111 protein-coding genes, 2 pseudogenes, 1 riboswitch and 1 other annotated feature (2 of these 115 only partly in view) are annotated in these 115343 nt (G+C 46.7%); of the genes and pseudogenes, 20 read left to right on the forward strand and 93 right to left on the reverse strand.

The features are described from left to right. Positions 1-2, reverse strand: a 2-nt sliver of a protein-coding gene (locus K3F53_RS13270) for a gamma-type small acid-soluble spore protein (protein ID WP_062731149.1). It extends 172 nt beyond the left edge of the window; only 2 of the gene's 174 nt are visible here; the start codon is cut by the window's left edge — 2 of its three bases fall inside, at positions 1-2; its stop codon lies off the left edge, out of view. A 42-nt stretch (positions 3-44) separates the two neighbouring features. Beyond that, positions 45-302, reverse strand: a complete 258-nt coding sequence (locus tag K3F53_RS13275) for a GIY-YIG nuclease family protein (RefSeq protein WP_220559039.1) — start codon at positions 300-302, stop codon at positions 45-47. Positions 303-387: 85 nt separating this feature from the next. On the opposite strand from K3F53_RS13275, the gene K3F53_RS13280 reads away from it, so the two are divergent. Both K3F53_RS13280 and K3F53_RS13285 read left to right on the forward strand, forming a co-directional pair. Beyond that, a complete protein-coding gene (locus K3F53_RS13280; RefSeq protein ID WP_220559040.1) occupies positions 388-1776 on the forward strand; it encodes a TldD/PmbA family protein in 1389 nt (462 codons plus the stop codon). Next, on the forward strand, positions 1773-3074 hold the full coding sequence (locus K3F53_RS13285) for a TldD/PmbA family protein (protein WP_057898119.1): 1302 nt from the start codon (positions 1773-1775) through the stop codon (positions 3072-3074). The genes K3F53_RS13280 and K3F53_RS13285 overlap by 4 nt, the downstream gene beginning before the upstream one ends. Positions 3075-3239: 165 nt before the next feature. Here the strand turns inward: K3F53_RS13285 and K3F53_RS13290 are convergent, their stop codons facing one another. From K3F53_RS13290 to K3F53_RS13320, 7 genes and pseudogenes are all read right to left on the reverse strand, one after another. After that, entirely contained in the window at positions 3240-3965 is a 726-nt protein-coding gene (locus K3F53_RS13290) for a hypothetical protein (protein WP_057898118.1), read from the reverse strand. A gap of 352 nt (positions 3966-4317) precedes the next feature. Further along, entirely contained in the window at positions 4318-5517 is a 1200-nt protein-coding gene (locus tag K3F53_RS13295; protein ID WP_057898117.1) for a CapA family protein, read from the reverse strand. A gap of 186 nt (positions 5518-5703) precedes the next feature. Further along, positions 5704-5922, reverse strand: a pseudogene (locus tag K3F53_RS13300) (Uma2 family endonuclease); the annotation flags it as partial. A gap of 258 nt (positions 5923-6180) precedes the next feature. Next, positions 6181-7083, reverse strand: a complete 903-nt coding sequence (locus K3F53_RS13305) for an acyl-ACP desaturase (protein WP_057898115.1) — start codon at positions 7081-7083, stop codon at positions 6181-6183. A 132-nt stretch (positions 7084-7215) separates the two neighbouring features. Then, positions 7216-7719: a C4-type zinc ribbon domain-containing protein gene (locus tag K3F53_RS13310; RefSeq protein WP_057898114.1), complete on the reverse strand. Its 504-nt coding sequence runs from the start codon at positions 7717-7719 to the stop codon at positions 7216-7218. 167 nt (positions 7720-7886) lie between these two features. Next, a complete protein-coding gene (locus tag K3F53_RS13315; protein ID WP_220559041.1) occupies positions 7887-9002 on the reverse strand; it encodes a Nif3-like dinuclear metal center hexameric protein in 1116 nt (371 codons plus the stop codon). Further along, entirely contained in the window at positions 8978-9706 is a 729-nt protein-coding gene (locus K3F53_RS13320; RefSeq protein ID WP_057898112.1) for a tRNA (adenine(22)-N(1))-methyltransferase, read from the reverse strand. Before K3F53_RS13320 ends, K3F53_RS13315 begins: the two co-directional genes overlap by 25 nt. A gap of 186 nt (positions 9707-9892) precedes the next feature. Between K3F53_RS13320 and K3F53_RS13325 the strand changes: the two genes are divergently transcribed. Continuing rightward, entirely contained in the window at positions 9893-10642 is a 750-nt protein-coding gene (locus tag K3F53_RS13325; RefSeq protein WP_246615638.1) for a GNAT family N-acetyltransferase, read from the forward strand. A 17-nt stretch (positions 10643-10659) separates the two neighbouring features. Beyond that, positions 10660-11580: a lysophospholipid acyltransferase family protein gene (locus tag K3F53_RS13330; RefSeq protein WP_057898110.1), complete on the forward strand. Its 921-nt coding sequence runs from the start codon at positions 10660-10662 to the stop codon at positions 11578-11580. 22 nt (positions 11581-11602) lie between these two features. Here the strand turns inward: K3F53_RS13330 and K3F53_RS13335 are convergent, their stop codons facing one another. The 22 genes from K3F53_RS13335 to rpsU form a co-directional block, all read right to left on the reverse strand. Then, positions 11603-13255 carry an AMP-binding protein gene (locus tag K3F53_RS13335; protein WP_057898109.1) on the reverse strand — a complete coding sequence of 551 codons (1653 nt, stop codon included), beginning with the start codon at positions 13253-13255 and terminating at the stop codon, positions 11603-11605. 24 nt (positions 13256-13279) lie between these two features. Continuing rightward, entirely contained in the window at positions 13280-14422 is a 1143-nt protein-coding gene (locus tag K3F53_RS13340; protein ID WP_220559043.1) for an acyl-CoA dehydrogenase, read from the reverse strand. Positions 14423-14637: 215 nt separating this feature from the next. Beyond that, complete coding sequence (locus K3F53_RS13345) at positions 14638-15495, reverse strand: hypothetical protein (RefSeq protein ID WP_220559044.1); 858 nt, start codon at positions 15493-15495, stop codon at positions 14638-14640. Positions 15496-15597: 102 nt separating this feature from the next. Further along, positions 15598-16725 (reverse strand): RNA polymerase sigma factor RpoD, encoded by a 1128-nt coding sequence (rpoD, locus tag K3F53_RS13350; protein ID WP_057898106.1) that lies wholly within the window; start codon positions 16723-16725, stop codon positions 15598-15600. A 37-nt stretch (positions 16726-16762) separates the two neighbouring features. Next, on the reverse strand, positions 16763-18586 hold the full coding sequence (gene dnaG, locus K3F53_RS13355; protein WP_091260258.1) for a DNA primase: 1824 nt from the start codon (positions 18584-18586) through the stop codon (positions 16763-16765). Positions 18587-18664: 78 nt separating this feature from the next. After that, the gene (locus K3F53_RS13360) at positions 18665-19129 is read right to left on the reverse strand and encodes a YaiI/YqxD family protein (protein ID WP_220559045.1); all 465 of its coding nucleotides are present in this window, start codon (positions 19127-19129) and stop codon (positions 18665-18667) included. A gap of 178 nt (positions 19130-19307) precedes the next feature. Then, positions 19308-20138 (reverse strand): pyruvate, water dikinase regulatory protein, encoded by an 831-nt coding sequence (locus K3F53_RS13365; protein ID WP_057898103.1) that lies wholly within the window; start codon positions 20136-20138, stop codon positions 19308-19310. 13 nt (positions 20139-20151) lie between these two features. Next, complete coding sequence (locus tag K3F53_RS13370) at positions 20152-20793, reverse strand: transcriptional regulator CcpN (protein ID WP_057898102.1); 642 nt, start codon at positions 20791-20793, stop codon at positions 20152-20154. Between the two features lie 199 nt (positions 20794-20992). Next, positions 20993-23068: a glycine--tRNA ligase subunit beta gene (gene glyS / locus K3F53_RS13375; protein WP_057898101.1), complete on the reverse strand. Its 2076-nt coding sequence runs from the start codon at positions 23066-23068 to the stop codon at positions 20993-20995. Positions 23069-23072: 4 nt separating this feature from the next. Continuing rightward, positions 23073-23948: a glycine--tRNA ligase subunit alpha gene (gene glyQ / locus K3F53_RS13380; RefSeq protein WP_057898100.1), complete on the reverse strand. Its 876-nt coding sequence runs from the start codon at positions 23946-23948 to the stop codon at positions 23073-23075. 455 nt (positions 23949-24403) lie between these two features. Further along, a complete protein-coding gene (recO, locus tag K3F53_RS13385) occupies positions 24404-25171 on the reverse strand; it encodes a DNA repair protein RecO (RefSeq protein WP_057898099.1) in 768 nt (255 codons plus the stop codon). 28 nt (positions 25172-25199) lie between these two features. Beyond that, complete coding sequence (locus tag K3F53_RS13390) at positions 25200-25355, reverse strand: YqzL family protein (RefSeq protein WP_139184931.1); 156 nt, start codon at positions 25353-25355, stop codon at positions 25200-25202. 111 nt (positions 25356-25466) lie between these two features. Next, entirely contained in the window at positions 25467-26375 is a 909-nt protein-coding gene (gene era, locus K3F53_RS13395) for a GTPase Era (RefSeq protein WP_057898098.1), read from the reverse strand. Continuing rightward, entirely contained in the window at positions 26368-26766 is a 399-nt protein-coding gene (gene cdd / locus K3F53_RS13400; protein ID WP_057900255.1) for a cytidine deaminase, read from the reverse strand. Before cdd ends, era begins: the two co-directional genes overlap by 8 nt. Next, positions 26759-27274 carry a diacylglycerol kinase family protein gene (locus K3F53_RS13405; protein ID WP_082705912.1) on the reverse strand — a complete coding sequence of 172 codons (516 nt, stop codon included), beginning with the start codon at positions 27272-27274 and terminating at the stop codon, positions 26759-26761. The genes cdd and K3F53_RS13405 overlap by 8 nt, the downstream gene beginning before the upstream one ends. A gap of 10 nt (positions 27275-27284) precedes the next feature. Continuing rightward, complete coding sequence (ybeY, locus tag K3F53_RS13410) at positions 27285-27767, reverse strand: rRNA maturation RNase YbeY (protein ID WP_057898097.1); 483 nt, start codon at positions 27765-27767, stop codon at positions 27285-27287. Beyond that, the gene (locus K3F53_RS13415) at positions 27764-29887 is read right to left on the reverse strand and encodes an HD family phosphohydrolase (RefSeq protein WP_057898096.1); all 2124 of its coding nucleotides are present in this window, start codon (positions 29885-29887) and stop codon (positions 27764-27766) included. Before K3F53_RS13415 ends, ybeY begins: the two co-directional genes overlap by 4 nt. 15 nt (positions 29888-29902) lie before the next feature. Then, complete coding sequence (locus K3F53_RS13420) at positions 29903-30874, reverse strand: PhoH family protein (protein ID WP_220559046.1); 972 nt, start codon at positions 30872-30874, stop codon at positions 29903-29905. Positions 30875-30880: 6 nt separating this feature from the next. Further along, complete coding sequence (gene yqfD / locus K3F53_RS13425; RefSeq protein ID WP_057898094.1) at positions 30881-32065, reverse strand: sporulation protein YqfD; 1185 nt, start codon at positions 32063-32065, stop codon at positions 30881-30883. A gap of 17 nt (positions 32066-32082) precedes the next feature. After that, positions 32083-32364, reverse strand: coding sequence for a sporulation protein YqfC (gene yqfC / locus K3F53_RS13430; protein WP_057898093.1), 282 nt, complete (start codon positions 32362-32364; stop codon positions 32083-32085). Between the two features lie 151 nt (positions 32365-32515). After that, positions 32516-32959, reverse strand: coding sequence for a GatB/YqeY domain-containing protein (locus K3F53_RS13435; protein WP_057898092.1), 444 nt, complete (start codon positions 32957-32959; stop codon positions 32516-32518). Positions 32960-32971: 12 nt separating this feature from the next. Then, positions 32972-33145, reverse strand: coding sequence for a 30S ribosomal protein S21 (gene rpsU / locus K3F53_RS13440; protein WP_057898091.1), 174 nt, complete (start codon positions 33143-33145; stop codon positions 32972-32974). Positions 33146-33372: 227 nt separating this feature from the next. On the opposite strand from rpsU, the gene K3F53_RS13445 reads away from it, so the two are divergent. Continuing rightward, positions 33373-34758: a UDP-N-acetylmuramoyl-tripeptide--D-alanyl-D-alanine ligase gene (locus tag K3F53_RS13445; protein ID WP_220559047.1), complete on the forward strand. Its 1386-nt coding sequence runs from the start codon at positions 33373-33375 to the stop codon at positions 34756-34758. A gap of 59 nt (positions 34759-34817) precedes the next feature. Here K3F53_RS13445 and K3F53_RS13450 read toward each other — a convergent pair whose 3' ends face one another. From K3F53_RS13450 to K3F53_RS13480, 7 genes are all read right to left on the reverse strand, one after another. After that, positions 34818-35894 carry a D-alanine--D-alanine ligase gene (locus K3F53_RS13450; protein ID WP_057898089.1) on the reverse strand — a complete coding sequence of 359 codons (1077 nt, stop codon included), beginning with the start codon at positions 35892-35894 and terminating at the stop codon, positions 34818-34820. 260 nt (positions 35895-36154) lie between these two features. Further along, positions 36155-37039: a response regulator gene (locus K3F53_RS13455; protein WP_062731148.1), complete on the reverse strand. Its 885-nt coding sequence runs from the start codon at positions 37037-37039 to the stop codon at positions 36155-36157. Between the two features lie 4 nt (positions 37040-37043). Beyond that, complete coding sequence (locus tag K3F53_RS13460) at positions 37044-38345, reverse strand: ATP-binding protein (RefSeq protein ID WP_057900253.1); 1302 nt, start codon at positions 38343-38345, stop codon at positions 37044-37046. Between the two features lie 97 nt (positions 38346-38442). Then, positions 38443-39693 (reverse strand): DUF445 domain-containing protein, encoded by a 1251-nt coding sequence (locus K3F53_RS13465; RefSeq protein ID WP_057898088.1) that lies wholly within the window; start codon positions 39691-39693, stop codon positions 38443-38445. A gap of 172 nt (positions 39694-39865) precedes the next feature. After that, complete coding sequence (gene fadH / locus K3F53_RS13470) at positions 39866-40630, reverse strand: 2,4-dienoyl-CoA reductase (protein WP_057898087.1); 765 nt, start codon at positions 40628-40630, stop codon at positions 39866-39868. A 132-nt stretch (positions 40631-40762) separates the two neighbouring features. After that, a complete protein-coding gene (locus K3F53_RS13475; protein ID WP_220559048.1) occupies positions 40763-41134 on the reverse strand; it encodes a hypothetical protein in 372 nt (123 codons plus the stop codon). Between the two features lie 32 nt (positions 41135-41166). Next, positions 41167-42357: an MFS transporter gene (locus K3F53_RS13480; protein WP_057900252.1), complete on the reverse strand. Its 1191-nt coding sequence runs from the start codon at positions 42355-42357 to the stop codon at positions 41167-41169. Positions 42358-42573: 216 nt separating this feature from the next. On the opposite strand from K3F53_RS13480, the gene K3F53_RS13485 reads away from it, so the two are divergent. Continuing rightward, a complete protein-coding gene (locus K3F53_RS13485) occupies positions 42574-43152 on the forward strand; it encodes a PadR family transcriptional regulator (RefSeq protein WP_057898085.1) in 579 nt (192 codons plus the stop codon). A gap of 88 nt (positions 43153-43240) precedes the next feature. Further along, on the forward strand, positions 43241-43894 hold the full coding sequence (locus tag K3F53_RS13490) for an MFS transporter (protein ID WP_057898084.1): 654 nt from the start codon (positions 43241-43243) through the stop codon (positions 43892-43894). Positions 43895-44364: 470 nt separating this feature from the next. Here the strand turns inward: K3F53_RS13490 and K3F53_RS13495 are convergent, their stop codons facing one another. The 3 genes from K3F53_RS13495 to K3F53_RS19940 form a co-directional block, all read right to left on the reverse strand. After that, positions 44365-45432, reverse strand: coding sequence for a DUF4179 domain-containing protein (locus tag K3F53_RS13495; RefSeq protein ID WP_057898083.1), 1068 nt, complete (start codon positions 45430-45432; stop codon positions 44365-44367). Further along, a complete protein-coding gene (locus K3F53_RS13500) occupies positions 45401-46030 on the reverse strand; it encodes an RNA polymerase sigma factor (RefSeq protein ID WP_057898082.1) in 630 nt (209 codons plus the stop codon). The genes K3F53_RS13495 and K3F53_RS13500 overlap by 32 nt, the downstream gene beginning before the upstream one ends. A gap of 142 nt (positions 46031-46172) precedes the next feature. Then, positions 46173-46346, reverse strand: a complete 174-nt coding sequence (locus K3F53_RS19940; RefSeq protein WP_082705909.1) for an IS3 family transposase — start codon at positions 46344-46346, stop codon at positions 46173-46175. A gap of 28 nt (positions 46347-46374) precedes the next feature. On the opposite strand from K3F53_RS19940, the gene K3F53_RS19705 reads away from it, so the two are divergent. From K3F53_RS19705 to K3F53_RS13520, 3 genes are read left to right on the forward strand one after another with little or no spacing between them, the layout of a single operon-like run. Further along, on the forward strand, positions 46375-46734 hold the full coding sequence (locus K3F53_RS19705) for a PepSY domain-containing protein (protein WP_257721599.1): 360 nt from the start codon (positions 46375-46377) through the stop codon (positions 46732-46734). A gap of 43 nt (positions 46735-46777) precedes the next feature. Further along, positions 46778-47095 carry a PepSY domain-containing protein gene (locus K3F53_RS13515; protein ID WP_057898080.1) on the forward strand — a complete coding sequence of 106 codons (318 nt, stop codon included), beginning with the start codon at positions 46778-46780 and terminating at the stop codon, positions 47093-47095. Then, positions 47092-47562, forward strand: coding sequence for a hypothetical protein (locus tag K3F53_RS13520; RefSeq protein ID WP_057898079.1), 471 nt, complete (start codon positions 47092-47094; stop codon positions 47560-47562). The genes K3F53_RS13515 and K3F53_RS13520 overlap by 4 nt, the downstream gene beginning before the upstream one ends. Positions 47563-47867: 305 nt before the next feature. On the opposite strand, the gene K3F53_RS13525 is transcribed toward K3F53_RS13520, so the two are convergent. From K3F53_RS13525 to K3F53_RS13535, 3 genes are all read right to left on the reverse strand, one after another. Next, positions 47868-49223: an RsmF rRNA methyltransferase first C-terminal domain-containing protein gene (locus tag K3F53_RS13525; protein WP_057898078.1), complete on the reverse strand. Its 1356-nt coding sequence runs from the start codon at positions 49221-49223 to the stop codon at positions 47868-47870. Between the two features lie 132 nt (positions 49224-49355). Next, positions 49356-50021 carry a copper amine oxidase N-terminal domain-containing protein gene (locus K3F53_RS13530; protein WP_204244856.1) on the reverse strand — a complete coding sequence of 222 codons (666 nt, stop codon included), beginning with the start codon at positions 50019-50021 and terminating at the stop codon, positions 49356-49358. A 140-nt stretch (positions 50022-50161) separates the two neighbouring features. Further along, the gene (locus K3F53_RS13535) at positions 50162-50401 is read right to left on the reverse strand and encodes a hypothetical protein (RefSeq protein ID WP_057898077.1); all 240 of its coding nucleotides are present in this window, start codon (positions 50399-50401) and stop codon (positions 50162-50164) included. A 194-nt stretch (positions 50402-50595) separates the two neighbouring features. Between K3F53_RS13535 and K3F53_RS13540 the strand changes: the two genes are divergently transcribed. Beyond that, positions 50596-51519: a Na/Pi cotransporter family protein gene (locus K3F53_RS13540; protein ID WP_057898076.1), complete on the forward strand. Its 924-nt coding sequence runs from the start codon at positions 50596-50598 to the stop codon at positions 51517-51519. A 284-nt stretch (positions 51520-51803) separates the two neighbouring features. Here K3F53_RS13540 and deoC read toward each other — a convergent pair whose 3' ends face one another. The 20 genes from deoC to gpr all read right to left on the reverse strand — a co-directional run bounded on the left by deoC (position 51804) and on the right by gpr (position 75234). Next, on the reverse strand, positions 51804-52484 hold the full coding sequence (gene deoC / locus K3F53_RS13545) for a deoxyribose-phosphate aldolase (protein WP_057898075.1): 681 nt from the start codon (positions 52482-52484) through the stop codon (positions 51804-51806). Then, the gene (locus tag K3F53_RS13550) at positions 52481-52930 is read right to left on the reverse strand and encodes an NUDIX hydrolase (protein ID WP_057898074.1); all 450 of its coding nucleotides are present in this window, start codon (positions 52928-52930) and stop codon (positions 52481-52483) included. The genes deoC and K3F53_RS13550 overlap by 4 nt, the downstream gene beginning before the upstream one ends. 105 nt (positions 52931-53035) lie before the next feature. Continuing rightward, positions 53036-54091: a DctP family TRAP transporter solute-binding subunit gene (locus tag K3F53_RS13555; protein ID WP_057898073.1), complete on the reverse strand. Its 1056-nt coding sequence runs from the start codon at positions 54089-54091 to the stop codon at positions 53036-53038. Positions 54092-54239: 148 nt separating this feature from the next. Further along, the gene (locus K3F53_RS13560) at positions 54240-55502 is read right to left on the reverse strand and encodes a dicarboxylate/amino acid:cation symporter (RefSeq protein WP_057900250.1); all 1263 of its coding nucleotides are present in this window, start codon (positions 55500-55502) and stop codon (positions 54240-54242) included. A gap of 229 nt (positions 55503-55731) precedes the next feature. Next, positions 55732-56448, reverse strand: a complete 717-nt coding sequence (locus K3F53_RS13565) for a response regulator (protein ID WP_057898072.1) — start codon at positions 56446-56448, stop codon at positions 55732-55734. Then, positions 56445-58049 carry an ATP-binding protein gene (locus K3F53_RS13570; protein WP_082705907.1) on the reverse strand — a complete coding sequence of 535 codons (1605 nt, stop codon included), beginning with the start codon at positions 58047-58049 and terminating at the stop codon, positions 56445-56447. The genes K3F53_RS13565 and K3F53_RS13570 overlap by 4 nt, the downstream gene beginning before the upstream one ends. A 134-nt stretch (positions 58050-58183) precedes the next feature. Further along, positions 58184-59524, reverse strand: coding sequence for a tRNA (N(6)-L-threonylcarbamoyladenosine(37)-C(2))-methylthiotransferase MtaB (mtaB, locus tag K3F53_RS13575; RefSeq protein ID WP_057898071.1), 1341 nt, complete (start codon positions 59522-59524; stop codon positions 58184-58186). A gap of 105 nt (positions 59525-59629) precedes the next feature. After that, on the reverse strand, positions 59630-60367 hold the full coding sequence (locus K3F53_RS13580; protein ID WP_057898070.1) for a 16S rRNA (uracil(1498)-N(3))-methyltransferase: 738 nt from the start codon (positions 60365-60367) through the stop codon (positions 59630-59632). A gap of 9 nt (positions 60368-60376) precedes the next feature. Next, a complete protein-coding gene (prmA, locus tag K3F53_RS13585; RefSeq protein WP_082705906.1) occupies positions 60377-61411 on the reverse strand; it encodes a 50S ribosomal protein L11 methyltransferase in 1035 nt (344 codons plus the stop codon). A gap of 38 nt (positions 61412-61449) precedes the next feature. Beyond that, on the reverse strand, positions 61450-62574 hold the full coding sequence (gene dnaJ / locus K3F53_RS13590; protein WP_057898069.1) for a molecular chaperone DnaJ: 1125 nt from the start codon (positions 62572-62574) through the stop codon (positions 61450-61452). A 104-nt stretch (positions 62575-62678) separates the two neighbouring features. Beyond that, positions 62679-64514 (reverse strand): molecular chaperone DnaK, encoded by a 1836-nt coding sequence (dnaK, locus tag K3F53_RS13595; protein ID WP_057898068.1) that lies wholly within the window; start codon positions 64512-64514, stop codon positions 62679-62681. A 119-nt stretch (positions 64515-64633) separates the two neighbouring features. Next, positions 64634-65251 carry a nucleotide exchange factor GrpE gene (gene grpE, locus K3F53_RS13600; protein ID WP_091260279.1) on the reverse strand — a complete coding sequence of 206 codons (618 nt, stop codon included), beginning with the start codon at positions 65249-65251 and terminating at the stop codon, positions 64634-64636. 11 nt (positions 65252-65262) lie between these two features. Continuing rightward, positions 65263-66813 (reverse strand): TCP-1/cpn60 chaperonin family protein, encoded by a 1551-nt coding sequence (locus K3F53_RS13605; RefSeq protein ID WP_057898066.1) that lies wholly within the window; start codon positions 66811-66813, stop codon positions 65263-65265. Positions 66814-66853: 40 nt separating this feature from the next. Beyond that, positions 66854-67888 carry a heat-inducible transcriptional repressor HrcA gene (hrcA, locus tag K3F53_RS13610; RefSeq protein WP_057898065.1) on the reverse strand — a complete coding sequence of 345 codons (1035 nt, stop codon included), beginning with the start codon at positions 67886-67888 and terminating at the stop codon, positions 66854-66856. 72 nt (positions 67889-67960) lie between these two features. Further along, complete coding sequence (gene hemW / locus K3F53_RS13615) at positions 67961-69118, reverse strand: radical SAM family heme chaperone HemW (RefSeq protein WP_091260281.1); 1158 nt, start codon at positions 69116-69118, stop codon at positions 67961-67963. 106 nt (positions 69119-69224) lie between these two features. After that, the gene (lepA, locus tag K3F53_RS13620; RefSeq protein ID WP_057898063.1) at positions 69225-71039 is read right to left on the reverse strand and encodes a translation elongation factor 4; all 1815 of its coding nucleotides are present in this window, start codon (positions 71037-71039) and stop codon (positions 69225-69227) included. Positions 71040-71106: 67 nt separating this feature from the next. Beyond that, positions 71107-72219, reverse strand: coding sequence for a M24 family metallopeptidase (locus K3F53_RS13625; RefSeq protein WP_057898062.1), 1113 nt, complete (start codon positions 72217-72219; stop codon positions 71107-71109). Positions 72220-72374: 155 nt separating this feature from the next. Beyond that, complete coding sequence (locus tag K3F53_RS13630; RefSeq protein ID WP_057898061.1) at positions 72375-72692, reverse strand: DUF3679 domain-containing protein; 318 nt, start codon at positions 72690-72692, stop codon at positions 72375-72377. Positions 72693-72706: 14 nt separating this feature from the next. Then, a complete protein-coding gene (spoIIP, locus tag K3F53_RS13635; protein WP_057898060.1) occupies positions 72707-73888 on the reverse strand; it encodes a stage II sporulation protein P in 1182 nt (393 codons plus the stop codon). A 236-nt stretch (positions 73889-74124) separates the two neighbouring features. Further along, positions 74125-75234, reverse strand: a complete 1110-nt coding sequence (gene gpr, locus K3F53_RS13640; RefSeq protein WP_091260283.1) for a GPR endopeptidase — start codon at positions 75232-75234, stop codon at positions 74125-74127. 258 nt (positions 75235-75492) lie between these two features. On the opposite strand from gpr, the gene rpsT reads away from it, so the two are divergent. Continuing rightward, positions 75493-75759: a 30S ribosomal protein S20 gene (rpsT, locus tag K3F53_RS13645; RefSeq protein WP_057898057.1), complete on the forward strand. Its 267-nt coding sequence runs from the start codon at positions 75493-75495 to the stop codon at positions 75757-75759. Between the two features lie 77 nt (positions 75760-75836). Here rpsT and holA read toward each other — a convergent pair whose 3' ends face one another. From holA to K3F53_RS13690, 9 genes are all read right to left on the reverse strand, one after another. After that, a complete protein-coding gene (gene holA / locus K3F53_RS13650; protein ID WP_057898056.1) occupies positions 75837-76901 on the reverse strand; it encodes a DNA polymerase III subunit delta in 1065 nt (354 codons plus the stop codon). 211 nt (positions 76902-77112) lie between these two features. Next, entirely contained in the window at positions 77113-78378 is a 1266-nt protein-coding gene (locus K3F53_RS13655; protein WP_057898055.1) for an anti-sigma factor, read from the reverse strand. Between the two features lies 1 nt (position 78379). Beyond that, positions 78380-78922: an RNA polymerase sigma factor gene (locus K3F53_RS13660; protein WP_057898054.1), complete on the reverse strand. Its 543-nt coding sequence runs from the start codon at positions 78920-78922 to the stop codon at positions 78380-78382. Positions 78923-78994: 72 nt separating this feature from the next. Then, positions 78995-81394, reverse strand: a complete 2400-nt coding sequence (locus tag K3F53_RS13665) for a DNA internalization-related competence protein ComEC/Rec2 (protein ID WP_057898053.1) — start codon at positions 81392-81394, stop codon at positions 78995-78997. Positions 81395-81396: 2 nt separating this feature from the next. After that, on the reverse strand, positions 81397-82032 hold the full coding sequence (locus tag K3F53_RS13670; protein ID WP_057898052.1) for a MazG-like family protein: 636 nt from the start codon (positions 82030-82032) through the stop codon (positions 81397-81399). A gap of 101 nt (positions 82033-82133) precedes the next feature. Beyond that, complete coding sequence (locus tag K3F53_RS13675) at positions 82134-82718, reverse strand: hypothetical protein (protein WP_057898051.1); 585 nt, start codon at positions 82716-82718, stop codon at positions 82134-82136. A gap of 104 nt (positions 82719-82822) precedes the next feature. Continuing rightward, a complete protein-coding gene (locus K3F53_RS13680) occupies positions 82823-83326 on the reverse strand; it encodes a deoxycytidylate deaminase (RefSeq protein WP_057898050.1) in 504 nt (167 codons plus the stop codon). Positions 83327-83464: 138 nt separating this feature from the next. Continuing rightward, the gene (locus tag K3F53_RS13685; RefSeq protein ID WP_057898049.1) at positions 83465-84763 is read right to left on the reverse strand and encodes a homocysteine synthase; all 1299 of its coding nucleotides are present in this window, start codon (positions 84761-84763) and stop codon (positions 83465-83467) included. A gap of 104 nt (positions 84764-84867) precedes the next feature. After that, a riboswitch (SAM riboswitch) is annotated at positions 84868-84972 on the reverse strand. 88 nt (positions 84973-85060) lie between these two features. After that, entirely contained in the window at positions 85061-85756 is a 696-nt protein-coding gene (locus K3F53_RS13690; protein ID WP_057898048.1) for a helix-hairpin-helix domain-containing protein, read from the reverse strand. Positions 85757-85855: 99 nt separating this feature from the next. Here K3F53_RS13690 and K3F53_RS13695 point away from each other — a divergent pair, with 99 nt between their 5' ends. Then, positions 85856-86104 (forward strand): DUF2533 family protein, encoded by a 249-nt coding sequence (locus tag K3F53_RS13695; RefSeq protein WP_057898047.1) that lies wholly within the window; start codon positions 85856-85858, stop codon positions 86102-86104. Positions 86105-86204: 100 nt separating this feature from the next. After that, entirely contained in the window at positions 86205-87041 is an 837-nt protein-coding gene (gene comER / locus K3F53_RS13700) for a late competence protein ComER (protein ID WP_057898046.1), read from the forward strand. A 193-nt stretch (positions 87042-87234) separates the two neighbouring features. On the opposite strand, the gene leuS is transcribed toward comER, so the two are convergent. The 12 genes and pseudogenes from leuS to K3F53_RS13760 all read right to left on the reverse strand — a co-directional run bounded on the left by leuS (position 87235) and on the right by K3F53_RS13760 (position 98784). Further along, complete coding sequence (leuS, locus tag K3F53_RS13705; protein WP_220560970.1) at positions 87235-89694, reverse strand: leucine--tRNA ligase; 2460 nt, start codon at positions 89692-89694, stop codon at positions 87235-87237. A 130-nt stretch (positions 89695-89824) separates the two neighbouring features. Then, a pseudogene (locus K3F53_RS13710) lies at positions 89825-89956 on the reverse strand (zinc ribbon domain-containing protein); the annotation flags it as partial. Between the two features lie 178 nt (positions 89957-90134). Further along, positions 90135-90364 (reverse strand) — a binding site (T-box leader). A 54-nt stretch (positions 90365-90418) separates the two neighbouring features. After that, positions 90419-91183, reverse strand: a complete 765-nt coding sequence (locus K3F53_RS13715) for a class I SAM-dependent DNA methyltransferase (protein ID WP_246615639.1) — start codon at positions 91181-91183, stop codon at positions 90419-90421. Continuing rightward, positions 91167-91508 (reverse strand): ribosome silencing factor, encoded by a 342-nt coding sequence (gene rsfS / locus K3F53_RS13720; protein ID WP_057898043.1) that lies wholly within the window; start codon positions 91506-91508, stop codon positions 91167-91169. The genes K3F53_RS13715 and rsfS overlap by 17 nt, the downstream gene beginning before the upstream one ends. A gap of 8 nt (positions 91509-91516) precedes the next feature. Then, positions 91517-92101 (reverse strand): bis(5'-nucleosyl)-tetraphosphatase (symmetrical) YqeK, encoded by a 585-nt coding sequence (gene yqeK / locus K3F53_RS13725; protein ID WP_057898042.1) that lies wholly within the window; start codon positions 92099-92101, stop codon positions 91517-91519. After that, entirely contained in the window at positions 92091-92690 is a 600-nt protein-coding gene (locus tag K3F53_RS13730) for a nicotinate-nucleotide adenylyltransferase (RefSeq protein WP_057898041.1), read from the reverse strand. Before K3F53_RS13730 ends, yqeK begins: the two co-directional genes overlap by 11 nt. Continuing rightward, a complete protein-coding gene (gene yhbY, locus K3F53_RS13735; protein WP_057898040.1) occupies positions 92674-92967 on the reverse strand; it encodes a ribosome assembly RNA-binding protein YhbY in 294 nt (97 codons plus the stop codon). Before yhbY ends, K3F53_RS13730 begins: the two co-directional genes overlap by 17 nt. A gap of 18 nt (positions 92968-92985) precedes the next feature. After that, positions 92986-93840, reverse strand: a complete 855-nt coding sequence (aroE, locus tag K3F53_RS13740; RefSeq protein WP_057898039.1) for a shikimate dehydrogenase — start codon at positions 93838-93840, stop codon at positions 92986-92988. A gap of 98 nt (positions 93841-93938) precedes the next feature. After that, a complete protein-coding gene (gene yqeH / locus K3F53_RS13745) occupies positions 93939-95045 on the reverse strand; it encodes a ribosome biogenesis GTPase YqeH (RefSeq protein WP_220559049.1) in 1107 nt (368 codons plus the stop codon). Next, the gene (locus tag K3F53_RS13750; RefSeq protein WP_057898037.1) at positions 95038-95565 is read right to left on the reverse strand and encodes a YqeG family HAD IIIA-type phosphatase; all 528 of its coding nucleotides are present in this window, start codon (positions 95563-95565) and stop codon (positions 95038-95040) included. Before K3F53_RS13750 ends, yqeH begins: the two co-directional genes overlap by 8 nt. Before the next feature lie 384 nt (positions 95566-95949). Continuing rightward, positions 95950-97287, reverse strand: a complete 1338-nt coding sequence (locus tag K3F53_RS13755; protein WP_057898036.1) for an S-layer homology domain-containing protein — start codon at positions 97285-97287, stop codon at positions 95950-95952. A 69-nt stretch (positions 97288-97356) separates the two neighbouring features. After that, positions 97357-98784 (reverse strand): nicotinate phosphoribosyltransferase, encoded by a 1428-nt coding sequence (locus K3F53_RS13760; RefSeq protein ID WP_057898035.1) that lies wholly within the window; start codon positions 98782-98784, stop codon positions 97357-97359. A 97-nt stretch (positions 98785-98881) separates the two neighbouring features. On the opposite strand from K3F53_RS13760, the gene K3F53_RS13765 reads away from it, so the two are divergent. After that, complete coding sequence (locus tag K3F53_RS13765) at positions 98882-100561, forward strand: sensor histidine kinase (protein ID WP_057898034.1); 1680 nt, start codon at positions 98882-98884, stop codon at positions 100559-100561. Beyond that, positions 100551-101357 (forward strand): LytR/AlgR family response regulator transcription factor, encoded by an 807-nt coding sequence (locus tag K3F53_RS13770; protein WP_057898033.1) that lies wholly within the window; start codon positions 100551-100553, stop codon positions 101355-101357. The genes K3F53_RS13765 and K3F53_RS13770 overlap by 11 nt, the downstream gene beginning before the upstream one ends. Positions 101358-101394: 37 nt before the next feature. Here K3F53_RS13770 and K3F53_RS13775 read toward each other — a convergent pair whose 3' ends face one another. Together K3F53_RS13775 and K3F53_RS13780 are read right to left on the reverse strand one after the other, a co-directional pair. Then, positions 101395-102339, reverse strand: coding sequence for a transporter substrate-binding domain-containing protein (locus K3F53_RS13775; protein ID WP_246615640.1), 945 nt, complete (start codon positions 102337-102339; stop codon positions 101395-101397). Between the two features lie 102 nt (positions 102340-102441). After that, on the reverse strand, positions 102442-104406 hold the full coding sequence (locus tag K3F53_RS13780; RefSeq protein WP_220559050.1) for a methyl-accepting chemotaxis protein: 1965 nt from the start codon (positions 104404-104406) through the stop codon (positions 102442-102444). 358 nt (positions 104407-104764) lie between these two features. Between K3F53_RS13780 and K3F53_RS13785 the strand changes: the two genes are divergently transcribed. Together K3F53_RS13785 and K3F53_RS13790 are read left to right on the forward strand one after the other, a co-directional pair. After that, a complete protein-coding gene (locus K3F53_RS13785) occupies positions 104765-106861 on the forward strand; it encodes a carbon starvation CstA family protein (protein ID WP_057898031.1) in 2097 nt (698 codons plus the stop codon). Between the two features lie 32 nt (positions 106862-106893). Further along, entirely contained in the window at positions 106894-107154 is a 261-nt protein-coding gene (locus K3F53_RS13790) for a YbdD/YjiX family protein (protein ID WP_220559051.1), read from the forward strand. A gap of 157 nt (positions 107155-107311) precedes the next feature. On the opposite strand, the gene K3F53_RS13795 is transcribed toward K3F53_RS13790, so the two are convergent. The 5 genes from K3F53_RS13795 to pdhA form a co-directional block, all read right to left on the reverse strand. Next, a complete protein-coding gene (locus K3F53_RS13795) occupies positions 107312-107749 on the reverse strand; it encodes a DUF2621 family protein (protein WP_057898029.1) in 438 nt (145 codons plus the stop codon). A gap of 310 nt (positions 107750-108059) precedes the next feature. Continuing rightward, entirely contained in the window at positions 108060-109472 is a 1413-nt protein-coding gene (gene lpdA, locus K3F53_RS13800; protein ID WP_057898028.1) for a dihydrolipoyl dehydrogenase, read from the reverse strand. 3 nt (positions 109473-109475) lie between these two features. Next, positions 109476-110813: a dihydrolipoamide acetyltransferase family protein gene (locus K3F53_RS13805; RefSeq protein WP_220559052.1), complete on the reverse strand. Its 1338-nt coding sequence runs from the start codon at positions 110811-110813 to the stop codon at positions 109476-109478. Positions 110814-110875: 62 nt separating this feature from the next. Continuing rightward, a complete protein-coding gene (locus K3F53_RS13810) occupies positions 110876-111856 on the reverse strand; it encodes an alpha-ketoacid dehydrogenase subunit beta (RefSeq protein ID WP_057898026.1) in 981 nt (326 codons plus the stop codon). Between the two features lie 3 nt (positions 111857-111859). Then, a complete protein-coding gene (gene pdhA, locus K3F53_RS13815; RefSeq protein WP_220559053.1) occupies positions 111860-112906 on the reverse strand; it encodes a pyruvate dehydrogenase (acetyl-transferring) E1 component subunit alpha in 1047 nt (348 codons plus the stop codon). A 198-nt stretch (positions 112907-113104) separates the two neighbouring features. Between pdhA and K3F53_RS13820 the strand changes: the two genes are divergently transcribed. Beyond that, on the forward strand, positions 113105-113827 hold the full coding sequence (locus K3F53_RS13820; protein WP_057898024.1) for an alpha/beta hydrolase: 723 nt from the start codon (positions 113105-113107) through the stop codon (positions 113825-113827). A 4-nt stretch (positions 113828-113831) separates the two neighbouring features. Next, on the forward strand, positions 113832-114431 hold the full coding sequence (locus tag K3F53_RS13825; RefSeq protein ID WP_057898023.1) for a TVP38/TMEM64 family protein: 600 nt from the start codon (positions 113832-113834) through the stop codon (positions 114429-114431). Between the two features lie 81 nt (positions 114432-114512). Here K3F53_RS13825 and K3F53_RS13830 read toward each other — a convergent pair whose 3' ends face one another. Continuing rightward, positions 114513-115343, reverse strand: the 3' portion of a protein-coding gene (locus K3F53_RS13830) for a diacylglycerol/lipid kinase family protein (RefSeq protein ID WP_057898022.1). Its footprint extends 63 nt past the window's final position; only the last 831 of its 894 coding nucleotides appear in the window; its start codon lies beyond the right edge, outside the window; it ends in the stop codon at positions 114513-114515.

The following is a 115343-nucleotide window of genomic DNA, read 5'->3' on the forward strand; positions in this document are numbered from 1 at the left end:
ATGATTCTCACCTCCGCTATTTAAGATGCGCCTTTTGCAAGAAATTAAGCATCCTTATTCTTCCACAGTTCAATTAAACGTTCCTTTTTGTATCTAGCGTATTGTTTAATCATGTATTCCCTTTTCATTGCCGTGCTTTTATCCAAAAACGTTTCCACATATACTAGTTCCACCGGCGTTCGCCCGCGTGTGTAGCGAGCTCCTTTACCTGCATTATGTTTTTTTACTCTTTCTTCTACATCTGCTGTGTATCCGGTATATAAAGATTGAGCGGAACAACGCAATATATAAACATAGTACATAATTCTGACAAACCCTTTCTGTTTTCTCTGTCCCATCATACAATAAATCATATAAAATGGTTAAAAAAGAAAGGGGAGATGCACCATGCTCAATCAGGCAACCGTTGAGCGGGTACTGCAAGCCGCTTTATCCCATGGTGGAGACTTTGCCGAGGTGTTTGTCGAAAACAGGATCGAGCAAAATATTTCCATGGTAAAAGGCGAAGTAGAAAAAGCGCGCTCCGGTCAAGATTTCGGAATCGGTATCCGTATTTTTCATGAAAATGATTACCTTTATACGTATACCAACAATGAAGACGAAGACCATCTCATCGAAATCGCCCGTCTTCTCTCCCAAGCAGCAAAAAAAAGCGAACATAAAAACAGAACGATTACATTCACCAAGCAACTGATTGTTCCCCGTCATATTGCACAAATCGACCCGCGTGTCATTTCCATCCGGCAAAAAAGGGACGTGTTAGCAGAGTTAAACCACCATGCTATGGCTTATCATACAGCCATTACCCAAGTGCGAACGAGATACTTTGACGAAACTCAAAAAGTACTAGTCGCCAACTCTGAAGGTGTCTGGGCGGAAGATACGCGGGTACGGACGCGCGTATTCGTGGAAGCGATTGCGACTGAAGGCAACCAAAAGCAGCGCGGCTATGCTGCGCCCGGAGCGCAAAAGGGATTTGAATTTTATAATGAGCTTGATTTGCGTGCCCTCGCCGAGTCGGCCGCCGATATTGCAGTGCGTATGCTGGAAGCGAAACCGTGTCCAGGCGGAAAGATGCCGGTTGTAATCGACAACGGTTTCGGAGGAGTCATTTTCCATGAAGCGTGCGGGCACGGTATGGAAGCGACTGCTGTCGCCAAGGGCAAAGGCCCATACGCAGGCAAAATCGGACAACAAGTGGTCAGCCGAAAAATTTCGGCGGTAGACGACGGAACCATCGGCAACGAATGGGGATCGCTTCACATCGATGACGAAGGGACGCCCACCAGGCGCAATGTGCTAATTGAAAACGGTGTACTCAAAGGATATCTCATCGATAAATTGAATGCGCGTCGCATGAAAATGGAGCCAACCGGATCGGCCCGCCGCCAATCTTACCGTTTCGCTCCGACTTCCCGCATGACCAATACCTACATTCTACCTGGCAAAGACAAGCTCGAAGATATGATTACCAATACCGAATATGGCTTATACGCCAAAACGATGGGGGGCGGCAGTGTCAATACCACCACAGGCGATTTTAATTTCGCCGTATTGGAAGGTTATATGATTGAAAAGGGCAAACTCACCTATCCAGTTAAAGGCGCCACGCTAATCGGCAATGGACGGCAAACAATGTACGACGTGGACATGGTCGGGGACAACTTCCTGCCGGGTCAGGGCATGTGCGGTTCCATTAGCGGATCGATTCCGGTTAACGTTGGGCAGCCGGCCTTACGCGTATCACAATTGACGGTTGGGGGGAGCAGCCAATGATTGAACAATTGTTCGAACTTGCAAAGAAAAAGAAAATCACTGAGCTTGAAGTGCTGATCAATCACTCGACCAGCTTCAGCATTCAAGCATACGAAGGAAAAATCGAATCGTATAAGAAAACGAGTACAGCGGGCCTTGGCGTCCGTGGTACGTATCAAGGCGGTACCGGCTATGCTTACACCGAGCGGCTTCACCTGCGAGAATTCGATACGGTACTTGATATGGTGAAAGATAACGCCTCCCTAATGAAAGAAAAAGAACCGCTTCTCGCGGAAAAGCAGAAAGGAAGCTGGCAGGACAGCCAGCCGGACATATCAGAGGAAGAAAAAATAAACCTAGCGCTGATGCTGGAAGCGGAGGCGAGAGCCGCCAAAGAGGTTTCTGACGTCAGCTACGCGCTCGTCAGTTCAGGGGAGGGGATACGCCAAGTCGCCAATACATACGGTCTGAACAAAACATACCGTTCTAACTACACTATGGCGTATCTTTCCGTCATCGTAAAAAGAGATGATGAGGTGGAAACGGACAGCGCTTATTATCTGGGCGACTTAAACAAATTGGATCGGGCAAAGCTAATTCAAGAAGCCGTTAGCAAAGCACGGCGCAAGTTGGGCGGAAAGCCCATACCGGTCGGGCATTATCCAGTCGTGCTGGATCGTCGAGTCGTCTGCTCCCTGCTGGGGGTCTACAGCGGGGTATTCTCGGCGCGCAATGTTATGCAAGGGACTTCCCGCCTAGAAGGTCAACTTGGGGCGAAACTGTTTGGCTCGCTGGATTTACTGGATGACCCTCATTCCGGGCATGAAAAGGTGATGTTCGACGATGAAGGCGTAGATACTGCGAAAATGTATCTCGTGCGCGATGGCGTAGTAGAGAGCTATTTGCATAGTCTGCAAACGGCTAACGAAATGGGGCAGGCGCCGACCGGTCATGGCATCCGCAGCTATAAAGGCCCGGTGCAAATCACGCCGCACCGGATGCAAATACCGAACGGAGAAACAGCTCTCTCCACCCTGTTCGCAGAGATGGGCAACGGGGTCTACATTACCGATGTGCAAGGACTTCATTCTGGCACCAATACCGTTTCTGGCGATTTTTCGCTCGCCGCACAAGGTTTTCGCATTGAAAACGGGAAAATCGCCGCACCCATCAAAGAGATTACTATCGCTCATAATTTCTTTGACCTGTTCGCGCACATCGAAAAAAAAGCAAACGATTTCGATTTTGCAATGCCAAATGGTCATAGTCAGTATGGTGCTCCTTCCATTCTTTTTTCCAATATCGCCGTTTCAAGCTGACGCACATAAGAAAATCCGTATGCTATATTCTCAGCTTCCGCACACATATAATACCGGTGTCAAACGCAAGCGCGAACAGCAGTCTTAATAGCCTTTATAGAACCATGTCGCACAAACGAAAAGATAAAGTGAGCAAAAAACAATCCCCCTCTTGTCCCATACGGGTCAAGAGGGGGTGTTTTCATCCTGCTCAGGCGCTGATGCACCTGAAGATTCCGTCGGCTGTGTCGCGGGTGCAGGACTTATTTTCGTATTTTTCAACTTCCACCCAAAATCCGTTTTTTCTACAGTAATGGCCATGAGAAAATCCTGACTTACCTGAGGATGAGACGAACCAAACGAAACGCCACTAAAACGCGTAATTAACGCTTCTACTACAGCCTGCTTGTCCTGCTTTTGTTTCAATGTAAGCTTCTTTACTTTATCTGTCGGAAATATAATCGGATTTTTACTGTTCCATGCATCCTGCAATCTTCGCGTTTCTACGTCGATGTATTGCTGGGTAGCGTGTGGAGCAAGCGCATGCTGGAACTGGGTAATAACCAGTTGTTTTTCCTTCTCCCCGTTTGGAGCATTAATAAAGGAAATACTTGCTTCATACGCGCCCTTAAACGCCGCGCGCGCCTGTTGTTCCATTAGATATGCCAGCTGTGGAAGTGTTTGTTCGTCCACTTCAGCGCTCTTCAAAAATTCTATTTTTTGTTCAAGATTTGTTTTTGCTTCCGCCAACTGCTTGGTTTGCTGCCGACTTTCGCTCAGCTGCTTTTTCACGTTCTCCAATTCCGCCTTCAACGCCTGGTTTTCGTGTTCAATTACCTTTGTATTACAGCCGGTCAGTACGCTCAACGACGCGAATAACGCAAACGCGCCAAATTTTAATTTTTTTCCCATATTACGTCGAACTCCTTTGTTCGCGGAATCTTTCTTGCTGCTTGGCAGCACGAATCACCCGCCGAGCCGAATCAGCTCTTCTTTATGTACATACAATTCATAGTATAACATTCTCTATTGTAACAGGAAGGTAAAGAATTTGGGAACAAAAAAAAAGAGAATCGGAAGACTCTCTTTTTCGCCGGCTTATTTTTGCGCAAAATATTTTTTGTAAATCTCGTCGTACGTACCGTCCGGAACCATAATGATCTGCTTCCCTTTTATTATAATCATTAATGACAATTAATCATTATACGAATGAGACATAAAAAAGGCACTTAAATATTTTGCCTATCACCTTTATTTTTTTATATTAGCGAAAAAAGACGCGGCGTTCTTTTTCGTTTACGAGCACGGCTTCTTTGACGTTTTTACCATCGAAATCTACATGGAGCCGCCCGCTTCCAATATTATAAAAAATATATTTTCCTTTATAGATTTCATATGGCTGCGGTTCCGGATTGCGGTGTCCGATAATCATATCAGCTCCGGCATCAAGCAAATCTCTAGCTAATTCCTTCTGATACCGTTCCAGCGTACTCTGCCCTTCCCTCCCCCAATACATCGTGAGAATTAACACATCCACCTGGCGTTTCGCCCGCCGGATATCATCAAAAATATGGGACCCGTATGCGTCGGCTACTCCGATTTGCTTGCCTTCCGCTTTCCACTCCACTGCAGGAACGACACGGGAATATACCATGACTCCGTATCTTGTTCCATCCTTCTCGATAATATGGGGCCGAAATACTTCATCTGCCATCCCATATCCCATCACTTTCACGTTATGTTTTAAAAGCTGCGAGGCTTCTTGCGCAATACGTTCCCGACTCTGGCCTTGAAGAATATCAACATTCGCCACATCAATAGCGGTCGGCGCCTTCCGTGCGGCTTCCTTCAGCCATTCCGGAATTCCCTGCCCAACGCGAAACTGGTAAACAGGAAACAGTTGAAAATCGGCAGAAACAGGCAGAGGCTTGTCTTTCCCATGATATGGCCTGTCCCCGTATACAACCAGGCGAAATCCGGAAGTATTTACTGCCTTTTTTTTCTCTTTGTCATTTCCCTGTGGAATAGAAGGCTTCGCTACCTGCGCCGCCAGCCAGTCGCTTACTTTTTGCTCGCCTCCTGCTTGCCGCTGTTGCGCTATCTGCTCGCCAAAACTTCCAGCATCTTTCGCAGAATACGTCCCTTGCAGAAAGAAATAACCTTTATATCCTCCATATCCAATCGTGACCAAAAGCCCTGCCCATATGACTGCCTTTACGCTTTTCCGCTTCCAGCCATCCGGACTACCTAAATTATGGTATGACATGAGCGTACCGGCATCCATTCCGTAAAACGCAAGCAACACCTCCGCCTCTTCAACGGTAATCGGTTGAATCCCTTGTTCGATCCGCTTCAGTCGCTGCTGGGCAATTCCCGTTTTTCTCGCCACTTCTTCCAAGGTGATGCTATGATCGAGCCTATATTCTCTTAATTTTTGTGCAAACGCATAAAACTGTGAATTCATTCTCCTCCCCGCTTTCAATGAGAAAAACTCGCAGGCGTTGCCGCTCGCCTTCTTCCTCCGAAAAGCCATATGGCAGCTTTATGTCCCTTCGGTCGGATTTGCTTCACACTTCACCATTCAAACAAGCTGTGTCAGATTGCAAACAAAGTACCAAAGATATAAAGTTTACACGCTAAGAAAAGCGTGAAGAGTAAACGGTGCATGAAATACTTCACAGTCACTCTTTTTACCTTCAAGGAAAGCGAAAAGTTTTGCGTGTAGCCTGCTAGATATTCGTTGGTGTTTTACAGAAGGTGATGGTGACATGAACACAACTCCATCAACATATTCCAGCAAGTTGTCCGTTTTCCCGCGCATCGCATAAAATTCTTCTATACTTACAAATCTTTCTTGCGCCATGCTCATTTTCTACACCATCCCTCCCTGCTTTTTTAGACGAACTTTATATTACGATTATAATACATCTTTACCTTTCTCTATTGTACGTTATAACAAGAAAGTTTAGCTTTGCGTATCATCCGGCTTGTCGTAGAACCAGTCGCCCTCTTTGGGGTTGGAGATAATGCATACAAACGAAACAAACTCCCTCTGCTACTATGGCAACAAGGGAGTTTGTCTGCAAGCTGAAGCCCGGATCATATCCGGGCTTACTCATTTCTGCCACTATCCACGCATTTTTGTAGCACGCAAGCGGGCGCACACTTTTTTTAATCGTTCATGGTGCCTTAACACACGCTGCCTCGCGTCCTCAGCTTCCGGCATACTCGGGCGAAGCAAAGGAATGGCCCAGTAATCTACTAATACGTCAAATACTTGATCAAAATATTCAACGGGGCCATAGGATGCTTCGCGGGCAATAACGCTCATTCTTTCTCCATAATCCGGCATAACAGCGCCAGGCATCGTAAAGTTAATCATTACGCCAGCTATATAGTAAATATAATTCTCGTCAACTTCCAAATGCGCTTTAACTGCATCGCGGTAAAAAGCATAATGCAAAACTTCATCTTTTGCCAAACGGCGCAAGAGCGTAGAAAGCACCGGATCTTGCTCTTTTGCGACGCGCGCCACATTATTGTAGAACACCATGGTAGCCAATTCTTGCAAAGTCGTATACGCCAGCGTTTCCAATGGTGTCATGAAATTCCCTACCCAGCCGTGTTCAACCGTTTGCTTGCGTAACTGATGAAGCTTCCGCGGGTCGCCGTTACGGGTCAGCAACAGATACGTCTCCAGTAGGCTGGAATGCTGATCCTCTTCCGCTGTCCACGTATGGATAAAATCATGCATCACTGAAAATGAACCCTTAAACGTCTCGCACAAATAACTGGTAAACCAGGGCAAATTTACTTCTGTCAGAAGCGCTGTTTCTACGGCGATGCGAAGCGCTTCGCTCAAGTTGCCTTGCCCCGGCTCATACGGCACACTTTTGAAATCCTGTCCCCTATCCCATGGCAAAAATTCATGGTAACTCCAATCGATTTTTCGAGATCGTTCCAAATGCGTTGTGTATAATTCCCGAAATCTTTTTTCCAAACGATGGTCTAAATGGCTGTTTAATAACAAAACAAAACCTCTTTTCTCCTCACGGCTGTTCTTTTCCTACATGCTTTGCAGTTAGTCTTTCATTATCGGTATTATACCACGCGAAAAAGAAATGTCAGCCTTTTCGGGAATTTTTTATGGTTTCGTCTTGTTTTATACAAGGATACGTCCGCATTCATCACATGTAACTAATGGCTTTCCTTTATGCCATGCTTCCATTTTTGCAACGGAAAGCGGGAGGAAACAGCCCATGCAGGAACGGCGTCTAACTTCGACTACAGGATTTTCTACATTTTCTTTTACCTTATAGTAAAGCTCAAGTGCTTTTAGACTAAGCGAAGCCTCAAGTCCAGCCGCTTTGTCTTCCCATTCCCGCTTGCTCTCATGCAGGGAAAACTCCTTTTCAAAGCGCTCTTCCATAAACCGTTCCGTATCTTTATTCACCAGCCACAACTCCTGTTGGGCAAGCGCAAGCGCGATTTTTCCATCAATATCATCATCGGCCGGTTCACCGATTTGTTTGATTTTTGCCTCGACCTCCCGTCGTTTGGCTTCTAATTCTGCTTCCCGTTCTTTTAGCTGATCAAGCGCTTGTTGCACCGCTTTTATTTTTTCTTTCGCCTGATGCCATTCCAGCAATTTTCTCGCTTCCACCATTCTTTTCTCTCTCCTGATTCAACATCTTCTCAGATTGTTGACAAATCTACCACTTCTTCCCGATACTTCTTCCTCGGCTTGGTTGATTTTCTGCAAAGAAGTGATAGCTGTCCGCACGCACAACATCTGGGTATAAGGTCTGTCTACAATCTGTTCTTTCCTCTATATCATAGAAAAGTAAACGGATCAGTATTGACTTTAGATACAATGATTTCTGTTTCTAAATGCTCTTCCTTTAACCGTTTATCCAGCACATTTTTAACGCCTTGCTTCATGATTTTTTCAACGTTATGGCCAGGGTCAACAATCGCAAGGCCCCCCGCCATGGCATCATGCGCTGTATGATAGTAAATATCGCCAGTAACAAACACATCGGCTCCCTTAAATATCGCTTTAGGGACGAAACTGTTGCCATCTCCGCCGAGCACGGCTACTTTCTGAACTTTTCGCTCCAAATCGCCGACCACACGCAATCCTTTAACTTCGAAAGCTTCTTTGACCTGCAAAGCAAACGTACGCAACGGTACAGGCTCTTTCAGTTTGCCGATACGACCGATGCCAAAGGTCGCTCCTGTCTGTTCCACCGGATAAATGTCATAAGCAACTTCTTCATATGGATGGGCTTTTATCATCGCTTTCAATACGCGCGACTGCGCCTCTTCCGGCATAATCGTCTCCAGGCGCACTTCTTCGACCTGTTCCAGCTTCCCCTGTTCCCCGATATACGGATTGGTACCTGCACGTGGCATAAATGTGCCAGTTCCCCGTACACCGAACGTACAATGGCTGTACTGCCCGATCCAACCCGCGCCTGTCTGCGACATCGCGTCGCGCACAATATCGATGTGCGACAGCGGCACATAAACCACGATTTTTTTAAGTTTTTGTTCATGCCATTTTTCCAGAATCTCGACTTCTTCCAAACCGAGCGCTTCGGCCATTAAATCATTGATGCCACCTTCCGCCACATCCAGATTAGTATGAGCGACATACACCGCGATATCGTGCTTAATTAGTTTCTCATATAGACGCCCTGCCGGAAGGTCGGTACGCAAATTCTTTAGCGGACGGAAAATCACCGCATGGTGCGCAATAATTAAATCCACCCCTTCCGCAATGGCCTCATCCACCACCTCCTCAAGCACGTCAAGCGCAATCATCACTTTTTTTACATTTTTCTGCAATGTCCCGACTTGAAGGCCAATTTTGTCGCCTTCCATTGCAAGATGTTTGGGCGCGAATTCCTCGAAATACTGAATTATTCTCTGTCCATTTGCATACATGCGATCATCTCCTCCATCCATGCCAGTTTTTTTTGTACCTCTCGCTTTTTGTGCTCCGCTTCCGGGCTTTTGGCATATTGCAGCTGGTGTTGCACCGCCTTCAGCTTCTCCTGCTCCTGCACAAGCTTCTTACGAAGTACCGGAGATTTTTCCTCCCATAAATACGGTCCAATTTCAAGTAAGTCTTCAAGTTTTTTATCTCTGTTACGGTATGGCAAAATAGGATCACCTGGCACAGCCTCAAGAATTTCATAAATAATGCCGTCTTCTTCAAGAATCTTCTCCCGGCTAAGCTGAAAGCCATGCTCAAGAAGCCAGCGCCTAACGATAGGCGCCGCCACATTTGGTTGCAGCAACAGCTGGGATACACCGGAGAGCTTCTCCGCTCCTGCTTCCAAAATGGAAGCAATAAGGCTTCCTCCCATGCCGGCGATGCATATGGTATCTACTTCTCCGAGCGCCACAACGGCCAGACCATCGCCCAATCGAACGTCAATTTTGTCCGTAAGCCCGGCGGCTTGCACCTGGCGCACGGCCGCCTGCCAAGGCCCATAGTTTACTTCACCAGCGATGCAGCGCAGTGCAATTCTTTTTTGAACTAAATATGTAGGGAGATAGGCATGATCAGAGCCGATATCCGCCACTATACTTCCTTTTTTCACCATATCTCCGATTGTTTGCAGTCGTTTTGAAATTTCAATCATCTATTTCGCTCCTCACTCATACCTTCCCTACTAGATTAACATTCTCGGTTAAAATTTAACAACAGAACAATAGCCGCTTAACCTTATGCTGATACGCTATGATTAGGAATCTTTGTCTTAAATCGAATCCGTGTCATTTATCTGTCGCCCGTCTTTAGCATGATATCAAGGAAAGGCGTGATTATTTTGAATACGCTGCCTGCTCTCCAAGTAAAGCTGGCTGATTGTGAGGACGAACTGAAAAAGGCGTTGCGTTTATGCTATGAAGTGTTCGCAGAAAAGGAAGCGAATCCGGCGCTGTATAACGAAAGCCGAATGGAAAGCGACATCTTCGACGAGCATTGCGACCATCTTATCGTAAAAGATACAAATACGAATCAGGTGGTTGGGACGTACCGTTTGCTCCCAGGCGAACGCGCTGTCATGCATAAAGGGTTTTATTCAGAAACAGAATTCGATCTATCCGGATTCACTGTCCCTAAATCCCAAATACTTGAAGTGGGACGAAGCTGCGTTGCTCCCGAGTATCGAGATGGAAAAACAATTCAACTCCTGTGGGAAGGCATCGCTGGCTACATCATGGATGGTTTATTCTCACATCTTATCGGCTGTGCCAGCATTCCCGTCCAGAACATACATGAACTAAACCGGATGTACACGTTTCTTTGCGCTAAAAAGATGATAACGGACCGATTCAAAGTACAACCGCTAATGTCACACCGGGTTACAGGATTGCGTACGGTGGATATAACCGGGCAGGAAAAAAACATTCTGCGTACGCTCCCGCCCTTGATTAAAGGATACCAACGATTAGGGGCGGAAATCGCCGGGGCCCCCGCATTCGACCCGATATTTCAGACCACCGATTTTTTCATTGTGCTGGAAACGTCACGCATCGCGCAAAAATACAAGCGGCACTTTATAAAAACTCCATAGGAAAGGGGCGTAACATCTTGTACGAATGGCTTGCAAAAATCACGACATCGCCGTCTCGCTTGCGCCTTTTACGCTGTGCAGGAACCAAACTTCCGGGATGGCTTGCCTGGCTGCTCTGCGCATTTTGCGCTTTTCTGCTTTATATATGCTCCACGAACCTGCGCGGCCGTATAAAACAAAATATCAGCGAAATTCTGCCACAGCGGAAAAAATATTCTTTATCCTTTCTTAGCTATCGTTATTTCTTTCATTTATTCCGCTTTTTGTTTGAAATAATTATCGATGTGCAACAAACTCCTTCTCGCCAAAAAGTAACGGTAAAAACGGAGGGACTCTATCATCTTGAACAGGCGTTGCGGCTCGGACGCGGCGTAGTGCTGCTCACTCCGCATACAGGCAACTTTTTCGCTTACTATATGTATCTTTCAAAAAAATATCCCTGTTTAACGGTAGCTACCGCAAGCAGCCCGGAACTGTTCCCTCTTTATGAGACATTTAGGCAGATGGGTTGCCGTGGGTTGGATTACGATACGACTCCGCCGCGCGAATTGTGGCGCACTCTTCGTCAACATCTGAAAAAGAACGGGGTCGTTATGCTGCTAGGCGATTTCTTCCGTCCCAACTTTCCACCCGCATACCTGTTCGGAAAACCGACGCGCTGTCCTGCGGGCAGCGTGACGCTGGCCTTGGAAAGCCGGGTGCCTATCATTCCTTTTTACGGATGTTGTACCGGTGGATTCTCCCACCGTATGGTCTTTCTGCCGCCGCTGTTTCTTTATGAACAGTACGCCCCGCAAGAGCGCGAAAAAGCAATGGAAGCTCTGACCCGAACGCTTGAATTTCTTATCCTGCAGGCACCTTCCCAATGGTTATACTGGTTCAACGCGGATGAACGCTGGATTCGTAGGCCTGAAGAAAAACAAGAGGCTGTCAATTGATGCTGGCAGCCTCTTGTCCATTTCAGTTTGTTTTCAATCCAAATGCTTGAATCGCGTTTTCCCGCAGGCGAAACTTCTGTATTTTTCCAGAAGCGGTCATCGGATATTCATCTACAAATTGCACATAATGGGGAATTTTGTAGCGGGCAATTTTACCGTTGCAGAATTCTTTTACTTCTTCTACCGTCATCGTCTCGCCCTCTTTTACTTTAATGCATGCAAGGATTTGCTCGCCGTACAGTTCATCTGGCACGCCGACAACCTGAACATCAAAGATTTTCGGATGCTGGTATAGAAATTCCTCGATTTCGCGCGGATATACATTTTCACCGCCACGAATAATCATATCTTTCAGTCGGCCGGTAATTTTGTAATAACCATTTTTATCAACAGTAGCCAGATCCCCCGTATGCAGCCAGCCTTCGCTGTCAATCGCTTTTGCCGTCTGCTCCGGCATCTTATAGTAGCCTTTCATCACATGCACGCCGCGCGTGCACAGCTCTCCTTGTACGCCTGGCGGCACTTCTTCGCCTGTGGCCGGGTCGATAATTTTCACTTCCACGTGCGGCAATACGCGCCCAACGGTGGTGACACGCTGTTCAATAGTGTCATCCGGACGTGTCTGTGTAATAACCGGTGAGGATTCCGTCTGTCCGTATGCAATGGTAATTTCACTGATGCCCATTACTCCCACCACTTTTTTCATCACTTCAATCGGACACGGGGAGCCGGCCATAATACCCGTGCGCAACGAACGCAAATCAAACTTACTAAATTCCGGGTGGTTTAGCTCAGCAATAAACATCGTCGGTACGCCGTAAAGGGCCGTGCACTTCTCATCCTGTACCGCCTGTAGCACCTTTAGGGGATCAAACGAAATGAGCGGCACCATGGTTGCGCCTGTGGCCATGCAAGCTAACGTTCCCATCACGCAACCAAAGCAATGAAAGAACGGAACCGGAATGCAAATCCTATCTTTCTCCGTAATGTTCTGGCAGGCGGCGACATTAATAGCATTGTTGACAATGTTTTTGTGCGAAAGCATCACGCCTTTCGGGAAGCCAGTCGTCCCGGATGTATACTGCATGTTAATCACGTCATCTGCGTCCAAGCTGCCCTGTATACGCGCAAGTTCTTCGTCTGATACTTCCGCTGCGCGCTCGAGCAAGTCCGCCCATGTAAACATGCCAGGCTTGCGTTCGTCTCCGATAAAAATCACATTTTTTAAGCAGGGAAGGCGCTTTGATTTTAGCTGTCCAGGTTCGCATTCTTTCAGCTCCGGGCAAATTTCGTACATCATATCGGTATAGCTAACCCCCCGGAAAGAGTCAATGAGCAATAATGTTGTGGAGTCAGACTGGCGCAGCAAATATTCAAGCTCTTGTACCCGGTAGCTTGTGTTAACCGTAACGAAAACGGCTCCCATTTTCGCGGAAGCGAACTGAGTAATCACCCACTCCGGCACATTGGTCGCCCAAATGGCGATATGTTCACCCGGCTTAATGCCCAGCGCGATTAACCCTTTCGCTACCTGATTACAAAGCGCCTGAAACTCGGAAAATGTGTACCTCAGCCCCAATTCGGGATAGACAACCGCTTCTTTATCTGGGAACCTGGCAGTCGTCTGATCCATCAATTCCCCAATGGTGATTGTTACCGGCTCGCTCACTTTCATTCCTCCTTCATTTCCCTGGTTTAATTATCTGCAGCCAATTTCGCGAGAGATAACCATGCGCAACACTTCAGAAGTCCCTTCTCCGATTTCAAGTAATTTAGCATCGCGGAAGAAGCGTTCAACCTTATACTCTCTCATATAGCCGTTTCCACCGTGGATTTGAATCGCCTGGTCACATACCCGCATGCACATCTCCGAGGCGAACAGCTTCGCCATAGCGGCCTCTTTCGTGAATTTACGCCCTTGATCCTTAAGCCATGCTGCTTTGTATACCATGTTGCGCGCTAGCTCAATATTCATCGCCATATCAGCTAACTTAAACTGAATCGCCTGAAACTTGGACAGTGTCTGTCCGAATTGCACCCGCTCTTTGGCGTAGGCAAGCGCTTTTTCGTACGCTCCCTGCGCAATGCCGACCGCCATCGCGCCAATGCCAATGCGCCCGCCATCCAGCACAGCAAGAAACTGTTTGAAACCGTTTCCTTCCACACCGAGAATATTTTCGTGCGGAACGCGTACATCTTCTAAAAACAGTTGGGTTGTATTGGACGCGTGTAAGCCCATCTTTTCGTAATCCGCCACAACAGAAAAGCCTTTGACGTCCGTAGGCACAATAAAGGCAGTAATGCCGCTTGTGCCTTTGCTTTTATCGGTAACAGCAGTGAGCGCAAGTGCTTTGGCATAACTAGCATTGGTAATGTAGCATTTAGAGCCGTTAAGCACCCACTCATCGCCATCTCTGACGGCTATGGTCCGTGTTCCGCCCGCATCAGAGCCTGCTTGCGGCTCAGTAAGGCCGAACGCGCCCAAGTATTCACCTCGTGCAAGCGGCGTTAAATATTTTTGCTTTTGTTCGTGGGTACCAAACATATTAATCGGCGCGCCGCCAAGCGAAATATGGGCTGAGTAAGTAATGCCTGTGGAGGCGCATACGCGACTCAGTTCTTCTACGACGATGGTGAAACTAATGGTATCGGCGCCCGCTCCGCCGTACTCTTCTGGAAACGGAAGCCCCATCAAATCCAACTTCGCCATTTTTTTGAACACTTCAAGTGGAAATTCTCCCGTTTTATCTCTTTCATCTGCGCCAGATTCCACCTCTCCTTCCGCAAAGTCGCGGATTACATTTTTAATCATCCGTTGTTCCTCAGTGAGGTTAAATTCCATGCTCTCCCCAACCTTTCATCAACTATGATTGAGCGCTAGCTCATAATTGTGAACCTAAAAATAAAAACGTTTACATTTCTAACTTATCTTATTTTTCATAATTATAATTATATTTTTTTATTCTACATTTTACTAAGGTTTCCTGCTAACGTTTTCAATTATTTAAGAAAATCGTTAAAAAAAAGCCGGTTTTAGAAAACCGGACAAATACGTGGTTAGTGAAGAGAATACCGATCGCCAAACCAAGGCCACCAGAAATTTTTAAGCGAGAGGAGAAGGAAAGAGGCAATAAATATTTTGAGGTAAAAGAAAGAAAGCAACAAATCTTTGTCAGTCGACGCAATAAACAAAGTGGCGATCTCAGCGCCAAAAAGAGCAAGGATTCCATTAAAAAAAAGGACGGCCGATGTGCGCTGTTGACGGCGTTTCCAGAGCAATCCAAAAGTAAGAAGCAACATCGCAACCGGAATCCAAAATGCTTCCATTCGCCACCAGGTGAATTGATCGTATACTTCGCAATACGTTATCCATCCGTAAATTCCCTGAAATCCGAGCAACGCGCAAAAAGAAAAGTAACGCTTGCCTGCTGTAATACCGACGATATACCAAATCAGGAAAGAAGCTGCTACATATGAAATAATCTCCATCGCTCCGTATCCATAAAATCCTAGTACATATACCCCACCGAGCGCGAGCAAAACGGAAGCCAATCCGAGAAATACATGACTCGAGACCTTCTGCCGCTTAACAAATCCCAAAATATAAAAAAACAGTGTCAAAAATCCAATCAGCGCCATTTGCATTGTCAAAGTAAAATCGGTAAAATGAAAAGCAAGATAGAATAACACAATAATGAACAAAGCGATGCCTGCCCATTTTGCCTCCGGTTTTGGAACGGAGAATATCGGAAGCGCTTCGAAAGTTACAGTAGTCTCGTTGCGTGTATGTTTAGCGGCGGCCTCGCCTTCCGTATACAGATTAAGCAAAAAATCGCAATACTGGCGAGGCAAAAGATTGTTTGTGCGCCAATACTCAATTTCGGACGTAATTATTTTCTTTTTCTGCTCATTCATCGAACTTCACCTCTCATGCTAATCTGTATCTGCGAGAAGAAAAAAGAAAAAGCCTACGCAGTTCATGCGGCGCAGGCTATCTGCAATCAATAGCGCAAAGGATTATTCTAAGAAGTCTTTCAAACGTTTGCTACGGCTTGGATGACGAAGCTTGCGCAGCGCTTTCGCTTCAATTTGGCGAATCCTTTCTCTTGTCACGCCGAAAACTTTGCCTACTTCTTCGAGTGTGCGAGTTCTGCCGTCGTCTAGTCCGAAGCGTAAACGAAGCACATTTTCTTCCCGTTCGGTCAGCGTGTCAAGCACGTCTTCTAATTGCTCTTTCAGCAATTCGTAAGCGGCAGCATCGGACGGCGCCAGAGCATCTTGATCCTCAATAAAGTCGCCTAGGTGGGAATCATCTTCTTCTCCAATCGGGGTTTCCAGCGAAACAGGTTCCTGTGCGATTTTCATGATTTCCCGAACTTTCTCTGGCGTAAGATCCATCTTTTCGGCGATTTCCTCAGGGGTAGGCTCACGTCCCAGTTCCTGTAATAGCTGGCGAGAAACACGAATTAATTTATTAATGGTTTCCACCATGTGAACCGGAATACGAATAGTACGCGCTTGATCCGCAATCGCTCGTGTAATGGCTTGTCGGATCCACCATGTGGCGTACGTACTAAACTTATAACCTTTCTGGTAATCAAATTTTTCAACCGCTTTAATAAGACCCATATTTCCTTCTTGGATCAGGTCAAGGAACAGCATGCCTCTTCCCACGTAGCGCTTGGCAATGCTGACAACAAGACGCAGGTTAGCTTCTGCAAGACGGCGTTTCGCTTCTTCGTCACCTTGTTCAATCCGCTTCGCCAGTTCAATTTCTTCTTCCGCTGACAAAAGCGGCACTCGGCCAATTTCTTTTAGATACATACGAACAGGATCATTAATTTTTACCCCTGGCGGTACAGATAAATCGTCGAAATTGTAGTCTTCGTGATCTTCACTGTCATCCTGCGGTATAATATCATCGTGATCATCATCTTCTGATTCGTTAATTACTTCAATCCCTTGATCATTGAGGTATTCAAAGAATTCGTCGATCTGATCCGAATCCTGATCAAAGGTGGCCAAGCGTTCCATAATTTCTTTGTAGGTGAGTACTCCCCTTTTTTTTCCTTGTTCAACAAGTTGCTCTTTCACTTGCTCAAGATTCTGTTCCATTTCTGGTTTGCTCTCTGTTTTCTTGGCCATGGTGTTCCCTCCTTCCGGCGCTCTTATCTTTCTTTACTTATTTTAAAGCTCGTTTCAACGGGATGAGTTCCAGACTGATTCGGACTGCTTCCGCTGTGTTTCCCATACGTTCGTATTTCAGCTTTTCCTTTTCCAGCTTTTCTATTTGCATACGCTTTGAGTTTTTTATCACATGCTCCATATAATCTTCCAATATGCGTGGAGACATCAGGTGCGCCTGCACATCTATAGTGGCAAGCTCAGCGGCCTTCTCCACCAGCCGCTTCTCGTCCTGCAGATACGAAATGAACCGGGCCACATCTGGCTCATATCCTTCCGCATAATAGCGATAGAGATGAGCCGCGAGCGCAGCGTGGTCTTCAATGGCAAAGTCAGCGCCGACTTTCGCCTGTACCTGCTCCGCAATTTCCGCACTATGCATCATCAGTACAAGCAAATATTGCTCCGATTTAATGTAGGCGGGCAGCATCGGTTTTTCGGCAACATATCTACTACTATCTATACTATTATTCCATCCATCTTTGAGATTATCCCTGTTTCCTGCCTTTTTTTGCTGTTTAAAAATCTTTCTTTGCTCCTGTTTTATCGCATCGAGCGAAAGGTGAAATTCATCGGCCAATTGACGCAAGTAATGATCCCTTTCCACCGCGCTCGGCAAACGGGATATTTCTTCAAGCGCTTCATGAATGAATTTCATCCGCTCCGTCTCATCGTTCAATGCGTAACGCGAACGGATAACCTGCAAACGGTATGAAGGTAACGAAAAAGCATTTAGCAAAATTTCCTGCTTAAATTTCTCTCCGCCGTGTTGCCGAATATAATCGTCCGGATCCATACCTTTCGGCATCTGCGCCACTTTTACGGTGCAACCCGCGGCAACGAGCAAATCCGCCCCTTTAAACGCCGCTTCAATTCCAGCCTGATCCGAATCATAGCAGAGAATCACACTTTCCGCATTGCGACGAATCAGCCGCGCCTGCTGTTCGGTAAGCGAAGTGCCAAGCGAAGCGATCCCGTTATGCACTCCGGCTTGCCAGGCAGAAATTACATCGACGTATCCTTCAAACAATATGGCTTCCTGTTGCCTGCGAATATGCGCCCGGGCACGATGCAGATTGAAAAGCAATTGGCTTTTGTTGAAAAGAGGAGTCTCTGGACTGTTTAAATACTTGGGCTGTTCATCCCCCAGCGTACGGGCACCAAACGCAACCACCCGTCCCTGAGAATCATGAATCGGGAACATGACCCGTCCCCGGAACCGATCGAATGGTCGGCTGTTTTTGTCTTTTCGGCTCAATAATCCCGCTTCTTCCATCAGAGACAGTGAAAAGCCGCGCTTCTCAAGAAAGTGAGTGATAAAATCCCAGCTTTCCAGGCTGTATCCGAGCCCAAACTCCTCAATTGTAGCAAGTTGCATCTGTCTGTTCAAGAGATAGTTTCGTGCTCGGCTCCCGTGATCCGTATTTAGCAAAAGGTGATGATATAATTTCGCCACAAGGTCGTGAGCGGCCAGCATGCTTTCTTTCCTTTTGCGGGCTTTCTCATTCTCGGATGTGCCTTCTTCTCTCGGTATATCGATCCCTACGCGCTGGGCCAGATTGTGCACCGCTTCCGGAAATTCGAGACCCTCTATTTTCATAATGAAAGAAAACACATTGCCGGACTCACCGCATCCGTAGCAACGAAAAATCTGTTTGTCAGGATGTACAGCGAATGAAGGACTTTTCTCAGAATGAAACGGGCAAAGCCCAAAGTAGTTGCGCCCGGTCTTCTTTAGATGAACATATTGCCCAACAACATCCATAATGTCATTCTGCGCACGCACCTGCTCGATGACATCTTCAGGAATTCTTCCTGCCATGCTCCTCACCTGTACTTCCTATCTTGGCCTTCTTGGTTACTAAAAAGGCAACGGAATAATAATATTCGTCAAAACCTCTTAAATTCCTTCTTCGTTGCACAAAAGTTTTCGTAGATTTTGTCGAAAACACTCGACTTCGTTAGTAGTCAACGGACGCGGCCCTTTCAGCCTTTTCCCGGCTTTAGCCGTTTGCCGCGAAATGTGACGGTTCATAAGCAGAAAAGAGATATTATCTCCAGTATACCCTTTTCCTCTTGTTCCCAACGCTAGACATCCTTTTCCCAAGGCAAGGCAGGCCAACCCATAGTCATCGGTAATAATCAGATCGCCTGCTTTCACACCATTGATAATATACATATCAACGGATTGATAACTGGCATCCACGAAAATCACGCGGGCCAGCGGATGTGACAACGACAAATAGTGGTTATACGAAGAGACAAAAATGACCGTGATTTGCTTCTGCTCAGCCTCTTGAAGAATGACATCTTTCAGCGGACAGGCATCAGCATCAACCCATATTTCAGGCTTTATTTTATTCATATCCGTAGTATTCTACATGAATGTTTTTTTTCCTGCACAAAAAATATAGTTTGTCAATTTCGAAAGTTGTCGAAAGTAAAGAAAATGAAGAGAAAGCATATGTTGCTTTGTCATCGTAAAGCAACATATACTTTCTTATGCGACAAAAAAACGCAGCATGAAGGCTGCGCTTTCGCTTTTATTTTTTTATTCCGTTGCGCCGAATGATTTCCATGATAATATTGGCTGTTTCTTCAACGGCTTTGTTCGAGACATCGATGACGGGACAACCAACTCTCTCTATAATTTTGCTTGAATATTCAAGCTCCTGCTTAATACGCTCCATGCTTGCATAGTTGGCTTCCGGCGTAAGACCAAGCGATTTTAGACGCTCGGTACGAATCATATTTAGCTGATCCGCATTAATCGTCAAACCGATGCACCGTTCACTTGGAACAAGAAATAATTCTTCCGGTGGTTCGACTTCCGGCACGAGCGGAACGTTGGCGACTTTCAATCTCTTGTTGGCTAAATACATCGACAACGGTGTTTTGGATGTGCGGGATACGCCAATAAGAATAACATCAGCCCGCAGAATACCGCGCGGGTCACGACCATCATCGTATTTCACAGCAAACTCAATCGCCTCAACTTTGCGGAAATAATCTTCATCAAGCTGGCGAACAAGTCCGGGCTTATTGTTCGGCTCTTTGTTCAAATACATCTGTAGCGCGTCTACCATTGGGCTCATAATATCGACGGCTACCACATTTTCTTCGGCCGCCTTCCGCTTAATGTGTGCTTTGAGCGTGGGAATAACAAGTGTATAAGCGATAATTGCCTTTGATTCAGCAGCAGCCCGGATAATTTCATTCAATGTCCCTTCATCTTCTATGTAAGGAAACTTACGAATTTGCACAGACTGCCCCGCGAATTGGGTGGCTGCAGCCCTTACTACAAATTCGGCCGTTTCACCGACGGAATCGGAAACAACATAAACGGTTGCATCATGTAGAAATGTAGGAAACATGGTTCCTCCTTTGCTATACGTTTATTTCATTGCCCAGCTCCACAAATCCCCGAGTAATCGTTGTTTTCGTCACACGGCCCACCACTTCATACGCATTTTTTCCCGCGTCTTTTGCCGGTCGCACAACCGGAAGGGAGTCAATCTGATAATCAATTAATTTTTTGGCCGCGTCCAACAGGCTATCTTCTGGCGTACAGATAATGATATTAGGCATCCGCGTCATAATAATGCTAACCGGCATATCTTCAAGGTTCTGCTTGCCCAGCGCAGCCCTAAGCAAATCCTTGCGGGAGACAACTCCCGCCAGATGTCCCTTGCCGTTTACAACAAACAAGGTCCCCACATCTTCAAGAAACAAGGTGCATATCGCGTCATATACAGAGCTAGATTCTTTAATAATAATAGGCGGGGCTTTATAGTCTTTCACAATTTTACGACTGACTTCTTCTTTAATCAACTGATTGCTGTCTTTTCCGGTATAAAAATATCCGACTCTTGGCCGTGCATCCAAAAATCCGGCCATGGTCAAAATCGCCAAATCGGGACGCAACGTAGCACGCGTAAGCGACAAACGTTCAGCGATTTGTTCACCTGTAATCGGCCCTTCATTTTTAACAATTTCAATAATATGTTCCTGACGTTTCGTGAGTTCTATGACCGCTCACCTCCTATTTCGGAGATCAATCATGACATACTAATCGTACACTTCTCTACATATAGTATATACTATATAATCCTAAACACGTCCTGCAAGTAATTTTTCGTTAAGAACAAAAAAGGCGCAGAGCGCGCGGCGCTTTTTCACATAATGAAAAACCGAGACGTCTTCTGCACCTTTCTTTCTTGTTTGATTTTTACGCAAAAACAATCTTGCTAAAGTCGGCAAACGCAAAGACGAACGTCGCGATAGAAGCTAAAAGCGCCAGACGATTCGTTTTTATTTTTTCATCTTCTACCATAACCATAACATGGTCAAAGAATGCGTCGATAACAGCTTTTAATTCTCCTATGCGGCTTAAGACCTTGTCAAACTTACGCGCGTCAAGCAGTGCTTCCGCTTCATGCTTGATGGTCTGGAACGCCGTCCATAGTTCACGTTCTTCGCGCGTTTCAAATAGATCCGGATTTACTTCTTTCGTCTCCGCTTTCTGTGCAAGGTTGTTCACCCGGTTAAACGATTCAACGATGCCTTTGAATTCTTCTTCATCGACCTGTGCCATCAGTGCTTCCGCCCGTTCTACCACATCAGTCACACGGGTCGAGTCGGCGCTGAGCACCGCGTCGATCACATCATAACGTACGTGCTGTTCTTGCAGCAAGTTTTTCAGACGCAGCGCAAAAAATTCACGCAAATCCTGCTTAATCTCTTCTTTATCGCGCTTTAACAACGATTTTCCATCAAGAATCGACAGCGCTATATCAAACAGTTCCTCAAGCGAAATGTGAAGCTCTTTGTCAAGCAGAATTTGCACAATACCGGCAGCCTGGCGGCGCAAAGCGTACGGATCCTGCGAACCAGTCGGCACGATTCCAATAGCGAAGCAGCCGACAATCGTATCGAGCTTGTCGGCGATACTCAACACAGCTCCTTCGTTCGTGGTCGGCAAACTGTCTCCGGCAAAACGCGGAAGATAGTGTTCAAAAATCGCACGGGCTACGATCGCGTCCTCACCAGCGAGACGAGCATAGCGCTCCCCCATAATTCCCTGTAGTTCCGGAAATTCGTATACCATTTGCGTGACAAGATCAAACTTGCTGATAGCCGCTGCGCGCGCCAGTTTTTCCTTTTCTACAGCAGATAGTTCCACTTTGGTGGCGATTTCGTCTGAAGCTTCCTGAATGCGGCGAATTTTATCACCAATGGTGCCTAGTTCTTCGTGGAATACAACACTTTCTAGGCGTACCACCGCATCTTCAATTTTCAGCTTTTGGTCTTCCTGATAAAAGAAACGGGCATCAGATAAACGGGCGCGCAGCACTTTTTCGTTGCCGCGAGCTACTGTCTCAAGCGCGCGTTCATCTCCATTGCGAACAGTTACAAAGTGCGGCAAAAGCTCACCTTTATCATTTTGTACCGGGAAATACCGCTGATGCTCGCGCATCGATGTCACAAGCACTTCCTGTGGAATTTCCAAGAACTCTTTCTCAAAGCTTCCCGACAAAACGGTCGGATATTCCACAAGATGGATAACCTCGTCCAGCAGCCCCTCGTCAATCGGCACGTTCCAGCCTTTTTCGGATTCCAGTGCTTTAATTTGCGAAAGAATGCGTTGCTTCCTTTCTTCGGGATCGGCTAGCACATATTGCTCGGCGAGGGCGCTCGCGTAATCTTCCGGCTTTTCAAGCTTTACGGCTTGGCCCAAGAAGCGGTGACCCTGCGTTTCATTGCTTGAGCGAATGCCGGCAATAACCATCGGAATGACGTCGGAACCGAACATCGCGACAATCCAGCGAATCGGGCGGACAAAACGCAGGTCATATGCACCCCAGCGCATATTTTTCGGGAAAGAAAGGCCGGTAATGATTTCAGCAAGCTGAGGCAAAAGTTCCGCCGTCGGCTGTCCCGCTTGGTGTCTGCGGGCGAATACATATTCGGCGCCACCCACCTCTTTTACATACAGATCGTTCGGAGTTAAACCTTTGCCGCGGGCAAAACCGAGCGCAGCTTTTGTCCATTCGCCATTTTCGTCCATCGCGATTTTTTTCGCTGGCCCGCGCAACTCCTCATTGATGTCCTCCTGCTGTTCGCTCACGTCTTTAATCATCACCGCGAAGCGGCGCGGAGTTTCAAAGCTCTTCACTTCGCCGTAGGAAATACGGTTATGATTCAACCATTTTTCCACTTTTTCTTTCAATTGTTCGCACGCGCCGGCAACAAAGCGGGCCGGCATTTCTTCTGTACCAATCTCAAGCAATAGCGTCCTGCTCATTCGCTTAAACCTCCTTCTTCAACATCGGGAACCCGAGCTCTTCCCGCACATGATAATACGTCTGCGCCACTTCGCGGGCCAGATTGCGCACCCGGGCGATATAACCCGTGCGCTCCGTTACACTAATGGCCCCGCGCGCGTCGAGCAAGTTGAATGTATGCGAACATTTCAGCACATAGTCATACGCCGGAAACACCAGCTTTTGCTCCATGCAGCGCTTCGCTTCCGCCTCGTATGTGCTGAATAGATCAAATAACATTTTTGCATCCGATACTTCGAACGTATATTTGGAATGTTCATATTCGGCTTGTTTAAATACGTCACCGTATGTGTAGCCGTTTACCCACTCCAAATCAAACACGTTTTCCTTGTCCTGAATGTAGGAAGCGAGACGTTCAAGACCGTATGTAATCTCGACCGCCACCGGGTTACAATCAATGCCGCCTACTTGCTGAAAATACGTAAATTGTGTGATTTCCATGCCATCAAGCCATACTTCCCAGCCAAGCCCCCAGGCGCCCAGCGTTGGGGCTTCCCAGTTATCCTCCACAAAACGGATATCATGCTCCAAAGGATCAATGCCAAGCTCTTTTAGACTTTCCAGATACAATTCCTGAATATTATCTGGCGATGGCTTCATAATCACTTGAAATTGATGGTGCTGATACAGGCGGTTCGGGTTTTCGCCATAACGTCCGTCCGCCGGACGACGGGAAGGCTCCACATATGCTACGTTCCACGGCTCCGGACCGATAGAACGCAGGAATGTCATTGGGCTCATCGTACCCGCGCCTTTTTCAACGTCATACGGTTGGACGATGATACAATTTTGCTTTGCCCAAAAGTTCTGCAATGACAAAATAATATCCTGGAAATTCATGATTCGTACCTCTTTTCTTCTATAAAAATTGATATCATGAAGATGGAAAAACAACGTATGGCACACACCTCGCGAGTGTTTCCTCGTTTACGAATAGAGCGAAAGGATATGTTACTTTATCACTATAAAGCAACATATGCTTTCTTATACCAAAATAAAAAGCTCCCGTCTCTATGCAGTATGAGAAATCATACAACATAGGGACGGGAGTCACTCCCGCGGTTCCACCCTATTTGATCGGCTGAATAAGAGAAAAGTTAGAATATATAAGCCGATCCACTCTTACATATAAACACGCTCAGAAGTGCCGTTCACCAGTGTTTGCCGCCGGGCTTACACCATCCCCGACTCGCTATGAGGCCCCCTGTCTGGTTACTCCTCTCCATCATTGCGCGACGTTTATAGCTATCAATTTTGTAGATAAATATAAACATTTTTGAGGTCATTGTCAACTCTCATTCTATATTCTGGTCTGCAAAGCCAAGCTGGTCTATTTGATCGAGAAAGCGACGCGATTTCAAATATAGCCCCGTGCAGTCTTCAAGAAATGCGTACAATATACGGCGCAACTGTCGCTTCGTTTCCAGTTTGACCCGGACGTTACCAAGCTGCGGCATGTTCATTTGCTGTAGCAGGCGCAAAATTTTTACCGTGCCAGGGCTGGCAACGATAAGCGAAGGGTCATCTTCTCGTTGACAGGACTGGCAAATAAAACCACCTTCCTGAATGCTGACGAAAAATGGGGCATCCTTCGTTCCGCAATTCATACAAGCATGAAATTGAGGCCGACACCCGGTCACGTAGAGCATTTTCATTTCGAACAGACGTGCGATGATTTCAGGATCTTTGCCTTCCTCCATCCACTTTAGGGCATACAGCATCATCTCGAATAAATATTGGTTTGGCTCTTTATCCTCGGTTAGACGATCCAGCAATTCCGCTAAGTATACCGCATACGCCGTTTTTACTAAATCTCCGCGGATGGCACGGAACGAATTCAACAGATCTCCCTGCTGAAGCGAACCCATGCCTGAGCCGATTTGATAAAGAAAATAGCCGTACGTAAAAAGCTGCGATACGGCTGTAAAGCGACTTTTCGATTTTTTTGCACCACGGGCCATCAGGCTAATCTTACCGGCCTCACGCGTATAAACAGTCAAAATTTTGTTCGCTTCCCCATAATCGGTGGTGCGGACAACGATTCCTTCCGCTTTTCCAATCATTCCTTCATTCCCCTCTGCTGGCGCTATTCTATACTTCCGTAAGAGAAGGCTGATCTACACCAGCGATGTTCTCAGGCTCTGTAAGCTCTTCCAGGAATAAAGCATCGTCATGCTCCGTATACAGCAAGTAGGCATCAATACTACCTGTCTGGGCAAAATAATGCCAATAAAAGTCTTTGAGCATTTGTATCCATCCTTTCGGAGAAGATAAGCAAAGCATGAGTGACGAAACTTTATTCTTATCATAACCCGATGCCGCATGCGCTATCCGTTGGAACATTTACCAGAAAACCGATTACTCTTCATCATAAAACCCGAAGTTTCTGAACAGATTCTCCTGATTGCGCCAATCTTTTTTTACCTTAATCCACAAATTGAGATATACTTTTGTCCCAAGCAAACGCTCGATATCCTCACGTGCCCGCATGCCGATTTCTTTTAGCATGGAGCCTTTCTTACCAACCAAAATGCCTTTTTGCGAAGGTCTTTCCGTATAAATTGTAGCATAAATGTCGACAAGATTCTCATTATCCTCACGCGGTTTCATTTGTTCAATTACCACAGCGATGGAATGCGGCACTTCCTCACGGGTTAAATGCAGGATTTTTTCGCGAATAAGCTCCGCAACAACAAACCGCTCCGGGTGATCTGTAATTTGATCCGCCGGATAGTATTGCGGACCTTCCGGCAGCCGCTCAAGCAACTGTTCCATTAAGCGGTTTACATTGTTGCCAAGCAACGCGGAAACCGGCACGATTTCCACAAACTCATACTTCTCCTTGTATTGATCAATAAACGGAAGCAATTCGTCCGGGTGCACTTTGTCGATTTTATTGATAACCAAATATACAGGAGTTTTGACTTGTTTAAGCTTCTCGATAATATACTCGTCGCCCGGCCCGAATGTTTCCGACGCGTCGACGAGAAACAAAATCATATCCACTTCACGTAGCGCGTTTTCCACTGTACGGTTCATATAGTTGCCGAGCTTTGATTTCGGTTTGTGCACGCCCGGCGTATCGATGAAAATAATCTGCCCTTCTTCCGATGTGTAGACGGCGCGGATTTTATTCCTCGTCGTCTGGGGTTTATCTGACATAATCGCAACCTTTTGTCCAACGATGTAGTTCATCAGTGTTGATTTCCCGACATTCGGGCGACCAACAATAGCAACAAATCCTGACTTGTATCCTTTTTTATCCATTCAAATCCTCCTGGTTAAATGCTCCTGGCAGCAGTTCCGCTACCGTTACGACTTTTATCTCTCCTTTTATGTTACTCATAATTACTTCCATCTGCGGCGGGCACAATTCGAAAATCACCTGACGACATGCCCCACAGGGTGAACAGGGTCCTGGCGTATCCGCGACGACGGCCAGCCGCTCGAATTCATGGTCACCTTCTGCGTACGCGGCAAACAAAGCGGTTCTTTCCGCGCAATTGCACACTGAATAAGCAGCATTCTCAATATTACACCCGTGATACACCTTGCCGTCTTTTGTCAAAAGCGCGGCCCCAACTTTAAAATTGGAATACGGCGTATACGCTTTTTCACGCGCCTTGAGCGCTTCCTGTACAAGAGCTTGATTATCCATCATCGGTCATCCTCCTTTTTTCCGGGCGAAAAATCTGGGCCACAAGCCACAGTACAAAGATACACATGCCTGCGACCGTGAGAAAAAACGCAGCGCTATCCCGATCCCTTATATGGATCATTCTCCTTTCCCCATTCTGTATAAACTGCCACAAAGGTTCAAAAAAAACATATACTCCTACAAGTATGGAAAGGATGGCGGCGAACAGCACGGCGCCCGCAGCCGCATCCTTGGCGACTTTGGCCAAAGGGTGGCGCTTCTCGCCCACCACCAAATCGACGGTTTTTTCAATTGCAGTATTTACCGTCTCCAAAATTAGCACAAGAAAAACAGAAAAAAAGACCAGCAAAACATCCCCTTTCGGGACAGCCAAAAACCATCCCAAAAAGAGCACAAGCAACGCCATGACAACATGGATTTGCATGTTTCGCTGAGTCTTCACAGTATAGCATATTCCACGGGTAGCATGGCCCAAGCTTCGCTTTAATCGCTGCCATTCATTTCTCATCCGCATGCACCTAGTCGCGCGTGAGACGCACCCGATTCAAAATTTCTTCCTGCCGCCCGAACATTTCTTTTTCCTGCTCTTTTGTCTCGTGGTCATAGCCAAGCAAGTGCAAAAAGCCATGCACGGCAAGAAACCCCATTTCCCGTTCAAAAGAATGACCGTATTCTTCGGCTTGCTCCTTCGCTTTCGGTACAGAAATAATAATATCTCCAAGCATATTTGGCATCTCTTCCATGTCTTCGCCAAGGAAAATCTCCATCTCGTCTTCCCCTGTCTCGTTCATCGCAAACGAAAGTACGTCGGTCGGACGATCAATACCCCGGTATTCCCGGTTCAGCTCGTGGATGCGTTCATTGCCAACAAACGTGACGGTTACTTCCCCATCCACCTCTTCCACGCGGGCTGCCTCTGTAAGCGCCCGGCTCACAAGATCAAGCACATTTTCCGGTACTTTCGGAACATATTCCTGGATAAATTCGATCTCTATACTCATGCTTGGTTCACCGCCGCCTGTTTATCGTCCGGATACTCAATCCGGTTGTGGAAAAAGCCATGCAATGTCTCGCAAATCGTGCGCGTAATGATCTCCAGTTCTTGCATCGTCAAATCACATTCGTTAAACTGCCCATCTTCCAAACGGTCTGCAATAATCCGGCGCACAAGCTGCTCGATCCGCTCTGGTGTCGGCCTGGAAAGCGAACGAACAGCTGCTTCAACACTATCGCAAATGCCGACAATCGCCGTCTCCCTTGTCTGTGCTTTCGGTCCCGGGTACCGGTATTCTGACTCAAGCACCGACGCGTCAGACATTTTCGCCGCTTTATGGTAGAAATACTTCAAAAGCGTCGTACCATGGTGTTGCTGTGCAAAATCAATAATTTGCTTCGGCAGTTTATGCTCCTCAAGCATGCGTACACCATCCTCCACATGTGCGATAATAATGCGCTTGCTAAGCGCCGGGGATAACGTATCATGCGGATTATCACGATTCATCTGATTTTCAATGAAGAAGTGCGGACGCTTCATTTTGCCGACATCGTGATAATACGCTCCGACACGTGCCAAAAGCCCATTTGCGCCCACCGCTTCGCATGCCGCTTCCGACAGGTTTGCCACCATCATACTATGATGATACGTTCCTGGCGTCTCCATTAACAGACGACGCAAAAGCGGTTGGTTTGGATTGGATAGCTCAAGCAAGCGCATCGGAGATAAAATGCCAAACATCCCTTCAAAAAACGGCAGAAAGCCGATCGTCAACACAGCCGCCAGCACACCACTCAGGGCGCCAAATGCATATGCATTAACAAGTTCACGCCATGTCACCGTGGAAGAGACGAGCAGGTACAGCGCGGAAATAATCGCTATATTTACCATCGAAACGATAAATCCCGCCTGCAAAATCCGCGACCGCTTCGTCGCTTTGCCGAGCGAGTACGCCCCTGCCACTCCGCTTAAAAATCCGTAGAACAAATAGCGAAAATCCACAGGTAGTAAGCTCTCATAATTGAACACGATGCCGGCTACAAACGCGAATAATAGGCTGCAAACGACCGCAAGCTGCGTATCCAGCAAAATTGCGATAAGCATGGAGCCGAGCGCAACCGGCACCCCGTAGCCCGGCGAGAAAAAATCGACCGTCTGGCCCGCACTTATAATTTTCATAACCAGAATGTTTAAGAAAATAATGAGTGAAAACATTAGAATGTGCGTATTGTTTTTATACACATTCCGGTGCGCTTGTGCCATATACATCGCAAGAAAAGCAACGAAAAACGTGACAAACAGCGCAAGCCCGAGAAGCGGACGTTTGCTTGCATTTTGCTCCAGTAACCCCGCCGCATCCAGCTTTCGGTACACTTCCTCAGAGATATACTGATCCTTTTCTACCAGCACTTCTCCCTTATAGATCATGACTGGCTTTACGGAACGGCGAACGGATTCTTTAAGGGCGTTGGTCGCCTCCTCATCGATCGTCAGGTTCGGCACAATGCTCGCCATCGCGACCTCTCTCACTACTTTACGCACCTTGCTATCAAGATCCGCAAGTACGATCTGCTGATTTACTCGCTGCTGTACAAGTTCCGGGTTCGACGTAACTTTTTCATCGACCCCTTTCTGCATAATTGAAATAACAACCTTGTTCGTTTCTTGGGCCGCTGCATGTAATGCCGGAACCGGCAGCGTCAGAAGCGCCTGCAACGTTTCTGCTGACAGGGCAAACGGAACGTTTTCTTTGAATTCTTTCAGTCGGGCTTCCGGTGTTAACTCCTGCTTCGCTTGCAATTCGCCCGCTTTTTTGAAAATATAAGTGACCAGTTTTACCTGATGGGTCGTAATGTTATCGTTGCGCGAGTAGACTGGTTGCACTTCGCTAGCCGCCTTGGTCCGCGCCTGCTCGGTCGCCTCAGTGTCTTCCACCGTCACCGGGGCGGTCAGCGTAACATCGCTTACCGTATTTACACGCAAATCAAACGTTTTGGGCAGTACATCCCCCATAAGGGGGAAATAAACCATTAACCCGAGAAGAACAAACAGCAACCGGCGAATGGTCGCACTTGTCTTCCACGATTCGGGAACAAAAAGATGCAGCCGCCTTAGTCTCCATTTCATATCATACAACCCCTTTTAGCGAGATTCCTCGTCCTCCTGTTCATAGGCGGTAATAATCTTCTGCACCAGCGGGTGACGAACCACGTCCATTCCGGTTAAACGCACAAAGGAAATCCCGTCGATTCCTTCAATCTTTCGACACGCGTCCTGCAAGCCAGATTTCTTTCCGCGCGGCAAGTCCACCTGAGTCACATCTCCAGTAATGACCATTTTCGAGCCAAAACCAAGGCGCGTCAAAAACATTTTCATTTGTTCGGGTGTTGTGTTCTGTGCTTCATCGAGAATGATAAACGAATCGTCAAGCGTGCGGCCCCGCATATATGCCAGCGGCGCGACTTCAATAATGCCCCGTTCCATATACTTCATCATATTTTCTGTGCCCAGCAAATCCTGGAGCGCATCATACAGCGGCCGCAAATATGGATCCACTTTCTCCTGTAAATCTCCTGGCAAAAATCCGAGATTTTCTCCCGCCTCCACAGCCGGGCGGGTCAACACAATCCGCTTTACTCTGTTGGCCTTGAGCGCATTCACAGCCATCACGACCGCAAGGTACGTTTTACCCGTACCGGCTGGGCCAATGCCAAACACGATATCATTTTTCTTGATCGCGGTAATGTAGTGGCGCTGTCCAATCGTTTTGACGCGGATTTGCTTTCCCTTTACCGACGTAGCGATCGGTTGATTATATAGCTCCATTAATTCTTCAAGCGCGTCTTCCTTAGACAGTTGAATCGCATACAACACATCCTGCAAGGATAGCTTTACACCACGGCGCAATAGGGATGACAGCACTTTAAGCAGACGCACATTACGATCCACTTCCTGCGGCAAGCCGGAGATGGTAATTTCCTCACTTCGAGCGAAAATGTGCGCAGGCGTGGCATTTTCGATTTCTTTCAAGTACGAATCGTGCGGGCCGAATAGTAAGCTGGCTTCTTCCGCACTCTCAAGACGTATCGTTTTGCTTGTCTCTTCTACGTGCAAAAGACCTCATTCTCCTTCGTAAGTAATAGGCTGTTCAGCTGCGATATCTTCAACTACGACAAAATAAATCTTCATATAAACTTTACCATTGTCTTGCTTCTCGTGCAAAACTTTTTCCGTCTTGACATACCCTCCTTTTTTTAGACGTTTTTCTAAATTCTCGCGTGCATATTTTTTTCCGATTTCTATTGCTTCCTTTTCTGTCAGGCTCACTTCAATCATTTGGCGTTGCCGAATGATCTCTTTTTTTACACCGAGCGGCAAGGCCGCTTTTCCGATTGTAAGCCAGCTTGTATCTTCCGTTTTGGTGGATTGGGCATACGGTTCGGCAGTGAACCCCTGGATTTTGACGGCATGTTTTCCAAACATAAGATAGCGGTTCGTATAGCTTTCCCCGGTTAATACGAGGCGCTTTTGTTTCAGAGGAACCATAACGGTCGATTCATACCACGTCTCCCCTTCCACCCGACCTGTCGCCGGTACGAGCACCGTTTGTTCCCCGTCACCCAACACGCCGGAGATAAGAATGTCTCCCGGCTTCACCAAATCATTCGGCCGCACCATCTGGCGCCCTTTTTCAGCGAAAATAGAATGCACAATCGCTTTCTTTGTAGCGATAATATGACGCGGCCCGAAATTTTCCTTCTTTTCGGGCAATACTTTTTCGACAACGCGGATAAGCGCTGTCGTGCCTTTCATTTCAAAACCGATCCAAGAAGCTTGCGGAATTTTCTTCATTAGTTCTCGCTGCATTTGCTCGGCGGAAGGCAGACGAAAAATTAGCGCGCCGCGTTTAATCCCAAACTGTTCGGCCACCTGCTTTATCTGCTGAGAAGAAATTTTTTCATTGCCAATCACTTGCACACTCCATACTACGTTAGACAGGAAGTAAATTCCTATAAAGAAAATAAGCACGCCCGCGACGAACATAGAGCGCGTCCACATTTTGTGCAACAAAAAAGGAAAACCGACGCGTCGGACAATATAAATCCGGCATCCGGTTTCTTTTAAAAACGGCCTGAGCTGATAGAAACTTTCGAGAGGAATGCTCAAATAAGCTTCCTCTGCACTCCGGCGGATATCCCAAACATAGATGCCTTGTCCGACAATGCGGTTCAAAAAACGCTCAAGGCGTTTGCCGCGCACTTTAAGAACAAGGTATCCTTTAAGCCAGCTTCCCCCTTGATTCATACCCGTCTCCCCTTTCCCTATTCATCAAGAAACACGACTTGGTGAATGGTTCCTTCTACAAGCACTTCCTCCTGCAATATCATGCGAATGATCAAGTTCTTCCCCCGGATTAAGAGCTGTCCTTTCGTTAAAAGCAAGCGGAGTTCCTGATTGCTGAACCAAAGGACTCCGCGATGGTTTTCAATATACATCTGCAGTTGGCCAATCATGGTAATGCGCGGCATTTCCATCGTTAAGTCCTGCGGCACATCCAGCACACCGGTAGCAATCCGCCGCCATTTTTCGCTCCATTTTTTCACCCGAAAGGCCCCCCTTTTCCGCATCCGGACCTAAAAGAAAGATGCATAGTCTCTACCTTCACGATATGCGTAAAAGACAAAGAATATGAAGACGGAAAACGCAAAAACCCCGCATGCGTAATGCATGCGGGGTCATGATCCATCGCTACATTTAAGATAAAGATTCCTGAACAATTTTATTGACCAAGCTTCCGTCGGCGCGCCCTTTCACTTTTGGCATAAGTGCGCCCATAACTTTACCCATGTCTTTCTTCGAAGAAGCACCGGTTTGCTCAATCGCTTCCTTAACGAGCGTACGAATTTCATCTTCGCTTAATTGTTCAGGCATATATTCCATCAATATTTTAATTTCATCACGCGCGGATGTTGCAAGGTCGTCACGACCAGCTTTTTCGAATTCTTGGAGGGAATCGCGTCTTTGCTTCAGCTCACGAGTCAAGACAGTAAGCACTTCATCGTCAGACAGTTCTTTGCCCTGATTAATCTCCTCGTTTTTAATCGCGGATTTCACCAGGCGGATGACGGAAAGTTTGAGCTTGTCTTTATCTTTCATCGCTTGCTTCATGTCATTTGTCAGACGATCGATGAGTCTCATTAATTATTCCTCCTAAAACTTGCGCTTACGAGCCGCCTCGGACTTCTTCTTGCGTTTGATGCTCGGCTTCTCATAGTGTCTACGCTTTTTCAGTTCCGCAAGAACGCCGTCCTTGGAGCAGTCACGCTTGAATCGACGCAGCGCTTGGTCTAACGACTCATTTTTACGTACACGAACTTCTGCCATTTATTTCCCCTCCCTCCGCCTTAACCATCAGTGACGACCCAATGAAAGAAAAGGTTCTCCAAAAGCCGTCAAAAAATATTATATTACACAGGCATAAGCTGGTCAACCTTGAGCCTCCTTTTTTATCTTTTCCTCAGACAGGTTATTCAAAACCTATTCTTTGCCCACAATCGCGCTATAATGAATAATGATGGGAAAGAAAAAGACGAACCGGGAGGACATCATTTATGTTTACCGTAAAAGAGATTATGGAGATTACCGCGGGGGAACTGCTTGCGGGAGATCAGAATACTGTTATTACATCCGTTCACTTCGATTCCCGCCAAATAAAAGAAGGCGCCCTATTTGTGGCGCTGACCAGCGGGGCAAGAGACGGTCATGACTTTCTTGTGAACGCCGCAGCAGGCGGAGCCGTCGCCGCTTTCGTGTCAGACCGCGCGAAAGCGCTGAGCGCCGGATTGCCCAGTACGTTTGCGCTCATCTGCGTAAAAGACACGGAAAAAGCATTCCAGCAAATCGCCCGCATATACCGTAACCGTCTGACCATACCGATCGCCGCAATTACGGGAAGTAACGGCAAAACCACCACCAAGGATATTCTGGCCCACCTATTGTCAGGGCAAAAGAAAGTATATAAAACATACAAAAACTTCAACAACCATCTTGGTGTTCCGCTCTCGCTCCTGCAAATTACGCCCGACACCGAAGCGGCGGTGCTGGAATTGGGAATGAATCACGCGGGGGAAATTGATTTTCTCGCCGGAATAGTGCGTCCAACGTATAGCGTAATTACAAACGTAAACGATGCGCACATGGAATTCTTCGAATCCAAGGAAATGATCGCCAAGGCAAAAGGGGAAATTCTCGGCCATACCGACCCGGACGGATTCGCTTGTTTAAATCAGGATAATGAACTGGTAGCCAACCTCGCGCATCTGAACCCGGGCAAAACATATTTTTACCATGTACAGCGCGCAGGTGAAAAATCCTGTACAGCTGACATTACCGCTTCGAACCTTTCATTCGACGAAAACGGCAGCCGCTTTGTGGTGACGATGAACGGAGGTGAACCATTCGAATGCTTCATGCCGCTGTTCGGTGAACACAACATTTCCAACGCGCTCCCCGCGATCTTTATCGCAATGCATCTTGGCATCTCCCGCGACGAAATCATCAAACAGCTTGCGACGCTTACGATTTCCGCAATGCGCTTTGAACGCTTGGAAGGAGCGAACGGACTGCTGGTAATTAATGACGCATATAATGCTAGCCCGTCTTCCATGGTCGCTTCTGTCGAAACGTTCCTTTCCATCTATCCGGATCGGAAAAAAGTGCTGATACTCGGCGATATGTTCGAATTGGGAGCGCAAAGCGAAGCGTATCACCACGAAGTCGGTAAGAAGCTAAAAGAACTGGACAAAGAATTTGAGCTTGTCGCCATCGGCAAAGATGCGAAGCACCTAGCGAAAGGCTACGGACCAGAAGCGAGATATTTCGTGGACAAGGACGAAGCCGCCGCTTATCTGGAGCGATTCAAAAGCAACAATTATGCCGTGTTGCTGAAAGCATCGCGTGGAATGCATCTGGAAACATTGCTGGATATATTGTGCTAAATAAAAAAGCGAAGCCGGGCCTGCGGGATGATCCCGCAGGCCCGGCTTTTTTGCTAGTATCAATCATTAAATTGTTCCGCGACAAGCTCATTCGCTTTCTTTTCTTCATAACGCTCAATGCCAAATTGAATCAAGCGATCGATAAGCGCCGGATACGACACACCAGCCTCTTTCCAAAGCATCGGATACATGCTAAACGCCGTAAATCCAGGTACTGTATTGATTTCGTTAATATAAACCACATCGTTCGCTTCATCCCAGAAAAAATCCACGCGGGACAGGCCACTGCAATCAAGCGCTTTGAACGCTTTAACCGCCATCTCTTTCATTCGCTCCACTACACTTTCCGGCACATTGGCCGGAATGTCAAGACGTGTGCCGTTGCTTTTATATTTCGCTTCATAGTCATAAAACTCATTGCTTGATGTGATTTCTCCAACAACCGATGTCGCGGGCTCGTCATTCCCTAACACGCCAATTTCCAGCTCACGGCCCGAAATAAATGCCTCCACAATAATTTTCCGGTCAAAGCGCGCCGCAAAGCGAAGCGCTTCTTCTAATCCGGCGCGATCCTTCGCTTTGCTAATGCCAACGCTTGAGCCCATATTCGCCGGTTTAACAAAGCATGGCAGACCTAGCTCCGCTTCGATTTTATCGCAAATTGCCGCCATATTCCGTTCAAGCTCGCTACGCAAATAGCTCTGATATTTGCACTGCCGCAGCCCTGCGCTTGCAAACACTTCTTTCATTACCACTTTATCCATGCCGACCGCGGAACTGAGCACACCACAACCAACATAAGGTACACCGATGATTTCTAAAAATCCCTGCAACGTACCGTCTTCACCGTTCGGCCCGTGGATAACTGGAAAAATCACATCCACCATATTTTTAAGAGCAAAAACATCCGGCGCCTGATGAGAATCAAGAGAAAAACGAAGCTCATCCACATGCGCTAGTTCCTTTTCGATCCACGGTCCTTGAACCCATTGGCCAGTTACATTAACATAAATCGGCAACACATCATAATGCGTTTTATCTACCGCATTAATAACAGACAGAGCCGTGTGAATTGACACCTCATGCTCGCTTGATTTTCCCCCGTAAATCACGCCTAGTTTTCGTTTGTTTGACACCCGTAACGTCCTCCTTCATTACTCTATCGCACAGCCTATTTCCCGTGCTGAAAAAGCAGGCCATTGCCTACGTTTTTCGCTTCTTCATCCTATGTACAAATAAAATTTCGTGCAACGTATTTATCATATCAGTTTTTCGAGAGCATGAGGGCATTAATATTTTCGCAATTTACGAAGGCTTAACAAACATGAAATCAATCCGCCGCTCTTGTTGAAGCAACCGATTCGCCAAATGGCAGAATTGTAATGTTGTGAACTTGTTATGTATGTTCTTTTGTTTCAATGTATAACGTGAAAATAAATTTTTTTACATTCAATCGTACGCGAGATCCGTCTTCATTTTGTTCAATCTCCCGCATTTTTTGTCTGACATCAGCAAAATCAAAATATTTGGAGGCATACATTTCAAACTTTGGATTGCTGTAATCCTCTAAGCCAAGCGAAGCGATATTTTGCAGGGCCCGCGCCACCGTGCGACGGATTCGCTGCTCCATCGCTCTTACCTCCCGCTGTACTTCAGCAGCATTTCTGTATGTCGCATACTCGGTAAAGATTTCTTTCAAAGACGGCAATTCACGCACCTGCTCATTTTTATACCGCTTAAGCAGATATTCGATAAGATGAATCAAATCCTGACTCCCCGATTCGCCGAGAATACCAAAATCCGCCAGAACACTGCGAATAAAAGGCGTGGCCCGATCTTCCGGCGGCTCTTTCGGCAGCTTATCGAAAAGGGAAAGCGTATGACGAATTCCTTCAAGGGAGCGTTCTAACCGAATATGTTCCATGACTTTCTTAATAACTGAAATTACTTCAATCCGATTAATCGGCTTATGGATGAAGTATTCCGCACCTTTGCTGTATGCCTCCGCTACCATATCTTTGTGCTCCACCTGCGAAATCATAATAAATTTACCTTCATACCCCATCTCCTGCAGACGGGAAATGGTTTCAATGCCATCCTGTTTCGGCATCAACAAATCGATCAGCACGATATCGCAATTCTTTAAAATAATACTCGCTTCCGCACCGAGACCGTCTTCCGCTTCTCCCACCACATCGCCCAGATCTTCGTATTCAATTGCGTTATGAAGCATTTTACGGGAAGATGGATCATCATCAATAATGAAAAAACGAAATCTCACACGCTCACCCCCACAACCTATGTATCGGAATTGAAACTTCAAATACGGTTACTTCTGAAATTTGTCCTTGCACCAACCTTATCGTTCCTTCGAAGCTTTCTACCACATCTTTCACGTGTGCAAGCCCAATACCCGTAGAAGCATTGCCCTGTTCGTCATATTTCGTTGTATAGCCGGGCTTAAAAATAAACGCCTCGTCTCCGGGCATAATTCCTGTGCCCGTATCGCTTATCCGGAATACAAGACGCCTGTCCCGCTCATATGCGCGGACAGCTATCGTACCCGTCTCCTCAATCGCTTCCACCGCATTGGAAAGCAAATTGTTCAGCACAGAAAGCAACGAATACACATGTCTGGTCGTAAGGGACGTTTCCACTTCATTTTGGAATGAAATGTCTTTTCCCAGCATACGCGCATATTTTTGATTGGCGTTGAGAACGAGACAAACAATTTCCGCGATGGTCAACTCTTTTACGATCTGCTCCTGCTGAATGATTTTGCTTACTCCGCTCAAAATCCGCTGCGAATCTTTTTTAATCTCATGCACTTCTTCCGCGATGCTGAGCGCGCAGCAGGAAAGCGGCGGGTCGAGTTCAGGCAGATTTCCTTTGGCCTCCTGTTTTTTTAACTCGCGATATAAATTATAGCTGTTCCGCGTTGCTTGTTCGATGTGGCCCATTACCTTCTTAAGATATAGTGCCTCTACATGCAAGTCGCTGCTAATCATTAGCATTTTTTCAAAGCGCAATTGTTGTTCGCGGCTTATCTCGCGCAAATGTCGCATTTGGATAATGGAAAAAAAACCTACGATAAAAAAGCTGCGTACAAATGCAAGAATAAGCAGAAAAAACGGTGGCCACGGCGGAAAAGAAAACGGAACGCCATGGGAGATAAGGATTTTACGCACGATAAGCTCCAGCATATTTCCAGAAAAATCGGCTACCACGCCGAGCGCTCCCAGCTTCAAGAGAGCTTGCAAATAATTCCAGAATTTACCCACCCAAAGTATGAGAGCAAAAAACAGGTAAAACGCAAGCGAAGGTACATGAATAAACGCGCTTTCATATAACCGAAATCCGTCACCCAGAGCCATGAAATCAAGCCAAATACGGAATAAAACCACTGCGCTTCCCATCAATAGAGAAGCAAACAAAATCGGTATTTCACGAAACCATATCAACCAGAAAAAAAAGATACCGCTACCAAAACTAATGCGAAAATCACTGTGAAACGGCTGATATTTCAATTCGCCCAATAACATAGTGGTCGTTACCATAATAACGATTATCAAAGCTTTGTTACGCATGACCGCGCTCTTCCCTTCTACAGAAAAGAAGCCCCTCAAGCAAGGGCCTCTATCATATGCATCCGCGCAGGCAGAGCCCATCTTCCATTCTCCTGCTTCATTGTACGACAGTTTTAATGGTTATAAGCACAAGCCCGATTAAAAAGCCGCACAGCGCACCGTTCACCCGAATCCACTGAATATCTTTCCCAATTTTTTGTTCCATCATTTGAATAAGCGTTTCGTTATCCAGCTTATCCAAGTTTTCACGAACAAGACTACCGATTTTCGAATGGTTCTGATCCACCAGCACGGCAATCTGCTGCTGTGTCCAATTTTCAAATCGAAGCATCATTTCTTTATCCGCGCGCAATGTAGCAAGCAAACGCGAAAGGAACGGAACCGCGTATTGAGCCGAATAGGCATCGCTGCCTACGAATGCCAGCGCCTGTTCGCGTAAATCCTGGGCAATATCCGCCAAACGTTCACGCAAACGCGCTTCTTCGATGAAACTGTCCTTCCATTGTTCGACGATGTGCAACAACTCCTCATTTTCCCGTGCTATCTCCAACTCGCGGCGTGCATAGGCCAGAATCGCTTGCCTGTTTTTGTTTTCTGGCCGGCGCAAATCATCGCTTATACGCAGCAATAAATTTTGCAACACACCGCCCAATTTTTCCTCGTTGAGCATGCCGGTAAACGATTTTAAGGCAAACTGCATAAATCCGTCCAATTCAATGTTATCAAGCGCGCGCAACGCTAAGGAGCCCAGCTTATGACGCGCCTCGCTTCGTACTGTCCACTCGCCCACTTTCCCAAGCAAAAAATCAAACACTTTCTCTTCATAGCGCCCGTCCAGTATCTTATTGATCAAGCGGCGCAATAGATCAGCCATGTTCACGCTTCTGGCATATTCCTTGAGTTTTTGCTCAATGATCGGAAACACCGGTTCTATATCAATATTGCGAACAACCTGTTCGCTTACCGCCCTTAGCGCGCTTTTAACCTGCGGGGAAGCAAGCTCTTTTTCAAGCATATCGAGCACTTTTTCGGTAATATTCACTTGCTTTATTTTTTCTTCGATGCTTGCTTTGTTCAGCCAGTCATTTTCCAAGGTATGAACAAGCGCATCTGTAATCCGTTTGCGGTTTCTCGGCAACAGCGCCGTATGCGGAATTTTCAGCCCCAGCGGATGGCGAAACAGCGCAGTGACCGCGAACCAGTCCGCCAGGCCGCCAACTAGTCCCGCCTCAAATCCACCTTGTAAAATTCTGGACCAAAGCGCATCCGGAAACGGCAACGTAGCAGCGAAGCCGGCTGCCATCACGCCGAGTGAAACACTTGCGATATGTTTTGCTTCTCCTGACATTCATCTTCCCTCTTTACTGTTTTACTGGCAGTTTTCATATCAAGCTTACCACAAACGGCACACAAGCTTACAACAATTTTCTCTATGGGCATGAACGGAATGATGGCTAAAGTGTTTCTTACACATGAAAAAAGCCGACTTCGCTCTATTGAGCGAAATCAGCCAGTTATACCTAAAACGGAGGGCGGTTCAACCACTGGCCGCCATCCATCGTGATACATTCACCATTTATATATTCTGCTTCCGGTGACAAAAGAAAATACGCAAGATTCGCAATTTCCTCTGGCTGTCCCAGACGTCTGAGCGGTACGCTTTCCAGTGTTCTGCGCGCAGCTTCTTCCGATTCCCACAGTCGCGCTGCACCCCCGGTATTGTCAATCGGTCCCGGCGCAATCGCATTGACACGAATGCCATACTTTTTGCCCCATTCGACAGCAAGCGTTCTTGTCATAGCCATAACTCCTGCTTTGGCCGAAGCTGAATGGATAACACCTTCCCCAGCCAGCCAGGCGTACGTGGCCAACATGTTTAGAATACTACCTTTATGTCCGGTAGCAATCCATTCTTTGCCGACCGCCTGCGAACAATACCATGTTCCATTAAGTACAATATTAATTACCGCATTCCAACCGTTAATCGAAAGCTCCTCGGCCGGACAAATAAAATTTCCTGCGGCGTTATTCACAAGAAAATCGATTTTGCCGAATGTCTGTTTTGTTTCATCCACCATGCGTTGGACGTCTTCCGGATTGCGCACATCCATCTGCACACATAACACTTGTCCATCCGTCTGCTCAATTTCCTGCCTCGTTTTTTCCAAATTGTCTGCATTGCGCCCTGTAATGACGACAAACGCCCCTTTCTCCGCAAATTTCTTTGCCATCGCCTTCCCCATCCCGCTGGAACCTCCGGTAACGATCGCTACTTTCCTGTTCATCATTTCCCTCCCTATTTTTTAGAATTATATTAATTTTATACTGAAATGAACAAAAATGAAAATGAATAAACAATCATTTAATGTATGATATTAAAAACCTTCCCAGCAACCATTTGGCCGGGAAGGTTTCCTTTACTGTATTCCACCGTTCTTTTCTACAATTTGAAGTGCCGAATGATGTTTTTCCTCTTCAACTACTATAGTCAACAGTATATCACGTCCTATTGTATCGTCCTGTCCTCCATCGCTCATTCCGCTGGCACCTACATCTGCTGCCAATAACACCCCTGCATCTCGGTTCGAAACATCAGCGCCTAACGTTACATCAGCCAGCGAAGATATATTACCAGTAATTGGATTCATGATACGCCCTACTCCATCTCCAGGAAACCGGGAAATACGGTCGATTTGCATATCTACCACACCAAGCGTCTGTAACTCTGATGCCGCTTTTTCAGCTTCTTCCGGACTTTTAAAATATGCAAGTATGTTCTTTTCGCCCATTTTCATCCCTCCTTGTCATTCCCCTATATTTTTTAATAAATACCCATTTTTTTATGCAAGTGAATTCTCCGTTCCTCTTCTCTCCTTCTTGGCTCCCGCACCGGTAGAAGCATCAATAGAAATCCGACAAGTACGATGAAGCCAGAGATGCCAAACGGAGCTTGCGGGAAGAGCTTATGGCCAAGCACCCCGGATAAAATCGGAGCTACTCCCGCTCCTAGCCAACGCACAAAATTGTAAACTCCTGACGTTATGCTGCGCTCATACGGCGAAGATTCCATCACATGAGTCGTAAACAGGGCGTTGTTTAATCCTGAGAAAAGACCGGACAGTATGACCAATACGATTTGCAACCACGTTAGTTTAACAAAATACAGAGCGAACAAAAACAAAGAGAAAAGCAACAATCCCCAGCGCAAAAGTTTTTTTACATCATACTTTTTTTCCAGCTTGTGTGATAAAACAGCCGAACCATAGGCAAGGCAAAGTCCCCAACCGAAAAAAATGAGCCCCAATTGAATAGTGGGTAAATTCATCACCAGCGGCGAATACGCCAACACAGTGAAAAATCCGTAGTTATAAAACATACCTGCAAGCGCTCCGCGCAAAAACGGTGAATAGGAGAACAGGTGCCCCATTTCTTTGAATCCTGCCGTTTTTCTTTTTGGTCGCTGCCCAGGTACCTTAACAAAGAAACACACCAAAATAAAGGCAATAAAAATGAGTAAACCTGTGGAAATAAACGGATAACGCCACGTATAGCCGCCCAAAATACCACCAACCAAGGGACCACCGGCCATTCCCAAGCCAATGGCCGCTTCATACAATCCAACTGCTGAACTTACCTCTTTCGACAGGGCAATCAACAAGGTCATCGCCGTGGCAAAAAAGAAAGAGTTGCCAAGACCCCAGCCGGCCCGAAAGCTTGACAGTTCAGCAATCGTATTAGAAAATCCGCACAGCAAAGCAAAAATAGTAACAATGATAAGACCGGCTACCATCATCGGCTTATCTCCGAATTTCCCGGCCAGCAAACCCGCAGGCAACATCATAATCGCCATTGTAAAAATATAAGACGTAAACAGCATTTCAACTTGCCAGTGCGTAGCCCCGATTTGCTCAGCGATCGAAGGCAGAATCGGATCCACCACCCCAATTCCCATAAATGCGAGAAATGTGGCAAACATGGTAATGATTCTTGCCCTTCGTCTTTTGTTTTCCATCATCCTCTCACTCCTTTATGTTATTCTTTCACACAACGCAATCCCCTGGCGATGCGTAGCAAAGCAGCTTACCAACAGCCGCTTTGAAAAGCAATTTATATGTCATTTTTTATATATAAAAGACATGAAACAGTATACTGCCATCTATTTGCAGACGTCAATATTTATATATATAATTTTTTACATATATTCTGACCATAAACCGGAGGGAACCATATGAACGCTTTAGGATATGCTTTGCTTGGTATGCTGATGCGCAAGCCTTGTTCTGGATATGAGCTAACCCAGTTGCTCGAAGTATTCTGGCGGGCAAAACACAGCCAGGTGTATCCTCTGCTGGCCAAACTGGAGCAAGAACAATATGTTACATTTGAACATGTTGAACAAACAGGAAAACCGGATAAGAAGATTTACTCAATTACCGATAAGGGAAAAAAATTGCTGCAAAAGTGGATTGCTCAAACACCGGCCGCTCCAGTGATACGGGATGAATTTTTGATTAAGGTATATTCCATCTGGCTGACAGATAAAAATACGGCGAAAAAGCTGTTTTGGGAACGTATTTCAACATTTGAAGAAAAAGTTACACACCGCAAAGAAGAAATCAAAAAAATGGAGGAAGAGTACGGGGAAACCATTACAAATTTTACATCCCGCCACTTTGGGCGGTATCTATTATTTAAACGAAAGCTAAGACAGGAAGAAGAAGAGATTATCTGGTGCCGCTGGGTGCTCGATCTGCTGGATAAAGCGAATGAGGACTCTGAGACATCCATAGAAGGAAAAAGGGAGTAAACACAAAAAGGGAGGCGTTCGCAAAAACACGTCTCCCCATTCTTCTTATTTCTTCTCTTGCTATTCTTCAATCTTCCGGCGGCGCTCTTTGGGCAACGATTTTTCCCGTTCAAGTCGCATTTTCTTTTCACCTAAACAACAGGTAAAGCCGTTTCAAAAACAGCTTCAAGAAATCATAAAAAACAAAGCTTTATATCCTGTTTTCTTTACCGGAATTTGCATGATCTCATTACAAATGGTAATTGTTGGACATTTGACGATTTTTCTTACCAACACCGAATCATTATCGCCGATGCTGGCGGGACAAATCTTTTCGGTTTCGTTGTTTTTGGGAATGGTAGGGCGGATTATTTTGGCATCGATTAGCGATTATTTTTACAGAGGAAATCGCAGGAAACCGCTTTTATTTTCTGTTCTAGCAGCTTTTGCTTCCGTATTAATCTTCACAATGAATATACATACTTTACCGCTTTGGAGTTTATTTTTGCTTAGCGGTTGGTTAGGTTTCTTCGGTATAGGTTGGTATAGCCTTTTTATCGTTGAAGTTGCTGAAAAATCATCAGAAGATTCAGTTGGTGTAACTGTCAGTTTTGCACTTACTTTAAATCAATTCGCTATCATTTCAGCCCCGCCTATTTTTGGATTCATTGTGGATGTAAAAGGATATACCTGGGCATGGTTAAGCATAGCTTTTTTACTTCTTCTCTCAGGAATCGGGTTATTGAAAAACAAAAATTGCTAAAAAGGGTTCTTACCACTAGATTATTGACAAATTAATAGGGTAACAGTCTGTGAAGCCTTAAGTCTTTGATTTTCTCGGAACACGTCTATGAACCGCTCTGATTCGAAAATAAGCGCTCCGTCACCTTCTGCACCGCGTCCTGCGATGCATCAGATTGAAGACAAACTCCCTTTCTGCAAGGGGAATTTGTCTTCAATCTAAATTCATACAATCATACCCAGCGCAATTCTTTGGGATAATGGTTTAACCCCATTTATGGCGTTCTGTACTATTGCGTTACATCCTTTTAAATCAGGGGATTAACGTTTTTTGTTGTGTTTTGTTGCTTTAAAATGTGTTAACTTTGTTGCCATATTGTCCCCAATGCTGTCCCCATAATATTCTTGCTTTTATTCAACTATTGATTCCCATCAGTTGCTCAAATTCTGATAAATCTTTTCATTGTTCAGGTTTACAAGCAAAGAAAATGATCAACGAATGGGAATAGTTATCTCTAGTCCCTTGACTACATCTGAAGGAAGAGCATTTTGATCTTGAGTAATAGGACGTATAGTTAAAGATTTGGGTGGTTCTTGAAAAGGTTGGTAGATCGCTTTCCAACGAACGGTTTCTTTCTCCCTATCTATTTTATTTTCCTCAGCTGATGAACTAAGAAGTCCTATTTTATTTCCTTTATCATCAATTACTTCAAAAATCGTCGAAAGTGCTCCGCTTGGTTGGATCAATTGCCCCACTAATTCAGTTGAGTTGACTGAGAATGTGACCTTTTCAAGTATTACGGTCATGTCTTTATACGTTTTTGTTAACATTGGTACAATTTGTTTATTTGAAGTGTCATTCTTCACAACTGGGAAGGAAAAAGACCAATCCCCCTTTATATCTCCAATCTGTGTAATAGCAAGATCGAACTTAAATTTGTCGGGTAATGGTTCACTTGTGCTAAAGTTAATGACGCCCACAGTATGATGGTCATCAATACGATGGCTCGCCCCGCCAGCCCCCCATTTCTCAAGTAAGTTTCCATTTATTTTTATAGCTTTTTCTTGATAAACCCTGTCAGGCAATTTATCAGGAGACTCCAGTATATATCCAACGGAGACCTGTGAGCCGTCATAAAAGACTTCCGTGATGGTAACCGTGATATCCTTGTCAGTCGCGACTTTCTGTATATTAGTGACTAAACCTTTTTCTTGGGCCTTTTTGAGTCCGTCACCACCCACAATACTAAATACCGATTGAATTAGAGGCATCTGTTTTAGAGTTTGGGCAAAACCGGGGTATGTAACACCGACTCCTATTACCAACACTAGCGACGCTGCGGCAGCTGTTATGAGAACGCCCGTTTTTTTGAAAATTTCCCTTCTCCCATACGCAATAGAAGTAGTTACCGATTTTTGGAGTATGGGCCACGATTGTCTAGTTTTCAATTCTTTTTGTTCCTCTAATTTTTGAAACACACGTTTTTTGAAATTCTCAACATTTACAGTATGATTTTCGTGATAAAGTTTAGCAGCTTTGATTTGCTTGTCCAAACTCATGATATTCCTCCTCCCATACTTTTCTTAATCGTTCTCTGCCTCGTGCTAGTCTAGACTTCACTGTTCCTTCATTTATCCCAAGTATTTCGGAAATTTGTTTTAACGATAACTCTTCAAAGTAATACAGAATTATGGGGGTACGATAAGGTTCCAAAAGTTTTAGAACAACCTCGTACATTTTTTGATTAGACTCCATTGCTAAAAAGGTATCTTCCGAGCTAATATCAGCACGCTCAGGCAATAGTGCGGATATGATTTCCCTCCACCCTTTCCTTTGTGCCATTCTACACTCGTTAATGACAATTTTAGCAAGCCAAGGGAATGGGTCATGCTCTTCCTTGAATTGATCCATTTTTTCGTACACCTTAACAAAAGCATCCTGTACCTTATCCTCTGCTGTTCCCCACTCACGAACGTATGTATACGCAAGGCGAACTAAACGCTGAGTGTACAAATCCATCCATGTTTCTAGTCGTTTTTCACGCTCCAATTTTATCCTCACCATCCTTTCACCTGTATTATGCAAAAAAGCAGAAATAGGTTCCCAGTTTAAAAAAAAATAATTAAACCATTCACAACCAAAATATGGATATGACATCGACAAAAAACACCCTTTCAGGAGTTCTAAGATTCTGCAAGTTATTCCGCTATTCTGCCCGTTAGCCATCCATGCAGCACAAAAAAGTGCTGCACCATAGAGAATGACCCCCTGTCAAGTAGACAGGAATAAAAAAGCACTTTTAAGCAGCCTGAGTCCTATATTCATAAGGACTCAGGTTATTTAATTTCTTTTGGAAATGTTGATGGTTATAAAAACGAATATATTTGTGTACGGCATCTTTCACCTCTTCAACCGTGCGGAAAGAGTACAGATTGAAACACTCTGACTTGAAATGGCTGAAGAAGTTTTCCATGCTGCATATTGACTAATATAGCGGAAAAATACTAGCAGACTTACGTTTTCAAGATTATGGTCCATTAGCGAAAGCTATTTCCATTGGAGTTGCTTTACACGAAGGTCATTATTTTGGGCTAGCTAATCAATTGCTTGATCTAATTATCTGTCTTGGTCTTATAGGAATTACAATAAGCGGTGTGATCATGTGGTGGAAACGGAAACTAACTGGAAAATTCGGCACTCCATCCTTGCCAAAAGATTTTAAAATACAAAAAGGAGCCGCTTTTATTATCATTGTTTTTGGTGTCATTTTTCCGTTAGTTGAAATATCTCTATTAATTGTGTTAGCCTTAGATTGGCTCGTAATTAAAAGAATGCCGGCAATAAAGCAATGGATTGGATAGAGGATGCCATTGATGTAAATACTGTGTGCTGTAGGAGTTACTCATGTACCGTATCACAAGACTGATTCATCGCATAGCAGGAATAATCGGGGCCATTCTCATGCTGATTATGGCAATCACAGGATTGTTACTAAATCATCGATCATTCATTGGCTATAGTTCAGAAATGGAAATGAAGCTACAGAAATTTATATTTGGCCTTCACTCTGGAACAATAGGGAAAATGTCTATTGTATGGCTTACTGATGTAGGAGCGATTTGTATGATTGTGTTAAGTATGACAGGAATATGGATGTGGTTTAAAGGAGATCGCAAGATGAAACCTGTAGATACACGTTTAAAAAGGGGAAATGATGAATGAGAACCAAAAACGTTATATTTGCTTCACTTGTTTTGTTATTTGGTTTAGGACTAACTGGGTGTAGCTCTTCATCTCAACAACCAGCACAAGATCATGTTCATCATGAAGAAGGACAACCTCATCAGCATGAAGGTGGAGATACAACGAGTCCTAATAATACTCAAGTAGAGAAAGCAATCAAAGATGAAATACAAGGACTCGCTACCATTGAAAGCAATGTTAATAAAAATGATTTCCAAAGCGCTAGTACATTATTTGACCAAATTCATGAAGAGTATCATTCTGCTATACTCCCTTCAGTAAAAGCCAAAAACGCAAAATTAGCTGAGGATATGCATGGTAAATTTGATGCTTTAGAAGACGCTATTAAGAATAAGGATAAAACCAAAACGTCAAATATGATTAAAATAAATCGCGACAATCTCAATCAAGCTGCTAAAGAGTTAGGGATTTCATTAAAACAATAGGTTTGGATACAGCGAGCCAATGAAAACAAAAACAGAAGCAAGGAACGTATACACCAAAGAACAGGTAACGGCTCTGCTACAAGCAGTACGAGAAGAGGAGATTCAGATGTACTGGCAAATATGCTGAGCAATGAAAAAGGTAACCAACAATCATCTGGTCAGTACTTCATAGAATTTGCTCTTGTTAGATGATATAACGCTGCGCTTGTCTACAAATTGTCCCCAATTCCCCTCTTATAAAAGACAACCTGTAATATAGAAAAACCCCTTAATTAATAAGGGGTTTATGACTATGTTTCATACACTCACACCCAGCGCAATCCTTTGGGATAATGGTTCTTTAACTGTCCCTGCACCAGCTTGCCCCAGCCTAGCGGATAGCCATCCACCGTCACCACGTCCCAACCCTTTCCAGTCTTCTGCACAAACAGGCTTTCCCCTTTTAAATACCGGTACACTTCATCGCTGTCAGTGGAAAAGTTGACATTCCGCTTCCATTCTCCGGGCTTCAGTGCCAGCGCCAGTGCGTGTGAAGGTTCAAACCGATCCTTCTTAACGGTTCCCATATGCCAGCCCGCCCGCGCGATCTTGAGTCCTTTCAAACTTGGCAGACCATCCGCCAAAAGGTAGAGTTGTTCACCGAACAACGCATACTGTCCTTCGGGGATAAATGTCAGCGTTTCGCGACAGAATGCTTCAAATAATTTGCGCGTAGCTGCGGGAATCGGCTTTACCTTTCCTGCCCCCGGTTTTTCTGATCGCTCCCCAGTGCTAGCGCTCTTGCGCAGGCGGGCGAGAAAATGTCCCTCTCCGCTCAATTTGTGGGGCCAAAGGCGGTATGTATTCGCCAGTTTCCCACGCTCAAAGAAACATTCTCCCTGCGCCACCGGCTCCAGGGAAAATTCAGGGTGTGATAAAAGAAACCTTTCAATCTGCCATTCATTTTCTTCTTCCGAAAATGTACAGGTGGAATATACCATCACGCCGCCTGGCTTCAGCATGATGGAAGCCGATTCCAAAATATCCGCCTGCATGAATGCACAATGCCCTATCTTCTCTTCCGACCAATCATCGCACGCTTCCGGCAGCTTGCGGAACATCCCCTCGCCCGAGCACGGGGCATCCACCACAATCTTGTCAAAGAAACCGCGGAACCGTTCGGCCATACGTTCCGGCGTTTCATTCACCACTAAAATATTACGCGCCCCCCAGCGCTCCAGATTTTCTGAAAGCACTTTTACGCGGGTTGGGTGGATTTCATTCGCTACCAGCAAGCCGCTATTTCCAAGATAGCTGGAAATATGGGTTGATTTTCCACCTGGTGCTGCGCATAAATCAAGCACAATATCTCCTGGCTCTGGCTTGAGCGCTTCCACCACCGCCATTGCGCTTGGTTCTTGAATATAATATAGACCTGCTGCATGGTACGGATGCTTTCCAGGTCTATCCTTTTCATGATAATAAAACCCGAGCGGGCACCACGAAACCGGCGTCAAGGAAAACGGCATCTTTACGATGAATTCATCCAGCGGTACTTTCGCCGGATTCAGACGCAATCCATGCGCTGCGCTCCCGGTATAACTCGCGAGAAATGCTGCCGCCTCCTGTTCACCAATCATCTGCTTTATCCGTTGCACAAAACGTTCAGGTAACGCTGTCATTCTATCCATCCTTTTTTCTTGCTGTGATGCCAAATATATTACCAAAAATCGTCCAGAAAAACGAGGCAAAATGAACAGAAGGGCGGGTGCCCGGTTAAAAGCCGGACATCCGCCCTTTACATGAAACCAAAATTAGTTTGTTTTAATCGTTGTCTTGATATGGACGGTCGCGTTTTTCGCATCCCATTCCACACTTGCACCTAACGCTTCGCTTACGAAACGCAACGGCACCATTGTACGATTGTTAACGATAGTAGCTTTTTGGTTCAGCTTTACTTTCTTGCCGTTCACCACAGCATTTTGGTCACCGATTTTAATCATCACTTTCCGGTTTCCTTTCGTCGCATACACAGTTTGTTTCTTGGCATCCCACTTGATTTCGGCTCCCAGTGATTCGAAGATGCTGCGCAGCGGAACAACTGTGCGATTATTGATGATAATCGGCTTCTGGTTTGTAATCATAATTTTGCCATTTATTTTAATTACGATTACACTCGGCTTTTTCGCCTCTTCTTTAGGCTTGTCCTCTTTTCCAGGAGTGACCGTGACAGAATCCCCCGTCGTTACCGTAACCGAATCTCCTGTCGTTGCTTTCCATTGCTTTTCAATGTTATCCATAATATGCTGTCTCGCCGTTTCGTTTTTTACGTGCTCCAAAGCGTTTTCAAGGCCAGTTTTCTTCGTGGTTGATTCCTGTTTCTGCGGCTTGGCTGTAGCATCGGCCGTTTGTGCGAACACGGAAGTCCCTCCCGCAAGCAAAGTTGCCGCCAGCAAACTGCTTACAATTTTCTTATTCATGCCATTCTCTCCTTTTCATGATGATGTTTCGCCTGTACTGTCATAACTTTCGCAGAGAGGATATTTTTTCTGTCGCATTTTTCGACATAAATAAGAAAGGGCCCCGTCTATCATACAAATGGGGAATCGCTGTTACAGCTTTACAGCTTCAATAAGCGGATAAATTCCTTATTGCGATGTACTCTTTCCATTTCGTCTGCCAAATCATATTTTTTCAGCAAATGAAATACGTAATTCAACTCTTCCTGCGTGCGTCCACTTTCCAAGTACGTGGGCAGCACCGCAACAATGCGATCCGGCAAATGCGGTGCGATGACTTCCAGTTTTTTACGTATATCTTCAAGCGAATGATCAAGATTGCAGGTTGATTTTTGCTCCATATTATCTTCCTTTCCCTTCGATACGTCATACTAGGTTTGCGTCTATTTTATACGCACCTGCCTGTACCGCTGGACATATGTATGGCTATAGACCCGTTATCTCCTTCGGGTCCATCCTTGTTTATCCGGGTCTGTCATGCCTGTCTCGTATTCCGCATACAAATGGGATAGATGCAGACGGAAGGAGAAAAAAAATGCTCACTCTCGCGTTTCCTCTACTTGCGGGGCTTGGACTTTTCATGGGCGGCATGCATCTCATGCGACTCGGACTTTTTGCGCTCGCGGGCAAAAGCCTGCAAGGCTGGCTCACGCGCTTTACAAAAACGCCAACGCGCGGGCTCATCACAGGAACCATCGTGACAATGATTATCCAAAGCAGCAGCGCGGTAGCCATTGTAACCATCGGACTTGTAAACGCTAACCTGCTTTCGTTTCCGCAAACGGTAGGAATTATCCTTGGGACGAATATTGGGACGACCTTCACCACACAGCTCATCGCGCTTAATCCACAAAAATGGGCCCTTCCCATGTTCCTCATCGGCTGTTCCATTCTCTGGTTCCGCTCCCCCATCATACGGGCGATCGGCATATCCATATCCGGCTTTGGTTGCGTATTTCTTGGAATCCAGATGATGCAGATGATTGCTGTGCCATTGCAACATACACCGTTCTTTCTGTCAATGCTGGCGCGCCCAGAAGCAAGTTACTTCAACGGAATTTTCATCGGTACCATCTTCACGGCGCTTTTGCACAGCAGTTCGGCGGTAACAGCCATTACCATGGGATTTATGAATGAAAACATCCTTTCTCTTGGCATGGGAATCGCCATTATTCTCGGCAGCAATATCGGCACGTGCATAACGGCAGTACTGGCAGCGATCGGCGGCAATGCGGCAGCGAAGCAAGTCGCTTGGGTTCACGTATTCTTGAATATTGCGGGCGTTCTTCTGTTTCTGCCGTTCATTTCGCAACTTGGGACGCTAGTATCATTACTGACAAGCGATCCCGCGGTACAAATCGCCCACGCGCAAACGCTGTTCAATGTCATTTGTTCGCTCCTAGCGCTCCCGTTTGCGCATCCGATCGCAAAGGCAGCGCAATTTTTCATTAAAAAATAAGAAAAACTCACGATTTTATACCTCGCGAATTTTCTCTATCTGCACTAAGAGAGTAAGATAATGAATAATACGCCCCTTCTTCCTTCGCGCCTTTTCACTTTCCACTCCACATCGAACCATACAAAGGTGAAACAGCAAACACGAGTGTCCCACTCTTCGAATTTACTCAAATGTTTTGGGGATGCAGCTTTTGACATGGACGTACGATAAAATGGTAACTTTGTAGAAAGATAACACAAGCGCAGGAAGAAAGGGCATATTTTTTATCCTAGCTCCTTAGCATATTAATATTGCTCAGCGTTTGTGCCACCCTGAACGATAGCGACGCCACCACTCGTACCAATACGGGTCGCGCCGGCTTGAATCATCGCTTCCGCATCTTCAAAGGTACGTACACCACCGGACGCTTTAACACCCATCTCTTCGCCAACCGTTTTTCGCATCAATGCCACATCTTCCACCGTCGCACCGCCGCCTAAGAATCCAGTCGAAGTTTTGACAAAGTGCGCGCCCGCCTCTTTACTCAGGCGGCAAGCCCTCACTTTTTCCTCTTCCGTCAACAAACCGGTTTCAATAATTACTTTAACCAGCGCATCGTCACCAGCTACCGCCACAACCCCTGCGATATCCTGTAACACCGCTTCATCATCGCCCGATTTCAGCGCGCCGATATTGATAACCATATCGATCTCGTCTGCTCCGTCCTTAATCGCTCTCGCTGCTTCAAATGCTTTGACTTCAGCGATGCTTGCACCGAGTGGAAATCCGATTACGGTGGCGACTTTTATATCGCTGCCTACAAGATTCTGCTTTGCGCGTTCAACCCAATAAGGATTAATGCAAACAGCGAAAAATCGATGTTCTTTCGCTTCCTGGCATAGTTTATCGATCATCCCAGCTGTCGTTTCCGGCTTGAGCAACGTATGATCGATATAAGTTGCAAGCTTGCCCGGTTCCATTGTCATGATGTTTGCCCCTTTCGCGTACTAAGTCCTAACAGTTGATAGGCTTTTGCCAGAACGGAAATATTATTCTGGTACCCATGTTTCGTTTGTTTCTCCCATGCCGCTTCTGGCGACATCCATACTGCTGTGTTTATTTCTTCAAGTTGCGGCGCAAGTGTTCCCGACATCGCTTCCACAAGATAGTAATGAACTTCTTTTTTCACGGCCCCAACTTTCGGATGGTAATAGTTATAATAAATCGTTTCCAGCGGCTGGACAACCTTTCCTTCAATTCCTGTCTCCTCTTTGATCTCTCTAAGCGCGGTCTCCTCCATCGTCTCGCCCTCTTCCTGCTTTCCCTTCGGCAGAGACGCTTTTAAATACCTGTCTTCAATAATCATGAGTTCGATCTTGTTGTCTTTTGTTCTCCTATATACAACGCCTCCTGCTGAAACCTCCTTTGCCATTCAACATTCCTCCTTGCAAAAGCATCCTTTTTCAAAAGTTTATCTCACTCTGCCTGCCCTTTACCACTTTTTTTAGCATATTTATTCGTAGCCACCGCTCCTCTTCTATAAAGCCCGCTCGTCTGCCCCTAGTTTTTTCCATTCTTCCAAAACTTGTGTTCCGATGGTATCTTTAAACTGATAATAGACAGGCGCCAGGCGTTTTTTCCATGCTTCTTTCTCCTTATTTGTCTGCATATGAATATGAATCAAATTTTTTGCTTTCATTTCCGCGAGCGCCCTGTCGTTCATTTTTTTCGCGTACTGGCGAATCCAGGCCGTCGTTTCCGCCATTGCCGATTCAATTGCCGCCCGTTGCTTTGGGGACAACTTATCCCACGTCGTTTTATTTATTAATACAATATACCCAAGATAGCCATGATTACTAACTGTCATATGCCGCTGTACCTGGTATAAACGTTTGCTGTAAATATTGGATAGCGTATTTTCTTCTCCCTCCACGTTTTTGAACTGCAATTGCCGGTACAAATCATTAAAAGAATAGCTTTCCGCTTTCGCGCCCAGCGCCCTGAATTGTGCTTGAAGAATCGGGCTTGCCATAATCCGAAATTTCATCTGCTTAAAATCCTCTGGATCAATGAGCGGCCGATTGGCGGTCATCTGCTTAAAGCCATTATCCCAAAGCGCCAGGCCTTTAATATTTTCGTCATTGATGGCCTTAAATAACAATTGGCCAAGCCGCCCGTCCATCGCTTCTTTTACTTCGCTTTCGTTTTTGAACGCATATGGCAAGTCCATAATCATCCAAGCCGGATAGCGCGAGGACAGCTTAGAGGTGGCAGGCGCAATCATTTCGACTTTGCCTGTCTGCAAGGCCTGAAACTCTTTTTCGTCATCAAATAGTGTAGCGTTAGGATACACTCGGATTTCCACCATACCGTCCGTTTTTTCCCGAACAAGCTGAGCGAACCTAGAAACAGCTAAGCCTTTCGGCGTATTTTCTGCTACCACATGGCTGAAGCGAATGATAACTTTTTTGTCCAACCCTTCCTGTTCAGCATCATAATGTACAGGCTCTTTCGCGCTGAAGCCGAAACCGACAGCAATCGAAATGGCTAATCCTGCAAGCAGAAATACAATCAACCACCCAAGGGATTTCACGTTACATTCTCCTTTTCCTGCTTTCGTATTCCTATCATAGCATAAGAAAAACTCGCAGATATTGCACGCTCGTCCTTTTTCTTTCCATCAAAAAAGCGTCGGCTATATTCTAGCCGACGCGCAAATTGTTGCTAAAACAAACCGCCAATTAAGCGGAAACTTGTTCATTATACGAGCCGTTTTTGCTCTCTGTCTCTGTACGGAATTCATCTTCCATCTTCGCAACTACCACAGTAGCAACCCCATTGCCAATGAGGTTCGTAATCGCCCGCGCTTCTGACATAAAGCGGTCCACACCGAGAAGAAGCGCCATACCTTCAACCGGAATCGTCGGGAATACAGCCAATGTTGCCGCCAAAGTTACGAAACCCGAGCCCGTAACACCAGCTGCTCCTTTTGAAGTAAGCATCAAAATAGCGAGAAGCGTAATTTCCTGGGTAAGAGTCAAATCAACCCCATAAGCCTGAGCGATAAAGATGGCGGCCATAGATAAGTAAATGGCTGTACCATCCAAGTTAAATGAATAACCGGTAGGAAGCACAAGTCCAACAACAGATTTTGAACATCCGTACTTTTCCAGCTTTTCTATCATTTTTGGAAAGGCAGCTTCAGAAGAAGAAGTACCTAATACGAGAAGAATCTCTTCTTTGATGTATTTAAGAAAGCCAAAGATGCTAAATCCATATATTCTAGCTATTAAACCAAGTACAAGAATAATAAACAAAAACATTGTAATATAAACGGAACCCATTAGTTTTCCCAAATTGTGCAAAACTTCAATCCCAAAATTGCTAATTGTATAAGACATCGCGCCGAACGCTGCAATCGGGGAAACTTTCATGACCATATTTACAATACCAAACATGCCTTCTGTTAACTTTTCAAATAAATCAAGCACCGATTTTGCACGTTCTCCCATCGCCGTCAGCGATATGCCGAACAAAACAGCAACAAAAAGAATCGGCAGGAGTTCGCCGTTCGCTAAAGCTCCAAAAATGTTCTCTGGAATAATGCTCATTAAAAAGTCTATTATACCGTGGCTCGTTTCAGCAGCCTGTTTCGTATATTTCGTTATATCGCCTGTGGCCGCAGCTTTATCCATACCTTGTCCCGGCTTAATTATATTAACGACAATAATTCCGATAGCCAAAGCAATTGTACTTACGATCTCAAAGTAGATGAGCGCTTTTCCCCCAATGCGGCCAACTTTCTTTAAATCGCCCATCCCTGCAATTCCGACTACAATCGTAAGGAACACGATGGGGGCGATCACCATTTTAACCAGCTTAATAAAAATATCCGCCAAAACCTTCAATTGCGAGCCAAAGTCAGGGAAAAATTGTCCAACTAAAATCCCTAAAATAATGGCGCATATTACCTGCACGGTAAGATTTCTGAAATTTAGCCTCATTTTCTTTTTCATCCTATCCTCCCTTTCATTTACTCACGGTTACGCTCCGCTGAAGCGAAAGGAAGGAAGTGATGAAGTTCAAAAACGTTAACGGTTGCGATTGCAATAAGAACTGAAACCGTCCGTTTTTTTTGAATCTTCATCAAACCCTTCCCTTTGCTAATTATTTATCTTGTCTGATAGTTTTATGATAACGTTTGCAAAGGAAAGGAAGAAGTTTTCGTATTTATTAAACATTTTGTTCTTTTTGTTCATCAACCCACGTATACATTTTCATCGGGCGTCCTACCGTGCCGTATACCATATGCGATTTCGCCTTGCCAACCGATTCCAGATATTCGAGATAGCGGCGCACCGTGACGCGGGACATGCCGATGATCTGTCCGATGTCTTCTGCAGACAAATCCGTTTCCGCTTCCCGAAGGCAGTTGGATACTTGCTGAAGCGTAAACGCTTGGATCCCTTTTGGATAGTTCGTTTCTTCTTTTGTAGACTGCTTTTTGCCCGCAATGGCCAATGTGCGGGCGCCATCGAATATTGTCTGCGAAAATACGGCTGACTGATTACGGAGAAAATGCTCTTTATAACGCAAAAGCGCTTCCTTGATTCGTGAAAACTGGAAAGGCTTAAAAATATAATCAACGGCACCAAGACGCATGACACGCAGCACAGTGTCCCGATCGTTAGCCGCCGTTACCGCAATAACGTCCAAGTCAAACTCCTCCTGGCGAATAATGCGCAGCGTTTCCAGTCCGCCTTTGCCTGGCATGTATAAATCAAGAATAACAAGGTTCGGCGCCAGTCGTCTGATCTTTTCAATCGCTTCCTCCCCGTTCCTCGCCCAGCCTATTACTTTAAAACCTTCTACCTGCTCAATAAACGAGGCGTTAATCTCTTGTACCATCGGATCATCTTCGACTAATAAGACCGTAATCGGTTTGCTCATGTTGTTTCCTCCTTTCGCTCCATCGGAAGCTTTACGCGCACCCATGTGCCATATCCGACCATACTGTCCACTTCAATCTCGCCTCCGCTCCGTTCCACAATGGAAGAGACAAGATATAAGCCAATACCACGCTCGTCTTTTTGCTTCGTGGAGAAGCCTTTGGCAAAAATCTGATGCCGTATTTCTTCCGGGATTCCAATCCCGTTGTCCTCCACTTCAATCGTTAAATAGCTCTCGTCCTGCACGATCGACACATCCACCCGTCTTTCACGGTCGTTCATCTCAGATAACCCGTCAAACGCGTTTTCGATCAAGTTCCCGATAATAATCACAAGGTCATGGTAGGTAACCCCTTCCGGAAACATGCGAAATTCGCTATACGGATCGATACAAAGCGCAATATCCAGCTCTTTGGCTCGGCTAATCTTCCCGATCAAAAGTCCTGTCAAGTTTATGTCCTGAATGCGCCCGCTGATATAATGGGCCACATTTTCCTGCTCTTCGTCAAGCTGGAAAATGTAACGAAGCGCTTCCTGTTCCTTGCCCAGCTGGATCAACCCAGCAATCGTATGCAGTTTGTTACTGTGCTCATGATTTTTTGCGCGCAGCGCATCCACAAATGCCTTAACTCCGGTCAGTTCTTCCGCAAGGCGGGTCACTTCCGTCTTATCCTGGAAAATAGCGATAGCTCCTGCAATCTTCTCTTTGACACGAATCGGAATTCGATTGCTTAAAATCAGCGTATCGCCCACATAAAACTGCTGGTTATAAATCGGGCGGCCCAATTCAAGAATTTCTGGCAGGCGCGTGTCGGGAATAACATCGCGGATGTTTTCACCGATCGCCTTTCCTTTCACTTTCAGCATGCGCCGCGCCGCATCGTTAATCACGGTAATGCGTTCTTTGTCATCAATAGCAATAATGCCCTCATGGATGGCATGAAAAGCGGATGTACGTTCGTCCAATATCCGGGCCAGCTCCTGCGGCTCCAATTGGAATGTTTGCTTCTTAATATGGCTCGCCAGCAAATAAGAACCCCAGATACCAAAACAAAGCGTAAGCGAAAGAATAAGAACGATTTCTTTACTCATATCCTCAAGAATTGTGAGAATGTGAGGAACTGTATTCCCTACCATCACAACGCCGATCTGCTGATGTTCTTCATTCATAACCGGAGCGTACGCCCGCACTCCTTCGCCAAGACGGCCTTCGACCCGTTCGACATAGATATGTTCAGCAAACGCCGGCTTCGCTTCATTTACATTAAAATGTGTGCCGACACGACTTTCGATAGGATGCGAGAACCGCTTCCCGTTCATGTCAACTACGACAATGTAATCAGCCCCGTAGATAGCACGCACCTGTTCAATAAGCGGCTGGACACGCAACTCGCCGTTCAGCAACCCTACCGCGCGTTTGACTTCCGGCATTTGCGCTGTGACTTTAGCGATCAAGAGCGAGCGTTGGCCAACCTCTTCCACTTTCATACTAGAAATTTTACCCAAAAGAATCGTAGCGGCCATCAGCAGAGAAAATAGCACAATGCCAAATGCGAGCAGTGTAATTTTCCAACGGATAGGCCAGTTATTCAAATGAAACATACAGGACTCCTTTTCATGGTAGAAACATCTCAACTTGACGCTTTCCTTAAAAAATTATAAAAAGAATCACCATGAAAAAAAAGCGAAACTGCGGAAAACAGTTTCGCTTACGCCCTGTTTCGTTCAGCGTCTCATTACGCTTTGAGCGCTTCTTCACTGAGCACGCGGACGAACGTTCCTTTGCAATATTCAGAGCCCGGAGCGTCCAGACGAACTTTACAAATTTTTCCTACCAACGTTTCGTTAGCCGGGAAAACAAGCTTCAGATAATTGTCGGAATGGCCCACATACAGGCCGCTGTCCGTCGCTTCTTTGTACGGCTCTTCCGGAATCACTTCCAACACTTCGCCTACAAACTTGCTGGAATAATCCAGCGCCAGCTTATTAGATAGCTGAATCAACTCATGCACACGACGGTTTTTTACTTCTTCGTCCACCTGGTCTTCCATGCGAGCCGCCGGTGTACCGCTGCGCTTAGAATACGGAAAGACGTGCAGTTCGGCAAATTTCATTTCCTCAATGAAACGATACCCGTTCATAAACATTTCTTCCGTTTCACCTGGGAAACCGACGATAACGTCCGTCGTAATCGCCACGTCCGGCAACGCTTCATGCAATTGCTCAATTTTGCGGCGGTATTCATCCGTCGTGTACTTGCGGCGCATACGCTTCAAGACATAATCGTCACCCGCCTGCAACGGCACATGCAAATGACGGCACATCTTGTCGGAAGAATTGAGCACTTCGATGACTTCATCCGTAATCTGACTCGCTTCAATCGAGCTGATGCGGATACGTTTCAATCCCGGCACTTTGCTGTCAAGGTCGCGTAGCAGGCGCGCCAGATTATAATCTTCCAAGTCTTCACCATAACCGCCGGTGTGGATGCCAGTCAGCACGATTTCTTTATACCCTGCGGCCACCAGCTTGTTTGCCTGTTCGATCACACTTTCCGGCTTGCGGCTGCGCATTAAGCCGCGCGCCCACGGAATAATGCAAAACGTACAGAAGTTATTGCAGCCTTCCTGAATTTTTAGCGACGCGCGCGTACGATCCGTAAATTCCGGCACATCAAGCTCTTCGTATTCACGAGCCTTCATGATGTTCGTCACCGCATTAATCGGCTGACGCTCACGCAAATACTGGTTGACATAGTCAATCAGCTGGTCACGGCCGGACGTGCCCACAACGATATCTACACCCGGAATCGCCATAATCTCGTGCGGCGTCGTTTGCGCATAGCAACCCGTAACAGCAACAACCGCATCCGGGTTACGACGGATGGCACGACGAATAACCTGGCGGCTTTTCTTATCTCCCGTATTTGTGACCGTACATGTGTTAATAACATAGACATCCGCTTTTTGTTCAAAATCTATCTTTTCGTAGCCGGCCTGCTTAAACAACTGCCAAATCGCTTCAGTCTCATAGTGATTCACTTTACAACCAAGCGTGTGAAATGCTACAGTTGGCATCTCTCATCCAACTCCTTATTCGTGTAATACTTTGATATCCTGACATCCGTATCATAGTATGCCGGTATATCAAGCCAAATGTATAGACTCTCCACTCTCATCTGACTACTGCTGTTCAAACTGATAAGAAACGCAAGACAAGGCGTATAACGGTGCAGTTTCTGCGCGCAAAATCCGCCTTCCCAACGATACGCACAAAAACCCGGCCGCTTCCGCCTCTGCCACCTCTTTCTCGTCGAAACCGCCTTCCGGGCCGATAACAATCAAAATTTTCGAGCCGGGTGCCGCTTCAGCAAGAACGCGGTGCAGCGTGACCGTTTCTTCTTTCTCGTATGCAAATAAAGCATAATGAAAACGGGACGCGGATGCAAGAAGCTCGCGCCAAGTTAACACATTTTCTATAATGGGAACATGACTTCTATGCGACTGCTCAGCAGCTTCTTTGGCAATTTTTTGCCACCGTTCCAGCCGTCTTCTCTCCTTTTTTTCGTCGAGCTTAACAACCGTGCGCATAGAAGTGAACGCGCAAAAAGAAAAAGCACCGAGCTCAGTGCCTTTCTGAATGACTACCTCCATTTTATCACCTTTCACAAGCCCCTGTGCAATGGTAACTTGCACCGGAAGTTCGCGATTCGGCCCCTCTTCTCTCAAGATGCGCACACGCACGGCATTGGGTTGGATTTCCTCAATTACACCGCGCACGTCGCGTCCTTGTCCGTTGCAACAAATAATCTCATCGCCGCTCCTAAAGCGCATCACTTTTGCGATATGGTTTACGTCATCCCCGACAATCGTTACGTATTGTTCATTCATTTGCGAAGGATTCACAAAATAGCGCTGCATTCATATCCCTCACTCTGCTTTTCGTTCCGCAATTATGCACACCCAACCTGAGATTAGGGCGTTTCGATCGTAAATGGTCGGCGGGGCAACCGTATCCGCGAATGAATCGTTCGCACCGTCTTCATTGTCATACATATCGTGCATATAGTGCGATTCTTTTACCCGGAAGCCCGCTTTCTCCATTGCAGCTTTTACTTCTGCTTCTTTCTGGGTAATAATGCCAGAAGCAATAAACAATCCGCCCGGCTTCAGCACAGCCGCCGCGTCGTCAACAAACCGCAGGATCACTTCCGCAAGAATATTGGCAACGACAATATCAACCGGTCCCTTTATACCGTCGAGCAAATTGTTCTGCGCTATTGTTACTTTGTCTTCCACACGATTCAGTTTCACATTCTGAATGGCAGAATGGACAGCTACTTCATCAAGATCAAGCGAGCGCACGGAAGCAGCACCAAGTTTTGCGGCCGCGATACTGAGCACACCAGTACCGCAGCCTACGTCAATCACGCTTTCCCCGCCCTGAATGAGTTCATCCAAGGCGCGAATGCACAGCACAGTTGTTGGATGTGTTCCTGTGCCAAATGCCATGCCTGGGTCCAGCTCAATCACTAATTCGTCCGCTTTCTTCGGCAAATAGTTTTCCCAGGTAGGAGTGATTGTAATCCGCTCGGATACTTCGACTGGTTTATAGTACTTCTTCCAGGCGGTGGCCCATTCCTCTTCCTGCACTTCCGCAAGCGTCACCGTGCCCGGGCCGGCATCAATGCCGTACGAAGACAGGTTGTTGACCGCTTCTTTGATTTCTTCCACCGTTTCTGCAAGATAGCTGTTGACGAGAAGATAGGCTTTTACAATGACACCTTCAGTCGGATAATCCTTCTCCGAAAGTTCGTAGATTTCGCCATACTTATCATCCCAATCACGCCCAAGAACTTCCGGATCTTCAATAACTACGCCCGTGGCACCTGCCTCGTGCAAAATATTCGCAACCGCCTCGACCGCTTCCTGCGCCGTATGAATGCTAATTTCAGACCATTTCATCGCTTTCGTCCCATCCTCCCGTTACGCTATCTTGTGTTTTAAAGTTCTCCCCGCAACACTTTTTTCATTTTGTCAAAGAAAGAAGTTTCTCCGCTGCCATGCATTTCTTCTCCGCTGATCTCAGCGAATTCGCGCAGCAATTCTTTCTGTCTTTCGCTAAGTTTGGTAGGAGTAACAATGACAACTTTCACGTGCTGATCCCCTTTGCCTGAGCGGTTCAAATAAGGAACACCGTGACCGCGCAGGCGGAATCTTGTTCCAGTCTGGGTACCGGCCGGAATTTTCAGCTTCACTTTGCCGTCAAGCGTCGGAACCTCAATCTCATCACCAAGCGCCGCTTGGGCAAATGTAATCGGAACCTGACAGTAAATATCGTTTCCATCGCGTTCAAAGAACTCATGGGGTTTTACCTGGAAGACAACATACAAATCTCCCGGGGGGCCACCGTTTATTCCTAACTCACCTTCGCCGGCGATGCGCATTCTTGCGCCATCGTCCACGCCGGCCGGGATTTTGATATGAATTTTGCGACGTACCTTTTCACGTCCGCTCCCGTGACATTTGCTGCATTTTACCTTGATAAACTTGCCGCTTCCCTTACAGTTCGGACATACCCTGCGGTTTACGACACGGCCAAACGGTGTATTCTGTACGATCTCCTGCTGTCCGGTGCCACCGCATGTCTGGCACGTTTCGATCTTGCTGCCCGGCTCAGCCCCGGAACCGTTACATTTGGAACACGTCGCTTCTTTCGGAATTTCAATATCGACTTCTTTTCCAAACACTGCATCCTTAAAATCGATCCGCATCGTGTATTGCAGATCATCGCCCTGACGCGGCGCGTTCGGGTTGCGGCGCCCGCCGCCGAAAAACATGTCAAAAATGTCGCCAAAACCCCCAAAATCTCCGCCAAAGTCAAAGCCTCCGCCACCAAAACCGCCCTGTTGGGCGCCGGCATGGCCGAAGCGATCATAGTTAGCGCGCTTCTGCGGGTCGCTTAGCACATCGTACGCTTCTTTTACCTCTTTAAATTTCTCTGCCGCATCCGGCTCTTTGTTAACGTCCGGGTGGTACTTGCGAGCCAGCTTGCGGTACGCTTTTTTGATCTCGTCTTCCGAAGCGGACTTGGAGATGCCTAACACCTCATAATAATCGCGTTTCATTGCTCTTCACTCCCGCACTACTTTACTCATAAAGTCCATCATATCAGGTTGCGAAAAAAAGTCAAAGTCAAGGTGCCCCTGACTTTGACTTTTCGATCACTTGATTATTTTTTTTCATCCTCGTCAACGATTGTATAGTCGGCATCCACTACATTATCGTCCTTTTTCTGTGCAGTGTCTTCCGCGCCCTGAGCTGCCTGCGCCTGTTGCGCCGCTTGCTGATACAGTTTTACGGACAGTTGCTGTACCACTTCTTGCAGTTCATTTTTCGCGGTGCGGATCGCTTCAATATCGGAACCTTCAAGCGCAGTTTTCAGCTTGTCTTTTGCCGCGTTCGCTTTGTCGATTTCAGCTTGATCTACCTTGTCTCCAAGCTCTTTTAATGTTTTCTCGGTCGCAAAAATCATTTGATCCGCTTCATTGCGCAGTTCAACCTGCTCTTTGCGCTTCTTGTCGGATTCGGCGTTCTCTTCCGCCTCTCGTACCATGCGCTCAATTTCTTCTTCACTCAGACCAGAGGAAGACGTAATCGTGATTTTTTGTTGTTTGCCCGTGCCTAGGTCTTTCGCCGACACATTGACGATACCGTTCGCGTCGATGTCAAACGTAACCTCGATTTGCGGCACGCCGCGCGGAGCCGGCGGAATATCCGTGAGCTGGAAGCGACCCAATGTTTTGTTGTCAGCCGCCATCGGACGCTCACCCTGTAACACATGAATATCTACAGCTGTCTGGTTGTCAGCCGCAGTGGAGAATACTTGCGACTTGCTTGTCGGGATCGTCGTATTGCGCTCGATTAGTTTCGTCATTACGCCACCCAACGTTTCGATACCAAGGGACAACGGCGTTACGTCCAGCAGAACGACGTCTTTTACATCGCCTGTCAGTACACCTGCTTGAACGGCCGCGCCAAGCGCTACGACTTCATCCGGATTTACGCCTTTGTGCGGTTCTTTACCGATGAATTTTTTAATCGCTTCCTGAACGGCCGGAATGCGCGTAGAACCGCCAACCAGGATTACTTTATCAATGTCGGACGGGTTCAAGCCCGCATCAGACAATGCCTGACGGGTCGGTTTCATTGTACGTTCCACAAGGTGAGCGCTCAGTTCTTCAAATTTCGCGCGCGTTAAGTTTACTTCCAGATGCTTCGGACCGGTTGCGTCCGCCGTAATGAACGGAAGCGAAATCGTAGTTGTTAATACGCCGGAAAGATCCTTCTTCGCTTTTTCAGCGGCATCTTTCAGACGCTGCATCGCCATGCGGTCATTGGACAAGTCAATGCCATGTTCTTTCTTAAATTCACTCACAAGGTAATCGATGATCACTTGGTCGAAGTCGTCACCGCCGAGCTGATTGTCCCCGCTCGTCGCTTTTACTTCAAAGAAACCGTCGCCCAACTCAAGGATAGAAACATCGAACGTACCACCGCCAAGGTCATATACGAGAATGGTTTGGTCTTCTTCCTTCTCAAGACCGTAGGCGAGAGCAGCCGCAGTTGGCTCGTTGACAATACGCAGAACTTCTAGACCCGCAATTTTACCAGCGTCTTTTGTCGCCTGGCGCTGACTGTCGTTAAAGTAGGCCGGAACGGTAATAACGGCCTGTGTTACCGGTTCGCCAAGATAGCTTTCCGCGTCCGCTTTCAGCTTTTGTAGAATCATCGCGGAAATTTCTTGCGGCGTGTACTCTTTCCCCTCAAGATTTACCTTATAATTTGTGCCCATGTGGCGCTTGATGGAAATAACGGTGTTGTCCGGGTTCGTAATCGCTTGACGCTTCGCAGCTTCACCCACGATGCGCTCGCCGTTTTTGAACGCCACCACGGAAGGAGTGGTGCGGTTTCCTTCCGGGTTCGGAATAACAACCGGCTCGCCACCTTCCATTACCGCTACGCAAGAGTTTGTCGTACCTAAATCAATCCCGATTACTTTAGCCATGAAAGTCCTACCAACCTTTCCTAGTATATTTGCATTCATACAATCAATGAAAACAAAAAATTAACAACCTACCTTGCATATATCTTACTAAGTCACATAAAAGGCTTCACAAAGTGCGCTTAAGAACTCACCTTAACCATGGATGGACGAATCACACGATCTTTCAACTTGTAGCCTTTCTGAAACTCTTCGATGATAATGCCAGATTCATACTCATCGCTTTCTTCCTGCATGACCGCTTGGTGCATATTCGGGTCGAACGGTTCGCCGACGCCCGGCACTGTCGTCACGCCCTCCTGTTCTAAGACCTGCTGAAGCTGGCGAAACACCATTTCAATGCCCTCAGCAAGAGCGCTCGCGTCTTTCGCATCTTTGCTCGCCGCAATCGCACGCTCAAAGTTATCTACCACAGGCAAAAGGGCTTCAATAACGCGCTGGGACTGATATTTCATCATTTGCTCTTTTTCCCGATTGACGCGTATGCGGAAGTTCTGTAAATCCGCCTGAGCACGTAAATATTTGTTATATAGCTCATCTTTTTCCGCTTGAAGCTGTTGGATTTGCGCCTGTAGCTCCTGTTCGCGCGGCACTTCAACGGCTTCCGCTTGCTCTACAGCCGCTTCTTCTACGTTTGCGGCTTCTTCAGACTGAGAGAATTCTGTCGGCTCGGCCCCTTGCTCTTCCTGTTTTACCGTCTCTTCCATAAACTCATCTGGATTTTTGTTTTCTTCAGTCACAGCACTTCCCCCTATTCATTTGATGGTATAGCTGGAGACTTTTTTCTGATTACAGTATGTATGCGCAGAATCGCGCGGCTGACCTCCCCTGCAGTTTTTAGCGCATGCAGCTTAACCAGCGCAGGATCGACCACCCCGGATTCCAGCATATCCGCACAATGCCCAGTATCGAAATCAAGCCCGATGCTCGACGAATCTGCCTTAGCCTGTGCCGCTTTTACCTGCTCAATTTTCTCCAGCGGATTAAAGCCAGCATTGCGAATCATCTGGGCAAACGGTTTGCGAAGGGCAGCGGCCACCGCTTCCACTCCGAACCCTTCCATTCCTTGAACGGACGTGCGCCATTCCTCAAGATGGCGCGACAAAAATAACTCCAGGCTGCCGCCACCGGGAAGATATCCTCCCCTGAGCGCCGCCTGTACGGCGGCCGCCGCATCTTTGGCAATCCGTTCCCTTTCGCCGACAACTTCACCTGTGGAAGCGCCGATGACCATAGTTGCCGTCGGGATGCCCCGGCCCCCTATAACACGCACCTGACCAAGCGTTTCATCATATTCCAAATGTTCCGCGTAACCAAGTGAGTGCGATAGCTCCTCTACACTTTTATTAAGGGCGATACGCTTTAGTGAACGCGCTCCTGTATAACGGGCGACGCGCTCTCGCTCTGAACGAAAAACGCGGTGCAGGACAACAATACCGTGATCGAGGCAAAATTCTTCCGCCATGCTGTCACAGCTACGATCAAGCACTACCGCGTTTACCCCCAGTTCAAGAAGTTTTTTCAGGTTACGCCGGTACTCTTCTTTTAACTGTAAATACCGCTGAAAGCCAATCTCAGTGCCGAGCGCTTCATCGTCCATTTCTTCCGGTGCGAGCGCGTCGTTCAGCACGAACAAACAAACATTGTCCAACCGTTTCGGCATCTCGCGCGACAACGGGCGCTGATGAATAATAACACCATTCAGCACTTCGTTTTCCGCGCCTTCCCCCGCCGTGACCAATTCGCTGAACGCAAAGTCCGGCTCCAGCATCTTATCGCGTCCGATTAACTTAGCCCCTTCAATAACAAGCCGAGCAATGTCTTCCTGTTCCCTTCCCGCGATATACGCAATATGAAACAGGCGCTCATCCTCAAAAGCTTCAATGGGCAGTGCTGCTTCTTTCAGCTTCGCCACCGCTTCGTTAATCCCCAATTCAATGCCGGCAATAACTTTGGCAACCGGAACCCCCCGTTGAACCTGAGCTGCACCTTCCGTCACCAGTGCCGCAGCAAGCAGGGTAGCGGTTGTCGTCCCATCGCCCACCTCCCTTTGCTGGGAGCGGGCAAGCCCAATCATCAGACGTGCGGCCGGATGTCTGACTTCCATCTCTTCAAGAATAGTGACACCGTCATTCGTAATAATGACGCCGCCTTCTTCATCAACAAGCATCGTATCCAAGCCTTTAGGGCCGATCGTCCCTTCGACGGCGCTCGCAATCGCCTGTACTGCATTCATATTATGAAGCAAGGTGGATAATCGTTCATCTCCTGAGCCATCCCGCTCAGTCGGATGTGAAGCCATAAGCATCCCCTTTTATTCGCAAATTTTTCCGGGACGCACCTTACGCCCCGGATTTGTAAAAGCGTTCAAACGCGTTTGTTAAATTATCGGCCAGTTCGTTCAAAATGGCCATGACCCGGCCATATTCCATGCGGGTCGGGCCGAGAATGCCGACAGTGCCTACCGGCTGGCCATCAAGATGATATGTGGCCGTAATAATGCTGCACCCGCTAACAGCCTGTTCTTTGTTCTCAGAGCCGATGCGCACCTGCAAGCCCCTTTCCTGAGAGTCAAACAAGCGTACTACCATTTCATTCTGCTCAAAAAGTGTCAAAATATCCCTTACTTTATCTACATCGCGAAACTCAGGCTGCATCATGATATTCGTCGTGCCTTTCAACACGATATGATCATCGGGCTCATGTTTCAGCGCCTCTTCAAGAAGCGATATAAAATATTCACACTGTTGGATATAGCGCCCCAATTCCTTGGCGACTTCCGTATGAAGTCTGTTCCGTAGCTCCGCCATCGGCACACCCATAAGCTTTGCGTTCAGCAAATTGACGACACGTTCCACTTCTCCGATTTCTATTTCTTTTGGAAGTGAGATCGTTTTGTTTTCCACTTTTCCGGTATCCGTTACCAGGATGACCACCGCAGAATGCGAAGACAGCGGAATCATTTGAATCGTCTTAAGCCGGGATGATTTTATCTCATGTCCAAGCACGATAGACGTATAGTTCGTAAGACCGGAGAGAATGGACGCCGCCTGGTTCATCACCTGCTCGAACTCATAAAACTTCTCCGCGAACACACGGCGAATGTGCTGGGCGTCTTCTGCTCGCATAAACGGCATATGAACAAGCTGATCCACATAGAAACGGTATCCTTTATTGGAAGGGATACGCCCGGCTGACGTATGTGGCTGCTCCAAATATCCCATCTCTTCCAAATCTGCCATTTCATTGCGAATCGTAGCAGAACTGTATCCAATATCTTCCCGTTTCGAAATCGTGCGTGAACCAACCGGTTCCGCGGAACGTATATAGTTATCGATAATTGCTCGCAAAATTAACTGCTGCCGTTCCGTGAGCATATCGTTTCCTCCCTTGTTAGCACTCAGATAGTTCGAGTGCTAAAAAGCTTACTTCAAACATACCAAAGGATATCAAACTTTGTCAACCAGCCCCAGGAATCTGGCAAACACCTCGTTTCCAAGCGGAATGCCGCGCTTTGTCAGCCGCAGCATCTCACCGTTCCATTCCACCAGTCCAAGTTCGATCAATTCTTTAATTACAGAGCCAAACTGTTCCTCCAGCGTCGTACCGTACCGTTTTTGAAACTCGGACGCCGATACTCCCCGCATCATACGCAACCCCATAATCATATGATCTTCCATCGCTTCCGTCCGGCTTACCGCAAATTGCTCTACGCGCGGCAATCCTTTTTCACCTGCAAGCTGTATATACTGTTTCAACGGTCCGGCGTTGACATGCCGTTCACCGTTTATGTAGCCGTGTGCTCCAGCTCCTATGCCATAATAATATTCATTGTGCCAGTATGTCATATTATGGCGACTCTCCCAGCCTGGACGAGCAAAATTGCTGATTTCATACTGAAGCAAGCCGTGCCTCGCCATCTCTTCCATGAGCAATTCATACATTGCTACTTCCTCTTCCTCGGTCGGAAGCGGCAATTGATCTTTTTCATACAGCGTATGAAAAAGCGTGTTCTCTTCCACCTTTAAGCTATAAGAGGAGAAATGGGGCAGATCAAGGGCAAATGCTTGATCCAGCGTATCTCGAAACTGTTCCACAGTCTGATCAGGCAGACCGAAAATCAGGTCAATGGAAAGGTTTTGAAACCCGGCTGCTTTTGCATTTGCAATACTCCGCAACACCTGTTCACTATCATGAATCCTGCCAATACGCTTGAGCAATTCGTCATCAAACGATTGAACACCAAAGCTAATGCGGTTTACACCGCCATGCCTCATGACGATTAGCTTTTCCATATCCGTCGTTCCAGGGTTCGCTTCCATCGTGAATTCAAGATCAGCGCTCCGCTTTGGGAAATAACGCGCCACTATTTCAAGAAAATATTCCATCTGCTTCGTGTCAAGAAACGTAGGAGTTCCCCCGCCGACAAAAATCGTTTTGATTTCGCCCGGCGGAAACTGACGCACAGTTTCTTTCATCTCTTTTTCAAGCGCATATAAATACTCCCAAATTAATTGCGGGTTCTTAGTTACATACGAATTAAAATCACAATAGTAGCACTTATTTGTACAAAACGGAATATGAATATAAACGGCCTTCGTTTGCATTCTGCCGCACTACCTTTCTATCATAATTAACTATAGCAAAGGAGCGGGGAGCAAAAAGGCTCTTTTCCTTTTTACCCTCCGCTCCTTGTATATGGCCTGTTTCTGATTAATTACCGTCCATCTTAAGCACCGCCATGAACGCTTCCTGCGGTACTTCCACGCTTCCGATGGCTTTCATGCGCTTCTTGCCCTCTTTTTGCTTTTCCAGCAGTTTGCGTTTTCGGGAAACGTCCCCGCCGTAACATTTTGCAAGCACATTTTTGCGCATCGCCTTGATCGTTTCGCGCGCAATAATTTTGTGCCCGATAGCCGCCTGAACCGGTACCTCGAACATCTGACGCGGAATCAGCTCTTTCAGCTTCTCGCACAACACGCGGCCACGCTGGTACGCACTGTCGCGGTGCACGATAACAGACAGGGCGTCCACCACTTCACCGTTAAGCAGGATGTCCATTTTGACAAGCTTTGACTTCTTATAGCCAGACAATTCATAGTCAAATGAAGCGTATCCTTTTGTGCTGGACTTTAGCTGATCAAAAAACTCAAATACAATTTCAGCGAGCGGCATCTCATACACGAGTTGCACGCGCGTCTCATCAATATATTGCATATCAACGAATTCGCCGCGTTTGCGCTGGCACAAATCCATGATGGCACCCACATAATCTTTCGGCACCATAACCGTTGCTTTTACATACGGCTCTTCAATGAAATCGATTTTCTGCTGCTCCGGCATATGGGACGGATTTTCAATCGCAATCTTCTGTCCATCCGTTTTCGTCACATGATAAACAACGCTGGGCGCGGTCGTAATAATCGGGATATCGAACTCGCGCTCGATTCTCTCCTGAATGATTTCCATATGCAGCATGCCAAGAAAACCGCAGCGGAAGCCGAATCCGAGCGCCTGTGACGTTTCCGGCTCAAACTGCAACGATGCATCGTTTAGTTGCAGTTTTTCGAGCGCTTCGCGCAAGTCATTATAATCGGCACTATCCACAGGATATATGCCGCTGAACACCATTGGGTTTACTTTACGGTAACCCGGCAGCGGCTCATCCGCCGGGGTGTCCGCCAGCGTAATCGTATCCCCGACACGCGTGTCGCGTACGCTCTTGATACTCGCCGCAATAAACCCTACATCGCCTACGGTCAGTTCGTCAACCTGTTTCGGGAACGGCGCATGCGTGCCGACTTCCGTCACTTCGAACACTTTGCCAGTCGCCATCATTTTGATTTTGGAACCTTTTTTCACCGTACCATCCACAACCCGCACGAAAGCGATAACCCCGCGGTACGGATCGTACACCGAGTCGAAAATGAGCGCTTTTAAAGGGGCGTCCGGATCGCCGCTCGGCGCAGGCACTTTCGCCACGATTTGTTCCAAAATTTCTTCGATTCCAATGCCTGCTTTTGCCGACGCGAGCACCGCTTCACTCGCATCAAGACCAATGACATCTTCAATCTCCTGCTTCACCCGATCCGGTTCCGCGCTGGGCAAATCAATCTTGTTAATAACCGGAAGGATTTCTAGATCATTGTCAAGTGCAAGGTACACGTTCGCCAGCGTCTGCGCCTCAATGCCCTGGGCGGCGTCCACGACGAGCAGCGCGCCTTCGCAGGCTGCCAGACTACGTGATACTTCGTACGTGAAATCGACGTGCCCCGGCGTATCAATCAGGTGAAGAATATATTCTTCTCCATTTTTCGCTTTATATTTCAATTGTACGGCATTCAGTTTAATCGTAATGCCGCGCTCCTTTTCCAATTCCATTTGATCCAGGAACTGATCTTCTCGCTCCCGCTCGCTTAGCGCCCCGGTAAATTCAAGAATACGGTCAGCCAAGGTTGATTTACCGTGGTCAATGTGGGCGATAATGGAAAAATTCCGGATTTTTTGCTGTCTTTGTCTGCGATCCATACGATACCTCCCACGAGGAAAAAATGCACTAAGTACTATTATATCAGGTGCTGAATAGAACAGCAATTCAAATCTCAAGCTTGGTCAGCGCTTTCGGAAAAGCAGTAAGCGTTTGGGCACCATCCGCCGCCACATACACATCGTCTTCAATTCGCACGCCGCCCACACCTGGGACATATATACCGGGTTCAATAGTAAAGACCATGCCTTGTTCTATCAATTCTTCATTTGTTCCATGTACAGACGGGTATTCATGCACTTCCATGCCGAGCCCATGACCGACCCGATGCGTAAAATACGGCCCGTAACCGGCCGCATTGATTATATTACGAGCGGCTTTATCGACTTCAGCCAGAGGCCGTCCGACCCGTACCGCACGAAGCGCCGCTTCTTCGGCACGCAGAACCGTATCATATATCTTCTCCATTTCCGCACTCGGCTCCCCTATAACAAATGTGCGGGTAATATCGGAACAGTATCCGTCTTTCAATACGCCAAGGTCAAACAGCAAAAATCCGCCTTCCTGCACGATCGTCTTTCCCGGAACACCATGCGGTAACGCTGAATTCGCCCCTGCCAACACCATCGTGTCAAATGCAGGCGCATCCGCGCCTTTCTGTTTCATAATGTATTCCAGTTCAGCAACAAGCTCAAGTTCCGTTATGCCTGCTTTGACGCGTGTTAATCCCTCCGCAAGCACATCTTCAACAAGCTGTACTGCTGCGCGGATGCGCTCAACTTCTTCCTGCGTTTTTTTGTTCCGCATCTTTGCAATGATATGGCCCGCATCAAGCATCTGCAAACCAGGAGACACAGCCATCAAACGTTCAGCTTGACTCAGCCTCATATATTTCTTTTCAACCGCCATCCGCCGAACGGCTCCCTTCATATTTTGTTTTACCAAAGCGAATGGCTCATCCGTATCCCGTACGCCGATAATTTCTCCCTCGATTGCACCTGTTGCGCTCAATGCGTTTTCGGCTTTTTCAAGTTCAAGTAAAGGCACGAATAATACTGCTTTATCTTCCTGCAACAAAAGAGCCATAAAACGTTCGTGTGGATCACAAACAAAGCCGGTTAGATACGCTACGGACAAAGGCGATGTAAGCAATGCCGCATCCGCGCCCCGACCTTCCAACTCCTTACGCAATCTATCGATTCTTGTTCCGTACACGTCCATTGGCCTTCCCCCTGCCTTAAGTAAAGTTCCTCCTCCATGCAATCTTATCATATTCCGTACGCTTCCTCTTCCTCCCTTCCAATCCAGGTAAGAAAAACTTGCTGTTTTATACGCACTACAATGTAAAAAAGCAACCGCTCCAGCGATTGCTTCCTTTACAGCTTATCCATAATCCACTCCATCATATTGCGCGTTATTGCAACCACCCAATTACGCATTTTGTTTCCCAACTGGCTTACCCAGTTCTCGCCTGTCGCTTTGACATCTGAAAACGATTGCTCGGAAATTATCTGCTTCCCCAAAACTTCAACTTCAAAACGCCCGTCCTCCACTTTTTTAACATAAAATCCTTTCAACGGTTGGTCAGAGGCGCCTTCAATACGCTGGATACCTTTCTCCGCCAGATTGATGCCGCATAGAACCCCTGCGAACAAAACACCGACAAGCAAAAAGAATTTGGCGGCCAGCTTCACCGTGCTCCCTCCTGTCAGGACTGTTTCGGCTTCTTTTTCGCATTGACTTTCTCCGCTTCCCAATATATTTCAGCAATCGCATCCCCTAACGCGTCAGCCGTGCGGTAACATTCCTCTAAGGTATTGTCCACACCACCTACTTCGATCAGGATAGCATTGGGAGAAACGGACTGGTTATATTCACCATTCCCACCTTTTTTGCCAAATATACCTTTAGAGAGACCAGGATATTTCTTTTCGACCGCATTGTGTATCTTAAGGGCGAATTGCTGATTTTTCTCCCAGTTTTTGTTACGCATACCGATGACAAAATGAAGTTGTGCATACGTTTTTCCATTAATTTTTACCGTTGTTGAATCACGGCGCAGCGAATCCCTGTGAATGTCGATAAAATAATTCAAGCTTCTGTTTTCGGTCATCACCTCCTTGACCGTTTTTAACGATTCCGCATAAGAAAGCGCGTACGAAGCATGACGATCAATCAAACGACCTGTAAAATCCGTCTTCCCTACAGAAGAGCCGATCCCGTTTTTTTCAAGCGACTGTGCCAAGCGCTTGCTTATGAGGGTAACATTCACTTTTGAATCCATCGCCAAATTCGGATCGTTTTGCTTGCGCGCTTTCGGCACCGCGTGTACCCATGATTCCCTGTTATGCGTGTTATAAATGAAAAAAACTTTTTGGCCGTTGGTAGACAGCGGCTCCCCATTTGGCGGTGCTTCTTTTTCCGAAGTCGCTTCTCTCACCTCACCCGGTGCATCCTTCAGCGCTTCTGGCGGCGGCGAAGATTCAAACGGCAACTCGCTCAATGCTAATTCCTTTCCCGAGACCAGTACTTCCGTATCATATAAGCTAAAGCCCGGCAACTCGTTTCCGAGAAAGCTGCGCGGATCTTTCAAATTAATACTTGTTACAAGCCGAAATGCAAGGGAAGATACATCAATATTTTCTCCATGTTTCGCCATCGTCTTGAAATAAGGAATTTCGTAGCCCATCGTATGAAGAAGCACACTGTTCGACATCGCTACCGTCATTTTTCCGATATGTTGCGAAGAAAGCCGTCTATCCGCCTGCGAGACGAACAAAATACCCATGAATATAAAAATAACCGCCGTTCCCAGCGAAAGGATAACAAAACTTCTCTGCATGCCTGCCCCGTACAAATTCACGACAAAACCGCGATATCTTCTGTACATGCCATACTCTCCTTTCCCGCTGTTCAAAGGTTGTCCATTGTCTTCATCGATTTCTCTACTAAATCTATGAATCGTGAGTCTTTTATAGAACAAAGAAAGACATAAAAAATAAAGAAGTGAGAAAAAGGATATTTCTCCCAGTTTCTCACTTCTTTGTCTATGGTCTATCCATTTTCGTATTTCGCCATTCCTGCTACGCGCCATGAAATAGGGTTGATGTATCAAGTCAATACACCTTAATGCGTGTATGCCGACACATTGTCCATATCAATGGAACCGTGCAAAGCAGCATTAAGCCCGTTCGCAACAACGTTAGCGATATCTTCTACATAATCATCTATTTCTTTCGGGGTCACGATTAAATTGTGGCCGAGCGGGGCGAGTACTTCATGAATAAGCTGCCGCTTTTCATTTTCTTCCAGTCCGCCGATCATGCCAAGAATGGCTTGTTTCTCCTCCGCGTCCGGCATGTCCTCTTCTGTGTATCGCTTCACTTTGCCAGGAAACTGAAAGCCGCGCGGCAGCAGACGGCTGGACGGTTTCGGGTTTTTCGCTTCTTTCAGCTGACGCCCCAGATGACCCAAAATATACGAAATCGTATCATGAACGATGGTCACAGCGTCAACGACCGTAGGTACACCAACAGCGATAACTGGAATGCCGAGCGTTTCTTTGGTTAGCGGTTTTCGCTTATTACCAACGCCTGAGCCCGGGCTGATACCTGTATCTGAAATCTGAATCGTGGTGTTTACTCTTTCAAGTGCGCGTGACGCAAGCGCATCAATTGCAATCACAAAATCAGGCTTTGTCTTTTCTACGACCCCATATACAATCTCGCTCGTTTCAATACCGGTAATCCCCAGAACGCCAGGCGAAATGGCGCTGACCGGCCGATACCCTTCTTCCACCTGTTCCGGCATCAATTCAAACAAATGACGAGTGACAAGAACATTTTCTACCACAAGCGGCCCGACTGCGTCCGGCGTCACGTTCCAGTTGCCAAGTCCTACGATCAAAGCACTGTCGTTCTCCTTAATCCCCGTCTCGCTCAGAAACGTATGAAACTCTTGCGCAAACCGTGTTGCCACTCTATCCTGAAGTTCGGAGTCTTGGCTTCGTAAACCGGGAACTTCAAGGGTAACGTACCGGCCCGGCATCTTTCCGATACGCTTCGCGCCTTCCATCGTTTCTACTACCATTTTCGAAACGGTAATTCCGCCTTCTTCTTCGCTGTGGAATCGGATGCCATTCAACTCACCTGCTTGTTCTTGTTCCGCCATCTCCCGTGCTTCCAACGCCAGGTCAGTTCGTACACTATATATGCTTAAATCAAGATGTTTATCCATGCATATCACCTCGTTTCCATGCTTTCCCGTTCCCTTCTCCTTTATACTAAAGTTCTATCGAAAACCTGTACAAGACAAATGCGCCCGAGCGGCCCAGATGTTTTGCGAAGCCGTCCAAGGCGATACAAAGCAGGCATTTTTGCTACGTAAGCGGCAAAAGGAAAACAAAAACTTTCTTGCAAACGTTTGGCGTACATGATACAATTTCATTTGTTGACTTTATAATGACGTATCGGATGCACCAAGGAGGTGAATCTAATGCCAAACATTAAATCTGCAATTAAGCGTACAAAACAGATTGAAAAGCGCCGTGCACACCGTGCCGCTCAAAAATCCGCTCTTCGCACCGCGATCAAAGGCGTGGAGGTTGCTATAGCAGCAGGCGATGTGGAAGCAGCTAAAACCGCGTTGCAAATCGCAAGCAAACGTTTGGATAAGGCTGTAACTAAAGGTCTCATCCATAAAAACGCGGCTGCCCGCAAGAAATCTCGTCTGGCGAAGAAGGTTAACGGTTTGTCCGCATAACCATATATGCATATATGAATGCATTCATATCAAGAAAAAGCGACCTGTATATAAGGTCGCTTTTTCTGTTGCTGCGCTCAGGAAGCATGCATGATATCTTTCAATCCAAGAATAAAAAGCTCCAGCGCAAGCACTTTATCAATTTGCCCGGTTTTAATCCGGATATCTTCTTCAGCCAGTCTGTGCAAAATTTTTCTAAGCGCTTGTTCACTGAATGCCCGCGCCTGCTCAACGGCAAGTTTGGCGACATACGGATGAATCCCAAGCATAGCGGCCATTTGTTGTGGAGAATAGCCGCGCGACTTAAGCGTCTTTATCTGCAACAAAATCCTGAACTGCCGCGCCAGCAAAGCCAGGATTTTCAATGGTTCCCCTTCTCCTTTCGTTTCGCTGCTTCCAACATTTATCCGCTGCAAATCATAATATATTTGAACGGCATCCTCAATTTCGAGGCGTGCAACTTTATCAATTAAACGGAAAATATCATGTTCTAATTCCCGAGTCGCCAGCATTTCAACCGTCTGCTTGGTGATTTCTTCACCTTCGCCGACATACATTGCCATTTTCTCGACCTCTTTATCCAGTTGGCGCAATTGCGTGCCGCTCATCGCGATCAAAAGCTCCGCCGCAGCCACTTCCATGTGGACATGATACCGCTTGGCCTGCCGCACAACCCAATCCGCCAGTTCTGCTTCTTTTAACGGCGCACATTCAAGAACGATGCCGTTATGCTTCAATGCTTTTACCGCTTTTTTTCGCTCATCTAGCTTATCCTGTGCTACTTCAAGAATCAGAACAGAATGTTCAGGCGGATGATTCGCGTATTGTACAAGCGCCTCCAAATCATGTTCTGGCGCACCGGACGGCAACTTCACCCCGGTTAAAAACAGCGCGTGCGAAGCCCGCACAACCCTTTTTTCACCCATAAAAGGAAACGTTTCCGCATCTTGGAGCGCAACCTGCACCGGAATTTCTCGCAAGTCGTACACGCTATAATTAAAATCGCGGCTCGCATCATCCAGCATCCGTTCTTCAATCAGCCTCACCAGCTCGTCCATCATATATTGCTCGCTTCCGTACAATACATACACTGGCGCCACCTTTCCTTGCTTAATTTCCCGTATCACCTGCCGAATCTGCATCTCTTGTCACCCCACTCTCCTCTCATCTATCGTATTATATCAGGTTGAATGCGGACAAATAAAAAAACCATGGCAAAACCACGTGCCATGGCCTATAGAAGGCTATGCGTATATGTAAACGCTCGAGAACCAAGCGGGCCCTTTTCCTGACCCCCGAGCGATAAGCACTGTCGCTTTTACTACATCATACGCAATAAACAAAAAAGCGTGCTTATTTATTAAAAATTGGATGTTCAATATTTTTTTCGAGGTCAATTAACCATTCCTGCGGTTCAGGTACCGGCGCGTCTTCCGTACCTGGACGAGAAATATACTCAAGTTTATACAAAATTTGCTTGTCGTTAATCCAATAATAGGAGACGTTATACACATCAGGCCATGTATGCGTCACAAACTCAATATGCCCTGTTCCATCACGCACAAGCAACCGATTGCCGTTCTTGCTCACAAAAAACTCTCGGCTAGGAGACGGTTTTCCGGGCGGCTTATATGCATTGTTTGCTCCCGTTCCTTCTTTTTCTTGCGCCTGTCCCTCTGCGATAGCAACCTTTTTCTCACCCATAAGCATCGGCGGATGTTCAGTCGTAGCATCTTTCTTTAGCGAGGAAGCCTCACTAGATTTAGCAGCAAACGTTTTATTATCTTCCTGAGGCTCCGTCGCTTTGGCTATGGCGACTTCTTGTCTGGGTTCCGCATCCTCTCTTGGTTCATCTGCCTTAGCAACCTCCGCTTGCGCTTCAGAGTTCGGCTGAGCTAACGACACTTGCGGTGTGGAATCGCGTTTCGGTCCAGCCTGTGGCGTCGCCTCATGTGCCTTTGTTTGCTTGGCAGAAGAAAGACTATCGGATAAATTCCCGGAATTTTGGCGCTTCTCCGCTAAAGAATGTCCCGGGGCTGAAGATTCTCCAAAAGCGGCTGTATTTACTTCTGCTTTATCAGAAGCGGGAGAGCGCAAAGCAATTTTTTGCCCTCCTTGCTGGATATCTTTCTCCTGCTGTGGTTCCGTTCTTTCTTCTTTTGCTTTCATAGCAGTTGATATTCCCGGATTTTCCTTCGTCAAACTCTGCACATTGGTCTCCAAAAGCGATTGTTTCATCGTCGTCTGATCAAGCGTAAAAATGATAGCCGAAATCAGCAAGCCTGCTGCCGTCGCCGTGCCGATATAGCGGTACCAAATCGCCCTTTTCTTCTTTTTCGGCAAAACCTCCACGGAAGCAACTTGCTCACGGTCGGAAGGAGAGAGCTGGCGCGTTCGGTCGATTTCATCAAGCTGTGGCAAAATAGATTGGACAATGCTAAACGGTGGCTCTACTATCGGTAATTGTTCAAGATAGGTAGATAGAGAGTGTAAACGCTCGTACAACAAAGCACATGCTGGACAAGACGTATAGTGCCGCAATAATTCTTCTTTCTCGGCATCATCAAGCTCGCCATCCAAATCGCGCTGCATCCACTCATAAGCTTCTTCGCAACTCACTCTACACACCACCTTTCTGATATTCATGCAGCAATTCCTGAAGATGCTGCCGGGCCCGATAAAGGTATGACTTAACGGTATTCAAAGGCATATCCATAACTTCCGCAATCTCACCATATGATAAATCCTGAAGATAGCGCAATGTAACAACAGTGCGTTGATGCTCGGGTAGCCGCTTGATAGCTTCCCTTACTTCTTCAGCAACTCCTGCCCGCTCTATTTCACGCTCTACATCATGCGAATCGTAAAGCGTAAGCTCATGCTGATCAATTGAGACAGTTTCTTTCTTTTTACGAAATTTATCGATGCATATATTGGTAACGATACGCTGTACCCAAGTGGAAAACTTTGCCTTCTCCTGGTATGTATCGATTTTCGTATAAATTCGAATCAGCGCTTCTTGGGAAGCGTCTAGTGCATCATGCTCGTTTCCCAGTATATAAAACGCGGTACGATACACAGAATGCTCTATGGACTCCAGTAATTGCACAAGAGCCTTCCGATCCCCGTTCTGGGCGGAGCGTATTAACTCTGCATCAACCACGCCCGTGCCTCCCCTCTCATACTTTTAAGACGTAAGGTATATGCTAAATGTTGCGCAAATCATAAATTTTATCTATCTGCACGCCGTAGATTTCCCAAAAGTTCTATATATAACTATGCCATCCCGCACATAAACAGTGATCGCCCCGCATATGTCCGTCCGTAAAATAATGCTATCCAGCGCAGCAAGTCTTGCTATCACTTCACGGTGTGGGTGGCCGTAACGGTTCTTCTTCCCTACGGAAATCACAGACAGCTTCGGCTTAAGATAGTTCACCCAATTTTCCGAAGTCGAACTTTTGCTGCCATGATGCCCAACTTTAAGCACATCCACCCGGCCAATGTTCGCTTCGCTTAATAGACGTTGTTCCCCATCCTTTTCCAGATCGCCCGTAAACAACATGCGCACACCGTAGGCTTGAAGTAACAACACAACCGAATTTGCATTGTCTTCTCCAGTGGATGAAGGCGCGGAAGCAGGATTAAGAACGCGCCATACGATCTCTGGTTCCTCCCTCCACACCTGCCCCTGTTCGGCTTTCCTGACAGAAATGCGTTTTTCTTTAAACAATCGGTTTATTTCTGCTTCGATTTCTGTCTTTGCAGGCAAACCATTTACCATGGCCTGTTTAACGCGAATATGATTTAGCAAATACGGCATCCCCCCAACATGGTCGCTATCTCCGTGCGTAAGCACCAGCAAGTCAATGGTAGAAATCCCCCGCGAATAAAGAAACGGCATAACGACGGATTTGACTGGATTGAACGGGTCTCTTCGCCGCTGCCATGGCTTTTTATTCCCCTCCGGCAGCGGTCCTCCTCCATCAATAAGCACAACATTGCGCGGAGTTTCGACGACGATAGCGTCTCCTTGTCCGATGTCCAAAAATGTAATGGTCACCCCTTTTCTTTCCCAAGAAATAAAAAGAGTTCCGAACAAAAGGAAAGAAAAAGATGCAAAAATCATCACATTTTTCCAATTAAGGGCTATTTTATCATACAACCATCCAAGGAGAAAGAGAAGCCAGAACGTATATCCACCTATCCAAAACAAAGATGGCGAACGAAAAACAAAACGAAAACTCCGCCATTCTTCAGCCTTATCCAACAGCTGTAAAACTGGAAGCAGGAGCGTGTCCACCACTTTTGCCGGCAAGAACCCGAAAGCTGGATGGATCATCCCCAGCATAAATGAAATAGCGGCCATCGGCGCGATCATGATACTTATAAAGGGAACAAACAAAAAATTGACCAGAGGTGAAAGAAAAGAATAAACGTGAAAGTAATAAATCGTCAGCGGAAAAGAAACAAGTGTAGCTGCTAATGTCACCGCAGCAAGACCCCGTACTCCGTCCCGTTTAAAGGGAAGCTTACGCATCAACGGCGGTACAAAGGAAAGCAATCCAAAAGTAACAAGATAAGACAGTTGAAACCCTACATCATGAATATAATAGGGGTTGGCAAGCGCCATACATAAAAAGGAAGCACCCAAAAGGTTCCAGCCATCTTTTGCCCGGCGCATAAGAAGCGCAAACAAGGCCAGTTCACCCATGATAAGCGCACGTACTGCCGAAGCGCTGGAACCGGTCATTACTACGTATACCGGCAACAAACACGCGGTAAGCAAATAAGAACGCTCCCGGGTAAAGCCGAATAAACGTAAAACGTAAACAAGTGCGACAACAAGAAGCGTAATGTGCTGCCCAGAAATCGCAATCACATGGGTAAGCCCAAGCGAAGAAAATGTAGTGTACAATTCCGGGTCTACACGATCCACCGCTCCGAGTAACATTCCTGAAAGCAAGCCCGCTGATGTCGGATGATATAATTCGAAAGCCCGATTCGCCAGCTTTTTCTGCCAGGACATCATCAATCCTGTAAATCCGATTGGTGCATGTCCGTAGGATAAACTTTCAACATCCCATATCTTTCCAATCCGATGAATATGCTTTCTATGGAGATACGTTGGGTAGTCAAAAGCGCCCGGGTTTGTAGGAGGGGCCGGACGTTCGATTTCTATTTTTCCGCTCAAGGTTGCTCCATAGCTGAGAACTTTCTCCGCCTGCCTTCGGCTCGCCTCATTCCGAAAATAAATCGTTGTCTGCACCAGCTCTGGAACTTCTAAGGCTTTCCCATTAAGTACATGAATGCGCAAAATAAATTTGCAGCGATCTCCATCAAACATCACTGCGCTCTGAATCTCTCCCGCAAATGCTGCGTTCGTTTCATCTGGTAAAATGCTCACATTATGTTTTTCGATCCACAAATACCAAGAAAATCCTGTGATAAAGAACAAAAGTCCCGTCACAACAAGTTTATAGTATGCCTTATTCTTGAAAACAGGCAATATCCCCACGATTATAAACCCTAACAGCAAACCGCAACCTAAACGGGCGCTGTTGACAAACTGAGAAGCACACACCAACCCGCTCAGCATGTACAAACCGCAGAAAAAAAGCGCCCGTTGCCTCATTCTTATTTCACATACCCGCGCTTCTTCAACTTTTCCACATGCGCACGCATCAGCGCATCAATATCCATCAAAAAAGTCTCTTCCAATATGTATAACATTGTAAAGCAACACTGGGCAATATGCAGAAGATTTAAACCGCACCCTTTTAAAATTTGTTCATCTGTATGAACCCGCTTCTCTCCGCTAGCACCGCGAAACTTACCGATCCATTGGGCAAACCGCCCGATAGCGACAGAAATATTTAATACTGTACTGTCAAGCGTAACACCAGGAATGGTAAGACGCGGCAAACTCATTGCCCGAAATCCTTCTTCATTCACTTTAATATATACATCACCAGCTACGCTTTCCAAATACCCTTTGCGCAACAGTTTGGCCAGATGGTCATCAATCATATCTTCCAAGCGCACCTCAGGCGCTAAATCTTCCAGAACAAATGTCATAGAAATACAAGTTTGAGCGACATCGAGCAATTCACCGGCTACGTTTTGCAACGCTTCTCGCGCCCGTGGTGTTCCCTGTTCATCCATCCAGCAAAGGATGGCTTCACTGAGCTCTCCCTGTTCTTCCACCAGCTTGCGAAAAGTCGACTCCAGCGAAGGAACGAGTCGATTTAGCCTGGGAAGTACGATCTCCATTTTACTTTCCCCTTTCTCCCCTATACGTTTTTTCTTTCTATTGTATCATAAAAATCAAGATAAATGTAAAAAAAAGGAAGAAGTTTTTTTCCTCTTTCCTTCTAATAATTCTGTAGCTCATTCCATTGATCAGTGAGCAGACACAACTCTTGCTTGATGATATGCACGTGAGGTTCTTTGTTATGTATCATACAATCATTCAACTTCTCCAGCAGGTAATTAATGCGACCTTCTAAAATTTGCCGATCGATATACTGATCCACCAGTATGTTCGACAACTCTTTCTCCTCGCCCAATCCGTTGCTTTCATAGATACGTCCCTCGCGGAAGTGAATATCTCTGCTTACTCCTTCCTCATACAGACGAAGCATGCCGCTCGCTCCCATCAGGTAAATAGAACCATAAAACAGACGAATAAGAGGATTGCTCATCATTTCCTCTTCCGTAATACCATTGATATAAAGACGGCCTTTAATCGGCAGACCTGCTTGTACAACCAAACGAAAGACGCCGTGTTCCGTATAAAAGCCGAGCAACAATGTGCCCTGCATCGTTTTCTTTTCTTCTACCGTTATTTCGGAACGGGATTTCGCTTCTTCCACGATGCGATACACATCATCTGTTCTTTCCTGAGGAGCTTGGAAATTATCACATACGCCACGGATCGTTGCGACATTCGGTTGCATTAAAATCACCTCGTTTATAGTTCAAAAAAATATCCTCTTGCTACATCTTTACCCCCTTAGTTATCATCCATACCACATTTTTACACTTTTTATAAAAAAATATTCTAATCTACAATTTCTATCTGAACCCCGGCCGGAGGCGTATACTCAAGCAACTGACGAAACATAATTTGCTTCTGTTCAAAAAGATGTGCTACCTTCTCATAGTCTTTCAAATATATCCGATGATAGACCACCTCGATGATGCCGCTGTTGGCGATTAAATTAGCGCACATCCAGCACGGCTGATCCGTGACATAGATGGTGGCTCCCTGCCGTTCCTCCTGGTCGGTAAACAAAAGCAAATTCTGCTCTGCATGAATGGTGCGAATGCATTTTTGCTTCTCAACGCTGTTCCCTTGTTCGTCTACCTCATAGTAGGTATGCAACATACATCCAACATCAAGACAAGACTCAACGCCGCTTGGGCTTCCGTTGTAGGCCGTTCCCAGCACTTTTTTATTTTTGGTTAGTACCGCCCCAACGTGACGGCGCGGACATGTGGCCCGGGTCGCGGCCATATACGCTAAATCCATAAAATATTCATCCCATGTCTTCCGTGGGCTCATATCTTTCCCTCTCTTCTGTTTCTTTCTCTTTACTATTCTAACCTGCGAAAAAGAATACCGGAAAGAAAAAAGGGAGAGAAAGTCTTCTTCCTCACCCCTTCTAAAACTTATTACTATTCTGCTTCCGTCAAACTACGATTATGCATTCACCAGTTGGCTGGCTTTAAGCGCCTGCTCAATGTCGGCAATAATATCATCTACCGCTTCAATACCGATAGAGAGACGAATCATATCCGGCGTAACACCCGCACTGCGCTGTTGTTCTTCCGTTAGCTGCTGATGCGTCGTACTTGCAGGGTGGATAACAAGCGTTTTGGCATCGCCAACATTCGCCAAGTGGGAAAGAAGCTTCAGGCTGTTAATAAAGCGTTTGCCTTCTTCCAGCCCACCTTTAATGCCGAACGTGAAAATGGAACCCGGTCCTTTTGGCAAATACTTCTTTGCGCGCTCATAATAAGGACTGCTCTCAAGCCCTGCATAATTCACCCAGGAAACAAGTTCGTTTTCTTGCAAATATTCCGCTACTTTTTTTGTATTTTCCACATGACGCTCCATGCGTAAATGAAGCGTCTCCAACCCTTGCAAGAATAACCAAGAGTTGAACGGAGATATCGCTGCCCCAAAGTCGCGCAGCAATTGTACGCGCGCTTTGATAATGTAGGCAAGATTGCCGACTGCTTCCGTGTATACTACGCCGTGATAGCTCGGATCTGGCTCAGTTAACCCTGGGAACTTGCCATTGTTCCAGTCAAAGTTACCGGAGTCGACAATCACGCCTCCAATTGAGGTACCATGACCACCGATAAACTTTGTAGCAGAATGAACAACAATGTCAGCGCCAAATTCAATCGGACGGCAAAGATACGGAGTGGCAAACGTGTTATCTACAATAAATGGAATTCCGTTCTCATGCGCGATGCCCGCTAATGTTTCCAAATCAACTATATCTGCGCGTGGATTTCCGATCGTTTCCGCATAAAGCGCTTTTGTCTTGTGCGTGATCGCGGCACGAATAGCATCCTTATCTTCCGGATCAAAGAATTTCACCGTTATGCCGAACTTCGGAAACGTATGCGCGAACAGGTTGTATGTTCCGCCATATAGATTGCTGGAAGCGATAATTTCATCCCCCGCATGCGCGATGTTTAAAATAGAGAACGTAATTGCCGCCTGACCGGAAGCGACCGCAAGCGCACCCACACCGCCTTCAAGTTCCGCAATCCGCTTCTCAAACGTATCCTGCGTCGGGTTCATAATGCGCGTATAAATGTTACCGAATTCTTTCAATGCGAACAAATTGGCTGCATGCTCCGTGTCTTTAAATACATAAGAAGTTGTTTGATAAATTGGCACCGCGCGCGAAAGCGTCGTCGGGTCCACTTCCTGTCCTCCGTGCAAGCATACCGTCTCGAAATTGAATTTGCGTTCTTCTGCCATTCTCTTTTTCCTCCCTGTCATCATTCTTTGTTTTCGGCGATGCCAACCAAAAGAAAAATCCTCTTCTTTGGAAGAAGAGGATTCTACGCAGGTATGTATCATCGCTCTCATCTTCCAAAGCATGCTGCTTTGCTGGAATTAGCACCTTGCACATACGTGCCGGTTGCCGGGCTTCATCGGGCCAGTCCCTCCGCCGCTCTTGATAAGAGATGTCTTATATAAAATTTTCTCGCTTGAGCTGATTCTGGTTTTATTATAGCCTTACTATTCCTACCTGTCAACTTAATTTGAAGATTTTTATTGTACAGAAATTTTGGCGCGCATTTTCTCCAATGTTTTCGGACCAATTCCTGCTACCTTTGTTAAATCCTCTACCGTTCTGAACAGGCCATTTTCTTCCCTGTATTGAATAATAGCTGCTGCTTTTCCAGGCCCAATACCAGGAATGGTTTGTAGTTGCTCTAATGTAGCTGTATTAATATTAATTTTCTCCTCCTGCCCGGGTGCGCCCGGCGCAGAAGCTGTTCCTGCTGATGCCAGACCCGTTGTACCGATTAGAGCCTCTTCTCCTTTTATCGGAATATATAAGAGCATGCCGTCAACAAGCCGCTGCGCTCCGTTGACTTGCTTTGCATCCGCTTCCGGAAGCAATCCGCCCGCCATCCCGATGGCCTGATACACACGTGCCTCAGCCGGTAACGTATATACCCCTGGCTTCGCTACCGCGCCCTTCACATCAACGACGACAGTCGCCTGAACGGATGGCGCAGGAGAGCGCGCGCTTTCCTCTTTTTCTATGGGATCTCCCGTTTGATCGTTCTCCCCGGCAGTGAAAACGGAGGAGCCCGTAACCGCTTGTTGCTCAGAAAACGGAAGCGTTTTTGCTTCTGTTTCCTCCTGAGTGTAATTATAAAAATAAATACTACTGCCCAAAATAAAAAGACATATACTAATACTGATCCATTTTTTCTTTTCTACAAACCAGCTTTTCACCGCATCTCTCTCCCTTACTTGTAGTTTTCTAACTTTTTGCCTATACTTTTTATATAAACATTCAGAAAATCGCCACTTAAAAAAGGAGGATTGCAAACAATGGGTGTTCATCACGCAATTTCAGCCCACTCCGCAAGGCAAGCTGAGTATATTACGCTCTACCGCAAACTGGATGCGGTGCGGGAAATGTGGATTGAAAAAGCGGTAGAGCAATGCAAGAACGGAGAAAAAATCAGCGTGGAAGAGATTAATAACATCACACAACAAATTAATCAACTTGCGCAACGTTACCATCTTCCGCCGCGCAAACTTGTGACGGAAGAAATGGTACAAAATATTTGTAAATAATTACCACATCTCTATCTTAGCATAATTAGAAAAATATGTGTACTAAATCTTTCTTTCCCCTCATACTTATTAAATAATTATAATCGCCGGGGGGATTTAGATGCATATCGGCTTTATCGGAACGGGAAGTATGGGAACAATCCTCATTGAAGCCTTTATCGAATCTGGTGCTGTTCTGCCCGCCCAAATCTCTGTTGCCAATCGGACACCGGAAAAACTACATGCGCTCACGGCAAAACACCCGGACATCAAGGCTAGCACTAACATAAATGTGGCCCAAAAAGCAGACATTCTATTTCTGTGCACCAAGCCCCTGGAATATCGGACGGTACTCGACGAAATTGGCGAACATTTGACGCCCGATAAACTTGTTCTATCTATCACAAGTTCCGTCGGTGTGCAACAATTAGAAGCATATATTCCTTGCAAAGTGGCCCGTGTCATTCCCAGTATTACGAATACAGCGCTCAGCGGTGCTTCACTCATTACGTTCGGTGCCCGTTTAACCCAGACTGATCGTACCTTGCTGCTCACACTTCTTTCTGCCATCAGTACGCCTATAGAGATTGAAGAATCGCAAACACGAATTTCCTCGGATATTGTAAGCTGCGGCCCAGCTTTTTTTAGCTTTCTAATGCAACGCTTTATTGACAGCGCGGTCGATCATGCATCCATTACGGAGGAGCAGGCTACAAGATTAATGACCGAGATGATTATCGGGCTTGGCCGCCTGCTTGAAGACGGACGTTTTTCGCTGCCGACACTTCAGGCCAAAGTTTGCGTGCCAGGTGGAGTAACCGGCATCGGCTTGCACGTGCTTGATGAAGAAACACAGGATGTGTTTAAACATTTAATTGAAGCAACGCACAATAAGTTCAACATAGATGTACGGGAAGTTCAGGAAATGTTCACCAACCAAAAAAACTCCTTCCATTGAACAAGGAAGGAGTTTTTTGCGCACTCGGAAGATTACTTAACGACCTGAGCGCCTGCTTTTAATTTGTCAGAAATTTTAAGGCTAAAACCCGCAGCAGCTTTCTCATTTACTACTAATTGAACATCTTTCAAAGCTTCAACAGGAATAGAATCCAGCTTCTCGCCCTTTAACCCCCGGGCTGCTATAGTATCGTCTAGCCTACAACGATATTTACCAGTTTGCCCGGAACGGCGATAACTTTACGCACCGTCTTGCCTTCAACCAGCTCTTTGATTTTTTCATTTTCGGTAGCAAGAGTCTCCATCTCCTGCTTCGTCAAATTGGCTGGAATAACCATTTTATCGCGTACTTTGCCGTTGATTTGGACGACAATTTCCACTTCATCAAGCACGAGCGCGGCGGCGTCATACTTCGGCCAGGACTGCTGGTGCACGCTATCTTCATGACCGATCATACGCCACATTTCTTCCGTAATGTGCGGCGCGAACGGCGCGAGCAGCACAACCGTTGTTTCAATGGCGTGAGCTAGCATGCCACGATCCGCAGTTTCCGGATACGCATAAATTTTGTTTACAAGTTCCATGATGGCACTGATTGCTGTGTTGAACTGACGACGCTCACCGATGTCTTCACTTACTTTCTTAATGGTCGCGTGTAACGTGCGGTTCAAATCTTTGGCCGCGCTGTCGGACAAGTTCACCTGCGGGTGTCTTGCCACAAGCTCTGCATGGCTATCCACCATACGCCATACGCGATTTAAGAAGCGATAGCTTCCTTCTACCCCGCTGTCGCTCCACTCAAGATCACGATCCGGCGGCGCCGCGAATAAAATGAACAAGCGTCCAGTATCCGCTCCGTACTTGGCAATGATTTCATCCGGACTGACAACATTTCCTTTTGATTTGGACATTTTTGCTCCGTCTTTCAGCACCATGCCCTGTGTAAGTAAGCTCTTGAACGGCTCGGTAAAGTTAACCATGCCAGCATCATACAATACTTTGGTGAAAAAGCGGGAGTAGAGCAAGTGCAAAATCGCGTGTTCAATACCGCCAATGTACTCATCTACAGGAAGCCACTTATTCACCTTTTTCGAATTGAAAGGAATGTCGTCGTTTTTCGGGTCTGTATAGCGCAGATAGTACCATGACGAATCGATAAACGTATCCATCGTGTCCGTTTCCCTACGCGCTGGCCCACCGCAGGATGGGCAGGTCGTATGCACGAACTCTTCGGATTTAGCTAAAGGATTACTCATTCCGTCAATGACGACATGATCCGGCAGCATGACGGGCAAATCTTCTTTCGGTACCGGAACGATGCCGCAATCGTCACAGTAGATAATCGGGATCGGCGCACCCCAGTAGCGCTGGCGAGAGACGAGCCAGTCGCGCAGGCGATACGATACCGCCGGGCCACCTACCCCCTTCTCCTTCAAATGCTCACTGATGACAGCAAGCGCCTTGCGGTTCGGCATTCCGTCAAATGAATCTGATTGCACAAGTACGCCGTCTTCCGTGTACGCTTCTGCCATTTCCTCATTCGTGTCAACTTCCTCGCCTTCTGGTGCAATTACACGCCTAATCGGCAAGTTGTATTGTTTGGCAAACGCGAAGTCGCGCGTATCATGCGCCGGAACTGCCATCACAGCCCCTGTGCCATAGTCGAGCAACACATAGTTCGCAATCCAGATCGGAATGTCCTCACCGGTCAGCGGATGGCGAGCATACGCCCCGGTAAACATTCCTTCTTTCGGTGCATCGGTCGATGTACGAGTAATGTCCGATTCTTTCTTAATTTTTTCAATGAACGCTAGCACTTCTGCTTCGTTTTCTTTTCCTTTGACAAGCTTGCGTACAATCGGATGCTCTGGCGCCAATACCATGAAGGTTACGCCGTACAGCGTATCCGGACGCGTTGTGAATACGGTCAGCTTCTCGTTCAACTCCGGCACTTCAAATGTAACTTCCGCCCCCGTGCTTCGGCCAATCCAGTTGCGTTGCATCGTTTTGACCTTTTCGGGCCAGCCGTCAAGCTGATCCAAATCTTCAAGCAAACGATCGGCGTAATCAGTAATTTTGAAATACCATTGTTCAAGATCGATTTTTGTGACTTCCGTGCCACAGCGCCAGCAGCAACCGTCTTCCACCTGTTCGTTAGCGAGCACGGTTTGATCGTGCGGGCACCAGTTTACCAATCCTTTTTTCCGGTAAGCCAAACCTCTTTCATAGAACAAAAGAAAGAGTTGCTGCGTCATTTTATAGTATTCCGGCGAGCAGGTTGTTACTTCTCGCTCCCAGTCATAGCTTACCCCAAGCTGTTTCTGTTGGTTTCTCATAAAATCGATATTTTCGTATGTCCATTTTGCCGGCTGGGCCCCCAGCTTAATCGCGGCATTCTCCGCCGGCATGCCAAAAGCATCCCAGCCCATCGGATGAAGAACTCGGTAGCCGCTCATTCTTTTATAGCGTGCGACCACATCGCCAATGGAATACACGCGCATATGGCCCATATGAAGACGCCCGGACGGATATGGAAACTGTTCAAGACAATAGAATTTTTCTTTGGCATCGTCTTCGTTCGTGCGATGCGCGTTTGTTTCATTCCAGTATTGCTGCCATTTTTTTTCGATTTCATGCGGATTGTACGTCCTCATCAACGAATGACCTCCTGATCTTCATTAAGACAAACTCGCAGGCATTGCCCGCAAGTTTTTTCTGCCTACAATTCGGAAAGAAAGTATTTTGGTACGTTATGATTTTAAGATAACATATACTTTCTTATCCACTTGAACACTCCCATTCACGCAGGCTTAAGCCTTTTACATCCTTATCCTGATACCCGCAACAGGAACACAACTGACTCGATGGGAATGTTTTGCACACAATGCTGATTGTACGTCCGTACCATTCGGCTTGGTTGCTTATATTTTACAAAATTGAGGGAGGAAAGAACAGTCGGACTTGTGAGAAGGTAAAAGCCTGCCCTCGTCCGAAGCCGATTCATCCCCCACTTTCACTGGTAACAAAAGCATCTTCACGCTTAGAAGTAGGGGGCTTCTCGGCTGATATGATAAAAAGCCTCCCGTCCCTATAATCCAGGGACGAGAGGCTTACTCCCGCGGTACCACCCTAGTTAACGCAGAGCTATGTGCAAGCCTTGCGCTCACTTTAGCATCCGTAACGTGGATGAGACGGATAACGGTACCTTTATATCCCGCTATCGGCTCCAAGGCGAGTTCATTGCCGGAAGCGGTTAACTCGCACCAACCGTTAACTCTCTGGTACGCTCCTTAGGCAACTACTACTCCTTATCCATGCCATCATTTACAATTTGTCTAAAATTATATGCAATCTTCCTATCAGGTGTCAACTTTTTATCTAATGAGGCTTACGGGCAATAAAAAATGCGCGTTCGCTGTCTGTTGCTACCGGCTGCGATGTAAAATCCGCGGTAATGGACAGAACATCAAATCCGGTATCCGCAAGCCACTGCCGCAAAGCTTCAAGCGAATACGCCTTCTGGCGATGCCGTTCATGAAACCGGCGGTACAAATCGTCTTTTTCCCGTACAAACAAAGTTAAATCGTGTTCCACCGCTTCTTCATCTTCATAGTAAATGCTCTGCCAAATATACGCCACATGTTCGTCCTGATAAGAGAACGATTCATTCCCAAATACTTCGGCGATTTTATACGGAGTATGCACGTCGAATAAAAATGTGCCGCCGGGCGTAAGCGTAGCGAAAACCCTTGCGAATACCTGTTTTATCCCTTCAGCATCCGGAATGTAATTCAGTGTATCGCAAAAGCTAATCACGCTGTCCACCAGCTCAGGCAGCGCAAGTTCACGGATATCCTGCCTAAGCCAGTGAACGGCAGCGCGCGGATGGCTACGCTGCACCTTCTCCCGTGCTACCGCAAGCATGTCGGCTGACAGATCGACACCCCACACTTCCAGCTCTCGCTCCAGCAGGTAACGGGTCAAAGAGCCTGTGCCACAACCAAGCTCCGCGACGCGGCGCGGTCTCGTCCGCGTCAGGCGCCACGCTTCCGCCGCAAACCCCATCCATTGATCGTATGGCGCATCGGCCATCAAATGATCATATACGTCAGCCAATCGCCGATAACTACTGGACAGCGACAACGGGAGCATCCTTCCATAAGCGTTCAATATTATAAAATTCGCGCTCATCACGATGGAACACATGGACAACAACATCGCCTAAGTCTACAAGCACCCAGCGCGCGTCATCGTAGCCTTCACGGCCGCGCACGACAATTCCAGCTTTTTCGGCACTATCTTTTATATGATCAACAATCGCCTGCACCTGTGTCTCTGAGTTGCCGTGACAAACAACAAAATAATCAGCAATAATGGACAGTCCCTTCAAATCAAGAATAACCACATTGTGTGCCTTTTTGTCCTCCGCGGCTTTGGCGGCTAATTGAGCGATTTCCAATTCTGTCATAGTCGCTTTTATTCCTCCTGTTTATTGTTCTTTTTCGACTTTATTAAGGAGTTGCGGGCCAGAACGGTGAGAGGATATATTCTTTTTTCACGGTTTACGAGGAATGCGATGGTGCCGCCCAAAGCTTTGGCAAGCGCCCGATCCAAGTCCTCTTCCGCCACTTGGCGCAATTCCTCCACGCCGGGGAATTGACGACCCGGTTCTATATAATCGGCCAGACAAACGACTTTTTCGAGCAACGTCATATTCTCGCGGCCGGAAGTATGATAACGGATTGCGTTTAGTATTTCTTCATCTTCGATACCAAGGTCACGACGCACCGCTTCCGCTCCGACATGCGCGTGCCATAATTCCTTATCATGTTCCAGCAAATCTTTCGGAATATGCGGCGTTGTCTCGATAATTTTCCGCATGTTTTCTTCTGACCAAAACTTGCAATAATCATGAAGAATAGCAGCCGTCTCCGCCTTTGTCTTATCCGCGCCATACTTCTCAGCGAGACGCACCGCAGTTTCCATGACACCCAGCGTATGTTCATAGCGATGTTTTGTCATTTGTCCCCGCACAGCTTCCAGCAATTGTTCACGCTTCATATAATCGTTTCTCCTCTATATACAATCTTACCGCCTCCGGCACAAGATACCGGATTGACTTTCCATCCGCCGCTTTTTGGCGGATCATAGTTGATGAAACATCCAGCTGCGGCATTCTCACCTGAATAACATCTTGCATATATTTGTTGTCCATTATATAGCCGGGTCTAGCAAGCACCACAAATTTCACCATCGTAATGAGCTCTTCTATTTTGTACCATTTTGGCAAATGTTTAGCCATATCTCCACCAATGATAAAGTAAAATTCTGTGTCCGGGTGTCGTTCTTTCAGCAGACGTACTGTATGATAAGTATATGAAGGCTGTGAACATTCCATCTCCAGTTCCACCGTGCTTAGTGAAAAGTACGGATTGTCCGCAATGGCGAGTTCGACCATCGCTACACGGTGTTTGTCTTCGGTAATCGGGTTCCCTAACTTATGCGGCGGAAGGCGGGCTGGCATAAACCATACTTCATCCAATCCGAGCGCATCCCGTGCCTGTTCCGCTACAATTAGATGAACAGCATGAATCGGGTCGAAGGTTCCGCCGTAAATGGCAACTTTCTTCCGCTTATTTCGGAAGTTCAATGGTTTTTCGTTCCTTTGACTCTTTATATAATACAATTGTATTTCCGATAATCTGCACAATTTCCGCGCCGCTACCGGCAGCAATCTCCTCAGCCACCTCATGCTTGTCCTCACCGCAATTGTTCAGCACGGAAATCTTCAGCAATTCGCGCACTTCCAGCGTATCTTCGACCTGCTTGATTAAGTTTTCATTGACACCGCCCTTCCCTACCTGAAAAATCGGGTCTAAATGATGAGCCAACGAACGCAAATACCGTTTTTGCTTTCCTGTTAACATAACGTTCCTCCTTTTCTCCTACTGTCCACGCAACGCATCCATAACCACTTCGCGCATCACGTTTACGGGAGCCGGCCGTCCCGTCCAATATTCAAAGCTTAAAGCGCCCTGGTAGATGAACATCCCTACCCCGCAATGAACGCGCGCACCCTTCGCTTTCGCATCACGCAACAAGCGCGTTTCCATTGGATTATAAATCAAATCGCTAACCGTAAGCCCGCCGTGCAGCGTTTCCGCCGGGAGAGGGCTCGCTTCCGTTTTTGGATGCATGCCGATTGACGTTGTTTGGATGAGCAACGTGCTAGTTGCAAGCGCCTCTGCAACCTTATTCAGCGGCAGGGCACAAACGGTCGCCTGTGGCACAGCCTGCTTCATATGAGCGGCGAGCTGTTCAGCTTTCTCCACCGTACGGTTCGCAATTACAAGTGAGGGAAGCCCGGCCTTCAGCAGAGCTATGGCTACGCCACGCGCTGCTCCTCCTGCTCCCAGCAGCACGGCAGATTGCGATGCTAAATCAATGCCCGTCTCTTCTGTAAGCGATCGGACATAGCCCCGTCCATCCGTATTATAACCGACAAGTTTGCCTCCTTCATTGACAATCGTATTGACCGCACCGATTATCTTCGCTTCTTCGTCTACTTCATCCAAGTAATCCATGACAGTTACCTTATACGGAATGGTTACATTCACACCGCGCATGCCAAGCGCTCGAACGGCCTGAACGGCCTCCTGCACCCGACTTGGATCAATGTCGAACGCGGCGTACCGGTAATTTAAGCCACACGCTTCAAACGCGCGATTATGCATAAGCGGCGACAACGAATGCCCCACCGGATGACCGAACAGCCCTGTTAATATCGTTTGGCTATCCATATGTTTGCTTCTCTCCTTAACTATCTTTTCCTATTTCTCATCTTATCTCACGGTTCACGTACAAAAAACCCCCTGAAGAACAGGGGTAATCAAAGCGCTTATATTAAAGACGGACGCAGGCTGGCCGCGACGCCTTTCGGCACATGCACCACAACGTTCGCACCTTTACCGTGCAAAGCCACCCATCCTAAACCTGAAACAACGACATCATACTTACCAGGCGGAACTTTAAACATGAATTTTTCCCACACCATTTCTCCGGCCGCTTCTTTGCCCGGCGGCGACAGCAATTCGCCTTTATGCTTTTCATACAATTCATCGGCGTTGGACAGTTTTGTTCGGTGAATGTTCAGATGGTTAGATACATAAACCACAAACGGTTGATGCTCACCTTTGACAAAATCGATACGGGCGAGCCCGCCAATAAATAACGACTGCTCCGCGTTTAGCTGGTACACTTTCGGCTTAATTGGCTTGTCCGGCATCACCAGTTTCAATTCTTGCGGCGCCACTTTATGTACCAGCTGCTCCCGATTTACAATTCCCGGCGTATCGTACAAAGACGATTGCTCGTCAAGCGGGATTTCAATTACATCGAGCGTCGTGCCCGGAAATTGGGAGGTTGTGATGTCCATTTCCGACTCGCCGAATTGCTTAAGCAGGTAGTTAATCAATGAAGATTTGCCAACGTTAGTCACACCGACAACATAAATATCACGCCCTTGACGATGTTCATTCATCGCCGCAACTAGACGGTCAATTCCTTCACCTTTGCGCGCGCTCACTAGCACGACATCTACCGGTTTCAGACCGAGATCAGCAGCCGATTTGCGCATCCAATTCACAAGGCGGTTGCGATTCACATTTTTGGGAAGAAGGTCAATCTTGTTACCAACTAGAAGAATCGGATTGCCTCCCACAAAACGCGGCAGGCCCCTAAGCCAGCTGCCATTAAAATCAAAAATATCCACTACCTGTACCACAAGCGATTCCGTGTCGCCAATGCTGTTAAGAATACGCACGAAATCATCGTCGCCCAGCGTGACGGTGGACGCTTCGTTATAATGCTTAATCCGGAAGCAGCGCTGGCAGATTACTGTCTCTTTTTCCAGCGCCTGTGGCGGGGTATACCCCACTTTGTTTTTATCTTCCGTCTGAATGGCTACACCACAACCAGCGCAATATATCTTCTCTTGCTTATCCATTTGAATCCTCCCAAGGAATTTTGCCACGTTTCCGCATCCAATTGAGGGCGATCTTTTCCAGCTTCCGATTAAAGCGAGTCATAAAACCGTCGGTCTGTGCGACCGGCACGACAAGAATCGTGTAAAAACCCATCCGCTTTCCGCCCAACACATCAGTAAACAGCTGATCGCCGATGACCACAGTCTCATTTACGGACAATCCCATCTCACGTGTCGCCCTGCGGAAGGCGGCGGATGTTGGCTTCTTCGCCTGATGAATAAACGGAACCCCGAGCGGCTCTGCTACTTTAGATACCCGGGTTTTTTTGTTGTTCGATACGATGACAACTGAAAATCCCTGCTCTTTTAGCTCTTTCATCCATTTCACAAGTTCGGGGGTTGCATCAGGACGATTCCACTCAATCAGCGTATTGTCCAAATCTGTAATAATTCCCTTGATGCCGCGTTTTTTTAATTCATTCAAATCAATGTCATACACGGATTCCACATGCAGATCCGGCAATAATAATGGGTAGAGCATGCAACCACTCCATACTTTTTATCCATAATAAAAGTATCTAAATTTAAGAATAGTGTTTGTATAAATCCGGCATTTACTATACCATATCTATCCTCATTCTGTCACGCAAGGCATAAAATAAGAAAAAGCATACGTTACTTTATCACTATAAAGCAACATATACTCTTATACAATATGAACTCCCCCCACTTCCTGTCGATTGAAGTGGGAGTTTCTGAACGATCCTCCTCAGCAGAACAGGCGAGCATTTGTGTTGAAATCCTTCTTTTGCTTAAAGGAAAAAGAAGCGCGATTCATCCTCTACCTACGCCAGGGGCGTGGAGGAAGGGGACTTCTCGCGTATCATGTTAAAAACGCCCTCTTGGAAGAGAGCGTTTCTCATTCTTATTTTTTATCTGCTTGGGAAGCCGAAATCCCTTCTAAAGCGGCTGGCAATTCTTTCGCCTTTTTAGCCTCTTCTGGAAGTTGAACTTTTAGATTATCGTTATAATCACTGTATTTCATATCCTGCGTCATGATCATTCGCTTGAACGGCATATCTTCAATGTTATCTTTGTATGTGACAGCTGTTTGGGTTTGTATACGCTTGACCAGTTTGGTCGCAGGATCGAGTTCCATTACGCCCTGCATGTAAATCGATCCGATCACGCCTTCCGCTTCCTTAAGCGTATCGGTCATTCCCTGCATTCCGTTCATCATGGAAGTCAAATCTGACAATTTGTCGATGCGTCCCTGGAACGCGATCTTTCCCTCTCCCAGATCGCGGTAAAATAATTTCTTTTCCAGTTGCGGCGGAATACCAGACATCTGCTCCACCATTGCTTTCATATCTATGGGGAAGCCGTTTTTCATCTTGACCCAACCGGACGAATGTTCCATGCCTCCGGACAGATTATCCGGCATTTTCATATACATATCCTTACCGAGAATATACTGTTCGAACGCCATGTGGTCCATGCCTTCCTTTTCAAGCGCTGCCGGTGCTTTCATGCTCGTTTGGATGTACATTTTATCCGGCACTTCAAACGTGCTTTTTATATTCATCGATACGCCTTGCAGCATCTCTTTACGTGTTTCTTCAGGCAAGGAAGCAAGCGTCTTCTCATTTCCTTCCATACTAAACGCCACTGTTCCTTCCATGCGGAATGAACGAACATCACGCTGCGCTTTCTGACTTTCTTCCAGCAACTTCTTTGTGCTGTCTGAAGTGGAAAGCATTTGCTGAATTAGCGCTTCTGCTACCTGCTTCGTCAACGGGCGTTCCAGATTGTCCCACTTATAATCAAAGTTGACCGCCGCGAGCCATGATGCCGTGTTATGCGCCCAGTGTGAAGAAGGCAGCGGCGACTTTACGCCTGGCACCTCCTGCTCCGGAATGCCGAGCGCACGACTGAGCATCGCGATTGCCTCTCCCTCTTTTAATACTTGTTTCGGATAAACCATACCATCATCATATCCGCTCAAAACACCGTTCGCCTGAAGCTTGCTTACAATACGAGCAAGTTCGCTGTCACGCTCTACATCCTTGTATGAATACTGCGCCTCTGCTTCCGGCAAATCAATCGCCCGCGCAAGCATTACAAAGAACTCACCGCGTGTCATTTGCTCCGTCTGTGCTTGCATTGTGGTTACCGGTTCAGCTGCTAACACATTTACGGCAGGCACGCCTGTAAGCATCGTCAGACTTAATAACCCGGTCACTGCTATATTACGCTTCTTCATTCCAATTCCTCCTCGAAATTGTTCTTACACCTTTACATACGAAAAAAAGTTGGAAAAAGTTTCAACATTTTATCCGCGTTCCTGATGAATTAACGTTTGCTTTAAATCCCACAGTCTCTGGCTCAAATCTACATGGTATTCATGCGGATTGACAAGCCGCCTGATTTCCGGCGAAAACCGGGCTAGCTGCTTACGAACATAGGCACGAATTTCTTCCAGTGCGGGCGGATCATATAGCCTTCGCCCTCTCTCAATGACCGGATATAACAGTGACTCCGTTCGATAATTGCGCAGTGTTTTTCGTTTGTGCGGGAACAAAGGATGGAAAATTGTAATTTCATCCTGCGGAATCTCTTCTTTCGCAAGCGCGATTAAGTCAGCCAGCGGCTTGTCCGTCGCCCGATCATAAAAACGAATTACCTTTTTATAACCCGGATTCGTAATCTTCGTGGGATTCTCGGAAATCTTCAGTCTCGGTTCCCACTCTCCGTTTTTTTCCACCGCGGCCAGCTTATAGACGCCACCGAGCGCCGGACAATCATACGAAGTAATAAGATTAGTGCCTACACCCCAAATATTGATTTTGGCCTCCTGACTTTTTAAGTCTTGAATCAACCGTTCATCCAAATCACTTGAGGCGACGATCGCCACATCTGTAAGCCCCGCTTCATCCAGCATGCGGCGGGCCTCTTTTGAAAGATAAGCTAAATCTCCGGAATCTAGGCGAATCCCCAACAATTTTTTGCCCTTTTCTCTCATAGCTAGGCCGATCTTGATAGCATGCGGAATCCCCATTTCCAGCGTGTCATACGTGTCCACCAACAGTACTGTCTCATCTGGAAACGCTTCACTGTAAGCCGTAAACGCGTCCAATTCGTGTTCAAACAACTGCACAAAGCTGTGCGCGTGCGTGCCGCGTACCGGGATGCCGAAATCCCGGCCAGCAATTATGTTCGATGTTGCGTGCACTCCGCCGATATAGGCAGCTCGCGCCCCATAATACCCTGCCTCCGCACCCTGCGCCCGACGCAGGCCAAATTCCAGTACGGTGTCGCCTTTTGCCGCTTCAACAATGCGGGCAGCTTTGGTAGCGATAAGCGTCTGATGGTTAATAATTGTTAACATTGTCGTTTCGATTAACTGTGCTTCGCCAATCGGGGCCTCGACCCGTAAGAGCGGCTCTCCTGGAAACACTACAGTTCCTTCTTTCATAGCGGCGATGTTTCCGGTAAAGCGAAAGTTTCTCAACTTCTCTAAAAACGTATCCTCATACGAATAGACGCTTCGCAAATACGCGATATCTTCTTCCGTAAACCGAATATTTTCAATATAGTCAAGCACCTGTTCCAAACCGGCGAAAATCGCATACCCATTTCCACCCGGCGGCTTGCGGAAAAATACGTCAAACACCGCCCGCCGGCCATCCAAGTTTTTCTTATGATAAGCATACATCATATTAATCTGATATAGATCAGTGCTCATCGTCAGGTTGTTCATTTGTTCATCTCCTCGCATCCTCTTTTTCCCAGAATTGACGGAACTTCTGCGGATGATATACTTTGAAATAACAACCGATACGCAAGGAGGCTTCTCCATGTCGTCCATCCATCCACTGCTTATCGATTTGGCCGAGCGCACCGCGACGCTTATTGTACTCGCGTTTTTTCTCTCCCGGTTTCGTTTCTTCCGCCGGGTGCTTCGGCGCACGGACGGACCACGTGACAAAATAATTACAACTATAATATGTACACTCATTGGTATTTACGGAACGTATGCCGCAATTCCCATCGAAGGGGCGCTGGCAAATTCACGCGTGATCGGCCCGGTTATGGCCGGGCTCCTGGGCGGGCCGATCGTCGGTACCGCTGCCGGTTTTCTCGCAGGCTTACACCGCTACTTTCTCGGAGGTTTTACCGATTTGGCCTGCGCCGTCTCCACCACCGTCGAAGGGGCGCTGGCAGGGCTGGTGTACATGCGTTATCATCACCGCTCCATACATTGGAAGATGGCCTGGGTCGTCGGCTTTATCGCGGAAGGGATTCAAATGCTCTTAATTCTTGGGATTGCCCGTCCGTTCGCGGATGCGCTCCACCTTGTCGAAATTATTGCATTACCAATGATGCTAGTCAATGCCTCAGGTATCGCGCTGTTCGTTATGATTGTTCAAACTGCAAAAGCGGAAGAAGAAAAAATCGGCTCTATGCAGGCACAGCGGGCGTTGCAAATCGCTGACATTACGCTGCCGATTCTACGCCAGGGACTCAATGAAACGTCCGCCGAAAAAACGGCTCGCGTGATTTACAATATGACAGAAGCTGCGGCAGTCGCCATTACCGATAGAGAAAAAATTCTCGCTCATATCGGCGCCGGAGATAAGCATCACCAGCGCGGTACCCCTTTGCAAACCGAAGCAACGCTGAAAGCGATCCATACGCAGCAGTTGCTTTGGGCCAAAAACAAAACAGAAATCGGTTGCAGCAGCATCGATTGTCCGCTCCATTCCGCGATTATTGTTCCGCTTCGGAAAAAGGACACGGTGGTGGGCACGCTCAAGCTATATTTTAAAAAACAGCACGAAGTATCCGTCGTCGACTGGGAATTGGCGCGCGGACTTGCGCAATTATTCTCCACTCAGCTTGAAATCGCCGATTTGGAAAAGCAGGCGGCGCTGCTGGCCGATGCGGAAATCCGCGCCTTGCACGCCCAGATTAATCCGCATTTTCTATTCAATGCCTTAAACACAATCTCATCGTTTATCCGTACAAAACCGGAAACTGCCCGCCGTCTAATCGTAAACCTGGCGGAATTTTTCCGGCGCAATCTGCACCAAGGCGACCGGATAATTACCGTAGAAGAAGAGATAAAACATGTAGAAGCCTATTTGGAAATCGAAAAAGCCCGCTTCGGAGACAAACTCCAGATTGTAACCGAGATTCAACCCGAAGCCTGGAAGCAACGCATTCCGGGTCTTATCTTACAACCGATTGTGGAAAATGCCGTTAAGCATGGCCTGCTGCCGAAAAAGGCAGGCGGTACCATCCTTATACGCATCGGAAAAGAAAACAACGCGCTGGTCATTCAGGTTATCGACGATGGTGTCGGCTTTGCCGCGTCGACCGAGTCCCGACCATTCTCCGGCATCGGTCTGCAAAATGTACGCGGCCGCCTGCAATCTCTATACGGCAATCCTTATGATCTGACCATCGAAGCCAATCCTGGAGGCGGCACTGTTTGTACCATTACAATCCCTTGGAAAGAAAGGAATGTATCTTAAATTTATGATACGGGTAATCATTGTGGATGATGAGGCGCCAGCCCGCTCCGAGCTACGTTATTTGTTGGAACAATACGATGACATTGAAGTCATCGAGGAGGCGGCAAGCGGTGAAGAAGCAATTGAACTGATTCAGCGCCAGAAGCCTGATGTTGTATTTCTCGATATTTATCTTCATGATATCGAAGGCATTAAAATTCCGGAAATGATAGAGGGGGAAGAACACAGGCCACATATCGTATACGCCACTGCCTATGACTCGTATGCGCTGCAAGCCTTCGAGACCGAAGCGGCGGACTATATTTTGAAACCGTTTAATGAAGAACGGCTGAAAAAAACGATGACCCGCCTACGCAAAAGAATACAGGAAAAAAAGGCCCAGCCTGCTTCTTTCCCTGCCATCGAACATACGCTTCGCCAAATTATTGAGACGATTCAACCCATGGCAAAATCGTTCTCTTCTTTTTCTCGGATTCCCGTAGAAAAAGCAACAAGCGTAGCGTTTGTCGATATTCATGACATTGTGTACGCGGCAGCGGAAGGCAGGAATTGCCGAATTTTTACAAAAAATGAAGATTATATAACCTCATTCTCCCTTCAGGAACTAGAAAAAAAGCTGCCTGAAGACCGCTTCTATCGCATTCATCGCACCTATCTTGTGAACCTAAGCTGCATTGTCGAATTTATTCCCTGGTTTAAAGGCACCGTTCAGATAAAAGTCGGGGACAAGAATGAAACCGTACTGCCTGTTAGCCGTTCTCTTGTCAAAGATTTAAAAATGCGGCTCGGATTTTAACATCGTAAAAACCCGTTCTTGTGAACGGGCTTTCCATTTACTCAATCCATTTTTTCTTTAGTTTCTCAAATTCTCCTTTTAACTCCATTTCTTCCATCCATAACTCAATCCAATTGCTGAAAACCGTATCCCCGCGGTGCATCATAAAACCTTTCTCATCAATTGTGAACGGCTTATCACTTAACGCCGCGTATAAACGCGGATCTTGTTTAGCATACAGCATCGCTTCAATATTATCAGTAATCATAACATCAAATTTTCCTTCCGCAACAAGATGAGGAATATCGAGATTATTTTCTACAACAGTCACATTTGCTTTCGGAAGGTATGCTCTGACAAACTTTTCATTTGTGCCCCCCGGATTAACGCCGATTCTCACTTCAGGTTTGTTAATATCCTCAATGCTCTTGAACTTCTCCTTATCTTCCTTACGAATCAAAGGCGCTTTTCCAAATTGAATATAGCCTTGAGATAAATGGGCTTTCTTTTGGCGTTCAACATTACGGGTGATGCCCCCAACCGCGATGTCGAACTTATCCGCTAACAAGTCATCCATTAGCGTCGGCCAAGAAGTTTTTACGAACTGTACTTCAACTCCTAAATCTTTAGCGAGCATTTTCGCGGCATCAATATCATATCCTTCAAACTGTTGTGTTTTAGGATTAAAATATGTAAAAGGCTTATAATCTCCCGTCGTTCCTACGCGAATATACCCTCTTTTTAAAATCGTATCAAGCCGGGATTCGATCGAAACCGTTTTGTCTTTTTCATCAATCGTAACATTACGTCCAAGCGCTTTGGCAACGTCCTGCGCCGATACAAAAACATTGCCGTTAACCAGCTGGCTATTTACTTTTTTCCCGTCTATGATTACACTTTCCTCATTGTATGCCTGTGCCTGAGGAAGCGCAATAAAACCGCCCCCAACAAGCAAAGTAGCAGCCAACAATCCCTTTCCTATCATACTGTACAGTTTTTTCATAAGATGCACATCCTTTTCTTACATAAAAATAAATTTATTTGATAGCTGTTGATGCTCCCTATCATTTACCATGTGAAGGAAATCATCAACAGCTACGTTTATTTATAGTTTAAATTTATGTATCGCTCCTCGAAGATCCCGCACCACACTCTCAAGCGACTTAAGCGAGTCAGAAATTTTCTCCATAGAAGCGATTTGCTCTTCGGTAGCGGATGCAACACTACTCGAATGAGAAGCAGAGTTTTGCGCGATATTGGCCATTTCCTGAATGGAAGCATTTATTTCTTCTGAACTTGCAGACATTTGCTCTGATGCCGCAGAAATCTCCTCGATATACCCCGCCATCCCCTGAGACGATTGGTAAATATGCTGAAAGCCGTTTTTCACTTCTTCAATCAGCGCAATTCCTTCCTGAACATTTTTCTCGCTAGCTCCCATCTCGCCGACAGCATGGGCAATATCCTGTTGAATTTCTTCAATCAATACCGCAATTTGTCTTGCCGACTCATCCGATTGCTCCGCCAGCTTTCTAACTTCGTCAGCGACTACGGCAAATCCTTTTCCATGTTCCCCGGCACGTGCCGCTTCAATAGCTGCGTTTAGCGCCAGCAGATTAATTTGTGAGGCAAGAGTTGAAATGGTATCCAGAATCTGACCAATTTCCTGAGAGCGTCCTTCCAGACGCTGAACGGAAGAAGAGACTCTTACCGTTCCTGCGCTAATTTTGTTCATTTGTTGTACAGCTTTCTCAATCATGCTATTCCCCTGTTCCGCTTCTTTTGCAGCCTCAAGCGAAGAGGAAGCAACCATGGATGTCATACTGGCAATTTGCTGAATACCGGACGCCATCTCCTCCATTGCTTTTGCTGTCTCCTGCGAACTGTTCACTTGTGTTTGCGCTCCTGCAGCTACCGTCTGAATCGAAGCCCCGATCATATTTGCCGCTTTTGTTGTTTGCGTGACGCTGGCGGCCAATTCTTCCGTAAATGAAAGCACGCGTTGCGATGTAGCAGAAACGCCTTGTGTTAACTCTTTTAAGTTGGCTACCGTCCGATTGAAATCGTCCGCTAGGCGCGCAATTTCATCCCGGCCGCTAATATTCACGTGACGGGTTAAATCACCTGTCGCAACGATCCTTACGGCCTCATTCAGCTGCGAAATGGGGCTCACTACATTGCGCGCAATAAAATAAGTAATGACGATACCAACTAGAATTGCAAGAAATCCTAGTTGAAGCAGGATAAATGCAAGCTGTCTTACCGGCGCATACAGTTCTTTCGTCGGGGCTCCAATAACCACTCCCCATCTATCCTTCGTGGCCGCATACGCTCCAAACTTTTCCTGCCCATTAAACATATAGCTCACAATGCCGTGCTTTCCGCTTTTGATATCCGCAAAAACTTTCTGCATTTCAGGAATAGGGGACGCTGAAATATTATCTTTAAAAATTTTATTTTTATCAGGATGCCAAACCGTTGTACCTTTAGCACTAACTAAAAATGCATATCCTGTCTTTCCAAACTTTTCATTAGCAACATATTCCTGTACCTTCTTAATAGAAATTGTGCCTCCGAAATATCCGATTTGCTTCCCCCCCTTCATAATTGGGACAATGATGGTGACAATGTTGTTTCCTGTTCTCTTTGAAACAACAGGCTCTGACACAACAATCTTTCCTTCTCCTTTTCCGGCTTCCCTAAAATGGGCGCGGTCGGAAACGTCTGTTATATCCCCTTTATGATTAATGACATGTCTGGAACTCAGATCGTATGTAAAAAACAGTGTTTCAAAATCAGGGAACTTTTTATTTGCTTTTTGAATGAATGCCAAATCGGTTTGATTATTTTCAGAAGTTAATTTTGCTAATGATACAAGAACTGCCTTTTTTTCTTCAAAGAAGCGATCCAGTTTCCCGGCTAAATTGGCAGCTTGGATTTCTGCTGCATTTTCTAGTTGTTTGCTTAACATAGCCGATGATTTCCAATAGCTCGCAAACGATACAACCACAAGACTTACAACAAGCAAAAGGGAATTTAATAGCAGCAACTTGCTTTTTAGACTTCTCACTCTCTCTTCCTCCTCGTACGCTACAGCGCATAGTAGGTTTTTATTTTATTTTAGTTTATTTTAGTTATAAAGACCCAGTATAAGTAGGTATATAGATGCTATCATACAAGTATAAATGATACATTATTTTCCTTGTTTGGTAAACTAATTTTCTATATTTTAAAAATATCTCAATTAAAAATGCATACAAAACTTGTAGCTAACTACAGATGATGACAAATTTTCTACTGTTCATGTATGGTTTACTACAGATAATTCGGAAAAGGTAGTAAAGAAAGTGCACCTAAGTTACAATATTTTAAAACTAATTTTTTAGAAATTTTAGATTCTGAAAATTTTATAAAAAGGAGGATTCACTATGAAGAGCCGTCTGCTCTCCATTCTCATATGGAGCGCAATCTCCGTGCTTGGCGCTGTCGCCTGGGGCTGGCTGGCGCTTTCGCGCGGCGAAGAAATTAACGCGGCGTGGTTGCTGTTTGCCGCTCTAGCGAGCTATGCGGTTGCCTATCGGTTCTACAGCAGATTTATCGCACATAAAGTCTTCAATCTGGATGATAACCGCGCCACTCCCGCCGAGGTACACAATGATGGTAAAGACTTTGTTCCAACAAATAAATGGGTTGTATTCGGTCATCACTTCGCAGCGATTGCGGGTGCCGGCCCGCTTGTCGGTCCGACATTGGCCGCCCAAATGGGATATTTGCCAAGCACCATCTGGATTGTTGCAGGGGTTATCTTGGCAGGCGCGGTTCAGGACTTTGTCATCCTGATTGCTTCCATGCGCCGCAACGGAAAAAGCCTTGGCCAAATCGCAAAAGAAGAAATCGGCCCGGTTGGCGGCTTGATCGCCATGGTTGGTATTCTTGCTATTATGATTATCTTAATTGCTGTATTGGCGCTAGTTGTCGTCAACGCGTTGGCCGAAAGCCCGTGGGGCACTTTCACAATTGCAATGACCATTCCGATCGCGCTGTTTATGGGTGTATATATGCGCTACATCCGTCCGGGACGTGTCGGCGAAACATCGTTGATCGGGTTTGTGCTAATGATGCTTGCACTTGTAGCTGGCCAATGGGTAGCCGAATCGCCGACTTTGGCTTCGCTGTTCACATTTAGTCCGGAAGCCCTGGCGATTATGATGATCGTATACGGATTTATCGCATCCATCCTTCCGGTATGGCTGCTGCTCGCGCCACGTGACTATCTAAGCTCGTTCTTAAAAATTGGAACCATCGGCTTGCTTGCGGTCGGTATTCTACTCACGCTGCCGAATCTGCAAATGCCGGCTGTTACGAAATTTATCGATGGAACCGGCCCAGTATTTACGGGCAATTTGTTCCCATTCCTGTTTATCACTATCGCCTGTGGTGCCGTTTCCGGCTTCCACGCACTCGTATCAAGCGGTACAACGCCAAAGCTTATCGCGAAAGAAAGCCATAGCCGTATGGTTGGCTACGGCGGCATGTTGATGGAATCTTTCGTAGCCATTATGGCATTGATTGCAGCTACTATTCTTACACCTGGCACATACTTCGCGATCAACAGTCCGGCCGCTGCGATTGGAAACGATGCCATTACAGCGGCGAGAACCATTACCGAATGGGGGTTTTCTGTATCCGCAGCTGATCTGACGCAACTTGCCGAAGACGTGGGCGAAAAAACAATCCTTTCCCGCACAGGCGGCGCGCCTTCGCTCGCGGTTGGTATGTCCGTTATCTTCTCCACCATCATCGGTGGAAAAGCGCTCATGGCGTTCTGGTATCATTTCGCGATCCTGTTTGAGGCCGTGTTTATTCTTACTACGATCGACGCAGGTACCCGTGTAGGCCGCTTCATGGTAAGCGAACTTATCGGAAACTTCGCATCGAAATTCAAAGATACGACCTGGCTGCCGGGTAACATTATTTCCAGCGCCATCATCAGTCTCGGTTGGGGTTACTTCTTATACGCTGGGGTTATCGACCCGCTTGGTGGAATCAAAACCCTCTGGCCATTGTTCGGTATCGCTAACCAGATGCTCGCTGCTATCGCGCTTGTGGTCGGCACAACGATCATCCTGAAAATGGGCAAAAAAGCGTATGCATGGGTTACTCTTGTGCCGCTGGTCTGGCTTACAACCGTCACAATGGTAGCCGCATGGCAGAAGCTATTCCACCCCGATCCGAAAATTGGTTTCCTGTCTCATGCTTCCGCTTTCACTAAAGCGCTCGAACAGGGGCACCTGCCGAAAGGGGTTAAAACGATAGAAGCGGCCAAGCAGATGATTTTCAACGACCGTGTAGATGCTGTCATGACAGCGATTTTCGTCGGAATCGTGCTGGCGCTTATCATCGACTGCCTGCGCACGTGGATTAGCATTCTGCGCGGTACGTACCGTGGTTCGCTGCAAGAGGCTCCTTACGTACAATCAAAAGGCGATGCTTCCCTTTATACATCGCATTCACACACAGCTTAACTGCGTCTCGAGAAAAAAAGGAGGAAAAAGACATGTGGCGTGATGAGTCTTGCCCGCCGCGCATCTACGTTCCGCCGGAAAAAATAAAAGAGCTGTCCGCAAACCACTCATTGATGCGGCGGATTCGCTCAACGTTCCGAATGATTTTCGGCATTCCGGACTATGAACTATATCTCGACTACTGGCACGCGGCGCCGCCGAAAGGCGAAACCGCGCCGCTATCGGAAAAAGAATTTTTCAGACAAGCAATTGAAGCCCGGTACGGCAAAGGAAACGGTACCCGCTGTTGCTGAGTTAACTAACAACCACCCCCTTCTTCCGTTGCTTGGGTTACTTTTTTCGCTTACGAAACAAATTCGAGACCGAAGCGGAGCGAGCAAGCAACGCTTCTTTGCAAGAAAGTAAGCCAGGCCCAGGAAGAAGGGGAGGATTTGTCAACACGCATACAGCTTATTCCACATGAATTTTCAAATGCTGTTTATACGGGGAAAAATCAATTTGCTTCATTTTCAAATGGGCGACCAGAAACTTATGATCGCGCGCTGGTGTCGCCAAAATATATCCTTTAATTACAAGGTCTTTCGTTATTTTTTCTGCTCCTTCCTCAAGCGCCAGCTTGCCAATTTTGGCCGCGATGCTGCGCCGAGCCACATCCCGGAATAGTTTTGGCACCGGTGTAACAAGTTCGTTTAACAGCTCCATCGTATCCTCAGTCCACATCTGTCGGGTTTTCTCAATATAATAGTCTTGCCAGTCCAACTCTGACATCCCATCCTGTTTTGGCATCGCCTTCAAAAACTTGCGGAACATGAAAAAGCCACCGATCGCGAATAGTGAAATAAGAATGATCATCCATACGATAATAAACGAGCCGAACCACGCTGACATTTCTATAATTTCCCCCTTCCCTTTTTGGTGCTTGATTATGACAACTTAATGGCCTTCGATGATTCGACTTACCTTTTATTATGCACTGTTTTATTCCTGCCTGTCTAATAAAATCCATCTGAACATTTTGTTAGCGAACGTGAAATTTTCAAAACTCATGGAAAAGGCAACGTTTGCACACGTCTTGTGAATTTTTCCTCGTTTATTCTTGGAGAGAAAGCATACGTTGCTTCATCACTATAAAGCAACATCTGCTTTCTTATACGATAAAAAAGCAGACCGGAAATATTCCAGCCTGCCTTTCTTGTCGTTATTTCGATAATGAATGAATACCGTGGCCAAGTGCTGCCTCCGCCGCTTCCATCGTTACTTCTGATAGCGTCGGATGCGCGTGGATGGTCAGCGCAATATCTTCAAGTGTCGCGCCCATTTCGATTGCCAGTCCAGCTTCTGCAATTAGGTCGGACGCTTCCGGCCCAACGATTTGTACGCCCAATACGCGGCCATCCTCTTCATTCGCCACCACTTTTACGAAGCCGTCCGCTTCATTTACACTCAACGCGCGGCCATTCGCAGCAAAGGAAAAACGGCCCGTCTTCACTTTATATCCTTCTTCTTTCGCCTGCTCCTCTGTCAAGCCAACGGACGCCATCTCCGGATCGGAGAAGACAACCGCCGGAATCGCCATGTAGTCAATTTCACTCGGCAGTCCGGCGATAACTTCCGCCGCTACTTTCCCTTCATATGAAGCTTTGTGCGCCAAAGCAGGGCCTGCCACCACATCGCCGATCGCGTAGATATTCGGCACATTTGTCCGGCATTGCTTATCCACTTCAATCAAGCCGCGATCCGTCAGCTTCATATTAATGGCTTCAAGGCCAAGCTCATCCGTATTCGGGCGACGACCTACCGTAACCAGGCAGTAATCCGCTTCAAACACTTCTTCTTTGTCTTTAATATTTGCTGTTACTTTTACGCCGTTCTCTGTCACTTCGCTCTTCGTTGCCATCGCTTCGGTATGGATTTCTACACCCAGCTTTTTGAGTTTTTTCCGAACCATTTGCACCATTTGCTTCTCAAAGCCAGGCAAAATGTTAGACATACCTTCAAGTACGGTTACCTTCGAACCAAGCTTCGCGAACACGGTTCCAAGCTCAATTCCAATATAACCGCCGCCGACTACAAGCAGCTTCTCCGGAATATGGTCAAGCTCCAGCGCTTCTGTAGAAGACAGAATGCGTTCGCCAAATGGCAGCGCAGGAATTTCGATCGGACGGGAGCCGGTCGCAATAATGCAGTGATTGAAACGGTAGCGGTTCACGTCATATCCATGAAATACGCGCACCTCATTTTCGCTAACGAACAGCGCCTCGCCAGGAATGATCTCTACGCCGTTTCCTTTCAGAAGCGTCTGGACACCTCCGGTCAGCTTTTTCACGACGCCTTGCTTCCATTCCTGCACTTTCTTCATATCAACAGAGACGCCTTCCACGTTGATGCCGATGTTGCTTGCTTCCTTCGCCTGTTCATACTGCTTTGCCGCAGAAATAAGCGACTTGGAGGGGATACAACCGCGATTCAAGCACACGCCGCCCACTTCCGCTTTGTCTACGATCGCTACTTTTTTGCCAAGCTGGGCGGCGCGAATCGCCGCCACATATCCGCCCGGACCAGCCCCGATAACAAGTACATCGAGTTCCGTTGTAAATTCGCCTACGACCATGCGTTACACCTCCATGACAAGCATTTCCGGATTTTGCAGCAGTTCTTTCACATAATTCACATACAGTTGTGCCATTTCACCGTCAATCAGACGATGATCGAAGCTTAAGGACAGCGCCATCACAGGTGCCACCACAATTTCATCATTCTCGTTCACAACCGGCTTCTTCGTAATGCGGCCTACCCCAAGAATCGCCACTTCTGGGTAATTGATAACCGGTGTGAAGAACATACCACCGGCAGAACCGATGTTTGTAATCGAAAATGTGCTGCCCTTCAACTCATCAGCCGAAGCTTTTCGTTCGCGGGCTTTCGTCGCCAATTCAGAAATTTCGCTTGCGATTTTCCAAATCGGCTTACGATCCGCATCTTTGATAACCGGTACGAGCAATCCTTCATCTGTCGCTGTCGCGATACCAATGTTATAGTACTTTTTGATGACGATTTCATTCGTTTCATCGTCAATACTTGCATTCAATTCAGGGAATTCGCGCAGGCCAGCGATAGCTGCTTTGACGATAAACGGCAAGTATGTCAGCTTAACTTCTTTCTTTGCCGCAATCGGCTTGAAGCGTTCGCGCATTTCCACAAGCTTAGATACGTTCACTTCATCCATAACAGTTACATGCGGCGCAGTGTACACCGACTTTACCATCGCGGTCGCGATTGCTTTGCGAATGCCTTTCAGCGGTCTGCGCTCCTCCAATCCGCCAGGTGCCGCAACTACGGCTGCTGGCGCTTGTTTTTCTTCGAATTTCTGTTGTGCTACTGGAGTTGCTTGCTCTGTTTGAGCCACGCCTGCTGCCGTGGCTTGGCCGCCACCCTTGGCAAATCGCTCTACGTCCTCGCGCGTTACGCGGCCATTTTTGCCTGTACCCTGCACCTGGCGGATATTAACGCCAAGCTCACGCGCCAATTTACGTACGGCCGGAGTCGCGTATACGCGCTTATTCTCATCAACCAGCCCGGTCTGATTTTGTGCAGGCACAGTTTCCACCTTTGCCTGCTCTGTCTGCGCTTTTAACTCTTCACCGGCATTATGTCCGGCTGCGCCCACCGTTTCATTCTTCGGTTCCGGCGCCGCCTCCTGAGCGGGAGCCGCTCCTTCCGCTTCGAACTCTACAAGCACGTCGCCAACCACCGCTACCGTGCCTTCGTCCACTTTGATAGACAGAACTTTACCGGTTACGGGAGATGGAATCTCCACAACCGCTTTATCGTTCTGCACTTCCATAATAATCTGGTCTTCTTCGACATGGTCGCCTTCTTTAATATGCCATTTTACGATTTCGCCTTCGTGAATACCTTCACCGATGTCCGGCATCTTGAACTGGAACGCCATGAATGAAACCTCCTCTTTCGCTTTCTCGCAGGTCGTAATTTAAAATCCGTCATACAATCAACTTAGAAGTCAAGTACTTTATTAAGACCTTCAATTACGCGGGCCGGGTCAGGTAACCAGATATCTTCCGCGGCCGCAAACGGATAAACGGTATCCGGAGACGTTATGCGAAGAACCGGGGCTTCCAGGGAAAGAATCGCTTTTTCGTTAATTTGCGTAATAACTTCCGCGGCAACTCCCGCCTGTTTTTGCGCTTCCTGCACAACAATGGCACGGTTCGTTTTTTCTACGGATTGAATAATGGTTTCTGTATCGATCGGATTTATCGTACGCAGGTCAATCACTTCTACAGAAACGTTACGTTCTTTTTCAATTTGTTCGGCTGCTTTCAAAGATGTTTGTACCATTGCACCATAGGTAATGATAGTTACATCTTTACCCTCTTTCACTACGCTTGCTTTTCCGAGCGGTACTGTATACGAGCCTTCCGGCACCTCCGCGCGGAAAGAACGGTATAACTTCATATGTTCCAAGAAGATGACCGGATCATTGTCGCGAATCGCTGAAATCAACAATCCTTTCGCATCGTACGGATTAGAAGGGATGACAACTTTTACACCCGGCGTTTGTACGAACAAACCTTCCAGGCTGTCGGCGTGAAGTTCTGGCGTTTTTACGCCGCCACCAAACGGAGCGCGGAATACGATCGGAGAATGATAACGCCCGCCGGAACGATAACGCATGCGCGCCGCCTGGGATGCAATGGCGTCAAATGTTTCAAACACAAAACCAAAAAATTGGATTTCAGCAACCGGGCGGAATCCTTGCAGCGCAAGACCAACCGCCATACCTCCAATCGCGGACTCAGCAAGCGGTGTATCGAATACGCGTTCTTCCCCGAATTCTTTTTGCAATCCGTCCGTGGCGCGGAATACCCCGCCATTTACCCCTACGTCCTCACCAAAGACAAGCACATTCGGGTCTTCTCTCATCTCTGTACGCAGCGCGTCGGTAATGGCTTGAATCATCGTCATTTGTGCCATGGCTTAGTTCATCTCCTTCTGCTTATACTCATCGTATTGCTCCTGCAGAGCTGGAGTCTTCTCTTCGAACATAATGTCGATTAAGTCTGTTACTTTTTGCTTCGGCTGTGCATCGGCTTTCTTAATCGCTTCGTTAATTTCCGCTTTCGCCTGCTCAATTACTTTATCTTCTTCTTCTTTGGACCATAGATTCTTGCTCTCAAGATACACACGAAAACGAACGAGCGGATCTTTTTGCTCCCATTCGGTCATTTCTTCCTGTTTGCGGTAACGTGTCGGGTCATCACCGGCCATTGTATGCGGGCCATAGCGGAATGTCAATGCTTCAATCAAAGTTGGCCCTTCGCCTGCAAGCGCACGCTCTCTCGCTTCGCGCACAGCTTCGTATACGGCAAGCACATCCATACCGTCTATCTGTACGCCTTTAATGCCCGCAGCAGCCGCTTTTGCCGCGATAGATTCCGCCGCAGTTTGTTTGGAGAACGGCGTGGAAATCGCGTAACGGTTGTTTTGCACGAAGAATACGGCCGGTACTTTGTATACACCAGCAAAGTTCAGTCCTTCGTAGAAGTCACCCTGGGACGTACCGCCGTCGCCTATGTACGTAATGGCGATGCGTTTTTCGTTTTTCTTCTTGAACGCCAGCGCTACGCCCATCGCCTGGGTAATTTGTGCAGCGATGATAATTTGCGGCATTAAAACGTTTACACCTTCGGGGATTTGACCGCCGTGGAAATGTCCGCGAGAGTACAGGAACGCTTGATACAGCGGTAATCCATGCCAAACAATTTGTGGAATGTCACGGTAACTCGGCAAAATGAAGTCTTCTTTGGAAAGCGCGCTTTGGCTTCCGATCATGCACGCTTCCTGCCCCGCAACCGGCGCGTAGAAACCGAGACGGCCCTGGCGGTTCAAACTGATTGCGCGCTGGTCCCAAACGCGGGTATACACCATTTTGCGCATTAATTCTTTCAAAGTGGCGTCATCGACTTGAGACATTTGCTTTGTGTCAGTTACCTTGCCTTCAGGAGAAAGAATTTGTAACATCATGACAACTCCTTTTTTGATAAAATATGAAAAAAAGAAACATTACCAACACTGTAATAGAACAAGTTTACAGTATAACACCTTTTGTTGCACAACAAGTACAGTTTTAGTATTCTTGACTCGCGATGAGTATAGCACTTCCTCTTTATCATGTCCAATTTTTTTTAGCAATACGTAAAAACATTCGGAGGATTGATACATATGGATCAGAAGTTGCGCAAGCGGACGATCGTGCGTCGCGAACTTACAAGCTCTTACCTTGGTGAGACGCGTTCCTACAAAGTATATTTGCCACCCAACTACGACCGAAACAAAGCGTATCCGGTACTGTACGCGCAGGATGGCGAGCAGTTTCTCAACTTCGGACGCGGGGCGACCATCGCTCAAGAAATGATTCTGAATGGCAAGCTGTTCCCTTTTATTATTGCCGCTGTTACAGTTTCGCGCGAAAATCGGACAGAAGAATATGGAACCGGACGCAGCCGCAATGCCATCTACAAATCGTTTTTCACAGAGGAACTGCTGCCCGCAGTTGAGGAAGAATTTTCAGCAAGCGACCGTGTGCTTGTTGGCGACTCTCTCGGCGGCACAGTTAGCCTTGATCTCGCACTGGACAGACCCGATCTATTTAATAAAGTGCTGTCACTTTCCGGAGCTTTCTATCCTGATGTAATGAAAGGGGTCCTGCGTAAGCCAGATCTTTCCTACCTCCTCATCTATATGCTTATAGGACTTGAGGAGACAGCGGTTCCAGTCAGCGACGGCAAAACCGTCGACTTCTTAAGCTATAACCGAGAAATGAAGAATCTACTTGAACAACGGGGCGCTTCTGTAACCTATGTCGAAGAAAAAGGTGGGCACGATTGGGGCTTCTGGCAAAGCCAACTTTCTAGTGCATTTTCCTTCTTTTTTGAGGTAAAATAAAATCATGAATTGGACAGAGATTAAAGCGTATTTTTCTGAAGAAAATTTATTGGCGCTACTAGCCAAATACGAATCGCTCGGTCCATTGCCCGGAATCGTTCTTCCCTTTCTAGAAGCGTTGTTCCCGCCTTTCCCGCTGTTTGCGATCGTAGCCGGAAACGCGGCTGCCTATGGGCTTTGGCTTGGTTTTTTGTATTCTTGGCTCGGTGTTTGCCTAGGAGCAGTGTTTGTGTTCTCTATTTGTCGCAAGCTTGGGCGACACCGCTTCTTGAACTTTCTTACCCGCCATCCGAAGGTAAGAGAAGCGATGGAATGGATGGAGCGGCATGGCTTTAGCGCGATTTTTCTTTTGTCGTGTTTCCCGTTTTCACCTTCTTCCCTTATTAACGTGGTGGCCGGATTATCTAACATGCCAATGAGCCAATTCGTGGCCGCGATCATACTGGGCAAAACCATTATGATTTTCATTATGTCCTTTATCGGACACGATGCGATATCGTTTATTGATCATCCATGGAAATTGTTTATTGTGCTTTTCATCATTTTCGTTCTCTGGTACATCGGCAAAAAAGTAGAGATGCGTCTGACAACGATAAAACAGTGATGAAAGAAAAAGTGGTAAACCCTCTAACTCACGGGTTTACCACTTTTTCGTGTGCAACCTAAAGGCGAAACTGCTCCGATCTTACACTCTTCCAATCACGCGGAGCGCTCCGGATAAAAGCCTAACTTTACTAGGGGTTTTGCCGTTTTTTTCACCATCCATATCAATGAATTGCGCAGGGCTGCACGCAATCGTAAGTTCAGATGCTTTAAACCTGAAAATAGCTTCATGTTGAATCGGTTCGCGGCGCAAGTATGATGATGCCACACTCATGATTTCCGATAGTCCAATATTTTCCACAATAATGACTTCAAACTGGCCGCTATTCAATTCCTTGTCGCCAAACAATTCAAGGCCAGCCAACGATTGTCCATTCGCTACATATACCATGACCGCCTCTTTTTGAATCGTTTTGTCTTCCGTCGTAATCGCAACGCGAAATAGGCTATCCGACTGCAAATATTGCAGCGATTTTAAGTAATATGTAAAATGCCGCAAATATGTTTTCGTTTCGTTTTTTATTTCACTGGATACGGTCGAGATTAATCCAACCCCAAAAAAGTTTACAAAATAACGGTCGTTACACCTCCCTATATCGATAGCACACGGCTGTTCCTGCTTCATAAACTCGCACGCTTCCAGCAAGTCGAGCGGCACCTGCATTGTGCGGGCGATATCGTTTGCCGTGCCGCCAGGCACAATTCCGAGGATCGGACGTTTATCAAACCGCATGAGTCCGTTTACCACTTCATGGATCGTGCCGTCACCTCCAGCGGCTACGACTACGTCATATCCTTCGCTTTCTTGAGCCGCGATTCGTTCCGCATGTCCGCCACACAATGTCGGACGGATGGTCAAGTCCCATTTCTCCTGCAATGAACGCGCAATGTCCCCGATCATCTGGCTTACGGT

Source organism: Aneurinibacillus thermoaerophilus (genome assembly GCF_019603355.1).
In the GTDB taxonomy this organism is placed as follows: Bacteria; Bacillota; Bacilli; order Aneurinibacillales; family Aneurinibacillaceae; genus Aneurinibacillus; species Aneurinibacillus thermoaerophilus.

Coding starts and splice junctions, on each gene's coding strand:
- dnaK (WP_057898068.1), bottom strand. CDS start 64,514: ATGGCTAAAGTAATCGGGATTGATTTAGGTACGACAAACTCTTGCGTA.
- K3F53_RS13480 (WP_057900252.1), bottom strand. CDS start 42,357: ATGGAAAACAAAAGACGAAGGGCAAGAATCATTACCATGTTTGCCACA.
- gpr (WP_091260283.1), bottom strand. CDS start 75,234: ATGGATAAACATCTTGATTTAAGCATATATAGTGTACGAACTGACCTG.
- K3F53_RS13535 (WP_057898077.1), bottom strand. CDS start 50,401: ATGGAGCAAAAATCAACCTGCAATCTTGATCATTCGCTTGAAGATATA.
- mtaB (WP_057898071.1), bottom strand. CDS start 59,524: ATGCCAACTGTAGCATTTCACACGCTTGGTTGTAAAGTGAATCACTAT.
- K3F53_RS13525 (WP_057898078.1), bottom strand. CDS start 49,223: ATGACAGCGTTACCTGAACGTTTTGTGCAACGGATAAAGCAGATGATT.
- K3F53_RS13415 (WP_057898096.1), bottom strand. CDS start 29,887: ATGAAATGGAGACTAAGGCGGCTGCATCTTTTTGTTCCCGAATCGTGG.
- lpdA (WP_057898028.1), bottom strand. CDS start 109,472: ATGGTCGTAGGCGAATTTACAACGGAACTCGATGTACTTGTTATCGGG.
- K3F53_RS13475 (WP_220559048.1), bottom strand. CDS start 41,134: ATGGGCGAAAAGAACATACTTGCATATTTTAAAAGTCCGGAAGAAGCT.
- lepA (WP_057898063.1), bottom strand. CDS start 71,039: ATGGATCGCAGACAAAGACAGCAAAAAATCCGGAATTTTTCCATTATC.
- K3F53_RS13695 (WP_057898047.1), top strand. CDS start 85,856: ATGGGTGTTCATCACGCAATTTCAGCCCACTCCGCAAGGCAAGCTGAG.
- ybeY (WP_057898097.1), bottom strand. CDS start 27,767: ATGAGTATAGAGATCGAATTTATCCAGGAATATGTTCCGAAAGTACCG.
- K3F53_RS13540 (WP_057898076.1), top strand. CDS start 50,596: ATGCTCACTCTCGCGTTTCCTCTACTTGCGGGGCTTGGACTTTTCATG.
- K3F53_RS13820 (WP_057898024.1), top strand. CDS start 113,105: ATGGATCAGAAGTTGCGCAAGCGGACGATCGTGCGTCGCGAACTTACA.
- leuS (WP_220560970.1), bottom strand. CDS start 89,694: ATGAGGACGTACAATCCGCATGAAATCGAAAAAAAATGGCAGCAATAC.
- dnaG (WP_091260258.1), bottom strand. CDS start 18,586: ATGGCAGGAAGAATTCCTGAAGATGTCATCGAGCAGGTGCGTGCGCAG.
- K3F53_RS13810 (WP_057898026.1), bottom strand. CDS start 111,856: ATGGCACAAATGACGATGATTCAAGCCATTACCGACGCGCTGCGTACA.
- prmA (WP_082705906.1), bottom strand. CDS start 61,411: ATGAAATGGTCTGAAATTAGCATTCATACGGCGCAGGAAGCGGTCGAG.
- K3F53_RS13805 (WP_220559052.1), bottom strand. CDS start 110,813: ATGGCGTTCCAGTTCAAGATGCCGGACATCGGTGAAGGTATTCACGAA.
- K3F53_RS13750 (WP_057898037.1), bottom strand. CDS start 95,565: ATGCTCTACCCATTATTATTGCCGGATCTGCATGTGGAATCCGTGTAT.
- K3F53_RS13605 (WP_057898066.1), bottom strand. CDS start 66,813: ATGGCTTCACATCCGACTGAGCGGGATGGCTCAGGAGATGAACGATTA.
- K3F53_RS13320 (WP_057898112.1), bottom strand. CDS start 9,706: ATGATTGAAATTTCAAAACGACTGCAAACAATCGGAGATATGGTGAAA.
- K3F53_RS13550 (WP_057898074.1), bottom strand. CDS start 52,930: ATGGCAAAGGAGGTTTCAGCAGGAGGCGTTGTATATAGGAGAACAAAA.
- cdd (WP_057900255.1), bottom strand. CDS start 26,766: ATGGATAATCAAGCTCTTGTACAGGAAGCGCTCAAGGCGCGTGAAAAA.
- K3F53_RS13315 (WP_220559041.1), bottom strand. CDS start 9,002: ATGTATGCAAATGGACAGAGAATAATTCAGTATTTCGAGGAATTCGCG.
- rpsU (WP_057898091.1), bottom strand. CDS start 33,145: ATGGCAGAAGTTCGTGTACGTAAAAATGAGTCGTTAGACCAAGCGCTG.
- K3F53_RS19940 (WP_082705909.1), bottom strand. CDS start 46,346: ATGGAAAACTTCTTCAGCCATTTCAAGTCAGAGTGTTTCAATCTGTAC.
- K3F53_RS13335 (WP_057898109.1), bottom strand. CDS start 13,255: ATGAAAGTGAGCGAGCCGGTAACAATCACCATTGGGGAATTGATGGAT.
- K3F53_RS13675 (WP_057898051.1), bottom strand. CDS start 82,718: ATGCAACCGAATGTCGCAACGATCCGTGGCGTATGTGATAATTTCCAA.
- K3F53_RS13685 (WP_057898049.1), bottom strand. CDS start 84,763: ATGGCAGAAGAACGCAAATTCAATTTCGAGACGGTATGCTTGCACGGA.
- K3F53_RS13665 (WP_057898053.1), bottom strand. CDS start 81,394: ATGAGGCAACGGGCGCTTTTTTTCTGCGGTTTGTACATGCTGAGCGGG.
- hrcA (WP_057898065.1), bottom strand. CDS start 67,888: ATGCTCACGGAACGGCAGCAGTTAATTTTGCGAGCAATTATCGATAAC.
- recO (WP_057898099.1), bottom strand. CDS start 25,171: ATGATTGGAAAAGCGGAAGGAATCGTTGTCCGCACCACCGATTATGGG.
- K3F53_RS13795 (WP_057898029.1), bottom strand. CDS start 107,749: ATGTCAGCGTGGTTCGGCTCGTTTATTATCGTATGGATGATCATTCTT.
- K3F53_RS13680 (WP_057898050.1), bottom strand. CDS start 83,326: ATGAGCCCACGGAAGACATGGGATGAATATTTTATGGATTTAGCGTAT.
- fadH (WP_057898087.1), bottom strand. CDS start 40,630: ATGAACAGGAAAGTAGCGATCGTTACCGGAGGTTCCAGCGGGATGGGG.
- K3F53_RS13360 (WP_220559045.1), bottom strand. CDS start 19,129: ATGAATAAAATAAAGCCTGAAATATGGGTTGATGCTGATGCCTGTCCG.
- K3F53_RS13485 (WP_057898085.1), top strand. CDS start 42,574: ATGAACGCTTTAGGATATGCTTTGCTTGGTATGCTGATGCGCAAGCCT.
- K3F53_RS13775 (WP_246615640.1), bottom strand. CDS start 102,339: ATGAAAAAACTGTACAGTATGATAGGAAAGGGATTGTTGGCTGCTACT.
- K3F53_RS13765 (WP_057898034.1), top strand. CDS start 98,882: ATGTCGTCCATCCATCCACTGCTTATCGATTTGGCCGAGCGCACCGCG.
- K3F53_RS13290 (WP_057898118.1), bottom strand. CDS start 3,965: ATGGGAAAAAAATTAAAATTTGGCGCGTTTGCGTTATTCGCGTCGTTG.
- K3F53_RS13445 (WP_220559047.1), top strand. CDS start 33,373: ATGTTTACCGTAAAAGAGATTATGGAGATTACCGCGGGGGAACTGCTT.
- deoC (WP_057898075.1), bottom strand. CDS start 52,484: ATGACAATGGAACCGGGCAAGCTTGCAACTTATATCGATCATACGTTG.
- K3F53_RS13570 (WP_082705907.1), bottom strand. CDS start 58,049: ATGTTTCATTTGAATAACTGGCCTATCCGTTGGAAAATTACACTGCTC.
- K3F53_RS13495 (WP_057898083.1), bottom strand. CDS start 45,432: ATGAGTTTGGACAAGCAAATCAAAGCTGCTAAACTTTATCACGAAAAT.
- aroE (WP_057898039.1), bottom strand. CDS start 93,840: ATGGATAGCCAAACGATATTAACAGGGCTGTTCGGTCATCCGGTGGGG.
- K3F53_RS13520 (WP_057898079.1), top strand. CDS start 47,092: ATGAGAACCAAAAACGTTATATTTGCTTCACTTGTTTTGTTATTTGGT.
- K3F53_RS13580 (WP_057898070.1), bottom strand. CDS start 60,367: ATGCAGCGCTATTTTGTGAATCCTTCGCAAATGAATGAACAATACGTA.
- yqeH (WP_220559049.1), bottom strand. CDS start 95,045: ATGGATAAGCAAGAGAAGATATATTGCGCTGGTTGTGGTGTAGCCATT.
- yqfD (WP_057898094.1), bottom strand. CDS start 32,065: ATGAATCAAGGGGGAAGCTGGCTTAAAGGATACCTTGTTCTTAAAGTG.
- K3F53_RS13340 (WP_220559043.1), bottom strand. CDS start 14,422: ATGGAATTTAACCTCACTGAGGAACAACGGATGATTAAAAATGTAATC.
- K3F53_RS13365 (WP_057898103.1), bottom strand. CDS start 20,138: ATGTTTCCTACATTTCTACATGATGCAACCGTTTATGTTGTTTCCGAT.
- K3F53_RS13530 (WP_204244856.1), bottom strand. CDS start 50,021: ATGAATAAGAAAATTGTAAGCAGTTTGCTGGCGGCAACTTTGCTTGCG.
- rsfS (WP_057898043.1), bottom strand. CDS start 91,508: ATGACAGAATTGGAAATCGCTCAATTAGCCGCCAAAGCCGCGGAGGAC.
- K3F53_RS13560 (WP_057900250.1), bottom strand. CDS start 55,502: ATGAGGCTAAATTTCAGAAATCTTACCGTGCAGGTAATATGCGCCATT.
- K3F53_RS13435 (WP_057898092.1), bottom strand. CDS start 32,959: ATGAGACTCATCGATCGTCTGACAAATGACATGAAGCAAGCGATGAAA.
- K3F53_RS13785 (WP_057898031.1), top strand. CDS start 104,765: ATGAAGAGCCGTCTGCTCTCCATTCTCATATGGAGCGCAATCTCCGTG.
- K3F53_RS13790 (WP_220559051.1), top strand. CDS start 106,894: ATGTGGCGTGATGAGTCTTGCCCGCCGCGCATCTACGTTCCGCCGGAA.
- K3F53_RS13285 (WP_057898119.1), top strand. CDS start 1,773: ATGATTGAACAATTGTTCGAACTTGCAAAGAAAAAGAAAATCACTGAG.
- K3F53_RS13275 (WP_220559039.1), bottom strand. CDS start 302: ATGTACTATGTTTATATATTGCGTTGTTCCGCTCAATCTTTATATACC.
- holA (WP_057898056.1), bottom strand. CDS start 76,901: ATGCAGATTCGGCAGGTGATACGGGAAATTAAGCAAGGAAAGGTGGCG.
- era (WP_057898098.1), bottom strand. CDS start 26,375: ATGGATAAAAAAGGATACAAGTCAGGATTTGTTGCTATTGTTGGTCGC.
- comER (WP_057898046.1), top strand. CDS start 86,205: ATGCATATCGGCTTTATCGGAACGGGAAGTATGGGAACAATCCTCATT.
- hemW (WP_091260281.1), bottom strand. CDS start 69,118: ATGCAAACGAAGGCCGTTTATATTCATATTCCGTTTTGTACAAATAAG.
- K3F53_RS13760 (WP_057898035.1), bottom strand. CDS start 98,784: ATGAACAACCTGACGATGAGCACTGATCTATATCAGATTAATATGATG.
- K3F53_RS13515 (WP_057898080.1), top strand. CDS start 46,778: ATGTACCGTATCACAAGACTGATTCATCGCATAGCAGGAATAATCGGG.
- K3F53_RS13310 (WP_057898114.1), bottom strand. CDS start 7,719: ATGGTGGAAGCGAGAAAATTGCTGGAATGGCATCAGGCGAAAGAAAAA.
- K3F53_RS13670 (WP_057898052.1), bottom strand. CDS start 82,032: ATGGAGATCGTACTTCCCAGGCTAAATCGACTCGTTCCTTCGCTGGAG.
- dnaJ (WP_057898069.1), bottom strand. CDS start 62,574: ATGAAACGCGATTATTATGAGGTGTTAGGCATCTCCAAGTCCGCTTCG.
- K3F53_RS13465 (WP_057898088.1), bottom strand. CDS start 39,693: ATGTCAGGAGAAGCAAAACATATCGCAAGTGTTTCACTCGGCGTGATG.
- K3F53_RS13825 (WP_057898023.1), top strand. CDS start 113,832: ATGAATTGGACAGAGATTAAAGCGTATTTTTCTGAAGAAAATTTATTG.
- K3F53_RS13405 (WP_082705912.1), bottom strand. CDS start 27,274: ATGAGAAATGAATGGCAGCGATTAAAGCGAAGCTTGGGCCATGCTACC.
- K3F53_RS13565 (WP_057898072.1), bottom strand. CDS start 56,448: ATGAGCAAACCGATTACGGTCTTATTAGTCGAAGATGATCCGATGGTA.
- K3F53_RS13295 (WP_057898117.1), bottom strand. CDS start 5,517: ATGAATTCACAGTTTTATGCGTTTGCACAAAAATTAAGAGAATATAGG.
- yhbY (WP_057898040.1), bottom strand. CDS start 92,967: ATGTTAACAGGAAAGCAAAAACGGTATTTGCGTTCGTTGGCTCATCAT.
- K3F53_RS13460 (WP_057900253.1), bottom strand. CDS start 38,345: ATGCGTAACAAAGCTTTGATAATCGTTATTATGGTAACGACCACTATG.
- rpsT (WP_057898057.1), top strand. CDS start 75,493: ATGCCAAACATTAAATCTGCAATTAAGCGTACAAAACAGATTGAAAAG.
- yqeK (WP_057898042.1), bottom strand. CDS start 92,101: ATGAAGCGTGAACAATTGCTGGAAGCTGTGCGGGGACAAATGACAAAA.
- K3F53_RS13500 (WP_057898082.1), bottom strand. CDS start 46,030: ATGTCATATCCATATTTTGGTTGTGAATGGTTTAATTATTTTTTTTTA.
- rpoD (WP_057898106.1), bottom strand. CDS start 16,725: ATGGCCAAGAAAACAGAGAGCAAACCAGAAATGGAACAGAATCTTGAG.
- glyS (WP_057898101.1), bottom strand. CDS start 23,068: ATGAGCAGGACGCTATTGCTTGAGATTGGTACAGAAGAAATGCCGGCC.
- K3F53_RS13770 (WP_057898033.1), top strand. CDS start 100,551: ATGTATCTTAAATTTATGATACGGGTAATCATTGTGGATGATGAGGCG.
- K3F53_RS13390 (WP_139184931.1), bottom strand. CDS start 25,355: ATGCTCAAAGACTTTTATTGGCATTATTTTGCCCAGACAGGTAGTATT.
- glyQ (WP_057898100.1), bottom strand. CDS start 23,948: ATGAATTTCCAGGATATTATTTTGTCATTGCAGAACTTTTGGGCAAAG.
- K3F53_RS13345 (WP_220559044.1), bottom strand. CDS start 15,495: ATGAATGAGCAGAAAAAGAAAATAATTACGTCCGAAATTGAGTATTGG.
- K3F53_RS13755 (WP_057898036.1), bottom strand. CDS start 97,287: ATGAAGAAGCGTAATATAGCAGTGACCGGGTTATTAAGTCTGACGATG.
- K3F53_RS13625 (WP_057898062.1), bottom strand. CDS start 72,219: ATGGACGTGTACGGAACAAGAATCGATAGATTGCGTAAGGAGTTGGAA.
- pdhA (WP_220559053.1), bottom strand. CDS start 112,906: ATGATGTTACAAATTCTTTCTCCTGAAGGCAAGGTAACTGACACAAAG.
- spoIIP (WP_057898060.1), bottom strand. CDS start 73,888: ATGTACAGAAGATATCGCGGTTTTGTCGTGAATTTGTACGGGGCAGGC.
- K3F53_RS13280 (WP_220559040.1), top strand. CDS start 388: ATGCTCAATCAGGCAACCGTTGAGCGGGTACTGCAAGCCGCTTTATCC.